The sequence below is a fragment of the Anditalea andensis genome (genome assembly GCF_000714815.1).
Lineage (GTDB): Bacteria > Bacteroidota > Bacteroidia > Cytophagales > Cyclobacteriaceae > Anditalea > Anditalea andensis.
This window is the reverse complement of the sequence record NZ_JMIH01000014.1, coordinates 346,027-461,369: the sequence shown is the minus strand read 5'-3', so window position 1 is coordinate 461,369 and position 115,343 is coordinate 346,027. Positions and strand designations below refer to the sequence as shown.

General features: G+C 38.8%; 102 protein-coding genes and 1 tRNA gene (2 of these 103 only partly in view). 72 read left to right on the top strand and 31 right to left on the bottom strand.

Features of this window, described 5'->3' with window-relative positions; all coding sequences use genetic code 11:
* Positions 1-1,345: the 3' portion of a 30S ribosomal protein S1 gene (gene rpsA, locus EL17_RS05600; protein WP_035071269.1), read on the top strand. It extends 452 nt beyond the left edge of the window; the window shows 1,345 of its 1,797 coding nt (coding positions 453-1,797); the start codon falls outside the window, past its left edge; its stop codon occupies positions 1,343-1,345.
* Positions 1,346-1,556: 211 nt separating this feature from the next.
* Here rpsA and EL17_RS05595 read toward each other — a convergent pair whose 3' ends face one another.
* Positions 1,557-2,309, bottom strand: a complete 753-nt coding sequence (locus EL17_RS05595) for a DUF2490 domain-containing protein (protein ID WP_035071267.1) — start codon at positions 2,307-2,309, stop codon at positions 1,557-1,559.
* 140 nt (positions 2,310-2,449) lie between these two features.
* A tRNA-Cys gene (locus EL17_RS05590) sits at positions 2,450-2,523 on the bottom strand.
* Positions 2,524-2,899: 376 nt separating this feature from the next.
* On the opposite strand from EL17_RS05590, the gene EL17_RS05585 reads away from it, so the two are divergent.
* From EL17_RS05585 to EL17_RS05475, 23 genes are all read left to right on the top strand, one after another.
* On the top strand, positions 2,900-4,156 hold the full coding sequence (locus tag EL17_RS05585) for a c-type cytochrome (protein WP_035071265.1): 1,257 nt from the start codon (positions 2,900-2,902) through the stop codon (positions 4,154-4,156).
* 112 nt (positions 4,157-4,268) lie between these two features.
* Positions 4,269-7,352 carry a TAT-variant-translocated molybdopterin oxidoreductase gene (locus EL17_RS05580; RefSeq protein WP_035071263.1) on the top strand — a complete coding sequence of 1,028 codons (3,084 nt, stop codon included), beginning with the start codon at positions 4,269-4,271 and terminating at the stop codon, positions 7,350-7,352.
* Between the two features lie 20 nt (positions 7,353-7,372).
* A complete protein-coding gene (nrfD, locus tag EL17_RS05575; protein WP_035071261.1) occupies positions 7,373-8,755 on the top strand; it encodes an NrfD/PsrC family molybdoenzyme membrane anchor subunit in 1,383 nt (460 codons plus the stop codon).
* Positions 8,742-9,272 (top strand): DUF3341 domain-containing protein, encoded by a 531-nt coding sequence (locus EL17_RS05570; protein WP_035071259.1) that lies wholly within the window; start codon positions 8,742-8,744, stop codon positions 9,270-9,272. The genes nrfD and EL17_RS05570 overlap by 14 nt, the downstream gene beginning before the upstream one ends.
* A 14-nt stretch (positions 9,273-9,286) precedes the next feature.
* Entirely contained in the window at positions 9,287-9,913 is a 627-nt protein-coding gene (locus EL17_RS05565; RefSeq protein WP_035071257.1) for a c-type cytochrome, read from the top strand.
* A gap of 2 nt (positions 9,914-9,915) precedes the next feature.
* Positions 9,916-11,217 (top strand): hypothetical protein, encoded by a 1,302-nt coding sequence (locus tag EL17_RS05560; protein ID WP_035071255.1) that lies wholly within the window; start codon positions 9,916-9,918, stop codon positions 11,215-11,217.
* A 24-nt stretch (positions 11,218-11,241) separates the two neighbouring features.
* Positions 11,242-12,294, top strand: a complete 1,053-nt coding sequence (locus EL17_RS05555; protein ID WP_035071253.1) for a cytochrome c oxidase subunit II — start codon at positions 11,242-11,244, stop codon at positions 12,292-12,294.
* 21 nt (positions 12,295-12,315) lie between these two features.
* Positions 12,316-14,196, top strand: coding sequence for a cytochrome c oxidase subunit I (locus tag EL17_RS05550; RefSeq protein ID WP_035071251.1), 1,881 nt, complete (start codon positions 12,316-12,318; stop codon positions 14,194-14,196).
* Positions 14,183-15,253: a COX15/CtaA family protein gene (locus EL17_RS05545; protein ID WP_035071249.1), complete on the top strand. Its 1,071-nt coding sequence runs from the start codon at positions 14,183-14,185 to the stop codon at positions 15,251-15,253. The genes EL17_RS05550 and EL17_RS05545 overlap by 14 nt, the downstream gene beginning before the upstream one ends.
* 4 nt (positions 15,254-15,257) lie before the next feature.
* A complete protein-coding gene (gene cyoE / locus EL17_RS05540) occupies positions 15,258-16,163 on the top strand; it encodes a heme o synthase (protein ID WP_035071247.1) in 906 nt (301 codons plus the stop codon).
* Positions 16,163-16,744, top strand: coding sequence for a cytochrome c oxidase subunit 3 (locus tag EL17_RS05535; protein WP_035071245.1), 582 nt, complete (start codon positions 16,163-16,165; stop codon positions 16,742-16,744). Before cyoE ends, EL17_RS05535 begins: the two co-directional genes overlap by 1 nt.
* A gap of 28 nt (positions 16,745-16,772) precedes the next feature.
* Complete coding sequence (locus EL17_RS05530) at positions 16,773-17,549, top strand: cytochrome c oxidase subunit 3 (RefSeq protein ID WP_035071243.1); 777 nt, start codon at positions 16,773-16,775, stop codon at positions 17,547-17,549.
* Positions 17,550-17,567: 18 nt separating this feature from the next.
* Positions 17,568-17,897: a cytochrome C oxidase subunit IV family protein gene (locus EL17_RS05525; protein WP_035071241.1), complete on the top strand. Its 330-nt coding sequence runs from the start codon at positions 17,568-17,570 to the stop codon at positions 17,895-17,897.
* Between the two features lie 306 nt (positions 17,898-18,203).
* A complete protein-coding gene (locus tag EL17_RS05520) occupies positions 18,204-18,872 on the top strand; it encodes an SCO family protein (protein ID WP_035071239.1) in 669 nt (222 codons plus the stop codon).
* On the top strand, positions 18,859-19,413 hold the full coding sequence (locus EL17_RS05515; protein ID WP_035071237.1) for a DUF420 domain-containing protein: 555 nt from the start codon (positions 18,859-18,861) through the stop codon (positions 19,411-19,413). Before EL17_RS05520 ends, EL17_RS05515 begins: the two co-directional genes overlap by 14 nt.
* A gap of 147 nt (positions 19,414-19,560) precedes the next feature.
* Entirely contained in the window at positions 19,561-19,818 is a 258-nt protein-coding gene (locus tag EL17_RS05510) for a hypothetical protein (protein WP_035071236.1), read from the top strand.
* Positions 19,819-19,874: 56 nt separating this feature from the next.
* Positions 19,875-23,579, top strand: a complete 3,705-nt coding sequence (locus EL17_RS05505) for an ATP-binding protein (RefSeq protein WP_035071234.1) — start codon at positions 19,875-19,877, stop codon at positions 23,577-23,579.
* A 72-nt stretch (positions 23,580-23,651) separates the two neighbouring features.
* A complete protein-coding gene (locus EL17_RS05500; RefSeq protein ID WP_035071230.1) occupies positions 23,652-27,128 on the top strand; it encodes a hypothetical protein in 3,477 nt (1,158 codons plus the stop codon).
* Positions 27,129-27,496: 368 nt separating this feature from the next.
* Positions 27,497-28,201 (top strand): SDR family oxidoreductase, encoded by a 705-nt coding sequence (locus EL17_RS05495; protein ID WP_035071226.1) that lies wholly within the window; start codon positions 27,497-27,499, stop codon positions 28,199-28,201.
* A 6-nt stretch (positions 28,202-28,207) separates the two neighbouring features.
* On the top strand, positions 28,208-30,199 hold the full coding sequence (ispG, locus tag EL17_RS05490) for a (E)-4-hydroxy-3-methylbut-2-enyl-diphosphate synthase (protein WP_035071223.1): 1,992 nt from the start codon (positions 28,208-28,210) through the stop codon (positions 30,197-30,199).
* A gap of 97 nt (positions 30,200-30,296) precedes the next feature.
* A complete protein-coding gene (locus EL17_RS05485; protein ID WP_035071220.1) occupies positions 30,297-30,494 on the top strand; it encodes a DUF6728 family protein in 198 nt (65 codons plus the stop codon).
* A gap of 51 nt (positions 30,495-30,545) precedes the next feature.
* Positions 30,546-30,896, top strand: a complete 351-nt coding sequence (locus tag EL17_RS05480) for an MmcQ/YjbR family DNA-binding protein (protein ID WP_035071218.1) — start codon at positions 30,546-30,548, stop codon at positions 30,894-30,896.
* Positions 30,893-31,879, top strand: coding sequence for an ABC transporter ATP-binding protein (locus EL17_RS05475; protein WP_035071215.1), 987 nt, complete (start codon positions 30,893-30,895; stop codon positions 31,877-31,879). The genes EL17_RS05480 and EL17_RS05475 overlap by 4 nt, the downstream gene beginning before the upstream one ends.
* 253 nt (positions 31,880-32,132) lie before the next feature.
* On the opposite strand, the gene EL17_RS05470 is transcribed toward EL17_RS05475, so the two are convergent.
* A complete protein-coding gene (locus EL17_RS05470) occupies positions 32,133-32,651 on the bottom strand; it encodes an FKBP-type peptidyl-prolyl cis-trans isomerase (protein ID WP_035071212.1) in 519 nt (172 codons plus the stop codon).
* Positions 32,652-32,822: 171 nt separating this feature from the next.
* Here EL17_RS05470 and EL17_RS05465 point away from each other — a divergent pair, with 171 nt between their 5' ends.
* On the top strand, positions 32,823-33,017 hold the full coding sequence (locus EL17_RS05465) for a hypothetical protein (RefSeq protein ID WP_035071209.1): 195 nt from the start codon (positions 32,823-32,825) through the stop codon (positions 33,015-33,017).
* Positions 33,018-33,119: 102 nt separating this feature from the next.
* On the opposite strand, the gene leuS is transcribed toward EL17_RS05465, so the two are convergent.
* The 3 genes from leuS to EL17_RS05450 all read right to left on the bottom strand — a co-directional run bounded on the left by leuS (position 33,120) and on the right by EL17_RS05450 (position 37,726).
* Complete coding sequence (gene leuS / locus EL17_RS05460) at positions 33,120-35,894, bottom strand: leucine--tRNA ligase (RefSeq protein WP_035071205.1); 2,775 nt, start codon at positions 35,892-35,894, stop codon at positions 33,120-33,122.
* 142 nt (positions 35,895-36,036) lie between these two features.
* The gene (locus EL17_RS05455) at positions 36,037-36,609 is read right to left on the bottom strand and encodes a TlpA family protein disulfide reductase (RefSeq protein ID WP_035071203.1); all 573 of its coding nucleotides are present in this window, start codon (positions 36,607-36,609) and stop codon (positions 36,037-36,039) included.
* Between the two features lie 169 nt (positions 36,610-36,778).
* Positions 36,779-37,726: a DUF6089 family protein gene (locus EL17_RS05450; RefSeq protein WP_051719820.1), complete on the bottom strand. Its 948-nt coding sequence runs from the start codon at positions 37,724-37,726 to the stop codon at positions 36,779-36,781.
* Positions 37,727-38,059: 333 nt separating this feature from the next.
* On the opposite strand from EL17_RS05450, the gene EL17_RS05445 reads away from it, so the two are divergent.
* The 4 genes from EL17_RS05445 (at position 38,060) to EL17_RS05430 (ending at position 42,916) form a co-directional block, all read left to right on the top strand.
* Positions 38,060-39,604: a carbon-nitrogen hydrolase family protein gene (locus EL17_RS05445; RefSeq protein WP_035071201.1), complete on the top strand. Its 1,545-nt coding sequence runs from the start codon at positions 38,060-38,062 to the stop codon at positions 39,602-39,604.
* Positions 39,601-40,164 (top strand): KdsC family phosphatase, encoded by a 564-nt coding sequence (locus EL17_RS05440; protein ID WP_035071199.1) that lies wholly within the window; start codon positions 39,601-39,603, stop codon positions 40,162-40,164. The genes EL17_RS05445 and EL17_RS05440 overlap by 4 nt, the downstream gene beginning before the upstream one ends.
* Positions 40,165-40,205: 41 nt before the next feature.
* Positions 40,206-41,051: a 3-deoxy-8-phosphooctulonate synthase gene (kdsA, locus tag EL17_RS05435; RefSeq protein WP_035071195.1), complete on the top strand. Its 846-nt coding sequence runs from the start codon at positions 40,206-40,208 to the stop codon at positions 41,049-41,051.
* A 254-nt stretch (positions 41,052-41,305) separates the two neighbouring features.
* Positions 41,306-42,916 carry a L,D-transpeptidase family protein gene (locus EL17_RS05430; protein ID WP_051719819.1) on the top strand — a complete coding sequence of 537 codons (1,611 nt, stop codon included), beginning with the start codon at positions 41,306-41,308 and terminating at the stop codon, positions 42,914-42,916.
* A 215-nt stretch (positions 42,917-43,131) separates the two neighbouring features.
* Here EL17_RS05430 and EL17_RS05425 read toward each other — a convergent pair whose 3' ends face one another.
* Positions 43,132-43,845, bottom strand: coding sequence for a murein L,D-transpeptidase catalytic domain family protein (locus EL17_RS05425; protein ID WP_035071193.1), 714 nt, complete (start codon positions 43,843-43,845; stop codon positions 43,132-43,134).
* A 273-nt stretch (positions 43,846-44,118) separates the two neighbouring features.
* Between EL17_RS05425 and EL17_RS05420 the strand changes: the two genes are divergently transcribed.
* The 11 genes from EL17_RS05420 (at position 44,119) to hemL (ending at position 54,265) form a co-directional block, all read left to right on the top strand.
* Entirely contained in the window at positions 44,119-44,535 is a 417-nt protein-coding gene (locus tag EL17_RS05420; RefSeq protein WP_035071189.1) for a 6-pyruvoyl trahydropterin synthase family protein, read from the top strand.
* Positions 44,489-45,202, top strand: coding sequence for a GTP cyclohydrolase I FolE (gene folE / locus EL17_RS05415; RefSeq protein WP_035071186.1), 714 nt, complete (start codon positions 44,489-44,491; stop codon positions 45,200-45,202). The genes EL17_RS05420 and folE overlap by 47 nt, the downstream gene beginning before the upstream one ends.
* A gap of 113 nt (positions 45,203-45,315) precedes the next feature.
* On the top strand, positions 45,316-46,002 hold the full coding sequence (locus EL17_RS05410) for an SDR family NAD(P)-dependent oxidoreductase (protein WP_035071182.1): 687 nt from the start codon (positions 45,316-45,318) through the stop codon (positions 46,000-46,002).
* 48 nt (positions 46,003-46,050) lie between these two features.
* The gene (locus tag EL17_RS05405; protein WP_035071179.1) at positions 46,051-46,314 is read left to right on the top strand and encodes a hypothetical protein; all 264 of its coding nucleotides are present in this window, start codon (positions 46,051-46,053) and stop codon (positions 46,312-46,314) included.
* A gap of 16 nt (positions 46,315-46,330) precedes the next feature.
* Positions 46,331-46,774 (top strand): hypothetical protein, encoded by a 444-nt coding sequence (locus EL17_RS05400; protein ID WP_035071176.1) that lies wholly within the window; start codon positions 46,331-46,333, stop codon positions 46,772-46,774.
* Between the two features lie 219 nt (positions 46,775-46,993).
* A complete protein-coding gene (locus EL17_RS05395) occupies positions 46,994-47,305 on the top strand; it encodes a hypothetical protein (RefSeq protein ID WP_164674963.1) in 312 nt (103 codons plus the stop codon).
* A 198-nt stretch (positions 47,306-47,503) separates the two neighbouring features.
* Entirely contained in the window at positions 47,504-48,511 is a 1,008-nt protein-coding gene (locus tag EL17_RS05390) for a ligase-associated DNA damage response exonuclease (protein ID WP_035071170.1), read from the top strand.
* Positions 48,512-48,618: 107 nt separating this feature from the next.
* Positions 48,619-49,347, top strand: a complete 729-nt coding sequence (locus EL17_RS05385; protein WP_035071168.1) for a hypothetical protein — start codon at positions 48,619-48,621, stop codon at positions 49,345-49,347.
* A gap of 209 nt (positions 49,348-49,556) precedes the next feature.
* Entirely contained in the window at positions 49,557-51,086 is a 1,530-nt protein-coding gene (guaA, locus tag EL17_RS05380) for a glutamine-hydrolyzing GMP synthase (RefSeq protein ID WP_035071166.1), read from the top strand.
* 211 nt (positions 51,087-51,297) lie between these two features.
* A complete protein-coding gene (locus EL17_RS05375; protein ID WP_035071164.1) occupies positions 51,298-52,953 on the top strand; it encodes an ABC transporter substrate-binding protein in 1,656 nt (551 codons plus the stop codon).
* A 10-nt stretch (positions 52,954-52,963) separates the two neighbouring features.
* Positions 52,964-54,265, top strand: coding sequence for a glutamate-1-semialdehyde 2,1-aminomutase (gene hemL, locus EL17_RS05370; protein ID WP_035071162.1), 1,302 nt, complete (start codon positions 52,964-52,966; stop codon positions 54,263-54,265).
* Positions 54,266-54,347: 82 nt separating this feature from the next.
* On the opposite strand, the gene EL17_RS05365 is transcribed toward hemL, so the two are convergent.
* Positions 54,348-54,836, bottom strand: a complete 489-nt coding sequence (locus EL17_RS05365) for a DUF4168 domain-containing protein (protein ID WP_035071160.1) — start codon at positions 54,834-54,836, stop codon at positions 54,348-54,350.
* Between the two features lie 90 nt (positions 54,837-54,926).
* Here EL17_RS05365 and EL17_RS05360 point away from each other — a divergent pair, with 90 nt between their 5' ends.
* Complete coding sequence (locus EL17_RS05360; RefSeq protein WP_051719818.1) at positions 54,927-55,277, top strand: Spx/MgsR family RNA polymerase-binding regulatory protein; 351 nt, start codon at positions 54,927-54,929, stop codon at positions 55,275-55,277.
* 37 nt (positions 55,278-55,314) lie between these two features.
* On the opposite strand, the gene EL17_RS05355 is transcribed toward EL17_RS05360, so the two are convergent.
* From EL17_RS05355 to EL17_RS05345, 3 genes are all read right to left on the bottom strand, one after another.
* Complete coding sequence (locus EL17_RS05355; protein ID WP_035071158.1) at positions 55,315-56,274, bottom strand: YihY/virulence factor BrkB family protein; 960 nt, start codon at positions 56,272-56,274, stop codon at positions 55,315-55,317.
* 378 nt (positions 56,275-56,652) lie between these two features.
* Entirely contained in the window at positions 56,653-57,165 is a 513-nt protein-coding gene (locus EL17_RS05350; RefSeq protein WP_035071156.1) for a copper resistance protein NlpE, read from the bottom strand.
* 147 nt (positions 57,166-57,312) lie between these two features.
* Positions 57,313-58,269, bottom strand: coding sequence for an NAD-dependent epimerase/dehydratase family protein (locus tag EL17_RS05345; protein ID WP_035071154.1), 957 nt, complete (start codon positions 58,267-58,269; stop codon positions 57,313-57,315).
* Between the two features lie 164 nt (positions 58,270-58,433).
* Here EL17_RS05345 and kbl point away from each other — a divergent pair, with 164 nt between their 5' ends.
* Positions 58,434-59,630: a glycine C-acetyltransferase gene (gene kbl, locus EL17_RS05340; protein ID WP_035071152.1), complete on the top strand. Its 1,197-nt coding sequence runs from the start codon at positions 58,434-58,436 to the stop codon at positions 59,628-59,630.
* A gap of 156 nt (positions 59,631-59,786) precedes the next feature.
* Here kbl and cdaA read toward each other — a convergent pair whose 3' ends face one another.
* Positions 59,787-60,650, bottom strand: coding sequence for a diadenylate cyclase CdaA (cdaA, locus tag EL17_RS05335; RefSeq protein ID WP_035071150.1), 864 nt, complete (start codon positions 60,648-60,650; stop codon positions 59,787-59,789).
* Complete coding sequence (gene folP, locus EL17_RS05330; RefSeq protein WP_035071148.1) at positions 60,647-61,525, bottom strand: dihydropteroate synthase; 879 nt, start codon at positions 61,523-61,525, stop codon at positions 60,647-60,649. Before folP ends, cdaA begins: the two co-directional genes overlap by 4 nt.
* A gap of 14 nt (positions 61,526-61,539) precedes the next feature.
* On the opposite strand from folP, the gene EL17_RS05325 reads away from it, so the two are divergent.
* Genes EL17_RS05325 through EL17_RS05315 form a run of 3 tightly spaced genes read left to right on the top strand, consistent with a single transcriptional unit; the run spans position 61,540 to position 63,764 of the window.
* Positions 61,540-62,079 (top strand): DUF1599 domain-containing protein, encoded by a 540-nt coding sequence (locus EL17_RS05325; RefSeq protein WP_035071146.1) that lies wholly within the window; start codon positions 61,540-61,542, stop codon positions 62,077-62,079.
* 1 nt (position 62,080) lies between these two features.
* Positions 62,081-63,211 (top strand): BT_3928 family protein, encoded by a 1,131-nt coding sequence (locus EL17_RS05320; protein WP_051719817.1) that lies wholly within the window; start codon positions 62,081-62,083, stop codon positions 63,209-63,211.
* 19 nt (positions 63,212-63,230) lie between these two features.
* Entirely contained in the window at positions 63,231-63,764 is a 534-nt protein-coding gene (locus tag EL17_RS05315) for a shikimate kinase (protein WP_035071144.1), read from the top strand.
* On the opposite strand, the gene EL17_RS05310 is transcribed toward EL17_RS05315, so the two are convergent.
* Both EL17_RS05310 and EL17_RS05305 read right to left on the bottom strand, forming a co-directional pair.
* Positions 63,754-65,214: an OmpP1/FadL family transporter gene (locus EL17_RS05310; protein WP_035071141.1), complete on the bottom strand. Its 1,461-nt coding sequence runs from the start codon at positions 65,212-65,214 to the stop codon at positions 63,754-63,756. The two genes, EL17_RS05315 and EL17_RS05310, sit on opposite strands and share 11 nt — an antisense overlap.
* A gap of 137 nt (positions 65,215-65,351) precedes the next feature.
* A complete protein-coding gene (locus EL17_RS05305) occupies positions 65,352-66,716 on the bottom strand; it encodes a hypothetical protein (protein ID WP_035071139.1) in 1,365 nt (454 codons plus the stop codon).
* 138 nt (positions 66,717-66,854) lie between these two features.
* On the opposite strand from EL17_RS05305, the gene proS reads away from it, so the two are divergent.
* The 3 genes from proS (at position 66,855) to floA (ending at position 70,001) form a co-directional block, all read left to right on the top strand.
* A complete protein-coding gene (gene proS, locus EL17_RS05300; protein ID WP_035071137.1) occupies positions 66,855-68,336 on the top strand; it encodes a proline--tRNA ligase in 1,482 nt (493 codons plus the stop codon).
* Between the two features lie 199 nt (positions 68,337-68,535).
* Positions 68,536-68,997, top strand: coding sequence for an NfeD family protein (locus EL17_RS05295; protein WP_035071135.1), 462 nt, complete (start codon positions 68,536-68,538; stop codon positions 68,995-68,997).
* Positions 68,998-68,999: 2 nt separating this feature from the next.
* Positions 69,000-70,001 carry a flotillin-like protein FloA gene (gene floA, locus EL17_RS05290; RefSeq protein WP_035071133.1) on the top strand — a complete coding sequence of 334 codons (1,002 nt, stop codon included), beginning with the start codon at positions 69,000-69,002 and terminating at the stop codon, positions 69,999-70,001.
* Between the two features lie 62 nt (positions 70,002-70,063).
* Here the strand turns inward: floA and EL17_RS05285 are convergent, their stop codons facing one another.
* Both EL17_RS05285 and hemA read right to left on the bottom strand, forming a co-directional pair.
* On the bottom strand, positions 70,064-71,638 hold the full coding sequence (locus tag EL17_RS05285) for a WG repeat-containing protein (protein WP_035071131.1): 1,575 nt from the start codon (positions 71,636-71,638) through the stop codon (positions 70,064-70,066).
* A gap of 140 nt (positions 71,639-71,778) precedes the next feature.
* Positions 71,779-73,056 carry a glutamyl-tRNA reductase gene (gene hemA, locus EL17_RS05280; RefSeq protein WP_035071129.1) on the bottom strand — a complete coding sequence of 426 codons (1,278 nt, stop codon included), beginning with the start codon at positions 73,054-73,056 and terminating at the stop codon, positions 71,779-71,781.
* A 325-nt stretch (positions 73,057-73,381) separates the two neighbouring features.
* On the opposite strand from hemA, the gene EL17_RS05275 reads away from it, so the two are divergent.
* On the top strand, positions 73,382-74,257 hold the full coding sequence (locus EL17_RS05275; protein WP_035071127.1) for a ComEA family DNA-binding protein: 876 nt from the start codon (positions 73,382-73,384) through the stop codon (positions 74,255-74,257).
* 143 nt (positions 74,258-74,400) lie between these two features.
* On the opposite strand, the gene EL17_RS05270 is transcribed toward EL17_RS05275, so the two are convergent.
* Positions 74,401-76,041, bottom strand: coding sequence for an amidohydrolase (locus EL17_RS05270; protein ID WP_035072092.1), 1,641 nt, complete (start codon positions 76,039-76,041; stop codon positions 74,401-74,403).
* Between the two features lie 46 nt (positions 76,042-76,087).
* On the opposite strand from EL17_RS05270, the gene EL17_RS05265 reads away from it, so the two are divergent.
* The 3 genes from EL17_RS05265 (at position 76,088) to EL17_RS05255 (ending at position 79,491) form a co-directional block, all read left to right on the top strand.
* Positions 76,088-76,561 carry a type I restriction enzyme HsdR N-terminal domain-containing protein gene (locus tag EL17_RS05265; RefSeq protein ID WP_035071125.1) on the top strand — a complete coding sequence of 158 codons (474 nt, stop codon included), beginning with the start codon at positions 76,088-76,090 and terminating at the stop codon, positions 76,559-76,561.
* Positions 76,562-76,830: 269 nt separating this feature from the next.
* Complete coding sequence (locus EL17_RS05260; protein ID WP_035071123.1) at positions 76,831-77,301, top strand: (2Fe-2S)-binding protein; 471 nt, start codon at positions 76,831-76,833, stop codon at positions 77,299-77,301.
* A gap of 3 nt (positions 77,302-77,304) precedes the next feature.
* On the top strand, positions 77,305-79,491 hold the full coding sequence (locus EL17_RS05255) for a xanthine dehydrogenase family protein molybdopterin-binding subunit (protein WP_035071122.1): 2,187 nt from the start codon (positions 77,305-77,307) through the stop codon (positions 79,489-79,491).
* Between the two features lie 78 nt (positions 79,492-79,569).
* On the opposite strand, the gene EL17_RS05250 is transcribed toward EL17_RS05255, so the two are convergent.
* Both EL17_RS05250 and EL17_RS05245 read right to left on the bottom strand, forming a co-directional pair.
* Positions 79,570-80,952, bottom strand: coding sequence for an alginate export family protein (locus EL17_RS05250; RefSeq protein ID WP_164674962.1), 1,383 nt, complete (start codon positions 80,950-80,952; stop codon positions 79,570-79,572).
* A gap of 104 nt (positions 80,953-81,056) precedes the next feature.
* Entirely contained in the window at positions 81,057-82,142 is a 1,086-nt protein-coding gene (locus tag EL17_RS05245; RefSeq protein ID WP_035071120.1) for a bifunctional 3-deoxy-7-phosphoheptulonate synthase/chorismate mutase type II, read from the bottom strand.
* A 175-nt stretch (positions 82,143-82,317) separates the two neighbouring features.
* On the opposite strand from EL17_RS05245, the gene EL17_RS05240 reads away from it, so the two are divergent.
* The 4 genes from EL17_RS05240 to EL17_RS05225 all read left to right on the top strand — a co-directional run bounded on the left by EL17_RS05240 (position 82,318) and on the right by EL17_RS05225 (position 88,926).
* A complete protein-coding gene (locus EL17_RS05240; RefSeq protein ID WP_035071118.1) occupies positions 82,318-83,508 on the top strand; it encodes a proline dehydrogenase family protein in 1,191 nt (396 codons plus the stop codon).
* 28 nt (positions 83,509-83,536) lie between these two features.
* Positions 83,537-85,261 carry a lysine--tRNA ligase gene (lysS, locus tag EL17_RS05235; RefSeq protein WP_035071116.1) on the top strand — a complete coding sequence of 575 codons (1,725 nt, stop codon included), beginning with the start codon at positions 83,537-83,539 and terminating at the stop codon, positions 85,259-85,261.
* A gap of 200 nt (positions 85,262-85,461) precedes the next feature.
* Positions 85,462-87,522 (top strand): M13 family metallopeptidase, encoded by a 2,061-nt coding sequence (locus EL17_RS05230; RefSeq protein WP_035071114.1) that lies wholly within the window; start codon positions 85,462-85,464, stop codon positions 87,520-87,522.
* A 189-nt stretch (positions 87,523-87,711) separates the two neighbouring features.
* Positions 87,712-88,926: an arginine deiminase gene (locus tag EL17_RS05225; protein ID WP_035071113.1), complete on the top strand. Its 1,215-nt coding sequence runs from the start codon at positions 87,712-87,714 to the stop codon at positions 88,924-88,926.
* A 35-nt stretch (positions 88,927-88,961) separates the two neighbouring features.
* Here EL17_RS05225 and EL17_RS05220 read toward each other — a convergent pair whose 3' ends face one another.
* On the bottom strand, positions 88,962-91,733 hold the full coding sequence (locus EL17_RS05220; protein WP_035071111.1) for a putative LPS assembly protein LptD: 2,772 nt from the start codon (positions 91,731-91,733) through the stop codon (positions 88,962-88,964).
* A gap of 62 nt (positions 91,734-91,795) precedes the next feature.
* On the opposite strand from EL17_RS05220, the gene EL17_RS05215 reads away from it, so the two are divergent.
* The 3 genes from EL17_RS05215 to EL17_RS05205 all read left to right on the top strand — a co-directional run bounded on the left by EL17_RS05215 (position 91,796) and on the right by EL17_RS05205 (position 95,320).
* On the top strand, positions 91,796-92,596 hold the full coding sequence (locus EL17_RS05215) for an N-acetylmuramoyl-L-alanine amidase family protein (protein ID WP_035071110.1): 801 nt from the start codon (positions 91,796-91,798) through the stop codon (positions 92,594-92,596).
* 172 nt (positions 92,597-92,768) lie between these two features.
* Positions 92,769-94,397, top strand: a complete 1,629-nt coding sequence (locus EL17_RS05210) for an acyl-CoA carboxylase subunit beta (RefSeq protein ID WP_035071108.1) — start codon at positions 92,769-92,771, stop codon at positions 94,395-94,397.
* Between the two features lie 83 nt (positions 94,398-94,480).
* Positions 94,481-95,320, top strand: a complete 840-nt coding sequence (locus EL17_RS05205) for a transglutaminase-like domain-containing protein (protein ID WP_035071106.1) — start codon at positions 94,481-94,483, stop codon at positions 95,318-95,320.
* On the opposite strand, the gene EL17_RS05200 is transcribed toward EL17_RS05205, so the two are convergent.
* Together EL17_RS05200 and EL17_RS05195 are read right to left on the bottom strand one after the other, a co-directional pair.
* Positions 95,313-95,894, bottom strand: coding sequence for a thioredoxin-like domain-containing protein (locus tag EL17_RS05200; protein ID WP_035071104.1), 582 nt, complete (start codon positions 95,892-95,894; stop codon positions 95,313-95,315). The two genes, EL17_RS05205 and EL17_RS05200, sit on opposite strands and share 8 nt — an antisense overlap.
* Before the next feature lie 17 nt (positions 95,895-95,911).
* Positions 95,912-96,541 carry a 4'-phosphopantetheinyl transferase family protein gene (locus tag EL17_RS05195; protein ID WP_035071102.1) on the bottom strand — a complete coding sequence of 210 codons (630 nt, stop codon included), beginning with the start codon at positions 96,539-96,541 and terminating at the stop codon, positions 95,912-95,914.
* 44 nt (positions 96,542-96,585) lie between these two features.
* Here EL17_RS05195 and EL17_RS05190 point away from each other — a divergent pair, with 44 nt between their 5' ends.
* From EL17_RS05190 to EL17_RS05170, 5 genes are all read left to right on the top strand, one after another.
* A complete protein-coding gene (locus EL17_RS05190) occupies positions 96,586-97,512 on the top strand; it encodes a WD40 repeat domain-containing protein (RefSeq protein ID WP_035071100.1) in 927 nt (308 codons plus the stop codon).
* Positions 97,513-97,673: 161 nt separating this feature from the next.
* Positions 97,674-98,627 carry a DivIVA domain-containing protein gene (locus EL17_RS22530; protein ID WP_051719815.1) on the top strand — a complete coding sequence of 318 codons (954 nt, stop codon included), beginning with the start codon at positions 97,674-97,676 and terminating at the stop codon, positions 98,625-98,627.
* Positions 98,627-98,992, top strand: a complete 366-nt coding sequence (folB, locus tag EL17_RS05180) for a dihydroneopterin aldolase (RefSeq protein WP_035071098.1) — start codon at positions 98,627-98,629, stop codon at positions 98,990-98,992. Before EL17_RS22530 ends, folB begins: the two co-directional genes overlap by 1 nt.
* Complete coding sequence (locus EL17_RS05175; RefSeq protein WP_035071096.1) at positions 98,985-99,845, top strand: ChaN family lipoprotein; 861 nt, start codon at positions 98,985-98,987, stop codon at positions 99,843-99,845. Before folB ends, EL17_RS05175 begins: the two co-directional genes overlap by 8 nt.
* A gap of 140 nt (positions 99,846-99,985) precedes the next feature.
* Positions 99,986-100,447: a DUF4268 domain-containing protein gene (locus EL17_RS05170; RefSeq protein WP_035071094.1), complete on the top strand. Its 462-nt coding sequence runs from the start codon at positions 99,986-99,988 to the stop codon at positions 100,445-100,447.
* 74 nt (positions 100,448-100,521) lie between these two features.
* Here the strand turns inward: EL17_RS05170 and EL17_RS05165 are convergent, their stop codons facing one another.
* The gene (locus tag EL17_RS05165) at positions 100,522-100,842 is read right to left on the bottom strand and encodes a HesB/IscA family protein (RefSeq protein ID WP_051719862.1); all 321 of its coding nucleotides are present in this window, start codon (positions 100,840-100,842) and stop codon (positions 100,522-100,524) included.
* Between the two features lie 112 nt (positions 100,843-100,954).
* Between EL17_RS05165 and EL17_RS05160 the strand changes: the two genes are divergently transcribed.
* The 5 genes from EL17_RS05160 (at position 100,955) to EL17_RS05140 (ending at position 103,748) form a co-directional block, all read left to right on the top strand.
* Positions 100,955-101,476: a DUF7935 family protein gene (locus EL17_RS05160; protein WP_035071092.1), complete on the top strand. Its 522-nt coding sequence runs from the start codon at positions 100,955-100,957 to the stop codon at positions 101,474-101,476.
* Between the two features lie 10 nt (positions 101,477-101,486).
* Positions 101,487-101,906 carry a YkvA family protein gene (locus EL17_RS05155; RefSeq protein WP_035071090.1) on the top strand — a complete coding sequence of 140 codons (420 nt, stop codon included), beginning with the start codon at positions 101,487-101,489 and terminating at the stop codon, positions 101,904-101,906.
* A 229-nt stretch (positions 101,907-102,135) separates the two neighbouring features.
* Positions 102,136-102,855: an NAD-dependent epimerase/dehydratase family protein gene (locus tag EL17_RS05150; protein WP_035072085.1), complete on the top strand. Its 720-nt coding sequence runs from the start codon at positions 102,136-102,138 to the stop codon at positions 102,853-102,855.
* A 3-nt stretch (positions 102,856-102,858) separates the two neighbouring features.
* Entirely contained in the window at positions 102,859-103,311 is a 453-nt protein-coding gene (gene dtd / locus EL17_RS05145; RefSeq protein ID WP_035071088.1) for a D-aminoacyl-tRNA deacylase, read from the top strand.
* A gap of 110 nt (positions 103,312-103,421) precedes the next feature.
* On the top strand, positions 103,422-103,748 hold the full coding sequence (locus EL17_RS05140) for a nucleotide pyrophosphohydrolase (RefSeq protein WP_035071084.1): 327 nt from the start codon (positions 103,422-103,424) through the stop codon (positions 103,746-103,748).
* Positions 103,749-103,913: 165 nt separating this feature from the next.
* Here EL17_RS05140 and EL17_RS05135 read toward each other — a convergent pair whose 3' ends face one another.
* The 5 genes from EL17_RS05135 to EL17_RS05115 all read right to left on the bottom strand — a co-directional run bounded on the left by EL17_RS05135 (position 103,914) and on the right by EL17_RS05115 (position 111,029).
* A complete protein-coding gene (locus EL17_RS05135; protein WP_035072083.1) occupies positions 103,914-104,624 on the bottom strand; it encodes a 2-phosphosulfolactate phosphatase in 711 nt (236 codons plus the stop codon).
* Between the two features lie 183 nt (positions 104,625-104,807).
* Positions 104,808-105,905: a glycine cleavage system aminomethyltransferase GcvT gene (gene gcvT, locus EL17_RS05130; RefSeq protein ID WP_035071081.1), complete on the bottom strand. Its 1,098-nt coding sequence runs from the start codon at positions 105,903-105,905 to the stop codon at positions 104,808-104,810.
* Between the two features lie 124 nt (positions 105,906-106,029).
* On the bottom strand, positions 106,030-107,391 hold the full coding sequence (locus tag EL17_RS05125) for a RagB/SusD family nutrient uptake outer membrane protein (RefSeq protein WP_035071078.1): 1,362 nt from the start codon (positions 107,389-107,391) through the stop codon (positions 106,030-106,032).
* Positions 107,392-107,393: 2 nt separating this feature from the next.
* Positions 107,394-110,483 (bottom strand): SusC/RagA family TonB-linked outer membrane protein, encoded by a 3,090-nt coding sequence (locus EL17_RS05120; RefSeq protein ID WP_035071074.1) that lies wholly within the window; start codon positions 110,481-110,483, stop codon positions 107,394-107,396.
* A 219-nt stretch (positions 110,484-110,702) separates the two neighbouring features.
* Positions 110,703-111,029 (bottom strand): HesB/IscA family protein, encoded by a 327-nt coding sequence (locus EL17_RS05115; RefSeq protein ID WP_035071071.1) that lies wholly within the window; start codon positions 111,027-111,029, stop codon positions 110,703-110,705.
* Positions 111,030-111,122: 93 nt separating this feature from the next.
* Here EL17_RS05115 and mce point away from each other — a divergent pair, with 93 nt between their 5' ends.
* Positions 111,123-111,527, top strand: coding sequence for a methylmalonyl-CoA epimerase (gene mce, locus EL17_RS05110; RefSeq protein ID WP_035071066.1), 405 nt, complete (start codon positions 111,123-111,125; stop codon positions 111,525-111,527).
* A gap of 113 nt (positions 111,528-111,640) precedes the next feature.
* A complete protein-coding gene (gene thiL, locus EL17_RS05105) occupies positions 111,641-112,672 on the top strand; it encodes a thiamine-phosphate kinase (RefSeq protein ID WP_035071063.1) in 1,032 nt (343 codons plus the stop codon).
* Between the two features lie 81 nt (positions 112,673-112,753).
* Here the strand turns inward: thiL and EL17_RS05100 are convergent, their stop codons facing one another.
* Both EL17_RS05100 and EL17_RS05095 read right to left on the bottom strand, forming a co-directional pair.
* A complete protein-coding gene (locus EL17_RS05100) occupies positions 112,754-113,878 on the bottom strand; it encodes a sensor histidine kinase (RefSeq protein ID WP_035071060.1) in 1,125 nt (374 codons plus the stop codon).
* A complete protein-coding gene (locus tag EL17_RS05095) occupies positions 113,875-114,681 on the bottom strand; it encodes an alpha/beta fold hydrolase (protein WP_035071058.1) in 807 nt (268 codons plus the stop codon). Before EL17_RS05095 ends, EL17_RS05100 begins: the two co-directional genes overlap by 4 nt.
* A 373-nt stretch (positions 114,682-115,054) precedes the next feature.
* Here EL17_RS05095 and EL17_RS05090 point away from each other — a divergent pair, with 373 nt between their 5' ends.
* Positions 115,055-115,343 carry the 5' portion of a hypothetical protein gene (locus tag EL17_RS05090; protein ID WP_035071056.1) on the top strand. It continues 125 nt past the right edge of the window, so 289 of the gene's 414 nt are visible here — the first part of the coding sequence; it begins with the start codon at positions 115,055-115,057; the stop codon falls past the right edge of the window.

Genomic DNA, 115,343 nt, shown 5'->3' with positions numbered 1-115,343 from the left:
ACCAGGTTCTCAGATTGATGTGAAGCCTATCAGAGATTTTGATATCTATGTAGGTAAGAAAATGGAAGTGAAAGTGGTTAAGATCAACCACGCAAACGATAACGTAGTAGTTTCTCATAAAGTCCTCATTGAGAAGGATCTTGAGAAGCAAAAAGCTGAAATTCTTAATAACCTTGAGAAAGGTCAGGTACTGGAGGGTGTGATCAAGAACATGACTAACTTCGGTGTATTCATCGACCTTGGTGGTGTAGATGGTCTACTTCATATTACGGATATCTCTTGGGGCAGAATCAATCATCCAGAGGAAGTGCTTAATCTTGACGATAAAGTTCAGATTGTGGTACTTGACTTTGATGATGATAAGAAGCGTATATCGCTAGGTATGAAACAATTGACTTCTCACCCTTGGGATTCTCTTTCTGCTGAGCTTGAGATCGGCTCCAGAGTTAAGGGTAAGATAGTAAATGTGGCTGATTACGGTGCATTCTTGGAGCTTGCTCCGGGTGTAGAAGGTTTGATCCACGTATCTGAAATGTCCTGGTCTCAGCACTTAAGAAATCCAGCTGACTTTGTAAAAGTCGGTGACGAAATCGAAGCTGTAGTATTGACGCTCGACAAAGATGATAGAAAAATGTCTCTAGGTATCAAGCAGCTTACCGAAGATCCATGGACCAAGCAGGACATGGGTTCTAAATATGCTGTAAATACCAAGCATAAAGGAGTGGTAAGAAACTTGACCAATTTCGGCCTGTTCCTTGAACTGGAAGAAGGTATCGACGGATTGGTTCACGTATCTGACCTTTCCTGGACCAAGAAGATCAAGCATCCATCTGAATATGTGAAAGTAGGAGATGAGTTAGAAGTAATCGTTCTTGAACTTGATGTTGATAACAGAAGACTTGCCCTAGGCCATAAGCAGTTGGAAGAAAATCCGTGGGATACTTTCGAAGGCATCTTCCCGGTAGGATCAGTGCATAAGTGTACTGTAAACTCTAAAAACGATAAAGGCGCTGTACTTGAGTTGCCATATGGTTTGGAAGGTTTTGCTACTATCAAAAATCTTGAAAAAGAAGATGGTTCTCAGGTTGAAGTAAGTGAATCATTAGACTTTAAAGTTACTGAGTTTTCTAAAGATGATAAGAGAATAGTGCTATCTCACACCGCGATGTTCAAAGAAGAAGCTGCTGCCCCTAAAGGAGCCAAAAAAGCTGCCGGTGCTGCTACCTCTTCTAAGAAGAAAGGTGAAGATAAGCCATCTAGCCAACCAGCTGCAGAGAAATCTACACTTGGCGACTTAGATGCTTTGACTGCATTGAAAGAAAAAATGGACGAGAATAAAAAGTAATTTCTTTTTAAAACTAGAATAATATAAGGCGCCTTCCAACTTGGAGGCGCCTTTATTTATTTACTATATACAGCATTCATACAGCTATATTCTAAGTGTTTTTAATGCCTATTTGCATTGGAATGCATTTAAAAGTAATTTTTGAGATGATTATATTTTATCATTTATATCACAAGAATTGTTTTCACGTTCATTTATGATGGGAAGGTGGCTATAGCTTATGCCTAAAGGTGAAACGCAGATTGTCGTAATTGAATAAAATATCATACTGGTATTCTTTTTCTGTAGACCTGAGATAGCCAAGTTCGAGCCTTATACGGTCGGTCATATAATATTGAAGCCCCGCATAAATTCTGGTAGTATCAAAAAATTCATCCCAATCCAGGTGTGCCATAACTTCTGTAGATACCTGCATATTCCAATGGCCCTGCTTTCTGTTTTTATCCAATAATGTGAAGTCTGTAGTGAATTCATATCGAACCCTAAAGTCAAATGAATAGGAGTCTTCGATAATTTCATTAACTTCTTCAGGTGGAATGAATGTCCTCAAGGTATCTCCCCTAAATCGTTGTTCAGTTCTAATTCTATGGTTAAAGTTCCAGCGGTTATGTGAATAGGTGAAATTGACTTCCTGATGCGGTCTTATTTCAGGCTGGATTACTGGTGTATAAATGCTGTAAAGTTGTGAATAAGCCAGACCAGCACCAAAATTAAAATGATCATTTTTCATATAATAAAGGGTGGACCTTACTATGGTTTGAAACTGCCTATTTGGATCAAAAAACCTCCTGTTATCTAGTTCGGCATCGAGTTGGAGTTTATCAGACAGCTCCCATTCTAAATAATATCGTGTCCAATACAAACCTCCGTCTTCAAGTTCATTTGCCGTTCTTTGGGCCATAGAATGTTGGGAAAATAGAGAAAATATCCAGAGGGAAAGGGCGAACCATAAATTTTTTTTCATATAAGACGGTCCTTCAAAAATTAATCCAAGCTTAATTGGTCGCAAAAAAGTGTGATAAATGATATTTAAAAAAAGATCCGCGCTTAAATATTATGGCCTAATAAATTAAAAATAAAAGCGCCACTGGGGCGCTTTTATATTGGAGGTCGAGAGCGGATTCGAACCGCTGTACAAGGTTTTGCAGACCTCTGCCTAGCCACTCGGCCACTCGACCATCTTTCTCCTAAATGGATTGCAAATGTAGCCATTTACTCCTGTTATCCCAAAAATTGGTAAATATTTATTGAATAAAAATGATAAAAATATTCCGGTTAAAATTTGCTTTTAAAAGTATTGATTTATTAAGTGTCCCAATGGATTGCTTTTGAAAAAGGTTTCATCAAATAGCGGTTATTTATATAAATTCTAAATAAACTCAAGTTATCCTTAAATTTATTTAAGTTATTGAAATACAATGTATTGTATGTGTTAAATGGCAAATGAATGGCATATTGTGCTTATACGTGCTTAGTTTGAAAATAAGAAGCTGGATAGTACATTTGTGGGGATTATTGAAAATCGTGAAAAAAACTGGTTAAAGAGTAATAAATATGTCGATCAAACGCTCATTATTAAGTGTTCCGTTAAGATTAAGCAACTTAGCATTGTTATTTTTCCTTTTTATGGGGATCAATGCATATGCTGCTGATCCTTCAGTATCTGACAGTGACGATGCTATCACCGCAGGACGTTCGTTGTTTAATGCTAACTGTAGAGCCTGTCATGCTTTAGACAGAAGGGGTGTAGGCCCTGCCCTTAGGGGGGTTACCGAAAGAAGGGATATTGACTGGGCCAAAAGGTTTATCTTAAATTCCCAGGCATTGATTCAAGCGGGAGATGCTACCGCAGTGGCCTTATTTAAAGAATATGGCAATACTGTAATGCCGGCCCATACTTTTCTAAGTGATGATGACCTTAATAATTTATTGAGTTATATAGAATATGGTGATACTGCTGACGCCTCTGCCGCCGCAGTAGGAGAGGGCGTGGAAGGTGAGCAGGCTACAGGTGGTATTCCAAGTGAGTATCTTACCATTATACTAGGTGTTTTAGTACTGGTATTATTACTGATTCTGATAGTTTTAGGCCTTATCATTTCAGTGCTTACCAAATACCTAAATAAGCAGCCTTTAGATCAGGAGGATAAGGAATTTATTAACCAGAAGACGGATATAAAAGCTGTATTTAAAAGTGATGCCTTTATTTTGATCGTTACTACCATCGTATTGGCATTGGTAGTGAAGACAGCCATAGACGGATTGTATTCAGTGGGTGTACAGCAGGGATATGCCCCTACACAGCCCATAGCTTATTCTCACGAGCTTCACGCAGGGCAATATGAGATCCCTTGTCAATATTGCCATACAGGTGTGGAAATAGGTAGATCTGCCAATATCCCATCAGCTAATATATGTATGAACTGTCATACACATATTCAAAATGTAGATGGTCAAGAAGGAATGTCACCTGAGATAGCAAAGATTTACGCTGCTATAGAAAACGATCAGCCTATCGAATGGGTAAGGGTTCACAATCTACCCGATCTTGCATACTTTGATCACTCGCAGCATGTGGTGGTCGGTGGGGTAGCTTGCCAGACCTGTCATGGACCTATAGAAGAAATGGAAGTCGTTCGCCAGCACAGTTCTTTGACTATGGGATGGTGTATTGATTGTCACAGACAAACTGAAATCAATACTGCTGGGAATCAATATTACGATAAACTAGTTCAACTCCATTCTGAAACCAAAAGTTCTTTACGTGTGAAGGACATAGGTGGATTGGAATGTGCTAAGTGTCACTATTAATACTAACTTTAGAAAGAATTCTTTTCTGTAAAATAGCCTTGAATCAGATGTAGGTATCTCATCTGGACAAAAATAGAAAGAGGCTGGTAAATGAAAAGCTGATAATATTCTCATGAAAGAAAATAAAAAAACATACTGGAAAGGATTAGAGCAATTAACCAATGATCCTGAGTTTGTCAAAAATGCAGACAGAGAATTTCCTGAGGCGCCTACAGTAAGTGCTGAAGGTGGTGCTTCAAGAAGGGACTTCCTGAAGATGATGGGATTCAGTATAGCTGCAGCTTCCTTAGCTGCCTGCGAAGCCCCTGTCAGAAAAGCGATCCCTTATGTCAACAAGCCGGTGGATGTAAATCCATCTGTTCCGAATTACTACGCGACGACCTATTCTTCGGGTGGTGATTATGCATCTATTGTAGTGAAAACCAGAGAAGGTCGACCTATCAAGGTAGAAGGTAACAAACTATCCTCTATCACCCAAGGAGGTGTTAATGCCATTGTGGAAGCTTCTGTACTGTCTTTATACGATAAGCAGAGACTCACCGGTCCTATGATCAATGGTGAAGCTACAGATTGGTCCACCTTGGACAATGCTGTAAGTACGGCACTAAATAGGGCAAATAATATAAAAATTGTAACCAATACCATAATCAGCCCATCCACGGAAAGTGTACTGGAGGATCTTGCCAATGCTGTAGGTGGTGCGGATATTATCACTTATGATCCTGTGTCTACTTTTGGTATTTTGCAGGCTTCAGAAAGTTTTTATGGATTTTCTGGATTACCCACCTATAGATTTGATAGAGCTAATGTAATTGTAAGTTTCGGGGCAGACTTTTTAGGTACATGGATTTCTCCAATAGAATTTGCAAAACATTATAGTAAAGGAAGAAAGATCTCTACTGAAAACCCCAATATGTCGCGTCACTTTCAGTTTGAGTCTAATATGTCTCTAACTGGTGCCAATGCAGACTATAGGACGCCTATCAAAGCTTCTCAAAGTGGATTGGCTATATTGGCTTTATATAATTTACTGGCTAGAAGAGGCGGAGGTACTCCCGTTCAGGCCACAACTGTTGAGATCCCTAATTTAGAGAGAGCTGCAGATGAGCTTTGGGCAGCGAGAGGAAGATCCCTTGTAGTATCCGGATCTAATGATCCTAATGTACAGGTGGTGGTTAATGCTATTAACGATTTGTTAGGCAATACGGGTGAGACGGTGGATTTTTCTAGGCCTTCTTATTTCCGCAAAGGAAACGATGTACAAATGAATCAATTTGTATCCGATTTAGCTGCAGGCAGAGTAGGTGGAGTAATTTTTTATAACTGTAATCCGGTATATGATCATCTACGTGGAGCCGAAATAGCTGAAGCACTGCCTAATGTAGGAATATCTGTAGCTACAAACGAAACTTTAAATGAAACGGCTTCATTAGTACAATATGTCGCTCCAGATCACCATTATTTAGAATCATGGAATGATTTTAACCCTAAGGCTGGAGAATACAGCTTAGCGCAGCCTACCATTACGCCACTTTTTAATACCAGGCAGGCACAGGATTCATTCTTAGTTTGGTCAGGAAGTGCAACAAATTACTATGAATACCTTCAGACATCCTGGAGAAATACTCTTTTTGGTGGTCAAACTGATGTTACTGATTTCACTGAATTCTGGGACAGAACATTATATAATGGCGTTTATTCCGTAGCTGGAAATGGTTCAATTGTGGAACTTTCTGGCATGGGTAACGTGGGACAGGCTGCAGCAGAGATCAACAGAAATTATACAGCTGATAGCACCAATGTTGAATTGGTTGTTTATCAGAAAGTGGGTATAGGCACTGGTGTCCATGCAAACAATCCATGGCTTCAAGAAATGCCAGATCCAGTTACTAAAGCTACATGGGATAATTATCTGACCGTATCTCAGCGATGGGCTGCAGATAATAATTACAGAATGTTTGAAGGGGATGCCAAAATGGCTCGAATTACCGTAAATGGTAAATCTTTCTTACTTCCAGTAGTCGTTCAGCCTGGACAGGCAAACGGGACAGTGGGTATAGCGGTAGGTTATGGCAGGACCAAAGCTGGTAGAGTAGCAGACGGCATAGGTATCAACGCCTATGAATTGCTAGATAATTCACGAGGATTCACAAATTTTGAAGTATTGACCGGGGTGACTGTAGAAATGACTTCTGATTCATATAAAGTAGCTCGTACGCAAACGCACGAGACTTATATGAGAAGAGAATTTGTTATCCAGGAAGCTACTCTAGGGGAATACAGAGAAAATCCTGCCGCGGGTAGGTATTTCCCTGAGATATATTCTGAAGGTGAATTTGTTAAGCCATCTAAAATCAGTTTATGGAACGGGCATAAATATAGCCAGCACCACTGGGGTATGGCCATAGACATGAATTCGTGTATAGGTTGTGGTGCCTGTACGGTAGCTTGCCAGGTAGAAAACAACGTGGCCGTAGTAGGAAAAGAAGAGGTTTTGAACCGTAGAGAAATGGCCTGGATAAGAATTGACAGGTACTATAGCTCTGATCAGTCTGCAGAATCCTATAAAGAACTTGAAGTAGCTTCTGATAATCCTGAAGTAGTTTTTCAGCCGATGCTTTGTCAGCACTGTAACAATGCTCCCTGTGAGTCAGTATGTCCGGTGATTGCGACAAGTCATAACTCAGAAGGTCTTAGCCAAATGACTTATAACAGGTGTATCGGTACTAGATACTGTGCCAACAACTGTCCATATAAAGTAAGAAGATTCAATTGGTTCAAATACCATGACAATAAGGATTTTGCAGCTGTGAACGTCGCACAAAACTCTGACTTGGGTAAAATGGTTTTAAATCCAGATGTAACAGTAAGAGCAAGAGGTGTGATGGAAAAATGCTCCATGTGTGTGCAGAGAATCCAGGCTGGTAAGCTAGCGGCTAAGCGCGAAAACAGAAAAGTGATAGATGGTGAAATCGATATGGCTTGTGCTGTGGCCTGTCCTACAGATGCAATAGTGTTTGGTGACATGAACGATACCAATAGCCAGATCACTAAAATGCTTAAAATTCAGGATTCTATCTCCGCTACCAAAGAGGTAAATGAAGAAAGAGCCTATCACGTATTGGAAGAAATCAATGTAAGTCCAAACATTTGGTACTTTACAAAGATTAGAAATAAGGACAAAAACGAAGCGTAAATAAAATAATTTTATAAGATATGCAGGTTACTTCACCCGTACGCGAACCGTTAGTTACTGGCGGTAAAACATACAAGGACATTACCCACGATGTGTCAAGACAAGTAGAAGGCAAACCTTCGGTGAGCTGGCTTATTGGAATGGCCGTGGCCCTTGGGGTACTTTTATTAGGAAGCATTGCCTTGGTGGCCACCCTTTGGGAAGGCATCGGGATGTGGGGATTGAATAAAACTGTCGGATGGGCATGGGACATCACCAACTTCGTATGGTGGGTGGGTATCGGTCACGCTGGTACACTTATCTCCGCTGTATTGTTACTGTTCAGACAAAAATGGAGAACTTCTATAAACAGAGCAGCTGAAGCGATGACCATCTTCGCAGTAATTTGCGCAGCCATGTTCCCCGTGATCCATATGGGCAGACCTTGGTTAGGAGCCTATTGGGCTTTGCCATTGCCAAATACATTCGGATCTTTGTGGGTGAATTTTAATTCTCCCCTGCTTTGGGATGTGTTTGCCATTTCTACTTATTTCTCTGTATCATTGGTGTTTTGGTACATTGGTCTTATTCCGGATTTCGCTACCATAAGAGATAGAGCTACAGGTATAAGAAAAAGTATTTATGGTGCATTGAGCATGGGATGGGATGGAGCTGCTAAAACCTGGATGAGATATGAGGCTGTTTCTTTGATTCTGGCTGGTCTAGCTACCCCACTTGTTTTGTCTGTTCACACCATCGTATCCTTTGACTTTGCTACTTCCGTAATACCGGGATGGCATACTACTATATTCCCTCCATACTTTGTGGCAGGTGCTATTTTTTCTGGATTTGCAATGGTATTGACCTTGATGATTATTACCAGACATGTTTTTGGATTGAAGGATTACATTACTATGGGTCACATCGAGCTGATGAACATTGTGATTATCATTACGGGTTCAATAGTGGGTATAGCATATATTACTGAGTTTTTTATAGCTTGGTATTCAGGAGTAGAGGCGGAGCAGTATGCTTTCGTAAACAGGATGTTTGGTCCTTACTGGTGGGCCTATTGGTCTATGATGACCTGTAATGTTATATCTCCTCAGTTGTTTTGGTTTAAGAAAATACGTACATCCATAGCCGCTACCTTCATACTTTCTATAGTAGTAAACATAGGAATGTGGTTTGAACGGTTTGTTATCATCGTGACTTCTCTTCATAGAGATTTTCTTCCATCCTCATGGGTGATGTTCTATCCTACACTTTCAGATGTTGGGATTTACTTGTTCACCTTTGGATTGTTTTCCACGCTGTTTTTATTATTCGCAAAGTTTTTCCCTGTGATAAACATGGCCGAAGTAAAATCAGTATTAAAATCATCTTCAGAGCCTAAAGTAAATAATTATAATGGAAAGAGATAAGAATTTTGTCCTCGGGATTTATGATGATGAGGATGTTTTATTGAGTGCAGTAACCAAGGTGAGGGAAAGTGGTGTGAAAATCCATGAAGTCTATTCACCCTATCCTGTCCATGGACTTGAACATAATTTAGGATATAGAAGAAGTAGATTACCTATAGCGGCCTTTTTGTTTGGACTATTGGGAACTACCCTGGCACTTACCATGCAGTTTTATATGATGAAATATGACTGGCCCTTAAATATTGGTGGGAAAGATCATGCACCTATTCCAAATTTTATACCTGTCACATTTGAACTTACAGTCTTATTGGCAGCCTTCGGTATGGTAGCAGTGTTTTTGATCAGCAGTAACCTTAAACCTTGGGCTCAGCCTAGGCTATTTGATCTAAGGAGTACAGATGATAAGCACGTTATGGCTATTGACCTGGTATATAATTCAGCTATCGAGAGAGATAGAATAGTAGAAGTGCTTAAATCATCCGGGGCATCGGAGATCAATAACAAAACATTTGAATAGGTAATCTTGTAGATATGAAATTTACGAAATCAATATATTTATTATCTGGGCTAGGAGTTTCTCTTGCTGTAGCTTCATGTGGGGCTTCAGGTGATAATCAGGGGACAGAATATGCCCCACAGATGTACCATTCGGTAGCATATGAGCCATTGACACAAATCCGGGATACTGAGATAGGTGGGTGGTTATCCACGGGAGAAGGTGAAGTAGCTGAATTTTATAACAGTAATCCTAACAATCCTCATGGGATGAATATGAGAACACCTGCCCCTAATACAGTTCCGCGAAACAAGGACGGTTTTCTTCCCTATAGATTGGGAGCAGATGACTTGGAAAGAGCAGCTGATCTTGAAAATCCATTGGAACTTACCGACCAGGTGTTAGCGGAAGGGCGACAGTTATATACACAATATTGTGCTACTTGCCATGGTGATTCTGGTGAAGCAGATGGCTTGGCTGGCCAGGTAGTAGGAGGGGTGGCCAATCTTAAAGGGGGGGCTTACATAAACCTTCCAGAAGGCCATATATTCCATGTTATCACACACGGTAAAGGAAGAATGTTACCACATGGGTCTCAAATATCTATTGAGAGAAGATGGAAAATTGTTCACTATGTTAAACAAGAAATTCAGAACCAATAAAAATGGCACATCACACAAACTATAATTTAGATCAAAAATTTGATTTTACAGCTGCCGCAAAAAAAGCAATTTTTATTGTAGGCGGTATAGGTGCCTTACTTCTTTTTATTGGTATCTTATTACCGGTACTAGGAGTGGGTGCTGACCATGCTGTTCATCATGGTGAGACAGGTACACATGATGCCTTCCATTGGACACAGCGGTTATTTGCTAACCTATGGATTAATAATGTATACTTTATAGGTATAGGGATCATAGGGGTATTTTTCTTTGCCATTCAGTATGCAGCACAGGCAGGCTGGTCAGCAGGTTTGCTCAGGGTAATGATTTCATTTGGGTATTGGCTGCCAGTAGGGGCAATTATAATGATAGTATCATTTTTTATCGTCAATCATGATATTTTCCACTGGACGCACTCATATATCTTTGATGCAAATAGTCCTGAATTCGATAGAATCATTAATAATAAAGGCAACTATTTTTATTGGCCTATGGAAAAAGGGAGTTTCCCCATTTTCTATATTGTAAGGATGTTTGCTTTTTTAGGTTTATGGATTTTCTTTTTCTTCAAATTAAAGAATCTTTCCTTTCAGGAAGATCTCAATGGTGGGGTAGGATACTGGTATACGATTAGGAAATGGGCAGCTATTTTTCTGGTTGTTTTTGCTGTGACCTCTTCTATAAGTGCTTGGGATTGGGTGATGTCTATAGATACGCACTGGTTCTCCACTTTATTTGGCTGGTACGTTTTCTCTTCATGGTTTGTCGCGGGATTATCAGCTATGACTTTGGTAGCCATCTTTCTGAGAGAGCGCGGATATTTACTTATGGTAAATGAAAATCACATTCATGATATGGGTAAATTTATTTTTGCGTTCTCTATCTTCTGGACTTATCTGTGGTTTTCTCAATTCCTTTTGATTTATTATGCTAATATTCCTGAAGAGTCTATATACTTTGTTGAAAGGCTAAGAAGTGATATATATAGTCCCATATTGTTCCTTAATATCGGGTTGAACTTTGTACTACCGTTCTTTGTATTAATGACACGTGATGCTAAGCGTCATACAATATTCCTCAAGGTTGTTTGTAGTTTTATTATATTTGGTCATTGGGTGGATTTCTTCCTTATGGTTCAGCCTGGTACGATCGGTCAAAACGGTGGTATAGGATTTATGGAAATAGGTATGTTCTTAGTATTTGCGTCCGCGGTTGCTTTTGTGGTGCTGACGGGTTTATCTAAAAACCTATTGGTCGCCAAAAACAATCCTATGTTGGAAGAGAGTTATCATCACCATATTTAAAATTTATCCGAAAAAAGTAAAATTATGTACGGATTTCTTATCGCACTTGGGCTTTTATTATTAGTTAGTATCATTTGGATGGTATATAGGTTACAGACATTGGTTTCTGTAATGAAAGAATCAGAAAAATCCAAAACTCAGGCCACAATCAAAAATTCAGGCAGCAACAAAGTGAATGCTGTTTTGTTTTTAGTTTTCTTATTGGCAGCTGGATTTTTGTTTTTCTGGTATTCTTTTAAAGAATTTGATAATTACCAGTTACCTATAGCCTCAGAACATGGTGCTGTGACAGATAATCTTTTTTGGATTACTACTGCGGTGACAGGCGTTATTTTCATATTGACACATATTTTGCTTTTCTGGTTCAGTTATAGGTACCAGTATCAAGAAGACAAAAGAGCTGCCTATTATCCTGATAATAATAAATTAGAAATTATCTGGACTTTGGTTCCTGCTTTAGTTTTAACAGTATTGGTAATTTCAGGATGGAGAGCTTGGAAAGACATCACTGCTCCTGCGCCTGAAAATGCTCATGTAGTTGAAATTTTAGGATATCAGTTTGCGTGGGAAGCTCGGTATGCTGGTAAAGATAACCAATTAGGTGCTTTTGATTATAGATTAATCAATGCTACCAACTCTCGAGGTATTGATTTTACTGATGCAAATTCCCTGGATGATTTTGAAGCTAATAAGATTGTTATCCCGGTTGGGGAACCTGTGCTGTTTAAGATCAGAGCAAGGGATGTGCTGCATTCCGTATTTGCACCGCATATGAGGTTGAAAATGGATGCTGTACCGGGTATGCCTACAAGGTTTTGGTTTGTGCCTACTAAAACCACTGCAGAGATGAGGGATGAGACAGGGAATCCTGAATTTGAATATGAAATTGCCTGTACAGAAGTTTGTGGTAGAGGTCACTTCTCTATGAAGAAAATAATAGAAGTGGTCAGCCCTGCTGAATATCAGAAATGGTTTGCAGAGCAGACTCCTTTTATAGTACAGAATCCAGATTTGATAGCAGATCTTCCAGCAGATTTGAAGGAAGTGGCTGAAATCATAATCAAAGAAAATAAGTAATATAGATAATTTATATTTATTATGGCAGTAGTTAATACATCAACTCAGGGTGCCCATGCTCATGAAGTTCATGATGAGCATCACGATAACTTTATTACAAAGTATATCTTCACCACTGATCATAAAATGATTGGGAAGCAGTTTTTGGTAACCGGTATTTTCTGGGCATTAATAGGGGGATTTCTTTCTATACTATTCCGACTTCAACTTGGTTTTCCTGAAATGGACATGTCTTTTCTTCGTCCGCTTTTGGGTGGATGGATTGATGAAACTGGAAGTTTGGATCAGAACTTCTATTTAGCCTTGGTTACAATGCACGGTACTATCATGGTTTTCTTTGTGTTGACTGCTGGCCTTAGTGGTACTTTTTCTAATTATCTTATCCCACTTCAGATAGGAGCTCGAGATATGGCATCTGGGTTTATGAATATGCTATCCTACTGGTTTTTCTTCTTATCCGGTGTGATCATGTTTTCTTCTCTTTTCCTTGCTACTGGTCCAGCTGGTGGTGGTTGGGTAATTTATCCTCCGCTTTCTGCTCTAGAACAAGCTATACCTGGATCTGGTATGGGGATGACACTTTGGTTAATAGCGATGGTTTTCTTTATCGCTTCTACTCTTATGGGTGGTATTAACTATATCACTACAGTAATAAATTTAAGGACTAAAGGGATGACTTTTGCCAGACTTCCTTTGACGATATGGTCTTTCTTTCTTACTGCAGTTATTGGATTACTATCATTCCCGGTATTATTTGCTGCTGCTTTACTTCTTGTATTTGATAGAAGTTTTGGTACCAGCTTTTATCTTGCAGACATATATATAGGAGGGGAAGCATTACCTCATACGGGTGGTAGTCCTGTACTTTTTCAGCATTTGTTTTGGTTCCTCGGACACCCAGAAGTATATATAGTGCTACTGCCAGCATTGGGCATTACATCAGAAGTGATTGCAACTAACTCTAGAAAACCTATTTTCGGATATAAGGCGATGATCATATCCATGTTGGGTATTACTATACTTTCATTTGTAGTATGGGCGCACCATATGTTCGTATCAGGGATGAATCCGTTCTTAGGTTCTATCTTCATGTTCCTTACCCTTATTATTGCCGTGCCTTCAGCCGTTAAGGTGTTTAATTATCTGACCACGCTATGGAGAGGTAACTTAATTTTTACCCCCGCGATGTTATTTGCTATAGGTTTAGTGTCTTTCTTTATATCCGGTGGTTTGACGGGCATTTTCTTGGGTAATTCAGCTATAGATATTCAGCTGCACGATACTTATTTTGTGGTGGCTCACTTCCACTTGGTGATGGGATCTGCCTCTTTCTTCGGCCTTATGTGCGGAGTTTACCATTGGTTCCCTAAAATGTTCGGAAGAATGATGGATAACAAATTAGGTTATGTTCATTTTTGGTTGACTTTTGTTGGCGTTTACCTAGTGTTCTTCCCTATGCATTATATTGGTATTGCGGGTTTTCCGAGGAGATATTATAGCTGGACTAATTTTGACTTTGCGAGTGGGTATGCTGATCTGAACATGTTTGTTTCTGTGGCTGCTATCATCACCTTCACCGGTCAGTTTATATTCTTGTTTAACTTCTTCTATAGTATGTATAAAGGAAGGGTAGCTCCTCTTAATCCATGGAGATCAAATACTCTGGAATGGACTACGCCACTTCATCCTGGACATGGTAACTGGCCAGGAGAGATACCGGCAGTATATAGATGGCCATATGACTATTCTAAACCTGGATCCAAAGAAGACTTTATACCGCAAACAGTACCGCTATCATCTACTCCTGAATCAAATCTCCCTCATGAAGAAGAAATGGTCAGTCTTGAGAAAGCAATCATGGCAGAAGAAGGCCAAGTATTGGTAGCGAATGAAGCAAAATAAACAAAGGATAAGCAGCTTTCGGAGAATCAGTCTGATCACTGCGGTAGCTGTTTATTTTCTTATCCTTGTAGGAGGTGTAGTACGAAGTACAGGTTCTGGAATGGGTTGCCCTGATTGGCCTAAATGCTTCGGAAGTTGGGTTCCTCCAACTCATGTGGATCAACTTCCACTTAATTATCAAGATATATATTTAGCCAAACGGCTGGAGAAAAACGAAAGGTTTGTCTCAATGTTGACAGTTTTGGGATTTGAGGATAAGGCTTTAGCGATACAAAATGATAAGTCTATACTGATAGAGGAGGAGTTTAATGTCAGTAAGACCTGGATAGAATATATTAATAGGGTTATAGGGGTTATTATAGGCTTTTTAGTCATAGCCACTTTACTCTATGCACTTCCATTATGGAAAATAGATAGAATTCTTCCTATCCTCTCATTTGTAAATTTGGTGTTAGTGGTATTTCAGGGCTGGATAGGTTCTATTGTTGTATCCACAAATTTACTAGGATGGATGATCTCGGTACACATGGTATTGGCTTTACTTATCGTCTGTTTATTGTTATATGTTCATTACAGGGCATTTAGATTAGCTTATCCTGTTTCATATGCTACAGAAAAGCCTAACAGGCTTTTTTATATATTATTGACTGGATTTGTTCTGATGATATTTCAGATAGTATTGGGAACGCAGGTAAGGGAGCAATTGGATGCAGTAGCTTTCCGATTTGGGAACCTCTTTAGGTCAGAATGGATTAACTATTTGGGAATAGAGTTCCTCATTCATAGGTCTTATAGCTTAGTGCTTTTGGGGATTCACCTTGTATTTGTTTATAAAGTTTATAAATATTCTCTGAGGTCAACTAGTATATTCAAATGGTCTCAAATATTGATTTTGAATATTTTATTTGTAATTATTACTGGTGTAGGGATGGCATATTTTGGTATACCTGCCTTTTTGCAGCCCCTACATTTATTGTTGGGGTCGCTCATCATAGGGCTGCAATTTGTAATATTATTGCTTCTAAACGATCAAAGGAAAACAGAGTTTAAAGTATAAGTACATGAGAGCAATTAACGTTAGTGAAAATTTATTTCTAGAATTATTTACTGCTAGATGTAAAGCTTACTATGATTTGATCAAATTCAGGCTATCAGCTGTAGTGACATTCTCTGCAGCCTTTGGGTTTGTATTGGGAGATAGAGGGATGGTGTTTTCATGGGGGGCATTTTTGGCTCTCATAGTGGGAGGCTTTCTTATAAGTGGTGCTTCTGGTGCTTTCAATGAGATTATAGAACGTGATTTTGATAAGTTAATGAAACGGACAAAAGATAGGCCTCTTCCTACCAATTCCCTTTCATTATCAGAAGCTTATTGGTTTGCAAGTGCTATAGCAGTAATTGGTGTTACTTTGCTTTGGGTGTTCACAAATCCATTGACCACAGGTTTAGGCTTACTGAGCATGGTACTTTATGTACTCATTTATACACCTCTTAAAAGAATAGGACCCATAGCAGTGTTTGTAGGTGCAATACCCGGTGCTATGCCTCCTTTATTGGGCTGGACGGCTGCCACAGGTTCTATAAGCTACGAAGCACTCATCATTTTCGGCATACAGTTCATTTGGCAATTTCCCCATTTTTGGGCTATTGCTTGGGTGAGTGATGAGGATTATAAAAAAGCTGGATTTAAATTATTGCCGAGCGGTGGTAAAAAGGATTTAAATACTGCTATTCAGATTATGATATATACGTTATTTCTGTTGCCGTTGGGATTACTGCCATCTTATTTTGGTCTGACAGGGCTGACATCAGGTATAGTAGCTACTGTATGCGGTGTGCTTTTTTTGGCACAGACTTTCACTTTAATGAAGGACTGTTCTAGAAAGTCAGCATTGAAAATCATGTTTGGTTCATTCCTTTATTTACCTATTGTGCAGATCGCGTACATGTTTGATAAAGTATCGTAATGGAAGAGCAGTTAGAATATATAGAAGGGGCAGAGCAGCCCATTTCCATGCATCCCAAAAAGTTTGCATTATGGTTGTTCATCGTAAGTGTGGTGATGGTATTTGCAGGGCTTACGAGTGCATACATTGTGCGTCAGGCTGAAGGTAACTGGTTAGAATTTAACCTTCCTGAGATATTCTATTATAGTACTGGTATTATAATATTGAGTAGTGTGACCATGCATTGGGCGTATATATCAGCTAAGGCCAATAATATGGCCATGCTAAAATTAGGAATGACCCTGACCACGTTATTAGGGATAGTCTTTGTAATTACACAATGGTACAGTTGGGTGGCTTTAGTAGATAGAGATGTTTATTTTGTAGGCAATCCATCCGGCTCATTTCTATACGTATTTACAGGTTTGCATGCATTACACCTTATCAGTGGTGTGATTTTTCTAATTATTGTATTAATTTCAACATTAAATTATAAAGTTCATTCCCAAAACATGGCAAGAATGGAAATGTGTACTACATATTGGCATTTTCTTGGGGGATTATGGATATATTTGTTCATGTTCTTGCTTTTAAATCATTAAAATATAATTTAAGTTAATTTTAAAGTTTATGTCAACGACGACAACTTCTATTAATTTCAGTTCCAAGAGAGGAATTTGGGGAGGTGGAAATGAGCCACTTAATGCGAGTTATGGAAAACTGATGATGTGGTTTTTTCTGCTATCAGATATTTTTACCTTCGCTGGTTTTTTAATCGTATATGGTGCCATTAGGGTGAGTTATCCACCCTATGGAGGTCCAGCTACAGATTTTGTAGGATCCAATGAATATTGGCCCGTACCGGAAATGGTATTCGACGCATTACCTTTCTTACATGGTATACATGCACCGCTGGTATTCGTAGGACTTATGACCTTCATATTGATCATGAGTTCTGTTACCATGGTATTAGCAGTAGAGGCTGGCCATAGGAATGATAAAAATGATGTAGTAAAGTGGTTATTATGGACACTATTGGGAGGTATTACTTTCTTAGGTTGTCAGGCTTGGGAATGGACTCACTTTATTCATGGAACTGATGGAGGTACGGTATTGACTTATGTGAATCAATTTAGTGATTTGGTTACCGAAACAGTTTATGGAGCTAATCTGCAGGTTAATGAGTACGGTCCATCATCATTTGCCCAGTTGTTTTTCTTTATTACTGGATTCCATGGTTTTCATGTTACTATAGGTGTGGCTCTATTGTTTATTGCTTTTTATCAAGCAGCTGTAGGAGTATATGAACAACGGGGTCACTATGAAATGGTTGAAAAAATTGGGTTATACTGGCACTTTGTAGATTTGGTTTGGGTATTTGTTTTTACCTTCTTTTACCTTATCTAATTTAAAATTTATAGAACTATGGCACTTCAAGAGAATAGACAAACACTGGAAGTAACTCCAAGGAATGGAGAGAAGATAAAGAAGATTTGGAAAATAGCAGGGATCCTGTTGTTCCTTACGCTGATAGAATTCGTTTTTGCTTTTACCATGGAACGTGGTATGCTGCTTTATGCTATATTCATAGGCTTAACTTTAGTGAAAGCAGGTTATATCATGATGGAATTTATGCATCTAAAGGAAGAAGCAAAAATATTGATTTGGTCAATAATGTTGCCGTTGATATTTTTGATTTGGCTGGTATTGGCACTTATGAGAGAAGGATCAGATATTTTCTTGTTGAGATGGTAATAATGTGAATAAATATATACAAAATAGATGGGTTGAAGGTGAATCTTCAACCCTCTTTTTTGTTTTATAAATTAAATTTGGTGCTCTTTCTTATCAGTCTATAGATTATCACGGGGGTAAACTTTACCCTTGGTGGATTTATAAGCTATAAAATCTAGGATTATAATTATCGGTATATCTTATGGGAAATATGTAATATATTTTTATTCAAATGTCCCATGGCAGTCGGAGGGGCAAGTTATATGCGAAAGGTTAACCCCATCATAAGTACCGGCAAAGGTATGACCGTAGAAAAAAAATAAACTCATGAAATCAATAAGGATACTACAAGCAATGGTTTTGGTATGCATTTTAATGGTGCCAGTATTAATCATTATCTTCCTGCGATCGTTTGGTTCTAACCAGTATGATATCCCTATATTATATAAGGATGGCGTGGACAATCCTTTAGGTGAATGTAGTACTGACACCCAGTCACAGCATTATATACCAGATTTTGAATTTGTATCACACACTGGGCAATCAATGGGAAGAGAAGAGATGGAAGGGAAAATAACGATTGTAGATTTTTTCTTTACCAGCTGTCCCAGTATCTGCCCTGTGATGTCCACTGAAATGGGAAGGGTTCAAGATACATTTAGAAATGTAGATGATGTTCAGATTTATTCTATAAGCATAGACCCTGAATATGATAATCAAGAAGTATTGGCTGAATATGCGCAGCGACACGACGCTAATCCAGAAAAATGGCATTTTTTACATGGGGATAAATCTGAAGTTTATAATTTGATACGTTGTGGTTTTATTTTACCGATTATGGATGGGTTTGGAGAGCCGGATGATTATGCCCATAGTGATAAATTTATATTGATAGATGATAAGGGAAGGATCAGAGGCTATTATAGTGGTACTACCAGAGAACAGGTAGATTTATTGATTTTAGAAACTAAAATTCTTTTAGATGGAAACAAATAGGTTAATTTCTGCTACAAATGATAAAAAAGTTTTTGGATGGATAGTCGCTATTTCTATCCTTATACCGGTAGTAGTGGCAGTTCTTTTATTTATGCCGGAAAAATTGGCTTTAGGTCAGGATTGGGTGTTTTTTTTGCCGCACCTGAATGCAGTCATTAACTCCGCGGCCAGTATTGCTTTAATCCTAGGTCTATATTTTATTAAATCTGGAAATGTTCCCTACCACCGGGCAGCGATGACTATAGCATTTGGTCTTGGTACCATATTTTTAGTTTCTTACGTAATTTACCATGCCAGTGCCCCCAGTACGACATTTGGCGGAGAAGGGTTTATTAGAACACTTTATTATATTATTCTAATTACACATATCATACTTGCAGCAGTGGCTTTATTCCCGATACTGCTTGCTTATTACTTCGGGATGACCGGTAAGGTAGATAGGCACCGTAAAGTGGTTAGGTATGCGTATCCTATCTGGTTATTTGTCACGGTGAGCGGAGTAGTAGTATATCTGATGATCAGCCCATATTATGAGTTCTAAACTAAATTGAATGGGTAGACGTTGATTAAATAAGCGCGCTGGGTTTATCAGCACATGAATTTATCCATTATAAAATAGGTCACACACTTTGGCAATAGTCTGATATGCGAGATATTGTATGACCTTTGAAATCCAAATTTAAAATCCATGAGATCGAAATCAACTTTATATATACTGATATTTCTGTTATGGACCACGGGGGAGAGTATAGCTCAATGTGCCATGTGCAGGGCTACAGTAGAGAATAATATTAATACAGGTGAAACTTCTGTTGGTGCAGGATTGAATTATGGAATCTTATATTTATTTATGGCACCATATTTATTGGCGATGGTCATAGGATACCTTTGGTACAGAAATTATAAAAAACAAAAATCGCAGAAGACTAAGGTCCAGCATCTTTAAATTAGTGAAAGGCAAAGTTCAGAAATAAGCTTTGCTTTTTTAGTTTTGTTTATCCTATGCTCAAAAAAAGACGTTTAATCCTTTTTATTTCTATTGGTTTGCTTGCAGTATTGCTGGGCATAAATTTCTTTATTTCATCTCCACAAAGCGACAGTGAAAGTGCCAAGGATATAAATATCAAAATCAATAAAGTAATCGATGAGTTTGATCGTGATTATATTTCTCTTCTGCTGAACAATAGGCCTGATAAGCAGGCTTCCTTTAGAACGTTAAATATAGATACTAATCATCCATTTTATCTTTTTTCAGTAAATGGTAGGCTTCTGTACTGGTCATCCATTACGATGGTTCCTGAATTTGATGATATAGATTTTTCTAAGAAATACCAAATCATTGAAACCCAAAGTGGCACCTATTTTATCAAATTACGAAAGATAACCAGGTTAGGCCAGTTGTTTTGGATGGTCCAAACCTTTACCTTATATGATAAAGTAGATGTAGAAAATGAATACCTGCATGCAGGTGAAAATCCTGATATTTTTGGTAACGATAGGTTTCTATTGTCTCCCGATGCTAAGGAAGGATATTTTGATTTACACAAAGAAGATGGGGACTACCTCTTTTCAATACTACTAAGGACAGGCTATGAGCATGCTGGCCATGATACGGGCAATGTAGTGCTAATATTTTTCTTTTCGCTAATTGGGTTGGTTATAATATTAGGGACTGACTTTGTTAATACTTTATGGATAAAAGGTAAAAAAGTCTTAGCACTTATCTATACTGCTATTATATTGGTCAGTATTAGAAGTATTATGATTTTTTTCCAGTTTCCGCAGGAGTATTTTGATACAGAGCTTTTTAACCCTACCCGATATGCTTCTTCGATCATAAACCCCAGTCTGGGAGACCTCTTATTGAATGTGATAGCATTTATGATCTTATTGTCCTTAATAGTATCAATGCTGAGCAGAAAAAAATACCTTATAAATTTTCTCGCCTTCAAACGTAAATATAAAGAATGGCTTTTTCATTTTATAAGTTTAGTATTATCAACTGCTTTGCTTGTGTTTTTTTTCAGGATGTTCGGTAATATAGTTGATAATGCACAGTGGGAATTAAACATACTGGCTGTCCCGGCTTTCACCTATTTTCAGGGGATTAGTTTGTTTGTTATTTTCTTAGCGGGTGCAGGATATTTGCTCTTTACCATCATATCAGTCAATATGGTGCTTTACAAAAACAGGAGTAGCAAAAAAAATGTGCTTAAAAATCTGTTGTTTCTTGCATTACCTATTTGTTTGGTCCTTGTTTATTGGGATTTTGTTTATCTAATAGTGTTTTTGGCCCATGTTATATTGCTTGTCTCCATTATATCCTTTGAGCTGTATGACAATATATTCAAGTTAGGCTTTAATACTTTTTTGACCTTCTTTTTTGGCTGTCTGATAGGTGCCCTGATAACAGGAGCAGCAGCTTATGAAGATACACGCAAGAAAGAAATTCAATCCAAGATCAAATATGCCAATCAATTGATGGTTGAAAGCGATATTATGGCTGAATTTCTTCTTTCGGATGTCATGCGGAAAATAGAAGATGATCCGTTTATAAAATCACAATTGGCAGACGGCCTTTCCACCCTTGATCCAATAGAACAAAAAATAAAAAGGGTTTATATGAGCAATTACTTTGATCAGTATGAATTGGATATTCAGGTTTTTAACCCCATTGGAGAAAGAATTCTGGGCAAAGTAGAAGATAGCAATCTTGATGAATTTAGGTTTCAATACATGAAGAGTGATTATGCTACTTCTGTCAGGAATTTGTATTTTATTCAAAATACCTCAGATACAGGTGGCAATAAATTTTATTCCTTTATCAACATTTATAGAGACAACTATTTTTTGGGTACCATATTATTGGAACTTGTACAGCAGCGTATCCAACCTGGTAGTGTATTCCCTAAGCTATTACTAGATAGGGAATATTCCGGCAATTTCTACACTGAGAAATTTGACTATGCCGTATATGATCAGGAGGACATATTAAAAATGAGTGTGGGGATATATAATTATAGAAACCCTGAGAATGATGATTTACTGGATTTCCCATCTCTTTTCACAACCGGGATTTTTAAAAACAACCATCACCATTATGGAGTGAAAGGAGAATCTAAAACTATAGTGGTATCCTCTACCATTTACCCTATAAACTATGTTTTTGCTGATGTATCTCTCTTTTTCGTCGCCTATTTATTATTTACTTTATTATGTATACTGATATATTCTATATTTCAGGGTCTTGGCAAATTACAGTTTAATTATACTACACAGTTACAGTTTTATATCAATTTTGCTTTTTTCTTTCCTATGCTGATCATAAGTATTATTTCAATAGGATTATTGACCAATAGCTATACAAATGACCTCCATAGGCAATATTTTTCCAAAGCATCCATTATTCGTAATAATTTAGCATCCTATCTGGAAAGACAGTCCAAAGGAGCGATGGACAGAGAGGATTTTTTGGCAGAAGTAAAAAGGTTAGCCGGAACTACCGGTACAGACATCAATGTATACCTGCCAAATGGGAAACTGATGGTGACCAATCAGCCTAATATTTTTGATAAAAAAGTGTTGACGGAGTACTTGCACCCAGTTGCTGTAAGTGAAATCCTTGAAATCCAAAACAATAGGTTAATTCTGGATGAACATGCAGGGAATTTAAATTACAAAACGGTATACATAGCCCTGAGAGATAATGATAAGCAATCTATATTAGGCATCATCGCTATTCCCTTCTTTGAATCTGAAACAGAGTTAAACATGGTGATAGCAGATGTATTCAGTAACATTATCAATATCTTTGTAGTCATTTTTATAGTATTTCTTGTTGTATCTTTCTTTGTGTCTAAACAATTGATTTATCCCTTTAGATTATTGACCGAAAAGTTAAAGGCTACAAATTTGGAAAGCAATGAACCCATGTACTGGCCAGCTAAAGATGAAATAGGACTGCTCGTGAATGAGTATAATAACATGCTTTTCAAACTAGAATCTAGTAAGAAGGTCTTAGCAAGTACAGAGAAAGAATCAGCCTGGAGAGAAATGGCAAAACAAGTGGCACATGAGATCAAAAATCCGCTTACCCCTATGAAACTTACACTGCAGCATATGCTTAGGTTACAGGCTGCTGGTAGACTGGATGATCCCAAATTAATATCCAAACCTGTAGAAAGTTTAATCATTCAAGTGGATACCTTGAGCGAAATTGCGAATTCATTCAGTAATTTTGCTAAAATGCCCCTACCTAAAAATGAACCTATAGATTTCAAATATATAGTAACCGAGGCAGTAGAGCTTTTTAAGAACAATGAAAAAGCTGAAGTATTATTTCATGATAAAACAGAATCTGATAACATATTTATCATAGGGGATGATAAACTTTTTGGCAGAATTATCGCCAACCTTATCATCAATGGTATACAAGCTGTACCAAGTGAAAGAAAAGCTAGGGTCAAAGTCACCCTTAGCAGCAAATCCGGCCATGTAAAGTTAGAAATCCACGATAATGGTAAAGGTATTCCAGAGGACCTTAAAGAAAAAATATTTATTCCTAATTTCAGTACTAAATCCGATGGTTCAGGGCTAGGTTTAGCAATAGCTAAAAGAGGTGTCGAAACTTCAGGGGGTAGGATATGGTTTGTAACCAAATTGAATGTAGGGACTTCTTTCTTTCTTTCATTTCCTGAAATAAAATAAATACTTAATTTCTTAGTATTGAATAGGTTGTAAAATAGGATTTATTACATTAGCTTCCATTATTCTTCGAATATGAATGGGGCAAGGTTTTTTTTTCCTATTTTTCTTTTTTTAAGCGTGGTGGTCACCCGGCTCCATGCGCAGTCTGAAAACTGCAAATGGGTAAAGACTGATGGCTTAGAAAAGGGAGTCTACTTGGACTCACTTTCTATTGTACCAGAGAGTATACTGGTAAAGGATGCAGAGGGTAACCATTTGACATTTTCATATGGGCTTACATCAGGTATTTTTGTAATGGATGATGTGGTGATTGGTCTTCTAGATTCTGTGTATATATGCTACAGCCTTTTCCTATATGATTTTAGATCTGTATATTCTCACCGCACTCTAGAACGTGATTATGATTCGGCAGCCCTTTTTAAGCAAAAAAAAACAAAAATTGCTCATTCACTAGATTTTAGGGAAGAGATCTTTCCTACCCCCCGATTGAATAAGTCAGGAAACCTAACACGTGGCATATCTTTTGGCAATAAGCAGCATGTTTTCGTAAATAGTTCACTTAATCTACAGATGGAGGGGGAGTTGGCAGATAATTTATATATAAGAGCAAGTATAATCGATCAGCAAATTCCCTTTCAGCCTGAAGGCAATACGATGCATCTGCAGGATTTTGATAAAGTTTTAATTGAGCTCTATAATGATAATATAAAATTTGAAGCAGGAGATATAGTATTACAGCAGCGCAGATCGGATTTTTTGAGATATTATAAGAATGTGCAGGGGCTGCAGTTCACGTCCCAGTATAATATCGGGCATACGTGGAAAGCCACTTCTCATGCAGCTATATCAATTGCCAAAGGTAAATTTGCCTCTACCGAACTTCCCATCATAGAAGGGGTCCTAGGCCCTTATAGAATCCGAGGGCCTCAAAATGAAAGGTTTATCATCGTAATGGCCGATTCTGAAAGAGTATTCCTTGATAACAGAATGTTGAAAAGAGGATACAATTATGATTATGTCATAGATTATAATCAGGGAGAAATTACATTTACAGCCAATATCCTCATCACCAAGTATTCCAGAGTGCGGGTAGATTATGAATATGCAGAAAGGAATTTTACCAGATCCATCTTAACTGCCACTCATACCCAGGAAAGTAATCAGGCAAGTTTTTACTTTAATTACTACAGAGAGCAGGACAATAGAGATAAGCCTCTTTTCTTTGAATATTCAGATGATCAAATAAGACTTTTATCTTCTGTAGGTGATCATATTTCCGCGGCGTTGGTGGATAAGGTAGACAGTACGGCATTCGATCCAAAAAGAATCATGTATGCCAAAAGAAAAAACTCTAGCCCTGAGAGAGGGGTAGAGATATTTTATGAATATAGTACGGACCCTGATGAAGCATTTTTTATGCCCAGCTTTATGGATGTAGGGCAAGGATATGGAGATTATATAAGAAAGCAACAGCTCGCAAACGGTATTCAATACGAATTTGTCCAACCCATCAATGGCCACAAACAGGGACGGTTTTCAATTCACTCTCCCTTGCCCGCACCAAATAAGAAACAAATGGTGACATCTGGAGGGGATGTCAAGTTAGGGCTTCATGAGGAAGTATATACCGAAATGGCCGTATCGGATAATGATATTAATTTGTATTCCGATTTGGATAATGATAATAATATAGGATATGCTTTAAAGGTAGGAATTCGTTCCCAAAAACGTCAGGTTTCTTGGCTACAGGGTTATATGATCCAGAGTATGGCTGAGCTGGAGTACAATTCATCTAATTTTTCATTTATAGATCGGGCAAGGTATATAGAATTTGACAGAGACTGGAACTTGGATGATACAGTGCTGACTGTTCCCACTTCGGATCATCTCTTTTCTGCCCAACTTGAAGCCCACAAAAACTCTGGTAATCTGATTTCTTATAGGGTAAATCTCAGAAACAGAGGAGGTATTCTCAGAGGCCATCAGCAGCTGGGCAGGTATAATCAGCAGCTTACCAAACGCATTTTTCTGATCAATGATATTTTTACCCTAAAGAACGATGTCAGAAATTTACACGCTGACTGGTTTAGGTACAACGGGAATGTGGAATACAGGAGTAAAATACTGGTGCCGGGATATCGGCTGCTGTTAGATAGAAATAAAGTAAGTCATGTAGAAAGTGACAGTGTAGTGAGTTCTGCTAATAACTTTAAAGAACATCAGGTTTATTTGATTAGCAATGATACGCTTACCTATTCTTTTTTTGCCAAAGCGAGCTGGAGAGAGGATCAGTTACCTGTAATTGGAGAAATGCTGCCTTATACTAAAGCATTTACAGCCCACTATGGTATAAATAAAAAGATGGGCAATCATGATATAAAAGGAACATTCCTTTACAGGAAGCTTCAGTATCTGCAAATAGACTTGCCTGAAGAAACCACTATTATGGGGCGTATTGATTATATGGGTCAAATAATCAATAATGCTATTAGGAGCGAATTAAATTACGCTATAGGGAATGGGCGGGAATTGAGAAAGGAGTTTGTATACCTTCCCGTGCCTACAGGGGAAGGGACACATACCTGGAGGGATGATAATGAAGATGGGGTGCAGCAGCTGAATGAATTTTATCTCGCTATCAATCCAGATGAAAAAAATTTCATTAAAATTTTTGTGCCCACCGACGATTACATCCAGGCTTTTAATACAGTATTCAATTATAGATTAAATACTAAGTTTCCAGACCTTTGGAAAAAAGAGAGTGGTGTCCGTGCAATTCTTCAAAAGTTTTCTAGTAATACAAGTTTGAATGTTGACAAGAAAATCACTTCTTCTGAATTTTGGGACAGGGTGTTGCCATTTTCGAAAGGGCTAGGTGATGAAAACCTGATCAGTGTAAGACATTCAGTCCGTTCTTCTCTGTTTTTTAATAGGTCCTCGGCTAAGTATGGGTTTGACCTATCTTTATTTGATAGCCGATCTAAACAGCTACTATCTGGTGGCTATGAAGACCTGATACAGAGAGAGTGGCGCCTGAATACGCGCATTAACCTGAACCCTATGCTTAACGTCAGGTTTTTAGCCAATATAGGAAAGAGGCTGGCAGCTTCAGACTTTTTGGAAAATAGGAATTATGCAATCGGTCTGAAGGGCTATGGGCCAGAGCTGAGTTATCAGCCGACTTCTACCATTCGGGCCACAGGCAATTATATGTATACTGGAAAGCTTAATGTTACTAATGATGAAATCAAGGAACTAGCCTTACATCATCATATGGGACTGGATGTGCGATTTGCCAAAGCCATCAAAACCACGCTCAATCTAAATCTCAACTATACTTATATAGATTATAATGGACAGCCCAATACACCCGTGGGATATGAAATGCTTCAGGCACTTGCGGTAGGCACTAATTTCATATGGAATTTCAACTGGATTCAGAAAATAGGGCAGGGCTTGCAAATGAATATGGTCTATGAAGGTAGAAATTCAGAAGGATTGGGAAAGAAAGTGCATATCGGAAGGATGCAGGTATCGGCTTTGTTTTAAGGCAACGTTTTGTGAAATATCTTAATGGGTAATGATATTACTTTATGCAAAAAATAGTTAGGAGAAAAGCCGAATCCAAAACCTGTGTACCCAACTGTATATATAGATATACTCATGCTTTAAGGGATACTTGGCGTACATAGCATGGGACCTGTAACCCATAGTGCCACAGTTGTATTTGAAGAACACTAGGTGCGAAAGGTTTCCATTATACGGAAAAGTCGAATATGTCTTCCATTTCAGCTTTACCCGGTAGTCCGTTCCTATACCTCTGTGGATATTTCATATCCCTACTTGTATTCTTTAAAAAAATGATAACTTTGTATCAGGTAATTAGTTGTCACACTAACTATTAAAGCACGAACAATATGTCCAAAAGTATATTGGTAACCGGTGGGACCAAAGGGATCGGAAGAGCCATTATTTTTAAGTTTGCAGCAGCAGGGTTTGATATCTATACGTGTTCTAGACACATAGCTGACCTGAACGAGCTTACTTCGGCATTAAATAAACATAATCCAAGCATAAAAATCTTCACCTTCCAGGCTGATTTGTCCAAGAAGGAAGAGGTAATTGCTTTTGCAGATGCTGTTAAGACTGAAACTATCCCTGATGTACTGGTCAATAATGCAGGTGTGTTTTTACCTGGGGCCATTAAAGATGAACCTGATGGCAATTTTGAACTGATGATGCATACCAACCTTTTTTCGGTTTACCATCTAACCCGTGCTTTTACTAAGGAGATGATGGAAAGAAGAGGTGGCTATATATTTAGCATGGGTTCTATAGCTGGGCTCACCGCTTATGCCAATGGAGGCACCTATGCTATTTCGAAATGGGCACTATTGGGATTTACTAAATGTTTAAGGCAGGAACTTAAAGATTATAATATAAAAGTAACTTCAGTAATGCCAGGCGCTACATTGACCGCTAGCTGGGAAGGTGTAGATATACCCGAGGAGAGATTTATGAAGGCAGAGGATGTGGCAGACTCGGTCTGGGCAGCTTACAGCCTTTCGCCAAATTCAGTAGTAGAAGAAATAGTGATCAGGCCACAGTTAGGCGATTTATAAAGTACCATGGAAACCAAAAATCTCGTAGATCAAATCAGGTATTGTAACAGCCTGACCAGTTATTCCAGAAGAAAGACGATACCGGTAAAAGTCGGTCATGTGATCATCGGCGGGGACAATCCGATAGTAATTCAGTCTATGACCACCGTGGATACCATGGATACCCCTGGATCAGTGGAGCAGTGCATCCGCATGATAGAAAGTGGCTGCCAGCTGATCAGAATCACTGCCCCTAGTATCAAGGAAGCAGAAAACTTAAGGGCCATAAAAGAAGAACTGGCCATCAGGGGATATCATACACCACTGGTAGCAGATATACATTTTACACCGAATGCTGCCGAAATAGCTGCGGGGATTGTAGAAAAAGTACGGATTAATCCTGGCAATTATGCAGACAAAAAGAAATTTGAAGTAATCGAATATACCGATGAAAGTTATCAGGAGGAACTGGACAGGATCAGACAGCGGTTTCTCCCTTTGATAAATATATGCAAACAACATGGTACAGCCATGCGTATAGGAACCAACCATGGTTCACTTTCAGACCGAATTATGAGCAGGTATGGAGATACACCCCTTGGGATGGTGGAGTCAGCATTGGAGTTTCTAAGGATCTGTGAAGAAGAGGAGTTTTTCAATATAGTGATTTCGATGAAGTCTTCTAATACCCAGGTAATGGTGCAGGCCTATAGGTTGCTTGTCCAAAAACTGGATGAGGGAGGGTTTAAGCCTTACCCATTACATCTCGGAGTCACTGAGGCCGGTGATGGAGAAGATGGTAGGGTTAAATCCGCCGTAGGTATAGGTACATTGTTGGAGGATGGTCTAGGAGATACTGTCAGGGTTTCCCTCACCGAAGATCCGGAGTTCGAGGCCCCTGTGGCAGCCTCGCTGATCGAGCGATATTCAGATAGGGTGGGGCATCTTCCTATCGCAGGACTGGATACTTATCCAATATCCCCATATGAATATTCAAAGAGAAATGCGCTAGAGGTATATAATATCGGAGGGAGTAACGTTCCACGAGTCATAACGGATATATCCAAAATAGAAGGTGTTACAGAAAAAGACCTGAAGAATGTAGGGCATTTTTATTTACCGGAACTGGATAAATGGAAGATGAATGACCAGGGCTGCGACTTTGTTTTTACAGGCTCTAATCCTATTCCCTTTATGTTACCTAATGGTCTGAAGGAAATACAGGAATTTGCGGTGTGGGAGCGAGCATTGGACAAAACAAATAAGTTTCCTGCCTATAATTTAAATAGTTTTAAAACGGCCCATACATTTCATATGACACTTAACTTCCTTTTGTTGGAAGATGTCGAGGTAGGAATGGCCATTCCCCTATTAACCGATAGAAAAGATGTAGTCATCATCTTGCGTAGTGATAATACACACAATATGCCAGCTTTGAGAAGGGCTATGGTAAGTTTGATCAAGCGCGGCGTGATGACACCGGTTGTTTTTCAAGTGAGTTATCCAGATCAGGATAATGATAAGACTATGTTATATGCGGCTACTGATGTAGGAGGTTTGCTGATAGATGGACAAGGTGATGGTGTTATGATCAGTATGTCAAAATCCAAAAAGCAGAATAGGGAAGAAATCTTTGCCCAAATTAAACTTCATAACTCAGTAAGCTTTGGGGTGCTTCAGGCCGCCAGGACCAGAATGTCAAAGACAGAATACATCAGCTGTCCTTCATGTGGACGTACCCTTTTTGACCTACAGGAAACTACGGCTATGATACGAAAAAGAACCGATCATCTAAAAGGGGTGAAAATAGGCATCATGGGTTGTATTGTGAACGGACCAGGTGAAATGGCAGACGCTGACTATGGTTATGTGGGTTCTGGGAAAGGTAAAATCACCCTTTATAAAGGCAAAGAAGTAATGAAAAGATCAGTGTCCTCAGATAGGGCCGTAGATGAGCTAATCAATATTATCAAAAAAGATGGTCAATGGATCGAACCAGAAACTGAAAAGTTGGGTTAATAAAACGGTTCTGTTACAGTCCTTTAGTTGCTGTATGGATATCCTTTAAGCCAATGTTAAAGGCTTAACATTTCACACATTCTGTATAATTAAAGACATGTCCAATAAAAAAAACAATGTAAAGGATTTCTTCCAAGTAGGAGCGGTAGGTAATTATTTCTTCCGTGTGTTTAGAAAGCCTGATCCTAATCAAAAATCCAACATCAATTTGAGAATGATGCATGGAATCAATAAAATTTCTATTATCGTTTTTTTGGGAGCGGTAATATTCTGGATATTAAAAAGAGTGATGTAAATTTGTTTTATATAAGGAAAGTTAATTCGTACTTTCTCTATTTTTGTTCCCATGGATATCGAGTTTTTCAGAAACTATTGTCTTTCGAAACAAGGTGCAACAGAAGATACACCTTTTGATGAAAGTACCCTCTGTTTTAAACTGAAGGGAAAAATTTTTGCTTTGACAGATATTGATAATTTTGAAAGCATCAATCTGAAATGTGATCCTGAAAGAGCCATCGAGCTCAGGGAATTATATTCTGGCATTATTCCTGGCTATCATATGAACAAAAAACACTGGAATACTGTACTTTTTAATAAAGATGTAACAGATCGATTGATACTAGATCTGGTGGATCATTCTTACGATTTAATTTTCAAAAGCCTTCCAATAAAAATTCAGCATGAATTTAAAGTATGAGTTACCTTAAAGTTTCAGACATAAGTAAACAATATGATCAGGGGTCTGACGCCTTGGTCAATATTTCTTTGACTTTAGAAAAGGGAGAAGTGGTTTCATTGATCGGAGAAAGTGGATCTGGGAAAAGCACTTTGCTTAAGATCATAGCTGGACTTGAGGTGCAAGATAGAGGTGAAGTCTATTTGGGTGAAACCCGGATACTGAACCCATCCCAAAAGCTGGTGTCGGGGTATGATGAGATCAAGTTGATCCATCAGGGGAATCACCTTTATCCAAATTCCACTGTGGGAGAAAATATTTCCCGTCCTCTTCTGATGTACGATAAAGCGTATAGGGAGGAGCGTGTAAAGCTAATACTTGAAATGTTAAATCTAACTTCTTTTGAGGACAAATATCCCCGACAGCTATCAGGAGGCCAGCAGCAGAAGGTAGCCATAGGTAGAGCTATGAGCATAGAACCTGAGGTATTGCTATTAGATGAGCCTTTTAGCAGTTTAGATACGATACAAAAGAGAGAATTGATAGAAGAGCTGCGTGCTATATTTGATCAGATGCAGATGACAGTTTTATTCGTTACGCATGATCTGGATGATGCCTTGATGATGAGTGGTAATCTGGTGATCCTTCAAAAAGGGAAAATAGTACAAGAAGGAAAAGCGGAGGATATATTTCGAAATCCCACCACGTATTATACAGCCAAGTTATTCAGCCATCTAAATATAATCAGTGATAAGGAGGGCGCTTTCATTCGTCCTATGGATATACTGATAAAAAATAAAGGGCGAAATCCAGGTAAAGTATCGGAGAAAAAATTTTTGATACATTTTAATCAACTGACAGTTATTATGCCAGAGGGTGAGATTTGGAAAGTGGAAGATAAGGAAAGAACATGTGAAGTAGGTGAGGACATATATCTGGATTGGGATAAAAATAAAGAAGTCTGTTTATCCTTTGTTAGCTCAGATGATTTACCCACATCCTAATGCCTAAAGATTATATTATATGATATTACTTCTAAATTAATATATATATATTTAAATGTTCTTTATATTTTAATCATTGGTCCCCTAACTAAGCTATCATTACTTCCGGCTAAAGGATCTACAGTCACGTTAAACTTTGATGAGGTGAAGCTACATCAGAATTATTATACCCAAGTCCAAAAGAGTAAAAGAACAGGGTCCATAACATAAAGTAAGATATTGGAACCTGTTCTTTTACTTTTTTTTAAGTCTACTAATGGTCTTCGCCATGTTCACCATGAACATGGCCATGGGCAATTTCTACCTCCGAGGCTTCTCTTACTTCGATTACCTCACCGTCAAAATGAAGTTTGAATCCCACTAGAGGATGGTTAAAGTCCAGAAGCAAATCGCTTCCCATATCTTTTACTACCTTAGCCTGCATAGAATAACCATCTTCATCCATCAAAGGCAAGAAACTTCCTTCTTCCAACATAGTAGGGTCAAAACCTCTTTCGGAAGTAAATTGATCTTTTGGAAGAGCCATGATCATCTCATCATCTGCTTCTCCATAAGCCTCTTCTACTTCAAGCGTAAAGTTGAAAGTATCACCTACTTTTTTTTGTAATAAGAGATTTTCAAATTTTTCAGGTAATCCGCTGCTGCCGAAAAGAAAATAAAAGGGGTCATCTTTATCTCTTATTTCAGCACTAAAAGGAGCCGATTCTTCATCCGTTTTACTCACTTTCAGTTCATAAGTAATACCTACCACTTTGTTTTCTTCTATATTCATATCATCATCGTTCTATGGTAAAGTTAAGCTATTCGTTGCTAACGGTCAAATTACCTTATTAAAACCTGCCTTCATATAAAAATGTTCTAAGGTAAAATGCTCACAAAACATTTAAATTAAAATTGGGTTTTAATAAGTAAACCAATATTAACCATTTAATCACATAAAGCTATGAGTTACGATCTGGAAAGTTTCTATAAAAAAGAGGATGAGTTTACAGTAGATGATTACAGTAAAAGATCCAAAAAAACAAAAGAGGAAGCCCAAAAGGAATTTGATGCATGGGTAAGGGAAAAAAGAATCGCTCCTTCTGAAAGAACCACCGATAAAATCAATAATGAAGGTCCCTTCTTCAAATTCTTTTAAAAATAAAAAGCCCATTTGAATGGGCTTTTTTTTATGGTGCATTTATTGATAAATTATAATATGGAAGTTTCCAGAGGTTTGGTGGGCGATAATCAATGAAGTTTAAACTACTATATTGACTATTTTTCCAGGTACTACGATGACTTTTTTAGGAGATTTTCCTTCCAGCCATTTCTGAACTATTTCATTATCCATAGCAGATTTTTCGATTTCTTCTTTACTAAGGTTGAGTGGCAATGAAAGTTTAAGTCTCATTTTACCGTTTATAGAAACCGGATATTCATGGATATTTTCTACCAGATATTTTTCATTAAATTGCGGATAGGCTGCTTCTACGATAGAAGTTTGTCGTCCAAGGAGTGACCATAGTTCTTCAGCAATATGTGGGGCATAAGGAGAGACCACAATGGCTAGGGGTTCTAATATCGATCTTTTATTACAGTTTAATGCAGAAAGTTCATTGACGCAAATCATAAACGCTGAGACAGAAGTGTTGAAAGAATGGTTATTCATATCATCTTCTGCTTTTTTGATGATTTTGTGAAGGGATTTTAGCTCTTCTGGTACCGCTGCAGCATCAGATACTGAGAAGTGGCCATTCTTATCATGATAAAGTCTCCATAGTTTCCGGAGAAACTTATATACACCGTCGATTCCATTGGTATTCCAGGGCTTAAATTGCTCCAAAGGTCCAAGGAACATTTCATAAAGCCTTAGTGTATCCGCTCCATATCTGGTGATGATATCATCCGGGTTAACCACGTTATATTTGGATTTTGACATTTTTTCCACTTCCGCACCACAAATGTATTTCCCGTCTTCGAGGATAAACTCAGCCCCTTTCAGATCAGGTCTCCAGTTCACAAATTTCTCCAGGTTTAATTGGTCGTTATAGACGATGTTCACATCCACATGCATCTCAGATACATCATAGCTTTCCTTCAGTCCATGGCTTACAAATGTATTGCTGCCCTTCACCCTGTACACAAAATTGGATCTTCCCTGTATCATACCCTGATTGATCATTTTTTGGAAGGGCTCTTCTATACCGACCGCTCCGATATCATATAGGAATTTGGTCCAAAACCTCGAATATAAAAGGTGGCCGGTCGCATGTTCAGCTCCACCGATATACAGATCCACCGCACCCCAGTAATCTGTTTTTTCTCTATCAGCGAAAGATATTTCATTTTGCGGATCCGTATACCGGAAGAAATACCAGCTTGACCCTGCCCATCCGGGCATGGTGCTCATCTCCAGAGGGAACTCACCCTCCGACGTTTTGTAGGTCCAGTTTGTAGCTCGCCCCAAGGGCGGCTCACCATCTTCTGTAGGAAGGTATTTATCTACTTCTGGCAAGACCAGTGGCAGGTCTTTTTCCTCGATCAGGTATGGCATGCCTTCTTTAAAATATACGGGTAAAGGTTCTCCCCAATATCGCTGACGGGTAAAGATGGCATCCCGCATTCTGTACTGTATTTTACCTTTTCCTATGTTCTTTTCTTCCAAAAATGCGATGGCCTTGTCCATCGCTGCTCTCATTTCCAGTCCGTTGAGGATGTCTGAGTTCATGATTATACCACCTTTCCCCGGAAAAGAACCTTCTTCCAAGCTTCCCTCTATAACCTGGCGGATCTCCAGTCCAAAATGTCTGGCAAAATTATAATCCCTTTCGTCATGGGCAGGTACGGCCATTACTGCTCCTGTACCATAGCCTGCAAGTACATAATCAGCTACCCATATCTGAATTTCTTCACCGTTAAATGGATTGATGGCGTAAGAACCAGTAAAAGCACCAGAGATGGTTTTTACATCTGTCATCCGGTCCCGTTCGGAGCGGTTTTTGGCCACTTCCACATAGGCTTCTACTGTTTCTCTTTGGTCTTCGGTGATAAGGTCGGCTACCATTTCGCTTTCCGGTGCCAGTGCCAGATAAGTTACGCCATATATGGTGTCCACCCGTGTAGTGAACACTTTTATTTTGATATCATGATTTTTCACCTGAAAAGTGACATCCGCGCCGATTGATTTTCCGATCCAGTTGCGCTGCATTTCCTTGATAGGCTCTGCCCAATCTACCTTTTCCAGATCCTGAAGCAATCTTTCTGCATAAGCGGTGATCCGCATGCTCCACTGCATCATTTTTTTCCTTTCTACGGGATGTCCGCCCCTTTCAGAGAAGCCGTCTTTTACTTCATCATTAGATAGTACCGTTCCCAAGGCCGGACACCAGTTCACGGTAGTTTCGGCAAGGTAGGTCATTCTATATTTTAGGAGAATCTCCTGTTGTCGCTTCTCGGTATAATTTTTCCATTCGTTGCCGGTGAAGTGATGGATATCCTCATCACATACAGCGTCGACATTTAAGTTTCCTTCCTCTTCGAAAATCCTGATCAGAGAATCTATACTAATAGCCTTTTGCTGTTTGTTATCATAGTAACTGTTGAAGATCTGCATAAAGATCCACTGGGTCCATTTATAGTAGCTGGGGTCTGATGTCCGGACTTCCTTGGACCAGTCAAAGGCAAAGCCGATGTTTTTCAGCTGTTCGGTGTACCTGGCTATATTTTCACCTGTAGTGATCGCGGGATGCTGACCCGTCTGGATGGCATACTGCTCGGCTGGTAAGCCAAAGGAATCATAGCCCATGGGATGAAGGACATTGAAACCCTTTAACCGCTTAAATCTGGTGACGATGTCTGATGCGATATATCCCAGCGGATGTCCCACATGCAGCCCCGCACCTGAAGGGTAGGGGAACATGTCCAAAGAATAAAATTTAGGTTTTGACCGATCTACCCGGGCTTTAAAAGTTTGGTTTTGTTCCCAGTAAGCCTGCCATTTGTTCTCTACTTCTTGAAAATTATACTCAGCCATGTATCAGCGAATTTTTTTACGGTTTTGGTAATTGTTTGCAAAATTAACCAAACCTATCAGGTTTCAGAAACTTGAGTGGGTTTTTATTCAAAAGGTTTTTATACATTTTAATTATATAACAATGTGCCTGAAGTCTAATTGGTTACAGATTTAATAAAAATTCCGTAAATTCTTTCGTGTTAAAATTACTCATTCCTTCTTGGTAAAAAACCACTTTTCCTTTCGGACTGATTACAAGTGTAGTAGGGATAGACTGACTTTGTAGAGATCTGTTAAGTCCCTTATTGGCATGTAGTACAGAAAATGAAAAACCTTTTTCCGCTACATATTTTATGCTTTTATTAAAATCATTATCCAAAGCTATCATCAGGAATTCGATAGTTTTTTCATCCTGGACTTTCTTATATAGATCGGATATGTGCGGCATCTCAGCCCGACAGGGAGGGCACCATGTGGCCCATAAATTAATGAATAGTGTTTTTCCTTTAAAGGATTCAAGCGCTACAAGCTCCCCGTTCTCGTCTAAAAAGTCTCCTGTATAATCAAATGCCCTGTCCTCTTTGTTTTCTAGTACTACATTAGGTTTGAGCAGGCCTGTGGAAAGCACCAGTGATTGAATACCGCCCATTAGGGGAGTGATCCATCCGGTGAAATATAGCAAAGCAAATATGCCTATTACCAAGCCAAAATTTTTTATTTCTTTTTTCCAATTCATATGCTTTCTTTCATTTAGCGGCCAATTTACGATAAAGAACCCAAAAGCCGGGTGATATAGTTTACATGGGGTGAAAAGACGATAAATTGGTGGATTTGATATGAAAAAATCTTTTACTGATGGTGTGATTAGCTAATCCAAAGATGGAATCCACATATTATAGATAAATTTACCGCGTAGATCTGTTTATTATTATAAGCTTCTCCTTTAAGAGATGGACAAAATAAATTTCCAATCCCACATTAAAAGTCATGAACCCATCTTTCCTGACATCCAAGCCACTACCACGACGGATTAGTCCATTGCTTTCGATAATGGCATCTAGGTTTGGCTCACCATTATCAAGTAAATAATCAGTGTTCCTAACTGCCATGCGTAAGCGGTTTGGATTCGAATAAAATGTAGTGGTGCCGTTTACAACTATATTATATCCCTGATAATCGTGAATGAGCGCTTCATAAAATCCACTTATATCAAATGCACTTACATCATCTAGATAGTCAGTATTAGTAAAGCGGTAATTAATTTCCAATAGTATGTCCAGATGAGTATTAAACTTATACTTGATGCCTGCTCCCATAGGCCATGTAAATATGTACCCGGCATAGGATTGGTTTTCAGTCCGGAGGGGTCTTAAAGGTATCCTATTACCATTGTAATTTGCGTAGGGATTATTACTGCTAAGACCTATACCCATAAATATGTAGGGGTTCCAAAAACTCCTTCCGTGATTGATCACCTTTACAGGTTTCCAATAATATTCTATTGAAAATGCTCCTTCATAATTTCCTGCCTCAAAATTTAAGTTCCGGGGAATTCTCCCGCTTTTAGGATCCGCCAACTGATCATTACCTGAAATGCGATAATAGGTGGCATCTAATCTTGCTTTCAAATGGGTGCCAAATGTGTATCTAGTAGTAAAGGCAAAATTAATATCAGGCTGGATCCCTTCTTTATACCTCCATAGGTCATATAATTCCCCAAAATATTGCGTAGGGCCTGTACTAAAGGCAATAGACCAAGGTGCTTCAAATCGATACCGGTAAAAATTTTGAGACTTTGCTTTTGAACAAAACAAAGCCATCATTATGATCATTAATGGTACAAATAATTTCATAAAAATGGTAACGTGAAAAAATGATTATCTAATTATTTTTTATGTGTATGAATGGATATTTAATTTAATAGATATCATATCAATTAGCAATTGAGGTGAAGGGATGTAGTGATAATAAATACTTAATTTGGTAGGTCTACTGTATTGGTATAAAAAATAGGCTTTTGTGGTAGAGATATATTTATGAAGGCTAGTTTATATGTATATAAATTAAGATGATTTTTTTTTATTTAGCGGCAAGATAATTGATTGAAACAATATAAAATTCTGTTTTTATGGATAAGAAATTTTTTAAGATTTATATCCTGTTGATAAATTTAATTAATTTTGAGCATGAGTAAACAAAAAGAGGAATTAGAGCATAGACTCAAACTACGTAATATAAAGCTCTCCGATTATAATGATATCCGCGATATCATGACTTCCATATATAAGGAACCAGGGGGTGCCTGGACCAAAGAAGAACTTAAAAATCAGATTAAAGTATTTCCCGAGGGACAGATCTGTATAGAAGACAATGGGAAAGTAGTAGCTGCTGCACTTAGTCTGGTAGTAGACTATAGTAAATTCGGAGATAACCATACCTATGATCAGATTACTGGCTTTGGAAAGTTTGATACGCATGATGAAAACGGGGATACTTTATATGGTACAGATGTATTTGTATCTAAAGATTATAGAGGTATGCGCCTGGGCAGGAGGCTGTATGATGCGCGAAAGGAACTTTGTGAAAACCTGAACCTTCGATCCATTATAGCCGGAGGAAGAATCCCAGGATACAGTAAGTATGCTGATCAGATGACCCCTCGTAAATATATTGATCTGGTAAAAAATAAGGAAGTATTTGACCCGGTTCTTTCCTTCCAGCTTGCAAATGAGTTTCACGTAAGAAAGGTGATTACTAAATATTTGCCGGAAGACACTGATAGTAGGGCCTATGCCACGCTATTGGAATGGATCAACATCTATTATGAAAAAGAAGAGAAACTTATCGGCAATAAAAAATCAATTGTCCGTCTAGGCTTGGTCCAGTGGAAGATGAGGAGATTTAATAATGTTGATGACCTGATGCAACAGGTAGAGTTTTTTGTGGATACCGTTTCAGGCTATAAATCAGATTTCTGTTTGCTTCCTGAGTTTTTCAATGCCCCTCTTTTGGCGGAGTTTAATGATATGGATGCTTCTGAGGCTATCCGTAATCTGGCTGATTATACCCAAGAGATCGTGACCCGGATGAGAGATCTGGCTCTTTCCTATAACGTAAATATTATAGCTGGAAGTATGCCTGAATATGATGGTAAAAAACTTAGGAATGTCAGCTACCTATGTAGAAGGGACGGTACTATAGATAAACAGTATAAACTACATATCACACCTGATGAGCAGGCATACTGGGGACTACAGGGTGGCAATGGCATTAAGGTTTTTGATACTGATGCTGGCCGAATTGGAATATTGATATGCTATGATGTGGAATTTCCGGAATTGGGTAGAATTTTAGCTGAGCAAGAGATGGATATTTTGTTTGTCCCTTTTTGGACTGACACCAAAAATGCCTATCTCCGTGTAAGTACATGTGCCAAAGCAAGAGCGGTGGAAAATGAATGTTATGTAGCTATCACAGGTTCTGTGGGAAATCTTCCCCGAGTAGAAAATATGGACATCCAGCATTCCCAGGCTGTAATCTATTCTCCATGTGATTTTTCTTTTCCTCATGATGCAGTGGTAGCAGAAGCTTCATTAAATACAGAAACCACTATTGTAGCGGATGTTGACCTGGACCTTTTGACAAAATTGAGAAAAGCTGGCAGTGTTAGAAATTTGGCTCAAAGAAGGCTTGATCTTTATTCTATTCATTGGAAAAAGAATAAGTCATGAAAGATTACTTCCTTAATGTAAGTCAAGAGGTGTGGGATAAAGCTGCCAATATTAAATTGCTTATCACAGATGTAGATGGTGTACTCACAGATGGGGGTATTATATATGATGATAATCAACTGGAATATAAGCGTTTTCAGGTCAAGGATGGACAAATAATCAGGTACCTTCAGGAAAACGGGATAAAAGTAGGAGCCATTACCGGCAGAGATTCATTAGTAGTCAGAAACCGTTGTGAAGAACTTAGGTTTGATTTTCACCTTCATGGAGCCAAGCTTAAATATGATTTATTTTTTGATCAGATCGGAAAGATGGGGCTTTCTGTCAAAGAATGCGCTTATATCGGGGATGATATTATTGATCTCCCTATTCTTATGAATGTAGGGTTATCGGCAGCTCCTGCTGATGCTATGGTTTATGTGAGGGATAAAGTGGATTTTGTCAGTAGTTTTAATGGAGGCTTTGGGGCTTTTCGTGAAGTGGCTGATGTTATTTTACAGTCTCAGGGTAAACTGAGAGGTATAGTAGAAGATTTATCAGTCAAAAGATTTGGCAAATAGAAAAGTCTAGGGTATTCAATTTAAAATAACTAAACCAGTTTATGAATAAATATATACACAATATGAAGATCACCGATGCGGTGGTATTGGGAAGCGAGAAGCCTGTGCTGTTTGCAGGTCCATGTGCAGTGGAGAGTTTTGATATTTGCATTGAGATCGGCTCAAAGACAAAAGCACTGGCTGATAAATATGGCTTTTCCTATGTGTTTAAGGCTTCATTTGATAAGGCCAATAGGACCAGTTCTTCCTCCTTCCGATCCATCGGTATGGATAAATCTTTAGAAGTGCTCCAAAGGGTAGGTAAAGAATTGGGAGTGCCTTTGGTGACAGACATACATGAAAGTTATCAGGCAAAAGAAGTGGCAGAGGTAGTCGATGTATTGCAGATACCAGCATTTTTATGCAGGCAGACGGATTTACTTTTGGCCGCAGGCGAAACAGGAAAAGCAGTCAAAATCAAAAGAGGCCAATTTATGGCTCCTGAAGACATGCAGTATGCGGTTACTAAAGTCCGTTCTACAGGCAATAATAATATTTGCCTAACTGAAAGAGGGTTTACGTTGGGTTATCATAATCTTGTAGTCGATATGCGATCGTTACCTGTCATGAGACAATTTGCACCCGTGGTATTTGATATCACGCATAGCGTACAGCAGCCAGGGGGACAAGGTGGAAGTAGTGGAGGAGAAAGACATTTTGCACCATTTTTGGCAAGGGCCGCTGCTGCTGCAGGAGTAGACGGATTTTTTATAGAAACACATCCCGAACCATCAAAAGCGCTTAGTGATGGACCTAACCTGATCCCTTTGGGTAAAATGGAAGGCTTTCTAGAGATGCTTAAGGATTCCTGGGAATTAGGGAATAAGTATCAGCATTTAGATGTATAATTATTTTCATCCAAATGATCCAAAACACCTTTTTGATATAATTTTAAAGGTGTTTTGGCAGGATGCTCAAGAGATATACCTTGAAAAAGTAATCTTGTTATTATTGAAGGATTTTTTAATTGTATAAAATAAAATTTTTTAAAATTATTTTAAGTATTTTTTATCATCTGAAAAATACATAATTTCATGATTTATGTATAATTATATTTTTCGGCATATCCTTTGATGAAGGGTATTGTAATAACCCTAATTATATGAAATCTACAAGTTATTTATTCTTATTTATAATAGTATTGGCACTTTACTCCTGTGGTCAAAATCCTACTGCGGATGAAATAAGCGAACAGATCAGTCTTATGTCGGGGGATGCTAACAAAGATTCCCTATATAATAAGGTATATTCTCAAAATGATTTTCATCCTATATGGGTGAAAGCTCAAGGCCTAAATAGTCAGGGAGAAGACTTTTTGGAATATTTAGAAGAAGTAAAATATGATGGTCTAGATAAAAAAGATTATTTATTTGATGAAATTGAATCACTGGTAAGTGAACTGTCTGAAAGTGATGATCCAGAACTTCATGCTGTCCTTGACATGATGTTGAGTAACTCCTTTATCAAGCTATCACATGATCTGGATCTTGGAAAAGTGGATCCTACTAAGCTTGACATGGAATGGAAAATAGAATCTGAACCTGTGGGCGAAGATTATTTTCAACTGCTTTTGGATATATCAGAGAATAATGCATCGGTAAGCAATACGCTGGATAAATTGAGGCCAGATAATTTCCGGTATGATCAATTGAGGGCTTTGCTTAAAGGGGCATTGGATGAGGAAGAAAGAGAGACGATAGTATTAAGTTTTGAGGGGAAAATAGAGGAAGGTGATAGTCATGATAAAATTCCAGCTATAAGAAGGAAATTGATAAGCATAGGAGACTTGCGGTCTTATTCCCCATCAGATTCTAACCTTTATGACGAAAGCTTAGCAGAAGGCGTAAAAGTGTTTCAATCTCGGCATGGTCTCACCAATGACGGTGTGCTTGGTGCTGACTTTTTGGAAGCCATTAATTATAATCATCAAGATCTCATTACAAAATTAAAAGTCAATCTCGAGCGCTTCAGATGGTTACCAAATTTTGTAGAAGGTGAAGGAGATAAAGTAATCGTCAATATTCCTGATTTTAACTTAGAATATATTAGTGGAAACGATACCATATTTAGTTCCAGAGTGGTAGTAGGTAAAGAATATAGGCAGACCCCTGTATTTTCTTCTAAAATGTCTTATCTGGTATTTAGTCCTACCTGGACACTTCCCACCACGATTTTGTGGGAAGATGCCATTCCTGCTATCCAAAAAGACAGGAATTATTTAACTAAAAACAATATGCAGGTGGTCACTACCAGCGGTGAACCGGTAGATGCCGGGAACATTGACTGGAATAATGTAAGTCCATCTAACTTCTCTTATATGATCCGGCAGACGCCAGGGTCTCATAATTCTCTAGGCAGAGTAAAATTCATGTTTCCCAATGACTACAGTATATATATTCATGATTCACCGGCAAAATCACTATATGAAAAAGACGAGAGGGCTTTCAGTTCTGGCTGTATAAGGATAGAAAAGCCCAAAGAATTTGCTTCCCTCTTACTGGAAGACAGTGATTGGGATGAAACGGGAATCATACAAGCTATGGATATGCCGAATGAGAAGAATGTAAATCTGGATAAAAATCCCGAAGTCTGGATCCTTTATCTGACCATATGGGAAAATAAAGAAGGTCTTCAGGTAAGAGAAGATATTTACGGAGGAGATAAAAAATTGGCCCAAGCCTTATCTTTACCTGTATCTGAATATTTTTTGTAAATAAAATAAAGCCCAGAATAATTATTTTCCATCATCTATAGGTTTGTAGATGATGGTTTTTTTTGTTTTTGGTAAGCATAATCTTAATTTAACTGGGCTTTAAGTTGATAGATAGGGAAAAATTTTGACTAAAGGCGTCATATCAAAATAAAAATACCACCATAACTGTAAAGGAACGGTGGTTTGTTTTTTTTCAGCCAGGAAAAAGGAATGGTTTAAGCCTTATTTATAAACTGGCTTTTAGACAAATAATCATCATCTTTTCCAAATATGAAAAGACAAGTTTTTTCTTTGATGATATCAATGATTTCCTTAGAAGTGTCTACTGGTAGGGCAGGGCAGCCCAGGCTTCTTCCAAGTCTACCAGTATTAGTTATAAAATTTTCATTTGCATATTCAGCTCCGTGTATCACTATAGCTCTTGACCGGGCCATATCATTAAACCCTCTTTCTACACCATCTAATCTGAGGCTATAGCCATGTTTACCAAAATAGGTTTCACCTGTAATGTAAAAACCCAGGCTGCTCATATAGCTTGAATCTATATTGGAAAATTTTTCTGCCATCAGATTCCCTGAATTCCGCCCATGAGAAACGACACTGTGGTGAAGCACTATACCATTTTCCACATCTATAATCCAAAGTCTCTTATCTGTGCTTGGTAAGCTAAAGTCTACTATGGTTAAAGGTTTACCTTTATCCAATAATTTTTTATTGACCAGTTTATGATAACCATTTACAGCCATTTCCAATAAATTTTCGTTTGGCAAAACAAATGATTCATTTAATGGGTTCGTGCTAACAAGCTGTATCAGCTCTTCCTCGGAAGACATATTGATATCTAAATCTTTTTCAATAGAATCATAAGAATTGGATGAAAATACAGGAGTAGCAAGAAGTAGGGTAATAAGTGTCAGGGCTTTTATCATACTCAATTGGTTTTGTGAATGAGATCAGTTCTGTAGTTAAAATGACAATCTATAATGCAAGATATTGAAGATTAGCCTTTTGGCTTAAGCATTACAACTAGAGTAACTGACCAATGAACTGAATGGTTCCTAATTGTTGTTAAAATACTACGATTTGTAAACGGAGCTGGTACGGCACTTATTGTTCAGTAAGGGAAGGATTGATAATTTTTCTCTGCTAAAATAAAAAAAGTTAGCTTTGCATTTTGCAAAAGACATATTAAATGTAATTAAATGAACGTAGCCGTTTTTAGAAAAGAGCATTTCAATGCAGCTCACAGACTACATAATCCGTCATGGTCGGCTGAAAAAAATCAGGAGGTATTTGGCAAGTGTAATAATCCAAGTTTTCATGGGCACAACTATGAATTGGTGGTGAAATTAATAGGGCCGATCGACCCCAATACAGGATATGTATTTGATATGAAGATGCTCAGTGATCTTATCAAAGAAAATATTTTGAACAAATTTGATCATAAAAACTTAAACTTGGACACTGAAGAGTTTAGTGAATTAAACCCTACTGCAGAAAACATAGCAATAGTCATCTGGAACATTCTAAGGGGTAAAATAGATAATAAATTAGCGTTAATAGTACGATTATATGAAACGGAAAGAAACTTTGTTGAATACGACGGGAATGGATCTTGATCGTGATTTTGATGAAATAGGAGATGAGCATGTAGGAACTTCTCCCGAAACCCCTCTTAGAAATGATGCATTTGAGATGGATGATGAAATTAAGATGGAACTTATAGAAAAACATTTTAAGGAAATCATGCATATCTTGGGGCTAGATCTAGAGGACGACAGCCTTAAAGGTACCCCCAGGAGAGTGGCTAAGATGTATATAAAAGAAGTCTTCAGTGGCCTGGACCCGAAAAACATGCCGGTACCAAAGCTGTTTGAAAATAAATATAAGTACAACCAAATGCTGGTGGAGAAGGACATTACCTTTTACTCCCATTGTGAGCACCACTTTGTACCTATAGTAGGAAAAGCTCATGTAGCATATATCTCTAATGGCCATGTTATCGGGCTTTCTAAAATTAACCGTATGGTCCAGTATTTTGCCAAAAGACCACAGGTTCAAGAGAGGCTTACCATGCAGATAGGTAATGCTTTCAAGGAAATATTAGGTACAGATGATGTAGCAGTGATAGTAGATGCCCATCATATGTGCGTCTCTTCTCGTGGCATCCAGGATGTAAATAGCAGCACAGTTACCTCATATTATGGTGGCAAATTTGAAAAAGATGAGCAGACCCGAAATGAGTTGATGCGGTACATTGCCATGGACCATAAGGTAGGTCTCTGATCATTATTTTAAATACTGATAAAAGCCGGTGCATCTGTCACCGGTTTTTTTATGCTTTACTGTTAAACAATTTATGTTTTTTATGATTCTATGCATGAAAATAAAAAACTATAATGAAAGGTAAGAATATAGTAATCGTAGGTGGCAACAGTGGCATAGGTCAGGAAATAGTAAAAAAGCTGACGGATAAGGAGGCAGAATTGTTTTTATATTCTCGATCCGGCTCGGAGGGCAGTAAATTGGATGTAATACATGAATTTAACTCTATAGAGGGACTTCCCGAGGAAATCCATGGATTAGTATACTGTCCAGGGACTATAAATTTAAAACCCTTTCACCGCCTTACCACTGCAGATTTTATGAATGATTTAGAAATCAACCTATTAGGAGCTGTAAAAGTGCTCCAGGCGAGTTATAAGAGTTTAAAAAGGTCAAAAAATGCATCAGTTGTATTATTTAGTACGGTAGCTGTACAGACAGGGATGGGATTTCATAGTTCGATTGCCAGCGCTAAAGGTGCTTTGGAGGGCTTGGGAAGGTCACTTGCCGCAGAGTGGGCCGCTTCTAATATAAGGGTGAATCTCATAGCACCATCTCTGACAGATACACCACTTGCACAACAACTTTTAGAGAATGAAGATAAGCAAGAGGCTTCTAAGAAAAGACATCCTTTAGGCCGATACGGAAAACCTGAAGATATTGCTTCTGCTGCGGTCTATCTTTTGTCTGATGAGGCCAACTGGATGACGGGTCAGGTCCTGCATGTAGATGGAGGCCTGTCTTCAGTAAAAAACCTATAATGATTTCCGCAAAACTGAAAGAAATTTATCGCTGAAGCAGTATACATTATGAAGACTCCACCAGAATCATTTTTGATTTTTAGAGAAGAACTGATAAAGGCCAGAGTTGAAAAAGAACGTCTTCAAAAAGAGTACGAATCTAAATTGGCCGAAATGAATAGTGAATTAGGAAGATTGAAAGAACAAATTTCTTCCCAGCAGGAACTCATAAAAACGACCTTAGAATATGCCATTCGCTTAGAAGAGAACCTTGATAACTTTAAAACAGAGGTAGCCAATGCTCCTACCCTGAAGAAAAAATCATTTCATTAACGTTACCATGTAAACTATGAACCCAATTGTAAATATTATTGAAACCAATAATTTTCAGTTAGTATTTGAAGATAGAGATGCACGGGTATACACTTGTAAAGCTAAAGGAATGCTTATCTGTGAATTATTGACTGAATATATACCTATTGAGATTTTTAAAGATGTTTTTCATAAAATATCAGACATTATTAAAGGGGGTGGGTACAGTAAATTTATTTTTGATAAAAGGACCCTTAAGGCGTTTCATCAGCCCAGTATGGAATGGTATTTTCTACAATGGAAGAATGAAATGCTTGTACATGGGTTACAGAAGCATAGAAAAATTTTGCCTGCTGAAAAATGGTTTGAAAAAATGGTTATGATTGCCAAAGAACAGATTATGAAAAATAATCCTGATAATGTCATAGACAAGTTGGATATTAAGTACTGCGGTTCATTAGAGGAAGCAATAGAGGTATAATTAATCAGAATACCAGTTAAATGGTTTAAAATTATCAATTAGATTTAGATAAATAATGTCATCTTTTTATGTACAGGTAATTCGTATTGACAGCTGGGCCGTTATAGTAGGCAGGCTCATGGTGGGGTTATTTAGGTAAACTTTTTATAATTGGTATTTAAGAATGATTGCAAGTACCTGATATGTGATACAATTATTAAGGATTTCATGAGGCTGAATATGACCAGAAGTAATGTACAGCGAATCCATAGGTCAGCAGATAGAAAAGATAAAGATCACACCGATGTTTATTGCACTGCTCAACATCTAGTAAATGGAAATATCCTTATAGAAACATATGGAATGCAATTCATTTATGATGGAAATTACTTTAAAAAAATAAGCATAAGTGATACCCGACCGCTCTGGTGGCTTCACCGTATTTTCCCAATAGATAAAATATATGTTTTCTCTCCATTTAAATCAGGAGACCCTATGGAAGAGGGCCAAGAATCACAGAAGAACAACCTGGATTTTGAGCATTATAAATAAACCTTAAAAAAGTTAATATTAGATATTTTAAGGAGATCATAAATTATAGGAAGAACAAAAATCCATCAGGCTGAACAGCTGTAGGGATTTGATCTATAGTGAAGTTAAAGATGTGGAATGGAGGTCAGGTAAACCATGATTATGAAACTTTTTATTTTAAGGTGTAAAACATTGAATGACCTGTTCTGTTCTTAGGCTATGGCATTGATAGAACTTACACCTTCTGGCTTGTTTTGCCCTCAGGCCGATATTTATATTGATCCATGGAAGCCCGTGGACAAAGCGGTCATTACTCATGGGCATGCAGATCATTCCCGCTGGGGGATGAAACATTATCTGGCTCATGAGCAGTCAGAGGAAGTGATGAAGCAGCGGTTGGGGAAAGACATCAGCATAGAAACCATCGGCTATGGAGAGGAGCTGGTGATGAACGGGGTGAAAATATCCATGCATCCTGCCGGCCACATTCCCGGATCTGCCCAAATTCGGTTAGAATACAAAGGTGAAATATTGGTCGCCAGTGGTGATTATAAAACAGAAAACGATGGTTTATCTACACCATTCGAACCTGTGAAATGTCACGAGTTTATTTCTGAATGTACTTTTGGCATGCCTATATATAAATGGGAAAGCCAGGAGCAGATTTTTGACAGTATCAATCAGTGGTGGAGAGGAAATGTGGCAGAAGGGAGGAATTCCGTGCTGTTTGGCTATTCTTTAGGCAAAGCCCAACGAATTATAAACAATCTCGACCATTCTATAGGTCCGGTCTACTGTCAGGGAGCCATCTGGAACATGAATCAGGCATTAATCCAAAATGGTGTTCCCGTGATAGACATTCCAAAAGTGGATGTAGATCTTCCAAAATCCCACTATAAAAGTGCCCTTATTATAGCCCCCCCCTCAGCCATGGGGACTCCCTGGATGAAGCGATTTTCTCCATATCGTACAGGTATCTGTTCAGGCTGGATGAATATCCGTGGAGCCAGGAGGAGGAGGGCTGCAGATGCAGGATTTGTACTTTCAGACCATGCAGATTGGGACGGACTGATCAGCGCGATAAAAGCCACCGGAGCTGAGAAAGTATATCTAACGCATGGTTCTACGGCTGTCTTTGGTAAATACTTAGACGAGGAGGAAGGAATAAATGCTGTAGAATTGGAGACGCTTTTTGAAGGTGAAAGCGGGGATTTAGGTGATAGTTAGAGAACTTTACCCTATAAAAAAATACTTGATATTAATTAAATGCCATATGTATAATTGATTTATTAGTCTTGTAAATCTATAGAATCTTTGCAAGTCTCTCCTAAGATATGAAAAACGTGTTTAAGATAAGCATATTATTCATTTTTGTGTTTTTAAAAACAGGGTTATTAGTAGCCCAATCTACTGATCTATTGCCCGAATCCAGCAGAGAATTAATTACTAAAATTGAACATGAGAATTTTACGCTGATCCTCGAAAAGTTTGTAGATGACGGTATTCCCGATCTTAGCATGTCAAAAGGATTTGAATTTATTAGAATTGGTAATGATCTTACCACAATTTTAAATACCTTATGGCCAGGTCATTATTTTAGCATCAGCAATGAGATTCAAATCCAAAAATATCATCTTAGATTACACCATTTGGATCAGAAAAGAACAAATGAATTTATGGAAACTGTATTGGATGAATTTTTAAACAACAGTGGATTTCAGGTTGCACTTCATAAGGAAATACTTAGGCACTACTGTGTAGAAGTAAGTACTTATGATATGCTGGTAAAGCATCATTTTGAATCTGATAGGGGAATAATACGAAGTACTACTTACCTGCAAGACTGTTTGGTTTTTGCCGGATATACATTACATGAGGTATTAAAAGAAGTATCTAATCACTCAGGTCATTCATTTTCATTGGATTTGGATCAATTTTCCGACCAAATCTATGAATTGTCGATTGATGTAAAACACCTTGAATCCATCAAAGCATCTCTGAAAGGCTATGGCCTAAGTTACACTGAATGTGAAAGAGAGGTAGAGGTTATTTATATGGAATAAATAAATATAGTTTATTTAATACCTACTGGTGAGCTGGCTTAAATCAGATGGTATGATGTCTATTTAACTGGTTTTATAACATATCTAAGGAGCATTATGGGTTTATATATTTTGATGTGGATCTATGAGTGATGTTACATCTCCAAATATTCTTTTGAAATTTATCAGTAGTATCTTTTACGTTTATAGAAGCTTGCTTAAATTTGCGCATGGCAGAACAGATTTTGATTTTAGATTTTGGTTCTCAGTACACCCAGCTTATCGCCAGACGAGTTAGAGAACTGAATGTTTATTGTGAAATACATCCATTTAATAAAATACCTGAAATTACCCCTGAAATAAAAGGAGTGATTTTTTCAGGTAGTCCATGTTCAGTTAAAGATGAAGGATCCCCTGATCTTGATATTGATCAGTTCAGAGGTAAATTGCCACTGTTGGCAGTTTGCTACGGGGCCCAATTGATGGCACAGAAGTATGGGGGAGCTGTCACCCCCTCTGAGATCAGAGAATATGGCAGGGCTAATCTAAATTATATCGACACCCATGTCAATCTTTTCAAAGAAATAACACATGGCTCGCAGGTATGGATGTCCCATGGTGATACCATCAAAGATCTTCCAAAAGGATTTGATGTTATTGCAAGTACCCCCTCTGTAAAAGTAGCCGCCTATAAAGTTCAGGGAGAAGAAACTTATGGGATTCAGTTTCATCCCGAAGTTACCCACTCTTTGGAAGGAAAAAATCTGCTTAGAAATTTTGTGGTGCAGACCTGTGGCTGTTCTCAAGATTGGACTTCGGACGTTTTTATAGATATTAGCATAGAAGAGTTAAAAAACAAAATAGGTGACGATAAAGTAGTAATGGGGCTATCTGGAGGAGTGGACTCATCTGTAGCTGCTACCCTTATCCACCGCGCTATCGGTGATAACCTTACCTGTGTTTTTGTAGATAATGGCCTATTGCGTAAGGATGAGTTTCAAGAGGTGCTGGATTCCTATCAGCATATGGGACTGAATGTAATAGGAGTGGACGCGAAGCAAAAATTTTATGATGCCCTAGCTGGTTTATCAGATCCCGAAGAAAAAAGAAAAGCAATAGGCAGAGCCTTTATAGAGGTTTTTGATGATGAAGCACATAAATTAGAAGGAGTGAAATGGCTTGGTCAGGGTACTATTTATCCTGATGTAATAGAATCGGTCTCTGTAAATGGGCCTTCTGCTACTATAAAGTCCCACCACAATGTAGGCGGTCTTCCGGATTTTATGAAACTAAAAGTGGTAGAGCCGCTTAATACCTTATTTAAAGACGGTGTTAGAGAAGTAGGGCGTGCATTAGAAATACCCGAAAATATAGTAGGTAGACACCCATTTCCAGGACCGGGATTAGCGATCAGGATATTGGGAGATATCACTCCTGAAAAAGTAAGGACACTGCAAGAGGTAGACCATATCTTTATACAGGGATTAAAAGACCATGGATTGTATGACCAGGTATGGCAGGCTGGGGCTATTCTACTACCGATATCCTCAGTAGGAGTGATGGGAGATGAGAGGACATATGAAAAAGTAGTAGCCCTCAGGGCAGTAGCTTCAGTAGATGGGATGACTGCAGATTGGGTACATTTGCCTTATGAGTTTTTAGGTAAAATATCCAATGATATTATCAATAAGGTAAAAGGTGTAAACAGAGTAGTCTATGATATCAGCTCCAAACCACCTGCTACTATAGAATGGGAATGACATTTAGAGCCTGATTTATATAATCAGGCTTTTTTCATGAAGGTAAAAGAAATAAATTCGTTATAGATTAAGCAGGGTACAGATTTTGAATTGAAATCCTACCTACTTCTTAATCACTCAAAACACCTATCTTAACAATAATGTAAGACCCCAAACTGTATAACTAATTTGGGATACAGTATTTGGATGCTCCTCCTTTAACAACAGCTATATGAAAAAGATCTTTTTTATAATTTTACTGATAGTTTTTTCCTCTGATATATATGCCCAAGATGATCTTCAAAATTATGAAAGAGGTAAAAAATTAGTAGAATATGGAAATTGGCAGGAAGCCATGGAAATGTTACGGCCCTATATGAATAGCCGGCAATATGGAGATTTATCCCATTATGCACATTTTCATTTTGCAAGGGCTGCTTATGGCAATGGACAATACGAGCTGGCAAAAGGAGCTTTGGAAACCGTTTTAGATGAGAGGAGATGGGGCCATACCGATGAAGCAAGATACCTATTGGTACTGAGTCATTTTAATCAAGAAGAAAATGAAGAAGCATTAAATGAAATAAAAAGGTTAAGAGATGAAACATTAAAAGACGAAGCTGAGCGGGCCACATTTGATTTTTTGAAAAATGCCAATCTTACATGGATGATAAGTAACTTGGACAAATTTCAAGAAAACAAAGGATATACCCTGGCTATCAGAAACCAGCTTGAAAGAAAAACAGTCATGTCTGCCGATGAGAGACGTGTATTCCAGAGTATCAGAACCGAGACCAGCGGAGGACAAAGCACTGCCCGATCCTCTTCTAATCAGACTTTAGATATTGCTTTGGTTTTGCCTTTTAACTATAATGGCGGATCCGGAGTGTCGAGATTACAGGGAGGGAATTTTATTTTCGAATATTACAAAGGCCTTCGTCTAGCTGTAGAAAAAGCCAAAAAGGAAGGGATGGATGTAAATTTACAGATATTTGATACTGAAAGGAAGCCTGAAGTTATAGATAAAATCTTAAGAGATCCGTTTTTTCAGGTAGCCGATATCATCATTGGGCCTGTATATCCCGAAGAGACTAATATTATTGCCCCTTTCGCAGAATTGAATAAAATTCCGCAGGTAAACCCACTATCTAACTTAGAGGATAATATTCAGGGAGCAGAGTATTCTTATCTCTTTCGGCCATCCACTTCAGCTATGGCATCTGGTATAATTGATTATGCAGTCAGGAGATCTTCCAGTAAAAAAATAGCCATAGCGTATTCGGGTACATCCAAAGACGAACTTTTGGCCAAACAGGTGGTATCACTGGCCGAACAGAGAGGCTTTCAGATAGTACGAAACCAAAAGATAGACGGAAAAAATACAAGGGATTTCTTTACTGATCTGGGTATAAGCCGAGGTAGAAATGCCACTGCGGATATAATCGTAGTGTTAAGTGATGATCCGAATGTGGCTTCCCCAGCATTTACAGTGCTGGAATCTCTCAATACCCATGTACCTGTGGTCGTACCGGATAGTTGGCTGTATTTTGATTTTGCTAGTTTTGAAATGATGCATGATCAGAATGTCCGATTTATAGGTAATAATACCATAAATTTTGAACAGGAGGGGCTGCAGAAGTTCAGAGATGATTTTTATGACAAATATCAAGTGTATCCGGGTCTTTATGGTCACTTGGGATATGAAACCTTTTATTGGGTGCAGCAGAATCTAAATTCAAGGATTGGTTTTGATTTTTCCAGGAATTTGAGAAGAGCAGGTAAGCAGGAAGGTAATATTTCCTTTGGATATAATTTTGCTAATGGCAGAGCTAACCAAATGGTGCCCATCCTTAAATTGGAGGATGGTATATTGAAAATTGAACAATAAATTAAGATTTATGCATATTAACAAGAGTAAAGATCTTTTTGCTAAAGCCCAGCATTTTATCCCGGGAGGAGTGAATTCACCTGTCAGGGCTTTTAGGGCAGTAGGTGGAGAGCCTATATTTATTAAAAAAGCTGATGGAGCATTCATATATGATGAAGATGATAATGCTTATATTGAATTGATCAACAGTTGGGGACCAATGATTTTGGGACACAATCATCCCCTTATAAGGGAGGCTGTGATCAAAGCAATGGAGCATGGTACCTCTTTTGGCGCACCTACTTCCAGGGAGGTGGAAATAGCAGAACTTATTACCCATATGGTTCCTTCCATAGAGAAAGTCAGAATGGTGAACAGTGGTACTGAAGCGACTATGTCAGCTATTAGATTGGCACGTGGTTATACAGGTAGAGATAAATTTATCAAGTTTGAGGGTCACTATCATGGACATGGCGATTCCTTCCTTATAGCAGCAGGTTCAGGAGTAGCTACAATGGGCTATCCTGATTCCCCTGGTGTGACCAAAGGCACTGCCAAGGACACCCTTCTAGCTCCTCATAACAATATAGAAGCAGTAAAGGAACTGGTAGAAAATAATAAAGGTGAGATAGCAGCGATTATTTTGGAACCAGTGGCCGGGAATATGGGATGTGTTCTGCCTCGGGAAGGATTTTTGAAAGCATTAAGGGAACTCTGTGATCAGGAAGGTATTGTCCTGATATTTGATGAAGTGATGAGTGGTTTTAGGTTAGCCAAAGGTGGTGCCCAAGAACATTTTGGTGTAACTCCAGACCTAACTACATTAGGAAAGATTATTGGGGGCGGTATGCCGGTAGGAGCTTATGGTGGAAAAAAAGAAATTATGGATTTTGTTTCACCTGCTGGACCCGTTTATCAGGCTGGCACTTTGTCCGGTAACCCTATTGCCATGGCTGCAGGATTGGCCATGCTAACCCATCTTAATGAAACACCGTCTGTATATTCAGATTTAAATAGAATAGGAAACAAATTGGTAGGAGGTTTTCAACAGTCTCTTAAAAAATTGGGACTTAATTATACTATCAATCATCTGGGAAGTATGTATACGTTGTTTTTTACCTATAATGAAGTATACGATTTTGATTCCGCAAAGAACTCTGATACAGTTTTATTTGGAAAATACTTTCAGGCAATGTTGCAAAAAGGCATTTATTTGGCTCCTTCTCAATATGAAAGTTTATTCTTATCTACAGCGCTTTCAGATAAGGATATAGAAAAAATTATAGAGGCAAACGAAGCTTCACTCATAGAGGTATTTACGGATAAAAAATAGAAGAGGTATTAAAAAATTGATTTTTTAAAAAAAAACCATTGCTCATATGAGCAATGGTTTTTTTATAGATAGATGAAAACTCTTAATTTTCATCGTCCATTAATCTATCAACTTTATTTCTTACGTTTTCACTTTGCTGATAAGCCATCATAATTTGTTGAAACCTTTCAGGATCCATTTGATGAGCGGTCATTCTTTTTTGATATTCTGCACCCATTTCTTGGTTCATTTCCATTACTTTTTGTCCAGCTTCATTAAATTTAGCTATTTCCTGTGGGTCTTCCGAAGCCTCTTTTATGTTGCCTTGTTGCATAGCTTGAGCCAGTTCATTGAATCTGTTGACATCAAGACCAGTTTCTTCGATCGTTTCCATCATCCTGCCTTGCATTTGTTCTTGGATAGGCATTATTTCCTGATTGATCTTTACGAATTTCTCTATTTCTTCATCACTGAAATCTTCAGTAACTTGCTGTTGTTGTTGGGGCAGCTGTTGGGCCGATACTCCTACAGCTAGGGCTAAAGTTAAAATAAAAGATAGAGAGAAAATTTTGAATACTTTAGAATGAATCATAAATTAGTTTTTTTGTTTCCATTTTTATATATAGTGTAAATATACAAATTTAGGGCCACAAATATAAAATTTATCTTATTAAATAATGTTATGATGATAAAAGTATACGGTATAAAAAATTGCAATACCATGAAAAAGACTTTTGATTTGCTTGAATCAGAAGAGATAGACTATGTTTTTGAAGATTATAAAAAAACAAAGCCATCGGAAGAATTTCTAAACCATGTGATAGAAAAGATAGGCCTTTCATCAGTAGTGAATAAAAAAGGCACTACCTATAGAAAATTAAATGAGGAAGATAAACTACAATTAGAGGAGGTAAATACCGCCATCCCTTTATTGATTCAATATAGCAGTATGATTAAGAGACCTATCCTGAAATCAGCCGTGGGTGAATTTATAGTAGGTTATGAAGAAGATCAGATAAGGAAATTGAAGTAAACATAAAGTCACTGCCTGTATTTTACTGGCAGTGACTTTATTGTTTATTTTCTTCTTTGGCAGCTACATGATCTGCAAAGTATGCTTTTCTTTCTCCCTTTGGTTTATCTTCGCCATTTGTGGTATCTTCTGATGTCTGGTGTTCCAGTTCAGCATTTACCTGGGCTCCCAGTAATATCACAAAACTTGTAATATTGAGCCATATCATCAATATGATAAGGGCTGAAATTTGTCCGTATAAATCCTCTATCTTATCAAAATTTTGTACATAAATTGTTAAAATTAAAGAGCCTAAAATCCAAAGAACAGTAGCTATGACGGCTCCGGGGCTTACCCATTTAAAACGGGGGTGCTTTCGCTGTGGTGCGAACTGAAATATTAACGCAATGCAGATCAAAAATATCAGTGCCAGTACTATCCAACGTGAAAATTTTATCGTGCTATCTATATGCCCATTCAGATCCAAATATTCATTTATAATAGGGTAAGCTACTATCATAAACAGGCTCAGAATCCCAATAAGCATCAGACCAAGAGTAAAGGCTAAAGTGATGGCATTCTGCTTTATCATATTCCTTTTGTTTTTTTCGTTATAGATCTCATTTATAGCTCTAAAAAGGAACATCGTTCCCTTGTTAGCACTGCCTAAACCGACTATAAAACTTAAGGCCAAACCCCAATTTTTGGAGCTCTCAGCAGCATTGACGATATTCATGATTTTATCAAATATAAATTCATGAACTTCCCGAGGCATAAACGGTGAGAGTTTTTCCAAATGTTCCCGTACCAATAGCGGGTCAGTGACGATGGTGTATAAGGTAACTATGGCCAGTAGGGCAGGAAATAGAGACATAAAAAAATAATAGGCTACACCGGCGGCCATTACCGGTATATTTTTAATATCCATTTTATCTTTAACCCTTATAAAGATTTCTTTCCAGCCAGATAAAGGGATATGTAAAGGTGTTTTTGCATGTAATCCTTTATTATTGCTCATGGGGGACAATTTGTGTGTGATTAAGTCGTAAAATTTATAGTATATCGGATCCGACTGATTATGATATTTATTGTCTATATAAAAATGAATAGAATTTTAATCTGGTAGATATAGAAATAATAATGTGCCAGTCTGCCGTAGTGGAAGTTGTCGGATCTTAGCCAAGATTATAACACGCGTACTTGAAGTTTGTTAGATAAGTGGTACTATTTTCCGTTTCCTTTAGCTTTATCGATACTGAAACCTTTTGTAGCTGATCCATACTATTTACAGATCAAAACATCAAAAAATCCAAATAAGGCCCGCAAAGAAATTAAATACAGTTAATGGGACTATTTTTCCCATACTAAAAATAAAAACAGTTAAATAATAGCTAATTTATAATTTCCGAAGAGTATAATTAAGTTGGCTATCAATAGGTTTCCCATTTTGGTCTAACATCTTTAAATCTTGAGACGCCTCTTGGATTAGCATCCTATGGGTATCGTTTCTATCCTGTAAAGTGATGAGTATAGCAGTGGGATCGCTACCATGTCCATAGGTAATTTGGTAGTAACCGCTGCTCTTAAATGTACGGTTTCCTTCTTTTGTACCCAAATAAGTTTCCGATAGTTCATAGCGGTTTTCATCATTCCCGGATCTGTTTTCCAGTTTTAACTGCATGGTGATGCCCTGGCAATCTGCACAGGGGATAGTGCCTTCATAGAGAAGCCATTCGGATGCATCTGCTTCCAAGATCACTTCATTCTGTATAGATCCGGGCTGATCGATAATATTATCTGCTACCGTTTCATCTACTTCCTCAGGGACATAGGCTGTAGTTTCTTCTGAGGGTGAATCACATGAAAAGATGATACAGAAAATCCAACAAATATGAAGGTGCTTTTGCATATGTTTATAATTTATTTTGATTGAGTTCAGATCAGGCCTTCATCAAGAATGTAGAATACATATGATGGAACCCTACATATAGTTGTAGAGGCTAGTTGTGCATCAATATAGGTTACTATACTTTCCAACATTCTAGATTTCCTGCCGTCATTTGAAATTTACCATAAATTGAGGCAGATAGGTTAATATATCAGATGTCATCTTATTCAGATCATATTCATGTGTCCAGTTCCAATCCTTTCGGGCTACGCTGTCATCTATGCTATCAGGCCAGCTGTTTGCTATAGCTTGTCTGAAATCGGGATTGTACCTGATTTCAAAATTCGGATAATGCTGTTTAATGCTTTCATATATTTCTTTTGGTGAAAAACTCATAGCAGATAGGTTGTAACTTGACCTAACCTTAACTTTCTCAGCAGGAGCATGCATTAAATCCAGTGTGGCTTTAATGGCATCTGGCATATACATCATAGGAAGATAGGTGTTTTGGCTTAAAAAGCAATCAAAAACTTCACCTTCTATCGCTTTGTGATAGATATCCACGGCATAATCTGTAGTGCCACCACCTGGTAAAGATTTGTAGCCTATCAGACCGGGATATCTTAGGCTTCGGACATCTACCTGATGTTTTAAAAAGTACCATTCACACCATCTTTCTCCTGCTTGTTTGGAGATACCGTACACTGTATTAGGATCCATGATGCAGTGCTGTGGAGTATGCTGCATGGGCGTACTGGGGCCGAAAACTGCTATAGAAGATGGCCAATATATTTTGTTCAATTTATATTCCCTTGCCAGTTCCAGCACATAGAGTAGACTATCCATATTTAATTGCCAGGCAAACATGGGGTTTTTTTCACCTGTAGCAGATAATATTGCTGCTAAGTGATATATTTGGGTGATTTTTTCTTCTTTGACCAGTTTTCTAAGATGCGTTTTGTCCAGCACATCGAGTACTTCAAATCGGCAGAACTCAAATTTATCTTCAGCAGATGGATTTATATCCGTAGCTATTACCTGCTCAGTGCCATACATGTCGCTTAGTGATTTGGTAAGTTCAGAACCTAATTGCCCAGCGGCCCCTATTATCAGTATTTTTTCCATTTTATATCTTTTTTCCCCTTAGTGCTATACTTCTAACCCTGCGGTATTTTCGTTATATTTGGGTATTCGAAGCGCAAAATTAGCAATTTCGGCTGACCCATTTATAAATTGTCCAAATAACCTTATACGAATTTTAATCCTACTAAGTAAAAAAACTAAAAAACATGTACGATACGCTGAAACCTAAATTAGAAAAGGAGATAAAGGAAATAATAGATGCAGGTCTATTTAAAACAGAAAGAATAATTACGTCCCCCCAATCCGCAGAAATAACCATATCGGGTGGGAAAAAAGTATTGAATTTTTGCGCAAATAATTACCTGGGGCTCTCGAGTCACCCTGAAGTGATTTCAGCTGCAAAAAATGCCATAGATACTCACGGTTTTGGAATGTCTTCGGTGAGGTTTATATGTGGTACCCAGGATATCCATAGAGAGCTGGAGGATAAGATATCTGATTTTCTGGGAACAGAGGATACCATATTATATGCAGCAGCTTTTGATGCAAATGGCGGTGTATTCGAGCCCATATTTGGTTCTGAGGATGCTATTATATCGGACTCACTTAATCATGCCTCTATTATAGATGGAGTCAGACTATGTAAAGCCATGCGCTTCAGGTATAAGCATAATGATATGGCAGATCTGGAGCATCAGCTCAAAGAAGCTGATGCTAAAGGCGCAAAGCAGAAAATCATAGTAACGGATGGTGTTTTCTCTATGGATGGAACCATAGCACAAATGGATAAAATAGTGGCACTAGCTGAAAAGTACAGCGCCTTGGTTATGTCAGATGAATGTCATTCTACCGGTTTTATGGGTAAAACTGGCCGAGGTGTTCATGAATTGAAAGGGGTGATGGGTAAGATGGACATTATTACCGGTACTTTGGGTAAAGCTTTGGGCGGAGCCTCCGGAGGCTTTACTTCTGGCCGTAAAGAAATCATCGATTTATTACGACAAAGGTCCAGGCCTTATCTATTTTCCAATACATTGGCCCCTTCCATTACAGGAGCTTCTATAGCCGTATTTAATCTATTGTCAAAAACTACCGAATTAAGAGATAAATTAGAAGAAAATACAAAATACTTCCGCCAAAAGATGACAGAGGCTGGATTTGATATGAAGCCAGGCGAACACCCTATCGTTCCCATCATGCTCTATGATGCGGTGTTATCCCAAAAAATGGCAGAAAAGCTTTTGGAAAAGGGGATATACGTCATAGGATTTTATTATCCTGTAGTGCCTAAAGGTGAGGCAAGGATTAGGGTACAAATTTCTGCCGGTCATGAAAGAGCACACCTTGATTCAGCTATACAGGCATTTATAGAAGTAGGCAGGGAACTGGGCGTAATCAAATAATATGCATCACCTATTTATATACCTATATGCGATGGGTGTCCAGAGCAGAAATTTTAAAGCGTTGTTTTAACATAGAATAAAAAAAGCCGCATTTGGATATCTTTGGTGTCAATGTAGTGGGGCATAAAAAAAGTCAGAAACTATGTCTGACTTTTTTTATGCCTCTTTCGTTCGTTTAATTTTCTTTCTTTCAAAGCTGCTAATAGAATCGAATTTATCATCTGTATTTACTCCTGTAAGGTAATCATTGAGGATTTCACGCACTTCCTGAAATGATAAATTGTGTATAATTGAACCGTTTTTTGCTAAAGAAATCTGCCCTGTCTCTTCTGATACGATTACGATCAATGTGTCAGTAGCTTCTGACATACCGATAGCAGCCCGGTGCCTTAATCCAAATTGAGCTGGTATTTCTCTTTCTGTGACGGGTAGAATACATCGTGCTGCTTTTACCCTCCCATTATAAATAATAACCCCGCCATCATGCAATGGACTATATTTGTTAAAAATACTGATCAATAACCGTTTGGAGACGATAGCATCTATTAAATCGCCACTTTCGGCATAAAATTTCAATTCAGAGCTTCGGGAGATGACCATCAACGCTCCGGTACTGGTACCGGCCAGCGATTTAGCTGCCTCTAATATAGGGGTAATGTTAAAAGCCTGTGTTTCTCTCTTCCTCCAGAATAGCAATTCTTGAAGCACGTTTTCATTAGAAAAAATAGAAGACTTCCCAATGATCAGGAGGAATTTACGTATCTCAGGTGCAAAGAGGATAATGGCTGCTATTACACCGACACCCATAAATTGACCCAAAATAATAGAAAGCAGCTCCATCCTGGCCGCGTTTACTACTAAATAAATAAGGTAAAGGGAAAGGAAACCTAAAAATATTTTGATGGCCACACTACCGCGCATCAATTTATAAACTTGGTACAATAGCACACTTACCAAAGTAATATCTATAATATTAACAATGGAAATATCTAAAAAACCTATTCGGAAAAGTAAGTTCAAGAGTTAATGTGTTTAAATAGTTGAACCGTTTCTACAGCTTCTTTTACATCGTGTACCCTTAGGATGTTTGCTCCTTTTATAAGGGCTGCCATATGGAGAGCGGTAGTTCCATTCAGTGCTTTTTCGGGAGTTACATCCAAAAATCTATAGATCATTGATTTCCTTGAAACGCCCACTAAGATAGGTGCATTCAGTGACTTAAAATAATTTAGATTCTTGAGCAGACGATAGTTTTGATCCATAGATTTGGCAAAACCGAATCCAAGATCTAGTACTACATCATTAATGCCAGCTTCTTGACATTGGTTCAGTTTTTCCGCAAAATATTTCAATATTTCTTCTTCTATATTATTGTACTCGGTTAAACTAGTCATAGTACTCGGATTTCCCCTCATATGCATACATATATAGGGTGCTTTTAATTTTCCTACTGTAGGGATCATATCTGGGTCCAGATTACCACCTGATACATCATTCACTATATGAGCACCTGCTTCTACAGCCGCCTTTGCGGTTTCAGCTCTAAAAGTATCGACAGATATCAATATATTTGCATTAATTTCTCTGATAACTTTTATGCCCGTGCAGACCCTCCTGACTTCCTCCTCCACACTTACATCTTCAGCCCTGGGCCTGGTACTATATCCCCCTACATCTATAATATTTGCGCCCTCCTCTATGATTTGGATAGCTCTGTTTTTTATAGCTGTGAAGTCTGGCGTTCTGCTGTGGGCGTAAAAAGAATCCGGCGTCACATTTAAAATCCCCATCACCCAAGGTTGTGAGATTATATGGAGCTTTCCTTTGATATTGAGTGTTATTTTTGGGGGAAATAATATATCTTCGATCCCAGAAGAAATAAAGTTATCTGTCATTAAATAATATTGCTTTGAAAACGCAAACCGTAAGCGAATATAATCAAGTTATTCACCTTTGTAAAGAACTTTTTAAGAAGAAAACACATGATTATGGAACAGCTTGGAGAATATTAAGGTTGCCTTCCATAACTGACCAGATATTAATAAAGGCTCAGCGGATCAGGTCTATCCAGGAAAGGGGTGTGCAAAAAGTCAATGACCCTATTCAGGATGAATTTATAGGGATTATCAATTACTGTATTATTGCCCTGATACAAATTGATCTTGCAGCTGATGACCGACAGGATTTGGGATTTGAGGAACTCGAACCCCTTTATGATAAATGGGTGAAGGAAACACAGTCCTTGCTAGAAAATAAAAATCATGATTACGGCGAGGCTTGGCGGGATATGCGCATAGCTTCTATAACAGATATTATCCTGATGAAATTATACAGGGTCAAGCAAATAGAAGATAATCGAGGCAAAACCATAGTGTCTGAAGGGATAGAGGCAAACTATCAGGATATGATCAACTATGCTGTATTCTGTCTTATCAAATTAGGTTTATAAGATGGCAAAAAAAATAGTACTGCTCATTATCCGCTTTATAGTAGGCGGGCTGTTCATATTTTCCGGCTTGATTAAAATCAATGATCCGATAGGAACTTCCATTAAATTGGAGGAATATTTCGATGTATTCAGTTACGATATAGCACCATTTTTTTCATCTCTTAAAACTATTTCTTTGCCTCTAGCTGTTTTTTTAGTAGTGGTAGAAGTAGTTCTAGGGATCATGTTAATCCTTAACTATAAACCTAAGTTTACCACCTATGCCTTGGCGATTATCATCTTGTTTTTTACCTTTTTAACTTTTTATTCAGCTTATTTTAATAAAGTTACGGATTGTGGCTGCTTTGGGGATGCCATAAAACTTACACCATGGGAATCTTTTTATAAAGATGTTTTTTTGGTAATATTAATAGCTATATTATTGATCTTTCAAAATTCTCTAAAAGCCAATAGAAAATTTTGGGCAACAGGGATTACAGTAGCGTCAGTGGTGATCGCTACCAGCCTGTCCATATATGCTATTCAGAACCTTCCCTTTATAGATTTCAGAGCTTATAAAGTAGGTGTAAATATCAATACGGCTATGATACCTTCTACTAATTTGGAATATAGCTATGTGATGAAGAAAGGTGGAGTAGAGTTTGTATTTGATCAGTACCCAACAGATGATGAATATGAATTTGTGGAGATGAATTTGAAAAATCCAGAAGCACTTCCAAAAATATCAGATTTTTCGGTCTGGAATGAACAAGGCGATTTTACTGATGAAATACTTAGTAAAAAAAGAGTATTGATATTGATCAGCAATATATCTAAGATGAACCATAGCAACTTTGATCAGATGGCAGATTTAATCAACAATCTAAAAGGGACTGAGGTACTGGTATCTATGGTTTCTGCGAGTTCAGAAGATGAAATCAGAGCATTGATAGATTCACTGAAATGGGATGTGGATTATTATATGGCAGATGCTACAGTCGTGAAGACGATTATAAGATCTAACCCAGGTCTAATGGTGCTTAAGGAAGGCACCATACTTGGAAAATACCATCATAATAATACGCCTAATGTCTCTAAGGTGATAGATTTATTTACTGCACATGGAGCATTAAGCACATCAGTATCAGATTAAAAAATATAATCGGAATAGAATGGAATATACTATTGGAGATAAGATTGTACTGATAGGTCTTCCGGGGAGTGGTAAGTCTACCCTTGGAAAGCAATTGTCTCTAAATCTTCATTATCCATTTTACGATCTGGATGAGCTGATTGTTGATCATATTGGATGTAGTATCGCACAGTTTTTCAATGAAAAAGATGAACTTCAATTTAGGATATTGGAATCCACCATGCTTAATAAAACCTTATTGTTAGACGGGCCTTTGGTGCTGTCTACAGGAGGTGGGGCTCCCTGTTTTTATGATAATATAGAGCTGATCAATACCTATAGTACCTCTATTTATATTGATGTTCCAGATAAGGTGTTGGTTAAAAGGCTGATGAATAATGCAGGTGGGGAGAGGCCTATGTTTTATAAACTTCCAGAAAGCGCGGTAAAAAATAAAATTTTGACATTAAAACAGGCTAGAGAGGAGTTTTATAACCAGGCAAAAATAAAGCTCAGTGGAGCTGATATTTCCACTGAGCTTATTGTTTCTGCTTTAGGTAAATTTAAAAGTTAAAGCCTACTGTAAGCATACCTGAATTTATCGTATTTCTGATATCGACGTCAGGACTACCTGAATAACTGTTATAAAACTGGTTAAAGCTGGTATTCATGTAAGCTGCGTCTATATAGAAATTAGCCAATCTTACTCCCACACCTCCAGAAACCTGTTGGGTATGTCTGCTTGGATTATCAAAATCATTTCTGAATGGGTTTCCATAGTAACCATACCCAGCTCTAAATCTGAATATGTCGTACCTGAATTCACCCCCCACTCGATAATTGAATGTAGCGGTATATAGCTGATTGATGGCATTATTATCTTCAGCAGTACCGAAATCGCGGGAATTAACTCTGGCTGCTGTATAATCCACATAATCAATATCTGCTGATATAAAACCGTTTTTCCCTATAAAATATGTGGCTCCGGCATTTACCTTCATAGGAGTATTTATATTATAGGTAGAGGTAAAAAGGTCTGTTCTTGCACTGAAGGTTTCATTTGGGTTTTCAAATTCAGAAATAATTTCCGAATCAGATTCTTCATTTAACCTATACCAAGTTGGTGTTTGAAAGGATAAACCTAAATTAATTTGATCTATAGGTTTATAAATGGCCCCTATATTTAAATTTACACCAGTTCCATTTATATATAAATCTTCATTGATATCAAAACCTATCAAATCACCGGTCAGGTAATCTTCCGTATAAGTTTTAAATTGGGAGAAATTAATACTGGAAACACCTAATGATGCTCCTAAAAATAATTTGTTGTCCAAGTTAGCGCCATAAGCAAAAGTAACTTGATTTATACCACCCTGAGTTATAACTTGATCATATATGTCAGGCGCTTCTGTTTCATTAAAAGGGACATAGCTGCCCTGGGTCTGGGTGGGTACGATTATGTTCGTGCTATACGCAAGGCCTCTTAAGCTGTTTTCTACATCGAGTGAATTTCCAGGTATCCCAAATGCATCGTCTGCAAAGATATTGGCTATAGAAGTTGGAGTTATACCAGCAATTGCGAATTCACTGTTAAAATTTGCCAATCGATTGACACTGATACCAAATGAGCCACCCCTAAATCTCCCTGGGGTTAGTGGATCACGTGGACTGCTGATAACTAAACTTAAGTTAGGCAATGCAAAGTTTGATGTAGGTATGCGGTCAAATCCCTGAACATTACCCAAGACAGATTCTGTCCCCCAGCTACTATACCCGGGCGTTAAGCTGAATTCGGATCTCCTGAAAAATCCCAGGCCTGCTGGATTATGATGGATATTGGAGACATCACCCCCAAGTGAGTTTTGGGTACCTCCTAAAGCAGATACTCTTGCAGAACCGGTAGATCTCAACTGGCTAAATCTTAAAGCATCCTGATAATAGCCACTCTGTCCCATCACTTCTCCTGCTCCAAACAGACTAAATGCTGATATGCCCAGGATCCATTTATTAATTGATTTCATTTAATATAGGTTAGATATTTAAAATAGAAAAACATTCATTAAAAGGTTTGCCTCGGACAGGACAAATGTTGTGCCTTTTAAAGTTTTACTATTTACTTAACGTATAAACTGGAAAAAAGATAAAAAAAAGGGGGAAATTATCTCCCCCCTCTTCCTCCACCTCTGGAGCCACCGCCGACGCTTCCGCCTCCACCTCTGGAGCCTCCGCCTACGCTGCCTCCTCTGGAAGGAGCACTATATGATGGTGTTGATCTTTGTGTAGGAGCCGACCGCTGCGCAGGTGCTGTTCTCGTCGGAGAAGTCCTGTTATAGGCAGGCGATGTGCTTCTATTATAAGATGGTGAAGTGCTTCTAGCTGGGGCTGCAGTTCTATTGGTAGGTGCTGCAGTCCTAGATGCTGGAGACTGTGCCCTTGCACCTGAAGTATTTCTTGGTGCAGTATAGGCGTTTCTGTTGGTTGCACTACCTGCTCTGTTCATTGCAGGGGAATTTGCTGCTCTCCTAGAAGGCGCTGCTGATGCCGCTGTTCTTGCTCTATCTGAATAAAGATCGTTTTGGGATCTGTTAAAATCGTTGCTTCTAACTCTAGAAGTTGGTGTGGAAGTACGACCTACTGCTTCTCTTCTGGCTGCTGCTCTTGATGCGGTAGGCGTCGCAGCAGCTCTGGTTCTTTGACCGGGTGTAGCTACTCCAGCACCTCTTCCGACTCTTGCGCCTCTTACAACTTGTCTTTGTCCGAATTCACCTCCTGGTAGAACAAATATAGGTCGTCCAAATCCTCCGTATCCCCATCCCATCATGGGATGCATGCCCATCATACCAAATCCCGGGCCCCAGAAAGGATCGTAAAAACCCATTCCCATCATACCGAATCTTGAACCCATCATCCACGGGCTACCAAATCCCATACCGAATCTGTTAAATCCAAAACCCAATCCTACAGACATTCCGAATCCACCTCTCATACCAAAACCAGGTCCCCAAAAAGGATCATAGAACCCACCCATCATCATAGGATTCATCATTCCAAATCCTCCCATCATCATGGGATTCATCCAAGGGTTCATCATTCCGAAGCCTCCCATCATCCACGGATTCATACCAAATCCTCTATTAAACTGGTTGCCGGCCCCCGCTCCATAGAAATTGTTATATACATTTACATCGCCTTCTCCCTGTCCAGCAGCTGTTCCGGATTCATCAAAGTATACAGAACCCTCTTCTTCAGGTTCCTGTCTTTGATATCTGGCAATATATTCAGGATTTACATTTTTAGCGGAGAAATTTTCTTGGTGCAGCTGCTCAGGATCAGCCTGTTTGATTTCTCTAAAATTATTTGGGGTATTGTTCTGTACAGCATATTCAGTGGCTACGGCTGCATCTGAAGCCATGAAGTACAGGTCATCAGTCTCTCCTCTCAATGCCGTGGCACCTGGACTGCAGGCGGCTAATCCAAGTCCAGCGATGGAAGTGATGTACAATATGGAGTTTATATTTTTCATAAGGATCTAGTTTTTCTACTATTAACACTATATACGTGCTAATCTCAAGAGGGTTATGATTTTTTAATTTATATTTGTAACCCTTCATCAAGAATGGAACGAATATAATAAGTTTTTTTTATACAACAAATATCAGTAATGAGCAAAGGCCTTCCAAAAAGAAGTGAAGATTATTCACTGTGGTATAATGAATTAGTAAAAAGAGCTGATCTGGCCGAAAATTCGGCGGTAAGAGGGTGTATGGTGATTAAACCTTACGGCTATTCTATATGGGAAAAAATGCAGGCACAGCTTGATAAAATGTTCAAAGAAACGGGACATCAAAATGCCTATTTCCCCTTATTTATACCCAAATCTTATCTTTCTAAAGAAGCCAGTCATGTAGAGGGGTTTGCAAAAGAATGTGCCGTGGTGACACATTATAGGCTTAAAACTTCTGAAGATGGCAAAAGTGTGATCGTGGATCCGGATGCTAAGCTGGAAGAGGAATTAATAGTAAGGCCTACATCTGAGACAGTCATATGGAGTACTTATAAAAACTGGATACAATCCTACAGGGATCTTCCTTTACTGGTAAATCAGTGGGCAAATGTGGTCAGGTGGGAAATGAGGACAAGGTTGTTTTTAAGGACTGCGGAATTCCTCTGGCAGGAGGGGCACACTGCCCATGCCAAGAGAAGTGAAGCCATCGCCGAGACGGAGCAGATGCTCGATGTTTATGCAACTTTTGCTGAAGAATTTATGGCCATGCCTGTCATCAAAGGGATCAAATCTGCCAATGAAAGATTTGCTGGAGCAGAAGAAACATATTGTATTGAAGCCATGATGCAGGACGGCAAGGCACTTCAGGCTGGTACATCCCATTTTTTGGGACAAAATTTTGCCAAAGCATTTGATGTGAAATTTGCAACAAAGGAGGGAGGTCTGGAGTATGTGTGGGGTACCTCATGGGGAGTAAGTACCCGTCTGATGGGTGCGCTCGTCATGGCTCATTCTGATGACTTTGGCTTGGTGCTTCCTCCAAGACTGGCTCCCATACAGGTGGTTATTGTGCCGATATTCAGAAGTGATGAGGAGCTGGAAGCCATTACTGCCAAAGCTAAAGAGTTTATGGCTAAGTTCAGGGCGCTGGACATTTCCGTGAAATTTGACAATAGAGATACCCATAAGCCCGGGTTCAAATTTGCCGAATATGAACTTAAGGGCGTACCTCTAAGAATCGGTTTGGGCCCCCGGGACATAGAAAACAATACGGTAGAAATAGCCAGAAGGGACACGCTTACCAAAGAAACAGTAGATCTGAATAAAGTTGATATTGATACCAAAGTCAAGCAGCTATTGGAAGAAATCCAGGCTAATATCTATAAAAAAGCTTTTGATTATAGGACAGAGCATACTACTGAAGTCAGCACCTGGGAGGAATTTCAGGAGGTGATTGAAAAAAAGGGGGGATTTGTCTCGGCCCATTGGGATGGTACATCAGAAACTGAGGATAAAATAAAAGAGCTGACCAAAGCTACCATCAGGTGCATCCCTCTAGATCAGGTAGAAGAATCCGGTCATTGTGTATTGACTGGGAAGCCATCTTCGGGAAGGGTATTGTTTGCTAAAAGTTATTAACCTAAGTTCAGGTTTAAGCTGTCTTTTTATATTTAGTATATAATGATCACCTGCCCATATAATCGCTTTTTAGAAGCAGTTATATGGGCAGGTGAATTTTTTATAGTTTTTCATACTTTTTAATAACCATAAATTGCTGTTTACTTTTTCATTTAATGGAAAAAAACACCTAATTTGAGCTTAATTATTTAATTGACTCATGGCATTGTTCATCCTTTCCAGCCTTTTGCTTATAGGTTTATTATTAGTTTTAATAGAAATCATCTTTGTCCCGGGTGCTACTATAGTAGGCTTATTGGGGATTTTGTTTTCAGCTCTAGGAGTCATTTATGCCTTTATCACTTTCGGAGAAAGTACAGGATGGTATGCTTTGGGTGGCACCATATTGGTGAATTTGATTGTACTTATCTTCGGATTGCGCTCTAATGTATGGGAGAGATTGGCTTTAAAGGACACCTTGCATAGTAGAAGTCATGATGATCGGCTATTGGGACTGGAAGTAGGACAAAAAGGTAAAACAATTTCTGATTTAAAACCTTATGGTAAGGCGATGTTCAATGATAAAATCTATGAAGTGAAATCAGAAAATGGTTTTATCTCCCCGGATACCGAAATTTATATTTTTAAACTTGAAAGCAATAGAATAATAATTAAACAATAGATATGGAAGATTATAACTCAATGTTCATTTTAGTGGCCGCATTTGCAGGTTTGATACTGCTATTTGTGTTTTTGTATTTTGTTCCGGTGAATCTGTGGATTACAGCACAGTTTTCAAATGTAAAAGTGGGAATAGGGGAGCTCATAGGGATGAGGATCAGAAAAGTTCCACCCAGTATTATAGTAAACTCTATGATCACTGCTACCAAGGCAGGTCTTCATCTGACTACCAATGATTTAGAAACCCATTATATGGCCGGTGGCAATGTGCCTAATGTAATACGTGCACTGATATCTGCAGATAAAGCTAATATCAGCATCACTTTTAAACAGGCTACAGCAATAGATCTGGCAGGTAGAGATGTATTTGAGGCCGTACAGATATCTGTAAATCCTAAAGTGATCAATACACCAAATGTGGCAGCGGTAGCAGCAGACGGTATACAATTAATAGCTAAGGCAAGGGTTACAGTAAGGGCTAACATAGCTCAGCTGGTCGGTGGAGCTGGTGAAGAAACTATCCTGGCCAGGGTAGGGGAAGGTATAGTTACCTCTATCGGTTCTGCAGCAAACCATAAAAGCGTACTGGAGAATCCAGACAAGATCTCTAAGCTGGTATTGGAGAGAGGGCTGGATGCTGGTACAGCATTTGAAATTCTTTCTATAGATATAGCAGATATAGATGTGGGAACGAATATCGGAGCCAAATTACAAATCGACCAGGCATCAGCTGATCTAAAAGTAGCAGAAGCCCGCGCAGAAGAAAGAAGGGCGATGGCCGTTGCACTGGAACAGGAAATGAAAGCCCGAAATGTAGAAATGCGTGCCAAGGTGATCGAGGCAGAAGCAGAGGTTCCCCGTGCCATATCAGAAGCATTTAGAAACGGTCAATTGGGTATAATGGACTATTATAAAATGGAAAACATAAAATCTGACACTTCTATGAGAGATTCTATCGCAGGTTCAGATCCAGGAAAAGATTCGAAGAAAGGAGATAAAAAATAATCGAATCGCCATTATAATCAATAAAGCCAATATGGAAAAGGTATAAAAAATAAAAAAGGAGCTTAAGCTCCTTTTTTATTTTTCTTTTTATCCTCAGGGACGTTTTCCAGTACTACCGGTACATATTCATCTTCAGCCAGCACTCTTTCATTTGATTTGTCAAAGACGATATTTTTATAATATATGGGGAGGCTGTATTCTCCCGACTCCCTCATAATACCATATTTTTCACCCCTTCGGATAAGGATTTGATCATTTTCTTCCCGTCTGACCTCGTCAAATTTAGGAATAGAAATTTCATTGCCATAGGCATTTACCAGTCCAAATTTATCATTGTCCTCAGTCAGGTAGTAATTGTCTTCAGTTAAAGATATTCTTTCGTAATAATTGGGTAGTAATTCTTTACCGTTTTTATCAATAAGGTTGGACTTGCCATTTTTCTTTACGATAGCTATACCTTGATTAAACTCGCTGACTTCTTCATATTGAGGTTGTATAGCTATTCTATCATAAGGGTCAAGATACCCCCATCTGCTGTCTATTTTAAAAGCTGCCAGACCTTCCGCATACTTCCCTATCTGCTCATATCGGTTGGCTATCCTGAGTTTTCCTGCTTTATCCACGAAGCCATATTTGCCGTCGATAAGGGCTCCATAAAGACCGTCATTACCAGGGAATAATTTTTGTATATTTTCAGAAGGTGTTACATCCCATTTTCCCTGATCATTGAGTAGTCCCACCTTTTTGTCACGGAAATAAACGTTATAATGATCAGCTCCCCTTCTTCTTACCGAGTCCATACCATATACATCTAGGAGAATACCGTCATTTTTCATTATTCTCCTAAGCTTTCCATGGATATATTCCAGGATCATATCGTTATCGGTAGTGATTCGGTGAAAGCTGGAATACTTTATATCAGCTTTATGTTCAAGTGCCTTTAAAAGCATATGCTGGTTGCTTTCCAGGCCATAATAGTAATCACCTTCTAAATGCTTCAGTTCGTCCACCACTGGATCCAGTATATAATTACCGTCTCTGTTTATCAGCCCATAACCGGTATTTTCTCTGGATAAAATATTTTTTTCGCTTATCGATTCAAGGTGCTGGTAGACTTTATTTGGTTTGTCACTTAATGGAAGCAGATATCCTGCTGGCACCTTAGCGATGATCTGTCCGTTATCGGCAAAGTAGGCGTTTTCGAAGGAACCTAAAGGTTTGATTTTTTTAGCACCTCTGTCATAAAAGAAATAGGCGTTATCTTTTCTTCCCAACAGCTTATTGTAATAGGTAGTGATTTCATCATATTCTACTGAAAATATTTCTTCTCCATATTCATGAAACGCGCCATATTTATCATCTTCAGTTACTATGAGCCAAGGTTCTAAAAATTGATATATTTTATGTCCTTTCAATGTATAGAACGGTTTATAATCCTGGTTCAAAAGCTGCAAGCTCTTATCCTTAATACTTACCCGGACACTTTCGCTGAGGATTTTTATATTGTCATTTTCGATCCGTTGGGTCATATTAAAATTGTGATCATATACCTCCCAGGTCTGCGCATGGGCTACGGTATGTAATGATATAATTAACCCGGCCGTAATGGCCCCCCTCAAACATTCTTTTATTGACATCAATAGGATATTTATTTTTTGAGTAAATTAAACAGTTTAGAACTTCATTTCAAAAGAGAAACGAGGGAACTGGATAAAAAATATTTTTTTGCTGAGGTTCAGGGTTTAAATAGCAAAATTTATTAAAAAAAATAGAGGACTTATAAAGTCCTCTTTTCAAAATTTTCTTTTTCCAGATCAAAAAGGTCTGACAGTATGTCGATCATCTGGTCGGCTTCATCTCTTTGGCATGCTGCTCTCAGTTGGACTACGGGGACTTTGATGATTTTTTGCATCATACTTTTGGTTATTTTATCTATGATGGCATATTCTTTTGGATCTGTATTTTTAAGGTGCCTTTCAAGTTCTTCTTTTCTGATCTGCTCTAGGGCATTTTTGAATTTATGGATGGTAGGGGATACCATCATTTCTTTTTTCCAATTGTAGAATTCCTCTATGCTTTCCAGAATGATGCGTTCTACCTGAGGTATGGAAGCCAGTCTTTTTTCCAGGGTTTCTGACGCTTTGCTACGGATATTGTCTACATTGTATAGAAGTGCACCAGGTACATCTTCTATAGATGTCTCGATGCTTCTCGGTACCGAAAGGTCTACAAATAGTTTATAGCTGGGAATATCCAGGGATTTTACCAGTTCTTTGGTGATAAAAGGCTGGGAACGCGTGATGGATGAAACGATAACATCTGCTTCCTGAATGGCGGCAATGCTATCCTCAAAAGGTATCACTTCAAACCCAAGCTCCTGAGCAAGGTCGTTTGCTTTACTATAAGTCCTATTAGTGATGGTAACTTTAGCATCAGGAATGTGCACCATATTCTTGGCTACATCTTCACCTATTTCCCCCACTCCTATAAGCAGGACCCTGGGTTGGTAGGTGTTTGTAGTAAGTTCCTCTATTAATTCAACTGCGGCATAGGAAACTGAAGCTGCACCATCGCGAAATGCGGTTTCCTGCACCACTCTTTTATTGGTAAAGAATATGGTATGCATCAGTCTATGGAGGAAAGGTCCAGCCATATCCAGGTCTGCTGAAGTCTGATATGCCCGCTTGATCTGGTTAGATATCTGCATGTCTCCTACCACTTGGGCCTCTAGTCCCATGGAAACTTTGAAAAGATGCTGGATGGCTTCTTTGTCATTGTTTAAAATGGTGAAATAGCCAATATAGGATACTATGTCCTCTAATCCTTTCTGAAGTCCTATCAGTTTAATGATTTCTACACTTAGGTCAAGGTCATGTGAATAGTAGACTTCTGTCCTGTTACATGTAGAAAGTATAAGGGTATCCGTAACACTGAAAAATTCCTTTAATTTTACTAAAAGTGCCTGGACAGCCTGATCATCTAGGGCAATGATTTCCCGGATCTCTACTGGTGCATTTTTATAGGATAAACTTAAAGCTCGAAACTTATTTTGCATTACGGAATTTGTTTACAATCACAAATTTAAATCAGAATCATTAGACAAAGAATAATTTAGCAGAGTTTAAACTAATTTAAATTCTTTCTAAATAATAAGAGCGTATTTATGTCTGCATTTACCAATTCAAAAACACGTTAAATAATTCCAATTTCTTATGATAAATATTACCATTTGGGGTAGGTATAAAGTTAAAAATGGGGCGAATGATATGCTGGAGGTATTGGTAAAAGCTAATAAATTTTGATGAATATTTATGTAATTGATTGAAAGGCTGTAACTTTATAGTACTGTTTAATTAAATGATTTTTTAGTTTCGTCAAAAATGAAAAGAAAGGTATTTTATTTTTTAAAAATTTATATGGGGTTTACCAAGCGGGAATCCAAAGGGTTTATATTGGTGATGCCCACACTTATTATATTGTATTTTATCCCTATAATATTTCAGCGGTGCATAAATAATCATCACAAACAGGAATATGATCAGTATATAATGGAAGCCGAAAGATTTTTTGCCCTTCAGCGTGAAGCCGTGGATTCAACGGTTATACTTGCCCCTGATCAAATTCCACTTTTTGACCCTAATAAAGTTGATAAAGATTTCTTGGTTAAAATGGGTATCAAGGATCCTGTGGCGGCTAATTGGGAAAATTATCTAAAGAGGGGGGGACTTTTTCGTGAATGGGAGGACGTAAGAAAAATATACGGTCTGGAGGAGGGTTTCCTTTTAAGTATAAAGGACCGAATGGTTTTTGACACCTTACCGGACAAAAAGGCATATAAAAGGCCCTCTTCGCCTACTTTGGCTAAGATTCCTTTTTCGGAAGCAGATTCTATAGTTCTTCAAATAGTCCCAGGGATAGGTGGGGTGATGGCAGGAAGAATCATCAAATTCAGGGATAACGTAGGTGGTCTTCATCAAAAAAGCCAGTTACTGGATGTATATGGCGTAGAAGAGGAGCTGGTAGAAAAAATATTTGATCATTTTACATTTGAGCCTGGAATTAGCCGAAAAATCAATATTAATACTTCTGTACTTACAGATCTGTCGCAGCATCCCTATATCAGTTATGCACAGGCCAAAGTCATCGTTGCCTATAGGGACCAGCATGGCCCCTTCCTAAATTCGGATGACCTGCTTAAAATTAAAATTTTTACACCGGAATGGGTTAATAATATAGCGCCCTATCTGTCTTTTTAATTCTTTTTATTAAAAAAAGTAATGGGTATTATCAGGATACGAATCATCATCCGAAAGGGTGACAGTGGTAATATCATATAAATATTCATTTTCCAGATAAAAAAAGCGGGGATTAAACCCGCTTTAAATAAGATGGATACCTTTCAGTACACTTTTTCTCCGCCAATATAGGTTCCCAAGACCTTTAGATGGCGTAGATTTTCTTCTGCTTCCTTCATCAGGTCTTCTTCCATGATCACAAAATCTGCTAGCTTACCATTTTCGATACTTCCTTTGAGATCTTCTTCAAAATTGGCGTAGGCAGCCCATATGGTCATTCCTTTGAGGGCATCTTTCCTGCTTATTTTATTTTCCATCTGAAATCCCTCAGAAGGCCAATTGTTATCATCCCGTCTGGCAACCGCAGAATGAAATCCGTAAAGGGGATTGATGTCCTCGACTGGAAAGTCACTTCCCAGTGCAATCAATCCATTTTGTTCCAATAAATCCTTATAGGTATAAGCAGTCTTGATTCTATCTGCACCCAGTCGGTCTTCGGCCCAATACATGTCTGAAGTAGCGTGGGTAGGTTGGACAGAAGGTATGATATTATATTTGGAGAATTTATTGATATCCTCTCTGCTTACTATCTGTGCATGTTCGATTCTCCACCTTCTGTCATTTTCTCCTTTCAGTACGTGGGCATATATGTTCAATAGGGTTCTGTTGGCAGAATCACCTATACAGTGGGTGTTCATCTGGAAGCCATTTTCAAACATTTCATAGGCCAGTTTTTCAAATTCCACCGGAGTATTCAGTAAGAATCCCATCTCTTGGTGATCATCATGATAGGGTTCTAATAGGGAAGCCCCTCTGGATCCCAAAGCACCGTCTCCGTATATCTTAAAACTTTTTACCGTAAGAAAATCATCTTGGTAGGGCCCTTTTTCAAAATAATACTTCCTATTATCTTCAGTTGGGTTGATCATGGCATAGATACGCATTTTGAGGGTCTGATTTACATGCATCTGCTGCATCAGTTCTATGGTTTCTCTATCGAGTCCTGCATCTACCACCGAGGTAAGTCCTACTTTAAAGCAGTTCTCCTGTGCTGCTTTTAATGCATCCATACTTTCCTGAAGTGTAGCATTGGGTACATGAGTAGAGACTAAACCTATAGCATTATCTATAAGCACACCAGTGGGGCGGCCATTTTGAAGAAGCACTTTGCCTCCTAGTATGTTGGTGCCAGCGGTGACACCGCCTATGTCAAGTGCTTTTTGGTTGGCCAGTGCAGCATGGCCATCCACCCTGGTCAGCAGTACAGGGGTATCGGGGTATAACTCATCCAATCTATCTTTGGTAGGAAATTCTTTTACTTCCCAAAGGTTCTGGTCCCATCCTCGTCCCAATATCCATTCTTGGTCCTGGTGACTATCACGGTGGACAGTCACCCGTTTGATCAGTTCATCAAATGAATCTGATCCGGTGAGATTAGCGATTATAAGGCTTGTGCCATATCTATAAAAATGCGCATGGGCATCTATAAACCCCGGATATACCACCTGGCCCTGGAGATCAAGCATATCATCAGAAATGTAATGGGATAATATATCACTACTACTGCCTACAGCTACGAACCTTCCATCTTTAACGGCAAATGCTTCTGCTTGGGAGAAATTTTCATCTACTGTATAGATGATGCCTCCATGCACGATCAGGTCCACCGATTCTTTCTGTTCTCCACACGAATAGAGGCAACTAAATAAAAATAAGGGGATAAGTCCCTGAAGGTATTTTTTCATATAATTTTTAATTTTTAAATTCATAAATAGCTTTCATCTTTGTGCTATGTTAGAGCACAAATTCCCTTTTTTAGAAACAGCATTGAATTTACCTACTACTGATTTTCAGATTAAGGAAATAGCGGGTAAATTAAGTATTTTTGACGCATTGCGAAAGAAATTTTTGATTTTGACACCGGAAGAATGGGTGAGACAACATATTATTTTTTACCTGGTCAGTTACAAAAACTATCCTAAAAGCTTGATTACGTTGGAAAGAGGTGTGAAATACAATACGCTTCACAAAAGATTTGATTTGTTGGTAATGGACAGATTAGGGAATCCTTTCTTATTGGTGGAATGTAAAGCACCTGAAATAAAACTTACCCAGCTGACCGTGGAGCAGGTGAGTATATATAATAAAACCATAGGCGCGCCCTATATGGTCATTACCAATGGGAAACAGCACATCTGCATGGGCAAAGATCCAATAAGTGATCAAATCACTCAGCTAAATTCATTTCCGGATTTCCCATTTTAAGGTAATCTATTGCATATGCTTGGTTTGAGGTAATATTTTAACTTTATGATGAACGGAACATTTTATTGAGCTGCTTTTTTTATATTTATAGATAGGAACATTCCTGAATTGATGGTTTCAGAGATAAACATAACCGTCCTTTTTTTACTTGTAAGAACTAAACCAGTAATAAAGCAGGGTATGTAAGGGTAATCCTATTGGTACCCCCTTCTATTAGCTATGGCATCAAATACATTGATTAGCAATGTATACCTATTAAAAACTTATCCATGAGCACATTTATAACTTTAAAAGTTAATGGCAAATCATATGAGATTGATGTGCCACCTGATATGCCTCTTTTATATGCACTTAGAAATAATCTGATGCTCAATGGGCCCAAGTATGGGTGCGGTATTGAGCGATGTGGTTCTTGTATGGTGTTACTGGACGGAAAGGCTGAGCCATCTTGCATGAAACCTTGTTCTGACTTGGAAGGTGTAGATATCACTACTATAGAGGCCCTTGGGTCCAGGGATAATCTTAGTCCCTTACAGGAGGCATTTGTTGATATGCAGGCAGCGCAGTGTGGGTACTGCATAAACGGCATGATCATTTCTGCCAAATCCCTTTTGGACCAAAATCCCAATCCTACCCTCCCAGAAATAAAGGAAGGACTTCAGAGAGTGCTGTGCCGCTGCGGTTCCCAGTCTCGAATAATCGATGCGGTGCTCTTAGCTGCCAAAAAACTTAAAACTTAACTGATGAGTGCATATCCAAGTAACGCTAATAGACGATCATTTTTAAAACAAACAGGAAGAATACTGATTGGATTTAATCTTCTGCCCCTTGGATTCTGTTCCTTACAAGCTGAGGGTGAGGGGGAAGGTCCGTCTTCGGATAAAATCAATATAGATTCTTGGATAAGAATAGGTGCTGATGGCCAGGTCACCATCTTAACAGGGAAAATGGAACTTGGCCAAGGGATAAAAACGGCCATTATGCAGATAGCCGCTGAGGAACTGGATGTTCATATGGACAGGGTCAATATCATCATAGCAGATACAGCCCATACACCCGATGAACGATATACTTCAGGAAGTGCGTCTATAGAAGGAGGTGGTATGACCATCCGTAAAGCCGCTGCCTCCGCCCGGCATATCCTCATGGACATGGCAGCCAAAAAATTGGATCTGAATAAAAATATCCTGAGTGTAGCCGATGGTGTAGTCAGTGACGGTAAAAGCAGCATCAGTTACTGGGAGTTATTAACGGGCAAAAGGCTTGAAGGCAAGCTTTTGGATGAAGTAATGGTAAAAGCTCCGGCAGACTATAGTTTAGTGGGTACTTCTTATCCACGGAAAGATATCATTGATATGGTGAGTGGAGGGGAAGTTTATGTCCAGGACCTTAAGCTGCCGGGAATGCTTCACGCTCGAGTGTACAGGCCGCCATCCTACGCGGCGAAAGCGACCAGTGTTCCTGGGGAAATAGTTAATGATATGCCGGGGGTAGTAAAATTGGTAAGAAACGGGAACTTTATAGGGGTCATAGCCAAAGAAGAGTTTCAGGCCGTAAAAGCATTGCAGGTTTTACAGGCAGAAAGTAAATGGGAACAGTCATCCCTATATCCTACCCAAGATTTGTTATTAGCTAAAATGAAAGAGCAGGCAAAAGGGGAGGAGGTCGAAAAAACCTTGAAGGGATCATTTTCGTCAAATGATCAAACTATCCATGCTCTTTATACCAAACCTTACCAGATGCATGCATCTATTGGTCCCTCGTGTGCCCTGGCCCTTTTCGATGATAATGGGCTGATGGTATGGTCTCATACCCAAGGGGTTTACCCGCTTAGAAAAACCCTAGCGGACCTTTTGGATTTACCGGAAGAAGCTATCCGGGTAAAAGGTGTACCTGGCGCAGGATGTTATGGTCACAATGGTGCTGATGATGTAGCTGCGGACGCTGCTATATTGGCAAAGGCGTATCCTGGATTTCCAATAAGGGTACAATGGATGAGATATGATGAACATGCGTGGGAACCCTATGGATCGGCTATGGCTTTTGAACTTTCGGGCAATGTAAAAAACGGTAAGATTTCTTCCTGGCAAACCAAACTTTGGTCAGACACGCACAGTTCTAGGCCAGGTGGTAAAGCAGGGCATTTTATTGCGGCTAGGAGTTTAGAAAATCCCAGGGAGTTTGATGCAGGAGGCTATTCAGCAGGTAGCTATAGGAATTCTATACCACTCTATGATTTTCCAAGAGAGATCATTCACCATAAATATAGTGGGCCTTTGAGGACATCAGCATTAAGAAGTTTGGGCGCTTATGGAAATGTTTTTGCTTTGGAATCATTTATGGATGAACTTGCATACAGCATTCAGGAAGATCCGGTAAAGTTTAGGCTGGACCATCTGAAAGATGAAAGGGCTAAGGACGTTATCCGTATGGTAGCAGACAAGGCCGGCTGGGATAGTGGTGATAGGAAGTCAGGGATGGGGATAGCTTTTGCACAGTATAAAAATACAGCGGCCTACCTGGCAGTGGTGGTAAAGGTCGTAGCGGATTACATAAATCAAACGTATAGGATTGGTAAAATGACCGCAGTGATAGATGCAGGTCAAGTCATCAATCCGGATGGTTTAAGGAACCAGACGGAAGGCGGCATGCTTCAAGCTGCCAGCTGGACACTTTTTGAGGAAGTAAAATATGATGAAAGTGGTATCACCAGTACCAATTGGGAAACCTATCCTATCATGAGATTTGCTTCTGTTCCTGAGATTGATGTACATATAATTGAGAGGTCTTTAGAGAAGCCTTTAGGGGCCGGGGAAGCTGCACAGGGCCCTGTAGGTGCCGCCATTGCCAATGCTGTTTTTAATGCTACTGGGAGCAGATTAAGAGATTTGCCCTTGAGACCAGAAAAAATAGATTGGAATAAATTATAACCTTTTTTCGGAAAACATATTGTCTTTACTTTATCATAAATCTACGGCTTCCGTTTTAGGAGGTTTATCAGATCCATATTAAAACATATAAGTAACCCTGGGGGCTATGAATAAGATATCATGTCCTGCCCCGGATTCCTGGAGGTAATTGGCAGTATTGAAGTAAGTGGCAAATAAGTGCATGCTCAGCGGAGATGATAGCTGCCAATGTACTTCTGTGGTGTATTGATCGCCGATGTACCTCGACTGACTATAGCCAGAAGGGACCAAAAGATTGTACGGAACTTGATAAACACCGTCGTTAAGACTATGTCTCCAAAACATTCCCACAGCCAAATTTACGGTGACATTGGAAGGTAAATTGATTAATACTTCAGGCTGTAAATCTATCACATTGGTAGGTCCTATCTGGGCTATTTGTTCAAATATAGCCCCTTGTGGATAAAACGGATTAAATGTCTGTAGATTAGGATCATTGGGGTTGCGATTTCCACTAATGATGCCTAAACGCAGGTTTATTTCAGGTTGAAATTTCAGGTGGTCTAAGTTATATTTGGCCTCACCAGCCATAGTATAGGCTTTTATTTTACCTTCTCCAAACCGTCCAAACTGATATTGAAGCTCCAGATCGTAACTGAATTTTGAGATGCTTTTATAAAATCTAGTTCCAATACTATGCCTAAGTTCATAGGCAGTACCCTGATCAAAAGTAGCGTCCGACTGCTCAAAGCCAAAATAATAAAGGTCTACATTTCCTTTGTAAAAAAAAGGTGCTTCATGCTGGGTGTAAAATCCCCAAAAAAATTCATCCGGATCAGACCTGCTATCTAAGAACCCCGGATCGGTAGTTACCGGCCTGCTAAGGAATATATCGTATTGGGAGAATTTATGAAAGGTAATAATTTTTAAAGCATCAAAGGAAAGTCTGACATTTGGTCCTTCCCTAACAGATACATATCTGCTATTGCCATATGATAATTCCTGTCTACCCGGCCTGAGTATTATTTTTGTATCATTGGATATTTGGAGCTCGTATTCAGCAAATAGTTGATGAAGCCTCAGCTGGTCTTGATCAGGAACTCTGGGTTCGGATTGTTTTCCCCAAACCAGTCCGCTTATAAATTGGGTGAAAATTCTAAACCGCTTATTAAAATGGAGGTCTGCATGGATCTGATATCGCTGAAATAAATAATTATCATTTGCTAGATCCTGCATTCCCCAGTCTGGATTAGTCCAATGTTCAAACTGCCAGCGTACCTCACCTCCTAATGTCAGGTAGGCCGTTTCTTTCCTGTTGACCGGAATGAATTTATATGCAAAGGGATATTTTTGTCTTTGTGCTGGTTTATTCCTTAAAAAAGAATAGTCTTCCTCGTATCTAATAGTCTTAAATATGACTGTATCGGTAGTTTCTTCCTGGGAAAATACAGATGTGGATTGAATAATTAAGAATAATAGCAATAAAAGCTTTTTAATCACTACCAAGAAATATTAGTCCATATTTCAACACGCCATCATGGAATGTGTTTTAATTTTTTTAAATATTTGGCCATTTTTAAGCTTATTCAGGATTCCATGATATCTGTTTGTTTTTTAAGGGATTCATTATGGATGAGTTTAAATAATTCTTTAGCAAATCCTTCGTTTAAATTCAAAGCTTTTGCCCATTCCGGACGTGTTTTAAATACTGTATTCCATCTCTCCATCTGCAGGATGGCTACATTGTTGAGTTTTTTATATTCGCCTATTTTTTCTACCAGGCTCATTCTTCTGCTGAGCATTTCCAGTATTTCTCTATCTGCCTCGTCGATCTGTTCTCTTATTTCTTCGAGTTGGGAGAGTAATTGAGGGTCCTCCAGAGCTACTTTTCTCGTTTTTAGTTTTTTATACAGTTTTCCTAAATCTTCTGGGGTAAGCTGCTGAGCAGCATCAGACCATGCTTTGTCCGGATGTATATGTGATTCTACTATGAGACCGTCAAAGTTCAGGTCAAGGGCTTTCTGTGCTATGTGTTGGATAAGGTGCCTATTTCCGCAGATATGGCTGGGATCACAGATGAGTGGTAGGTCTGGGAAAAGGGATTTCAGCTCTATAGGTATCTGCCAGGTGGGCGTGTTTCTGTATTTGGTATCATTGAAATTTGAGAAACCACGATGGATGGCCCCTATCCTCGTAATGCCGGCCTTGGCCATCCTTTCTATAGCTCCTATCCACAAGGCCAAATCAGGATTGATAGGATTTTTAATCAGTACAGGGATGTCAATACCTTTTAAACTGTCCGCTATGTCCTGAACAGTAAAAGGATTGGCAGTAGATCTGGCGCCGATCCAGATACAATCCATGCCACTGGCAAGTGCTTCTTCTACATGGTAGGGGGAAGCCACCTCAATGATGAATTTGACACCGTATTTTTCTTTTACTTCCCTGATCCATGGCAATGCAATGCTACCGACCCCTTCAAAACTATTTGGCCTGGTACGGGGCTTCCATACTCCTCCCCTGATTATAGTTATACCTTGTTTGACTAATTCACCTACAGTAAGGTCCAGCTGTTCTGGCGTTTCTACACTGCAAGGTCCAGCTATTAAAAGCGGATATTGAAAGCCCAATTTCCAATTCTCTATTTTGATTAGGTCCAGTTCTTTGTTCATCAGTGATGTTGGGATATATTTAAATTAACAATTTAATGCCGTAGGGGTTTTTTTGATATATTTGCATTCAAGTTGAATTACAGGATCTCCGGGATATCTAGTAGGGCAAAATTTATTGCCATTACATGGATGATAAGGACTTATACTGAGTTCAAGTGCATATTATCCAGCTTGTATGAAAACACAACCCCAAATATCTTTTGAGAACATCGAAGTAGCCTTTAATTCTAAATCTGATACAGATTTAAGAAAGATGTACGTCATTTTTGCTACCCTCAACAGCAATACCGCAGTAAAGCTGGGCATAAAGATGACAAATTTAGCATTTAAGTACAGATTTCCTGTTAAAGGTCTTTTGAAGAAGACCATGTTTGGACATTTTTGCGGAGGGGAAAGCATCAAGGATTCACAGCGTACCATTGATGGACTAGCTGCGTACCGTATAGGTTCTATTCTTGATTATTCTGTGGAGGGAGAAGGAGATGAAGCAAGCTTTGATCATACTAAAAATGAGATTTTAAAGACCATAGCAAAGGCAGCTACGTCTGACTTTATGCCCTTTTCTGTCTTTAAGGTATCAGGACTAGGGGACTACAAGATCCTGATCAAAGTCCAAGAGGGAAAAGCATTGACGAAAGAGGAAACAATATCGTTTGAAAAACTCGAAGAAAGATTTGATGAGCTGTGTAAGGCAGCATATGATGCCAAAGTGCGTATATTGGTAGACGCGGAAGAAAGCTGGTTTCAGCAAGTGATAGATACGATGGCATATAAAGCTATGGAAAAATATAATAAGGAAACAGCCATAGTATTCAATACTTACCAGATGTACCGACATGATATGCTTAAAAACCTCAAAGATGCCCATCATGAAGCGGTAGCCAAACAATATTTCCTGGGTGCGAAACTCGTACGTGGAGCCTATATGGAAAAAGAGAGGGAAAGAGCAAAAGAAAAAGGTTATCCGAGTCCTATCCAAACTAGTAAACAAGCTTCAGATGATGATTACAATGCTGCGCTTCAGTTTTGTGTAAATAATAAACAAAGGGTATTTTTAGTGAGCGGGTCTCACAATGAACTGAGCAATACCATACTTACAGAACTGATGTCGCTGCATGGCATGAAACCGGATGATGAGCGGATCTACTTTGCCCAATTATTTGGGATGAGTGATAACATATCATTTAATCTATCCAATGCAGGCTATAATGTGGCTAAGTATGTACCTTATGGCCCGGTAAAAGCAGTCATACCTTATCTGGCCCGGAGGGCAGAGGAAAATACCAGTATTGCAGGACAGTCAAGCAGAGAGTTTGACCTCATTCGTAAGGAGATTGCGAGAAGGAAAGCCTTCAGAAATAAATAATTAAATTAGAAAAAAAATATATTATTAGATGCAATTATTGAGCGAACAGGAATTAGAACGCAGAAAAGACCGTGAAGAATTGATCAAACTGGGCATAAACCCATACCCCGCAGCATCATTTCCGATCAATGTCACAGCAGACGATATACACCGAAATTACGCAAATAGAAAAAACGATTATAAAAACGTCTCTATAGCCGGTAGGCTTATGAGCAGGAGAATCATGGGCTCTGCCTCTTTTGGTGAAATCCAGGATTCAACAGGAAGGCTTCAGATTTATGTAAGAAGAGATGATATCTGCCCTGATGAAAACGATAAAATTTTATATAATACCGTATTCAAAAAACTTTTGGGCATTGGAGATTTTATAGGCGTGAAAGGTTATGTTTTCACCACTCAGACTGGTGAGATATCCCTTCATGTGACTTCTTTAACCATACTTTCCAAATCAGTAAAACCACTTCCAGTGGTCAAAAGAGATGAAGATGGTAAGGTACATGACGGATTTACTGATATAGAAATGAGATACAGACAGCGGTATGTAGATCTCACCGTAAACCCTGAAGTTAAAGAGACTTTTGTCACACGTACCAAAATCATCTCCAATATGAGGAGGTATTTCGATGACCACGGCTGGCTGGAGGTAGAAACCCCCATACTTCAAGCAGTACATGGAGGGGCAGCTGCCAGGCCTTTTGAGACCTTTCATAATACATTGGATATGCCGCTATATCTGCGCATAGCAAATGAGCTGTATCTGAAAAGGTTGATAGTAGGGGGATTTGAAGGCGTGTATGAGTTCGGTAAAATGTTCCGAAATGAAGGGATGGACAGGACACATAATCCTGAGTTTACTTCCATGGAAATATATGTGGCCTATAAGGATTATATATGGATGATGGAAATGGTGGAGGACTTGCTTGAAAAAGTGACGCGTTCTGTTCATGATACCACAATAGTAAAAGTGGGTGATAATGAAATAGATTTTGCCGGGCCATACAGAAGGCTTACCATGTTTGAATCTATCAAAGAATACACCGATATAGATGTCAGCAAAATGGATGAGGCTGGCCTGCGGGGAGTTTGCTCCCAATTGGGGATAGAAGTAGATGATACCATGGGTACGGGGAAACTGATAGATGAGATTTTTGGAGAAAAAGTGGAAGCGAATTTGATTCAGCCTACTTATATCACAGATTACCCTATAGAAATGACTCCTTTGGCCAAAAAGCATAGGACCGAAGAAGGATTGGTTGAGCGATTTGAGCTTTTTGTCAACGGCAAAGAGATAGCTAATGCCTATACAGAATTAAATGACCCTATCGATCAGCGTGAAAGGTTCGAGGACCAGCTTAAATTGGCTGCCAGAGGAGATGCCGAAGCCATGGTGATGGATGAAGATTTCCTAAGAGCACTGGAGTACGGCATGCCGCCTACATCTGGTTTAGGTATTGGTATTGATAGGCTCACCATGTTATTGACCAATAAATCTACCATCCAAGAAGTACTGTTCTTCCCTCAGATGAGACCTGAGAAGAAGGTCAAGATTGCCAGTGATGATGATTTTATTGCATTGGGGATTGATCCTGGGCTGGTCCCTGCTATACGGGATCTGAATATCCATACTATAGAGCAGCTTAAAGAACAGGATCCAAACAAACTTTTTAATGATGTCTGTGGCCGTAGGAAAAAACTAAAACTTCAGGCTTCAAATCCTTCCAAGGAAGATGTGGAAAACTGGATCAATAAATAATTATACAAAACCGCAGAACTTAAAGTTCTGCGGTTTTTTTTTTGAAGCCTGAGAAACGATGATCCCAACTTGATGTTGACGATTTAACCGTCCATATATATTTTTCTAAGAATACGAAGCTACCATCAGCGAATATACATTGGCATAGATCTATATAATTTCTTAAATTGGCTTTCAGAATAAAAACCTAAATATAGATTATGAATCAATTTAAGAAGTTTAGTGTAGGGCTGTTGCTGACGGGTGTGGCCTTTACGGGCTGCTCTCCAAGGAGTACTATTACAGAAAGTGAACAGGATATCCAGGCCATAAATCTGAATTTTATGGACTCCTCCGTCCGGCCTCAGGACGATTTTTTTCAATTTGTAAACGGAGGATGGCTTGATAAGACCGAGATACCCGCTGATCAGGGAAGATGGGGTAGCTTTAACGAATTACGGGAATTTAATAATGAGGCCGTACTCAAGGTTCTGCAGCGTGCAGCTGAGAGTGATGAGTATGCGGCAGGCTCGGACGAGAAAAAAGCAGCTGATTTTTATAGGATCGGGATGGATTCTACTTTGGCCGAAAAAAGGGGTATAGAACCATTAAGGCCATGGATCCGAGAGATAGAAGCGGTCAATGATGTCCAGACTCTTCAGAGGTACCTTGTGAAGCAGCAGCAAAGTGGAGGAGGAGCTTTCTTTGGAGTCGGTGTAAATACTGATGCCAAGGATTCAGAAAGAATGGCATTATATGTATCGCAAGGTGGACTAGGTATGCCAGATAGAGATTATTATTTAGAGGATAATGAAAAATTTAAGGACCTAAGAAAAAAATATGAGCAGCATGTGGCCAATGCCATGAGGCTGGCAGAAATTGATGATCCAGATGGAGCAGCCAGAAGAATCATGGAACTGGAAACCCGCTTGGCCAAAGCCAGTAAAACAAGGATTGAACTCCGAGATCCGGAGTCCAGATATAATAAGTTTACTATCAGTGAACTGAACGAAGTAATGCCTTCATTTGACTGGAATGCTTATCTGTCAGATCTTAATGCCAAAACTGCCGAGGTAATCGTCTCCACACCCAAGTTTATGGAAGAAGTGGAAAGCATAATCAGAGATGTACCACCGTCTACATGGAGAGAATACTTAAAGTGGAAACTGGTCAATAGTGCATCCCCATACCTGAGTTACGAGTTTGTTCAAAATGAATTTGAGTTTTATGGCAAAGAGCTACAGGGAACTGAAGAGATGAGACCAAGGTGGAAACGTGTACTGGCTACGACCGAAAGGGCTATCGGTGAGGCTATCGGCAAATTATATACTGAAGAACATTTTCCGCAGGAAGCCAAAGAAAAAGCCCAGGAAATGGTGGATAATATTATGATAGCCATGGGAGAAAGAATCAGGAACCTGGAATGGATGACAGGGGAAACAAAAGAAAAAGCGCTCGAAAAACTTAGCACCTTTGATGTCAAAATAGGTTTCCCAGATAACTGGAAAGATTATGCTGATTTAGAAGTAGATGGGAATCCGGAAACAGCCAGTTATTTTGAAAATGTACAACAGGCTGCAAAATTCAGGTTTGATGACAATATTAACAAACTTGGTAAGCCAATCGACAAAAAAGAATGGTTCATGACCCCACAGACGGTAAATGCTTACTATAACCCTACCTGGAATGAGATAGTGTTTCCTGCCGGGATATTACAACCTCCTTTTTATGATTATAGGGCTGATGCTGCTGTAAACTACGGGGGAATAGGAGGCGTGATCGGTCATGAAATCTCTCATGGATTTGATGATTCGGGTAGCAGGTATGATGCGCAAGGTAATTTAAGAAACTGGTGGCAGGAGGAAGACCTTGAAAACTTTCAGGAAAGGACGGGTCAGCTAGTGGCACAATACGACGCCTATGAACCTATCGATGGGGTGAATGTAAAAGGAGGCCTTACTCTAGGGGAAAACATCGGAGATCTAGGTGGGTTACTCGTAGCATATGACGGATTGCAGCTGCACTTTGATCAGCATGGAAGACCTGATCAGATGGACGGTTTCACTCCAGAACAAAGGTTCTTTATTTCATGGGCTACCATCTGGAGAACAAAAAGCAGGGAGGAGGCTTTGAGAACACAGATTCAGACTGACCCTCATTCTCCAGCCAAATATAGAGGCAATGGACCACTTGAAAATATTGATGCTTTCTATGAAGCCTTCGGGGTGAATGAAGGAGATGGCATGTATAAGTCTCCTGAAAATCGTGTCAGGATTTGGTAAATATAAAGTTAATTAGAAATAAGGAGAGCGCATTAGCTCTCCTTTTATGTTTATTTCTCGAACTTAATACATTGATCTATTCCCGTCTTTGTATAAGGCTGAAGAAAAATAGATGATTTTTGAAAAATAATTAAATATTTGATTAAATTGTTGCGATATGTTTAACATTAAGCAGCTATTTTTATCGATATGAATTTAAGAATTAACTCTGAATATGGTTCTTTAAAGGCGGTTTTGATGCACCGTCCCGGAAAAGAAATAGACCGGTTAACGCCATATAACAAGGATTTTTTATTGTTTGAAGATGTGCCATATTTAGAAGCTATGCAAAAAGAGCATGATGTGTTCGCTTCTGTTATAAAAGAAAGTACAGGTGCCCAAGTTTTTTATTTAAGGGAGTTGCTTATTCAGACACTATCCAATACTGACGTACTCATAAAGTTAATGAATGCAGCATTGTCAAGGTCTGGTTTTTCCCATCTAACTGAGCACATACTGGGCAGGTTGTCTACAGCGGAATGTGCCACTGCTCTTACAGCAGGAGTTAAAGTCCATGAGCTTAGACGGAAATTTCCAAATTTACCATCCAAAGAACTCTTGGATTATGCATTTATCATTCCTCCATGCCCAAATCTTTATTTTCAGAGAGATCCCATGGCGCTCACTCCTGGAGGGGTAGTGTTTTCCAGTATGAGGATGGAGGGGAGGCAGCGGGAAGCTGATCTGGTGAGGATGATTTTTGAAAACCATCCCGACTTTAAAGAGCAGGTAAATCAGCTTTATCCTGTATTGGGCCATGATAATCCCCCAAGTATAGAAGGAGGAGATGTTATCGTACTTTCAAAAAAAGCGGTGGCTATAGGCAATTCTGAACGCACTGATGAAAAGGCGATCTATCATGTGGCAAAGGCACTCTTGGCGGAGGGGTCCGTGGAGCGGGTATATGAAGTTCATTTACCGGAAAAGAGACAGTTTATGCATTTGGATACGGTGTTTACCGTTTTAGACGAAAACCTGGTATTGACCTATCCTGATGCTATGAATGCTGTGCTTCAGACCTCTCTATATACCCTTAAGGAAAAAAACGGGGATAAAGTACATATCCAGAGGCAGGTATTAAAAGAGTCTTTATTGACTGTACTGCAAAAAGAAATTCCCTACCTGGATATTTTGCACACTGCAGATGGCAATCCTGATTATGCCATGCGTGAACAGTGGTTTGATGGGGCCAATGTCTTTGCCATCGGCCCCAGGAGAGTAGTATCCTATAACAGAAACAAGCATACAAATACCGCATTAAGGAACTTGGGTGTAGAAGTACTTGAGATACCCTCTTCAGAACTCTCCCGTGGACTGGGAGGCCCCAGGTGCATGACCATGCCGCTTAGCCGGGCAAAAATTTAGTTATTTATGAATTTGTTTTAACTAATTGTAATCGATTATCTGAACGCATCGAAGAAGCTTCTTCTTCTTGATACTTTAAGATCCTGCAGGATAGAAGATTTTACTCGGATGTCTATATTATAAGAGGTGAACCTGCCAAAGGGTATCCAGTTTACATTCATCTGCCAGCAGTGGAGGTCCCTGGCTATGCCGATCATGGACTGTGTGATCTGCCCGGAAGACACATCATATCCTGTGTTAAAATTGATCTTCCATTTTTCTGAAAAACTTACATCACCGGATACGTTCATAGCCTGGGATACATTTGTAACACCAGTATTTTGAGATTTATTGTAGTTCAGGTTATAGCCGAATGTAAGGTTCCATGGGATGTCCCAGTCTATATATCTACTAGGATCGGCTACGATCCTGTCTATTTCGTTCTGGACAAATTCATTCATCTGCCCCCCCTGAGCCATAAAATCATTGGTAAGATCGTCTCTAACTTCTCCTGGGCTCCTTTCGGTCCTACTTGGATTTATGCTTCCATTAATGTTCAATGTGGCATTTCTGATCGTACCTATACCCTGTCCGTTATTCCAGGCAAAATTATTCACCCGTCTCCGCATGACCTGCTCTTGTGTATTGGTATAGGTGACTTCCGCATATGGGTCCAGTGTAGTCGAAATAAAGATGCTAAGCTTTTGTTCAAAAAATGATGTTCTGGTGTTGAAATTAATAGGTGCCAGATTAAACGAATCTGCAGCAAAGTTATAATTGGTGGCGATGTTCAAAGTCTGCAACAGCGGGATTTTTTTGGTTTCAGGAGTTTCACCATCGTCACGGTCCCTTCCTCTAACTTTTGCTTCCACTACGTTTCTTACGGAAATGTTCATAGCCCTGGATTCTCCTAGAGGAGCCCCACCGAAGATAAAACCTTGGTATCTGCTGTAAAACTGGCGATTGCCACGTGCATCTGACTGAACCTGCTGATAAAAGCCAAACCTGGGATCAGAAAAATCCGGACTATAGCTAAATCCTATAGTAGGTTGGACGTGATGTCTTATAGCTTCTATTCTTCCTCCTTTTCTGAAGGTATAAAACCCGTATATATTTGTAGAAAGATTGAAAGAAGAGTTATAAAATCCTGCTCTGTTAAAGCCGTCCGACCTGATCTGGTCTACCTGACCTCTTTCTTCATTATAGAAGTAATCTATCCTGTTCAGGTACCACAGTTCTGTGTAGTTAAAAGCAGCTGTTCCGGTAAAGTATCTGAAAAGCGTAAAGTTAGATGAGATAGGAACGGTATGCCTAAATCCATTATCTGCTTCTCTTAAGAGTTGTGGAAGATTGGCAAAGGTAAAAGGGAGTACATTAGGCGCTTGGGGATTAAACTCATCCTGAAGGAATTGATTTTGTACACCCAATGGGCTAGTGATAGCATTATCTATAGAATTCTGGGCATTAAAGTTCCAGGCAATGTTAAGGGTTTTAAGTGGTTCCCAATTTACATTCCGAAAAGGGTTTTGCCTGTTCATGTTGACAGCTATATCCGGCAAAACGAGCCTTACCTGGTCTGTTTGTATATTTTGGGAATGCCTCAGGTTGGCAGACATGCTGAAAGGAGTCCCCTGAAATGTTTTACTGTAAGAAACATTGGATGTGAATTCTGCATTGATATTTCGGGCAAAGTTTACGGGGTTGACCACCGCATTGTTATAAGTAGTAGTACCAGCGTTCACAGAGGCTGAAAATCTGGATGTTCCTCTTGATTCAGGGGTATGCTGCCACCTGACCCAGAATTCATTGTAATCCACTTGTGTCTGTTCTGTTTCCGGACTTTGAAACCGCTGATAATCTAGATTAAATCCTCCACTGTACCGGTATCTTTTTCTATAAAGTGTTCCTATTTTGGTACCATATCCTCCCTTGGAAAAAACCTCACCGGTCACTCTGGTATGTATGTAATCGTTAAAAGCAAAGTAATAACCAAAATCTCGTAGGAAAAAACCCCTGATCTGTTCTTCTCCATAAGAAGGGAATAATATACCAGAAGCTTTTTCTTGCTTATCCGGTAAAAATCCAAATGGAAGCCCCAAAGGTGTGGGTATATTATTAAAATAAAGATTGAAGGGTCCTGTAATGACATGTTTGCCCCTCACTGATTTAATCTTTCCGGCAGATATATGCCAATGGGGTTCAGCCAGATCACATGTGGTGTAAAATCCATTGGCGAGATATACACTGCCGTCATCATCCTTCTTTACCGTCTGTCCGCGCAAAAAACCTTCATCCTGTTCTGTGACTACATCGGTAATGATAGCCTTCTGGGTTCTGAAGTTATAGCGCATTTCCTTACGGATCTCATAGGTGCTCGGTCCTTCTTTAAAGATGGGATTTCCCTGTATGGCACCGAGAGAATCCACTATACCGGAGGCAAACAACTCACTTTTTTCCCAATCGATAACAATGTAATCAGCATCCAAGCGTATATTTCCGTACTCAAACCAAGCATCGTTATACAAGAAAACTTTGTTTTGGGTGAAATCAGAAACGATGCTGTCTTCTGCAAAATAATTGATAGTCGTCTGAATATCCCCTTTAGGCACAACGTTTGAGGTGTCAGCAGTCGGGGGGATAGTGTCTGGTGCTGGTATGGGTATACTGTCAGGCCATGCTGGCTGCCTAAGTAAATTCGGGTTGATGACAGTATCCGGTGCCGTGACACGTTGTTCAGGGGGTCTTTGCCCTCTTCGCTGGCCAAACGTATCAGTGTCAAGCAGAAAGAATAGCGTCAAGGAAAGAAAAACGAGCCTAATAATTTGCACCGACTATTTCTATTTAATCAAAAATTTATAATTTTTGCGTAAAGTTAATGTTATTACCCTACATGGAACGATCACTGCTTAAAAATATTCTAATAATTTCTATTCTTACTTTGGCTTTTCTTTTTACCGGATTTTCTTCTACCGGGGAGAGGGCGCCAGAATTTCGGCTCAAACGCATCATCATAGACGCAGGACATGGTGGAAAGGATCCCGGAACTATAGGAGCGGTGTCTAGGGAAAAAGACATAGCTCTCAAAATAGCCTTACAAGTAGGTAGATATATAGAGGAAAACCTAAAAGGTGTGGAAGTCATCTATACCCGTAAGACAGATGTATTCATAGAACTGAAAGAAAGAGCAAACATTGCCAACCGTAACAAAGCTGATCTTTTTATCTCCATCCACTGCAATGCCACTGGAAATAAAGGAGTTTCAGGAACGGAGACATTTGTGATGGGGAACAAGAATTTTGAAAGTAATTTTGATATTGTAAAAAGGGAAAATTCTGTTATTTTATTGGAAGATGATTTTGAGGAAAATTATGAAGGTTTTGATCCCAAATCTCCAGAATCCTATATGATGTTTAACCTGATGCAGAAAGCTTATTTTTCCAATAGCCTATCTTTGGCTCAGAAGATCGAAGATGATTTTACTACCAGGGTAAACAGGAAAAGTAGAGGGGTGAAACAGGCTCCGTTTTATGTACTATGGACTACCAGCATGCCCAGCGTTTTGATAGAGACCGGTTTCCTTTCTAATAGTACTGAAGAACAGTATCTCAACAGTAAAAATGGTCAGACCTATCTAGCTTCCGCTATTTATAGATCTATCAAAGCTTATAAAGAAGAAATAGAGTCTATGTAAACATCTATAAAGTTAAGCATATAGGTTTTTGACATGTAAACAGGTGCTTTGATATTTAGTATTCCTTTTTTTTGGTTTTTCACTAAATGTGTGCCTGTTAATTTTTTATGTTTTTGAAATATGCCTAAATGGGTATATTTTAGCATATGAACAATAAACCCAAATATAGTCAATGGACCTAGAATTCAATAAGAACGACGATCTCAATAAACAGCTCCTGTATCAGTTACAAAAAAAGCTGACTAAAGTAAAGCTGGGAGGAGGGGAAAAAAGAATAGCCAAAGAACACGCAAAAGGAAAGCTTACTGTCAGAGAAAGGGTATCATACTTACTGGATGAGGAGGGTGATTTTCTGGAGATAGGGGCATTTGCAGCTGATGGAATGTACGAAGCAGATGGAGGATGCCCTTCTGCAGGCGTGGTAACAGGGATAGGATATGTCAGCGGAAGAATGTGTGTAATCGTGGCAAATGATGCTACCGTAAAAGCCGGCGCCTGGTTTCCCATGACTGCAAAGAAAAACCTAAGGGCCCAGGAAATCGCTATGGAAAATAGGCTTCCTATAATTTATTTAGTGGATAGTGCCGGCGTATTTTTACCCATGCAGAATGAAATATTTCCTGATAAAGAACATTTTGGCAGACAGTTTAGAAATAATGCAAAAATGTCCTCTATGGGCATCGTACAGGTAGCTGCCATAATGGGCAGCTGTGTGGCAGGCGGTGCTTATCTCCCCATCATGTCTGATGAAGCCATGATCGTGGATAAGACAGGGTCCATTTTTTTGGCAGGGTCATACTTGGTGAAAGCGGCTATCGGAGAAACAGTAGATAATGAAACACTGGGAGGGGCTACCACCCATTGCGAAATATCCGGAGTTACAGATAATAAATATCCTAACGATCAGGAATGCCTTGACGCTATTAAAAAAATATTTTCCAAAATAGGAGATCCCGAGCATGCCGGATTTAATCGTATAAAACCTGTCAAGCCCAAGCTGGATGAAAAAGAAATCTATGGGGTTTTTCCTGCTGATAGGGTAAAGCCATATGATATGAAAGATATTATTGGCCGTCTGGTTGATAATTCTGAATTCGAGGAGTATAAAGAATCTTATGGTAAAACGCTGCTTTGCGGTACAGCGAGGATAGATGGATGGGCTATAGGCATAGTGGCCAATCAGCGTAAGATCGTCAAAAACAAAAAAGGTGAAATGCAAATGGGCGGAGTGATCTATTCCGATTCTGCAGATAAAGCAGCCAGATTTATCATGAACTGTAATCAACGGAAAATCCCCCTCCTTTTCATTCATGACGTAAGTGGCTTTATGGTAGGAAGTGCTGCTGAGCACGGCGGCATCATTAAGGACGGAGCCAAAATGGTCAATGCTATGGCCAACTCCGTAGTGCCAAAATTTACTGTTATCATCGGTAACTCCTATGGAGCAGGTAACTATGCCATGTGTGGAAAAGCTTACGATCCAAGATTGATTTTTAGTTGGCCATCAGCCCAGATGGCGGTGATGAGTGGGGCATCGGCAGCAAAGACCCTTCTTCAGATTAAAATAGCCTCTCTGAAAAAGAACGGCCAAGAGATCACAGCAGAAGACGAAGAGGTATTGCTCAATGAAATTAAAGACAAATATAACGAAGAATTAAGTCCTTACTACGCAGCATCCCGCATGTGGGTGGATGGCGTCATAGATCCATTGGAAACCAGGAAGATAGTGAGTATGGGGATAGAGGCAGCCAATCATGCCCCAATTACCGAAAAATTTAATGTAGGTATAATCCAAACCTAACCATATCAAAATTAGTTTATAGACTAAGTGCTGTACAGGATCTTTTCATTTGTAACAAGTGCTTTTTTTAAACGAACGCTGAAATGGATAAACTGACGGATAGGGAACTGCATGCCCTGGTATCTTTATTGGATGATACGGATAAAGAAATTAAAGAGCATGTGAGGGATAGGATCATATCATTTGGTAATGATATAATTCCTTTTCTGGAAAAGAAATGGGAGGACAGTTTTAATCCTACCCTACAAAAGGAAATTGAAGAACTGGTCCATGAACTTCAGTTTGCATTATTAAAAGATCGATTGGTTCAATGGAAAAACAGTGAGGACCGGGACTTACTTACCGGACTTTGGATCCTGAATACCTATCAATATCCTGACTTGGAATTTGACAAACTAAACGGGGACATGCATCAAATCTATTTTGATGTATGGACCGCTTATAAAAATGACCTGCAGCCTTATGATCAGGTCAGGATCATTAATAACGTGATTTTTAACCAGCTAAAATTTTCTGCCAATACCAAGAATTTTCATTCTCCGGGAAACAGCATGCTGAGCAATGTTATCGCTTCCAAGAAAGGCAATCCGATTACGCTTTGTTCCATATATTTGCTGGTTTCCCAAAAATTGGGACTTCCTATATTCGGCGTAAACCTGCCTAATCTATTTGTTTTAACTTACAAATCTGAAGAGAATTTTTTCTATATAAATGCATTTAATAAAGGTCTAATTTTCAGCAGATCTGATATTAATAATTATTTGGAGCATCTGAAGATTTCTCCCAAAAATGAGTTCTTCGAACCTTGTTCCAATTATGACATTGTGCTGAGAATGCTCAGGAATCTAGTGGTGGCGTATGAGAGGATTTCTGATGTCGAAAAAGCTGAAGAAATAAAAGAGCTTTTGGCATTGATCAGTTGATTCCCCTTATATTACAACCTACCGCTCTGGTACTGGCTGGGCTAGGACTGCTCCGCTTAAGGATTTGCGTTAGGGCACTTTCAAGGTATCTTTGGCTGACGCTTGATGGCACCTGAGGATTGTTATCAATGGCCCCTTGGTATACTATATTATATCCAGTAGGGCCTCCTGTTATAATGACTACTTCGGGAAGTTTCATGGCATTGACAGCTCTAGTCACCTTCAAATCAGGGTCTTTAAGATAGGGCAGATTTATGTTCTTTTCACGGTTACGTCCCCTTATGGCTTCTTCGGATTCATCTTCTTCGGATCCAATATGAGGATTGATTAATGCAAATTCAAAATCACCTGAAAATTTTGTATGAAGAGCACTGATTCTTTCTTCGTATAATTTGGAGAAAGGACAGCTATTGGATGTAAAGATTAATACCACTGCTTTTTTGTGGCTATGGGCGTCTAAGCTGAATACTTGGTTTGTGAGTATATCTGTCAGCTGGAAACTTTCTATACGCTGGGCTAGAAGCGTAGAACCCGTTATAATGGAAAGGAATATGATCAGGGTAATGTTTTTCATACAGTCTATATTTTATGCTACCAAATAGTGTAGCTTAATACTACATCATTTTCTACTTCCACCTGAACCTGGTAGTGGTGGTCTATATGTTCCGATCCATATATTTTACCATGGACTACATGATCATCTTTGGTGAATGGCTGCAGCAAAATGTTTTGCCTTAGGCTGATGCCCTTTTTACCTTGACATTTAAATATAGATTCCTTTACAGACCATGCTATGGTATAAAGTAAATGGTCATTGTTTAAAAATTCTATTTCGGCTGGATCTAAAAATTTAGGCCCTAATCTTATGACTTTATCCCTGACAAAGTCAAGATCTATACCCACCGGCATGTCTCTGTGAAATATAGCTGCCGCCAATCCCAAAGTATGGGTTAGGGAAACATAGCCATAATCATTCATAGAATGTGATTTTCCATGTTCATCTTTAAAAAATCCAGGATAAGGTAAAGAAATGCAGTCCAATGCTTCTTTAATAGCTAATCTGGCACCTTTCCATTCCTGTTTTTTATCAGCATGACTGATGTTGGCATAGGAAAGCTTTTCTCTAAAACTTAAAAAATCCAGCACCTCATCTTCGATGCCATGAATATTCTTAATGGCCAAAGCAGAGAAAGCACTTATTTTTTCTATTTTTGTTTGCATACGCCCATACGTAGTTTAATAATTATGATATCGAATTGCAATATATGCCAAATATTCAAGTAAATAAACTACATACCTTGACCGGCCATAATGATGCCATCTATGCTTTAGCAGAGTATAAAGGAACAGGGTTTTTTTATACGGGAGCGGCAGATGGGATGGTAGTAGAATGGAACCTAGATCAACCCCAAGACGGTAGGTTAATAGCAAGACTTAATCATTCCGTGTACGCTTTATATGTGGATTCAGCTAGAGGTTGGTTGTTTATAGGTCATAATAATGAAGGAATACATGTGATAGATCTCACCACTAAGAAGGAAATCTGGAATATCAAAATTACCTCAGAAGCCATTTTTGATATCAAAGAATGGGGCGGGTTTTTATATGCCGGGACCGGAGATGGTGTTGTCGTAGTAGTGGATATAGCGGAACGCTCCATAGTAAAACATTTAAAACTATCTGAGAAAAGTGTACGTGTCATGGCGCTTCATCCGTTTAAAGATGAAATGGCCATAGGACTAAGTGACCATTCGATTAAGGTTTTTTCGCTTAATGATTTTCTTCCAATAGCGAATTTAAACGGGCATACCAATTCAGTATTTGCCCTGGATTTTGCTCCAGATGGGGTTCATCTGGTCAGCGGAGGGAGGGATGCCCAATTAAAAATATGGGACACGAACGGATATTCCTTCAAAGAAAATATAGCGGCTCATTTATTTGCAGTCAATTATATATCCTTCAAAAAGGATGGGAAGTTTTTCGTCACCTGTAGCATGGATAAATCCATAAAGCTTTGGGATGCTGAGACTTTTCGTTTGCAGAAGGTGATTGATAAAGGAAGGCATGCAGGTCACGGCACCTCAGTAAATAAGTTGGTATGGAGTGATCATAGTGACAAAGTGATTGCTGTGAGTGATGACCGGACCATTTCTATCTGGGATTTTGATATCAAAGACATCATTGGCCTGTGATTTGGATAAGCAGTTAATCGGTTTGTATTAATGTAAAATAAAGGAGAAAAATGGAAGAGCCATCATCCTTTGTATGGGTCCCCTGAGAAGTAGATGATCCATTTGCTGCCTTTGTAGAAAGGTCCAATTTAAATAAAAAAAGATAACAAAAATATTTTCATATGAACATCACACCATTAGAAATCCGTCAAAAAACCTTTGAAAAGCATTTTCGGGGTTATGATAAAGATGAAGTTACCTCGTTCTTGGCCACGCTTTCTAAGGAGTGGGAAAAGCTGATGGATGAAAAAAAAGAACTTCAAATAAAATTGGACAATGCAGAGAAAGAAGCGTCAAAACTCAAGGAAGTAGAGTCTTCCCTCTATAGAACACTTAAAGCAGCAGAGGATACAGGAGCCAGCATAATAGAACAGGCCACGGCCACGGGTGATCAGATACTAAAAGAATCACAGACAGATGCTGCTTTAATACAAAGTGATGCCAAACAAAGGTCTCAGAATATGATAGAGGTAGCTGAGAATAAGGCAAAAGAGATTATGAGTAACCTGAAAAGGGATCTAGAGGAACTTATAGGTAATTATGAAAATTTGGTCCAGCAAAGGAAAAAATTAATTTCTAACTTAAAGGATTTGGCCAGTACTACCTTCTCTTCTGTAGATGATGCAGAAAAAGCATTCCATTTGATAGATATAAAGTCACATACGGAACTTTTAGAAGACCTCAGTGAAGGGGGGAGTTTAGAAAAACTGGTAGAAGAAAAATTTCAGGAAGCAGGAGCTGGTATACAACAGGAACCTGTAGATACAGGGAATCCAACATCCTCTGATGTAATCATTATAGATCATACGAACAAGCCTGAATATGATAAAAACAACGGTAATCAGACAGAGGATGATAAAAAAAGGGTAAAGGAAGAACCTACTTCGGATACTCATCTATCAGATGAACCTACTGCCGAGGAGGAAAAAGAGGCTGCTATCAAGGAAGCAGAAAAACAGTTTAAAGTTCATGAATCCAAGCCTAGTTATTTTGACGAGAGGTCAAGAAGCGCGATGACTAGACCATCTACAGAGAAAAAGAATCAATCAGGTTCTTTCTTTGACCAATTTGAATAATGGGAAGGGTATCGCTTGAGGGGATAGAATTTCATGCCTATCATGGGGTGTATTCGGAAGAGAAAAAACTGGGCAATAGATTTACAGTAGACATACATGTATATAGTGATTTTAAAAGAGCGATGCTTTATGATGAGCTTAAATCTACAGTAGATTATGCAGCACTGTATAATATAGCCAAGTCCCATATGCAGGAACCCGTGAAGCTTTTGGAACACCTGGCTCATCTTATGGTGCAGGATATTCTGAAAGCTTACCCAGAAGTCAGGACGGTAGAGATCATTATCAAAAAACACAATCCTGCACTAGGTGGTGTAGTGAACTACTCAGTCATTAAAGTAGCTTACCCTGAAGATTATGCGTAGAATACTGTATATATTCTTATCTTTTTTTCTATGGTCGGAAGCTATGGCCCAATTGGTGCCGTACAGAATCTTTACAAAAGAAGGAGAGGAAGTAGCGTTTGAAGCAATTTCAACAGCTGCATCTAACCATGAAGTAATATTGTTCGGAGAACTCCATAATAACAGTATGGTTCACTGGTTTCAGTTACAATTGCTTAAGAATTTGATTGATGTAAATGTCAATTTGATATTGGGAGGGGAGTTTTTTGAAACTGATGACCAGTTAAATATTGATGAATGGTTTAGCGGTAAGATAACTGATAAAAGCTTTGAAGCAGAGGCTAAATTGTGGAAGAACTATAAACAGGATTACCGTCCATTGATGATGTTTGCTATGGGACGTGATGTACCTTTTGTAGCTACTAACATACCTCGTAAATACGCTTCTGCTGTAAGTAGAGAAGGGATGGATATATTGGATACTTTCTCCGAAGAGGCTAAGCGATACATAGCGCCACTGCCCATAGTAGTAGATAAAGAGCTTCCTGGGTATGCTGCTATGGCTAATATGATGCATGGCAGCAGTATGGAGCCAGATCATATGATAGAAGCTCAGGCTATCAAAGATGCTACAATGGCCCATTCGATATTGAAAAATTTGCCTTCTGAAGGCTTATTCCTTCACATAAACGGTGCCTATCATTCCAATGATTATGAAGGTATAGCTTGGTACCTTCGGCATTATGATCCAGAAATCAAAGTTATGACCATCACAGCTGTGGAGCAGGAAGATATTCAGTCATTAGATGAAGCATCTTTTCATAAGGCGGATTTTATCATTTTGCTCCCAGTAGATAGTCCTAAGAGCTATTGACTTGGTTAATGTTTATTAAGCTTTTAATATATAGAAATCTGAGTGATGCAATGATCTTAATGAAAAATAATGACAAAAAATGTCAACTCTTGATTTTTCATCTTTTTTAACTTTATCACCCGATTCATACAAAAATTTTCATGTATAAAAAATCAGAAATCACCCAAACCAAACACGAATTCTGGACTGCTTTCGGAGCTTATATGAAACCTGTGCCATCTGCCGAAGGGTATCGGGTGAACTGGCAGAACTATAAGACAGGGGTAAAGCAGTTGTTTTTTAGGATGAAGGCGGAGAGGGACTTTACATCTATAGGTATAGAACTGAACCATCAGGATTTGGATATACAGGAACTACAATATGAACAACTTTTATTGTTCAAAAAGTTACTGCATACTACTATAGGGGAGGAATGGGTTTGGGAATTTGCCCAGCCGGACAGTTATGGAAGGCCTATATCCAAAGCAGAGAAAGTATTAGCCGGAACCAATGTTATGAATAGGGAAGACTGGCCTGCTATTATCTCTTTCCTTAAACCTAGGATCATAGCTTTGGATGAGTTTTGGAGCAATGTGAAATATGGCTTTGAAGATTTAAAATAAGGACTGGGATAAATTTTTTTGACTCCTAGTGTTACATTTAAATCTTTTTGTTAAAAAAGTTTTCCTGGTACTATTTATTCTACTACATCGTGCCTTTTGGGCAATCCCGGATTTACAAATGTAAATCCCCTTGTATCATTTCCATCATAGAAATCTACCTGCATACCCATTAGGAACATGACATGTTTTTTTTCGATCAGCACAGGGATCTCTTCTATCTCAAACTGTTGGTCGCCCTCCTTAGGCTTGTCAAACCCTAATGCATATGACATTCCGCCGCAACCTCCTCCCTTTACGCCTACACGGAGGGAATAGTCTTGAGGTATGTTTTTGTTTGCCATGATGTTTTTGATTTCTATCAGTGCAGCAGGAGTAATTTCTATAGGGATGATCATATGTTTCAAATATCTTTTTGATATAGATGGTTCAAAATTATACATAAATAAAAACGGGGCATAGTTTTATTGGTCTATATTATTTAAGATATTCGAAAAAAATATTTGAGGTATGGAATACTTTGTAGAGCTATTGAGGATAATACTACCGGCTGGTCTGGTCCTTTATGGGATGTATATCATTGCGGTATCATTTTTGAAGAAGGACCGAGAAGGAAAGCTTATAGAGCTTAAAACAAAAAACACAGACACGGTGTTGCCTATTAGGTTACAGGCAGGAGAGCGTATCTGTTTATTGTTAGAGCGTATCACACCGAATAACCTGGTAAGGCGCGTAAATGATGGATCCTATTCTGCCAGAGAATTACACCAGGTATTGTTAACTGAGGTGAGGGAAGAATTTAACCATAATCTATCCCAACAGCTTTATTTCTCTGACGAAACATGGGATGCTGTGCGGAAGGCGGTGGAAGATGTTATCACCATGATTAACAGGGCTTCTCAAGATCTAAATCAAGAGGCAAGGGGTATAGATCTGGCCAAAAGGATCTTCCAACTATCATTGGAACAAAAAATGGACAGCATAACCCGTGCATTAAAAATGGTAAAATCTGAAATAAGAATATACTTTTAATAAATCATATATGGCAACTATAAAAGTTACTGCAAATACCTATTTTCAAAAAGCTAAAATTTTATTTGAAGATAAAGCTCGGTCAATATCTCAGAGCAATACCAAATTGAATATACTGCTACAAAACGTATCTGAGAAACTGCACAAATTTGCCGAAAATCCACAGGTCAGGGAAATGACTGAACATGTGGAGGTGCTATATAGAATGGTTAAAGCACATATTAACGGCACCTATCAAGGCCTGTCCAGCAGATCGGTGGGTATGATTGTATTAGGATTGGTATATTTTATTACTCCTGTAGATTTAATCCCTGACTTTATTCCCTTTATAGGTTATGTAGATGATATGTCCGTACTGATAGCGGTAGGCAAAAGTTTACAGACCGATATACTCAAATTTAGAGTTTGGGAAAATACTTCAGCTATGTAAAGAATAATATATTGAATGCATGAAGAGATGAGACTGAGCTATGATTTGTAAAGGTTAATCGGTATAACATGACCCAATGGCAATATAAAAAGATTTTTTAAGGCCTTTGAAGTTTTATTTCTTTGGGGTGGTGGTATCCTTAGCTTTAATCAGTTTAGATTTATTAGATGTAAAAAGCGATTGTGATCTACGAATAATTACATTAGCATTTATCCTTTACCCGAAATTTATGAAGAAAATAGCCATCGTAGCTGGAGGATCTGGATTGGTAGGCATGCAGCTGCTTCACCAATTATTCCAAGAGCAGGCTTATGATGTAGTAATAGCAGTAGGAAGAAGAGAATTGGCTTTGAAGCATGGAAAATTGGTGCAGGTAAAAGTGGATTTTGAAACGATTCAGAACGTAGATTTAGAAGATAAATTGAGAGAAAATGATTTTGGAGGAAGAAACCACTCATTGATCTCTAGCCTAAATTCAAAAATTTTTGCTATACATGCATTTTGCACCATGGGCACTACCATCAAAAAAGCCGGAAGTAAAGAAATGTTTGAAAAAATAGACCATGATTATGTTATAAATTATGCAAAATGGGTCAGGGCTTTGGGTGCTACTAAATTTTTATTTGTGAGTGCTATTGGTGCTGATCAGCAGGCTTCTTTTTTTTATAATAAAGTAAAAGGGAAAACTGAAGCGCATCTTAAACAGATTGATTTTACATATTTAGGAATATTACAACCATCATTATTATTAGGAAATCGAAAAGAGGTGAGGATAGGTGAGGATATCGGTAAAATACTGGGCAGGATTATCACTTCTTTTGGCCTGCTAAAAAAATATAAGCCCATACCGGACTACAAAGTAGCTAAAGCGATGATATTTCATGCACTTGAAAAGAATGAACTCCGGCTGGAATACATTCCATCCATGGCAATGCAAGATTTCGATTGACATATGATAGCAGTAATCCAACGGGCCTCAAAAGCAGAAGTAGAAATAAATGGGTCAGAAAGAAGATCCATAGGTAAAGGCTTGGTGATACTATTGGGTATAGAAGAGGCCGATACAGATGAAGATGTGGGTTGGCTTAGTAAAAAAATTATCAACTTGAGAATATTTCCCGATTGCAGCGGGGTGATGAATGAAAGCGTCCTAGACCAACAGGGGGAAATCTTGCTGATCAGCCAATTTACCCTACATGCCAGCACTAAAAAAGGTAACAGACCATCTTACATCAAAGCGGCAAAGTCAGAAACTGCCATACCCATGTATGAGAAAATGATAAAAGCACTAAGTGCCGGAATAAAACAGAAGATCACTACGGGGCAATTTGGAGCTGATATGCAGGTGTCCTTAACCAATGATGGGCCAGTAACCATTATCATTGACAGTAAAAATAAAATATGATTTTTTATAATGAATGATGTATGATTATATTGAATATCTTAATAAATCAAAAATCAATTTTTTAAATACTATCTTATAATCTGATCAGTAATCTCAAATCATAAATCAGGATGACAATAAAAGAAGCTCAACAAAAAGTGGACGAATGGATCAGGACAATCGGTGTCAGGTATTTCAATGAATTGACCAATATGACCATTCTTACGGAAGAGGTAGGAGAGATGGCCAGGATTATGGCTAGAAAATATGGAGAACAATCATTTAAAGAAAGTGACCAAGGTCATGACCTTGGTGATGAAATGGCCGATGTCCTTTGGGTTTTAATATGCTTGGCCAATCAGACAGGGGTGGACCTTACCAAAGCTCTAGAGAAAAATTTTGAGAAAAAAAACATCAGGGACAAGGACAGGCATAAGGACAATGAAAAGTTAAAATAATGGTTTTACATACATGACCTATGAAAGCCATCAAAATAATGTTTGCTTAATTGGTAAAGTATACTTTATGGGGCTTTCGGGAATTATGCACACTGATTTTATAACTCGGTCTTACTTTATCATTAGGGAGTTTTGAGGCATAATTCGTTATTTATTAGAAATAAATTATTTATTTTTGACAAGCTCCCCATCCACGACTTTTACTACTATATTATAAATATCCATAGTCAAGCAAAAATCAATATCAGCTTCTATGTTGTGATTTTGTAATCTTTTTGCGTGGGAAGCTTGCTGGAGAAAAGCAGTAAGATCATGTTTATTTTGGAGATAAAGTGACCGTGTAGCTATGGCACTATCACAATCATAGTCATGGCTTTCTGATAGTCCATCTACCAATGCTCCTGCATAAAGACTGTCCTCTAGGTTAAATTTGCCTTTCCATCCGGCACAATGAATCAAGATGTCATTACCTTGGGTTTGAAGGTAATGGACTGTGGATTTCAAATTGATAAAAGCCCCTACCAATATTTCAGATGATCCTTTTCTGGATTTTTCTATGGTCAAAGTGCCATTGGTAGTGGTCATGGCTATTTTTTTTTCTGAATAGGCACCGTTTAAATAACTTAAAGGAGAATTTCCCAATTCAAATCCTTCAGCGGTTTGTCCGTTTCTTTCTCCAGCTATTATATATCCATGATCAGACATGGCCCGGCATTCTTCCAAACTAGACAGAGGGAGGATACTTTTTACATCATTGGCAAATGCAGTGACCATGGTGGTAGTGGCCCTGAATATATCCACTACTACTACTATCTTATCCTTTAGGTCATATAGATGTATCAGTTCCGGTGAAAGACAGACTTCTATTTTTTTCATGGACATTTTATGGTTTGATTTTTATATTTTTCCAGACCGCATAGGTATAAAAATAGCTTCCGAATAAACAGAAGCTATTTTATTGTGGAATATATATTGATTTTAGTATGTTTGTGGCAGGAAATGTTAGGCTTAATTTTTCACCACACCTATTACCACTATCTGCCAAATTCCGACTTAGCCTTAATCGATTAATAGAGGCAATTTCTTCACCATTGCCTGTATGTTTTTCCTTCTGACAGAGATGGCGATATAAGTGCCAGGGACGGCATATTTTGTTTCCACATAACCTAAGCCTATACCTATTCCCATAGTAGGGGAAATGGTACCGGAAGTTACCTCCCCGATTATTTCCCCTTCTGTGTTTACTATAGGGTAATGCGCCCGGGCGATACCTTTTTCTGCTAAGACAAAACCTACCAATTTGCGCTGGACTCCTTCTTCTTTCTGCTTTTTCAGGTTTTCACTATTGATAAAATTTTTAGTGAATTTAGTGATCCATCCTAGACCTGCTTCCAATGGAGATGTAGTGTCATTGATATCATTACCATAGAGGCAGTATCCCATTTCGAGCCTTAAAGTATCTCTTGCTCCAAGGCCTATAGGTTTAATGTCATAATCTTTGCCTGCATCAAAAATGGCATTCCAGACTTTTTCAGCTTCTTCATTTTTTACATATAGTTCAAATCCCCCAGCTCCAGTGTAACCTGTAGCTGAGATGATCACATCAGAGACCCCAGCAAAAGCCGCTACTGCAAAATGGTAAAATTTAATTTCTCCGAGATCTATTTCAGTCAAAGGTTGGATTGCATCTTTCGCTTTGGGTCCTTGAACTGCAAATAAAGAAATGCCATCAGATATATTCTCTAACTCAGCTCCAAAATTTTCATTGTGCTTGTTGATCCACATCCAGTCTTTTTCGATATTGGATGCATTTACTACCAACATATAATTTTCCTCACCAAGCTTATATACGATAAGATCATCTACTATTCCTCCCTCTTCATTGGGTAGACAGGAATATTGGGCCTGGCCCTCTACTAAATTGGAAGCATCATTTGAACAGACATATTGGATAAGGTCAAGGGCTTTGGGTCCTTTGATCAAAAACTCTCCCATATGGGAAACATCAAAAACGCCTACACTTTCTCTTACTGCCTTGTGTTCTTCCAGATCTGAAGTATATCTTACAGGCATATTATAACCGGCAAAAGGCACCATCTTACCGCCCAATTGCTCATGAACATCATTTAATTGTATCTTCTTGGTCGTGTATTCCATATTTGGGTTAAAGTTTAAGCATAAAAATACAAATGTAACAAATGCGTGCCAACTAAGCGATACTGCGCATAAAAAAAGACTATCTCAAGCAAGATAGTCTTTAATGGCAATATTAAGATGTGGTTTAATAACCAGGATTTTGTATTAGATTATTGTTTACTTCCATTTCCTGAAACGGAATAGGCCACACTACTCTAAATGCTTCAGCAGGGAGGAAAAGATCTGCTGCAAGTCCAAATCTTTTTAAATCTGAAAATCGATGACCTTCAAATGCAAATTCAAATCTTCTCTGTATTAGTATTTCGGTAAGAGCATCTTCAGTGGTAGGGATGTCCGTTAGCAGCAAAGGGGCTAACCTAGCCCTTGATCTGATTACATTTATATCGTTTACAATAGATACCGTAGTCAGTCCTAATAGACCTCCAATACGCGCATTGGCCTCAGCTCTGATCAGATACATTTCTGCCAATCTGATAAGTGGAACATGGTCGTCATTAGTAGCTGAACGGAAATATTTGAACACCCTCAGTCTATCCTCTTGAAGGACAGAAGCAGCAAACCGGGTGTCACCTTCTTCAGCCGATTCGGCAAACAGATTAAAAAAGGCTGGTCTCAAATAAAATTTCTGACCTCCAGTAGCTGGGTCAGAGGATATTGCCAGTAGACTTTGATCCCCATCTACATTAGTAAAACTCAACTCAAGTACCATTTCTGAATTTCCCTGTACAGTGAAAAGGTCTCTATAGTTGGTCTGTAAAGCATAATCTCCACTTTCGATAACTTCAGTAGCTTTTTGGGCAGCAAGGTCGTTTTGACCGGACTGTAAATAGACTCTAGCCAATAGGGCAGTAGCAGCCATTGGTTTAGCTCTATAGGGAGTCGAAGATATAGCTACAAGATTCTGCTCGGCAAACAGAAGTTCAGCGATGATAAAATCATATATTTCATCCACAGAAGCACGTCCTTGGAAATCGATGTTTTCAATCCTGTCGGTAAAGCTGGTGACCAAAGGTACCCCGTCAAATACCTTAACCAAGTCATAATAAACCAATGCCCTGACAAATCTGGCCTCAGCTTCAAATGCTATAAGCTGGTCAGGAGTGGCATCTATTAAATTTGGCAAAGAATATAAAACAAAATTTGCATTACGGATTACCTCATACATGGATTGCCAGGTATTCCTTATCTGCAGATTAGAGGGGTTTATTCTCCTAGCACTGACTTCTTGATCCGTATTAAAAGTACCTGAATGTTGAAGATTATCGGTATAGGTATCTTGATAATATAGGTATCTTAATCCGTAATAGTTATCGGACTGCATATCATCATACATTCCTTGTAGGGCTCTTTCTGCGTTTCTTGATGAAACTATGGCCCCTTCCACTGGTATTTGATTTACCGGTTCCTGATCTAATGTATCACAGGATATTCCTATAAGGAGTAATAATCCCGGTATGTATTTATATAAGTTATTAAATCTTTTCATAATTAAAATCCTACGTTTACACCGAAAGTAAAGGTTCTGGGCTGAGGGAAAGTATAGAAATCTACTCCAAGAGTAGTATTAGATGTTCCCGAAAAGTTTACTTCAGGATCAAATCCTGAATAGTTTGTGAAAGTTAGAAGATTTTGAGCCTGTGCATAAACTCTAATGCTTCTCATCTTTAATCTTTCCAATATCGGTTGTGGTAATCTGTATCCCAACACCAAATTTTTCACCCGCAGGTAGGAGCCATCTTCTATAAATCTGGTTGTATTGGCGTCATTGTTCCGATTAACAATATCTACTGTGGCTCTAGGTGTGCGTCCATCTCCGGGATTTTCTTCTGATCTCCATCTATTATTTACCGTCGCGCGATTGTTGTCATCAAAAAAATTGGCAAACATTCCTTCTTGGTAACTTCCAGCCGCATTCCAGATTTCATTACCATAAGAAAACTGCATAAATAACTGAAGGTCAAATCCCCGATAGTTCAAGGTATTAGTAAACCCACCAAAGAACAAAGGTTGAGCATTACCGATGATGGTGAAATCATCATCAGTAATGATTCCATCACCATTTATATCCCTGAAGTTCATGTCCCCTGCTTGTATTCCTACAGCTCTCCTGGAGTCAGGAACATCAGCTTCAGTGGCAAACACGCCATCTGCAATCAGTCCAAAGAAAGTACCAATAGGATATCCTTCTCTCAGGACCATAGAATTGCCTCCTAAACCATAAAAAGTGTCTTCATTTTGATACAGTTCGAGGATTTTATTTCTGTTAAAGGATAGATTGAGATCTGTTCTCCAGTTTAACCCACCGGGTCTGTCTATATTTACGGTAGAAATAGTAAATTCAAACCCACGGTTTTCTACAGATCCGACGTTAGATTGGTAGGATCCAAAACCACTCTGGGTAGGAATAGGTCTTGAAAATAACAAGTCGCTCGTTAACTTATAATAATAATCTGCTATCAGGGTCAATCTGCCATTAAATAATCCAATGTCCAAGCCTATGTCGGTTTGAGAAGTGGTTTCCCATTTTAGGTCAGGGTTTCCTAACTGGCTTGGGACCAATGAAGCTGTACCAAGATAGTTTCCTGATTCTACCAAACCTCTCCAGGCAAAGTTACCTATCTCTTGGTTACCTGTTAAGCCAAAGCTACCTCTTACCTTTAAATCTGAGATGGCGTCAGCATTTGCCATAAATCCTTCCTCATTAATCCTCCACCCGGCAGATACGGAGGGAAAATATCCCCATCTGTTATTAGGTCCAAATCTTGATGAAGCATCGGCTCTGAAAGATGCTGCCAATAAATATCTTTCATCATATGAATAATTTACCCTTCCAAAATAGGATTCAAGACCCCAGGAAACCAGGTTGTTATCTCCTTCATTCACTAATGAAGCTCCGCCTAGAAATCTAAAACGGTCATCAGGAAACTGGATCCCCCTGACAAAGGAGCTGGAAATTATATTTTCTTCACGGTTGTGACCAGCTACTAAACTGAGGCTGTGTACATCGTTCAAGGTAGTAGTATAGTCTACAAATGCCTCTGCTACCCATTTTATGGGATTGTTAGTTCCAAAAGAAGCTGATCCTCCCTCTGCTGTGGAGGAACTCCCTGGAAAATTATCAGGTGTATATCGTCTTTCTTGAAAGTTTAGGATGTCTGCTGCACCTCTTACATTTATATTTAATCCTTCGGCTAGGTTATAAGTTGCCAAAGCATTGGTGAAGATTCTAATAGACTGGTTGACATCATCATTTTCTGTTCCTTCTGCCACGGGATTGCTATAGAAAAACTGAGGCCTGGTGTACTGGCCCGCATCGTCATATACCGGCCATAGCGGAGAGGCAGCAAGTGAATTCGCAAATGGGCCATTTAAAGTATTATCAGAAACTATTCTGTTTTGTACGGCCCTGCTTATGCCACTGTTAAATGAAATTGATAATCTTTCATTAACCTGATGATCAAGGTTAAACCTCGTAGACATTCTGTTAAAACGGCTATTAATCACCGTGCCCTGTTGGTCAAAATAGTTTCCGGAAAGGTAGTATTTGGTCTTTTCATTTCCTCCGCTAAGGCTTATTTCATAATTTTGGATGGGAGCGGTACGGGTAACTTGATCAATCCAATTTGTATTTACTGTCTCATCAAAGGGAAGACCATTATAATACCACTCCAAAAGATCAGCATCTGTTACTTCCTGTCTGCTAATTTCAAAATCTTCAGCTACAAAATCGCCAATAGCATCGTTCATAAGGTCAAGATATCCTCTTCGATCCAGAAATTCAGGTTTCCTCCATAACTGCTGAAATCCGCCATATACATTGAAGTTTATCTGGGTAGTTTGGTTAGTACCACGTTTAGTAGTAATAAGGACTACGCCGTTTGCAGCTCTGGAGCCATATATTGCAGCAGCTGCTGCATCTTTCAAAACCTCCATAGACTCGATGTCAGAAGGGTTTAGATCGGCAAGAGCATTTGACGTCTGCCCACCAAATCCCAATTGGGATTGATCTCCGGTAGTCATAGGAACTCCATCAATTACATAAAGAGGCTGGTTGGAGGCAGAGATGGAAGACGCTCCTCTGACCCTTACGGAGATACCCGCACCTGGAGTTCCAGAATTTTGGGTGATCTGAACACCTGCTACACGTCCCTGAAGTGCCTGGTCTATACCCAAGGCAGGTACGTCTCTGATTACTTCGGCATTGACAGACCCTACGGAACCAGTCAGTTCCCTTCTTTCCACACTGCCATATCCTATTACTACTACTTCTCCAAGCGTTTTGGCATCGGTAGCCAGTGTTAGATTGATAGAGCTCCTATTTCCTACAGGGGCTTCCTGGGATAGAAAACCCACAAAGGAAAAGACCAATGTTTCTTGGTCACTTACCTGGATAGAATAATTACCATCTAAGTCTGTGATCGCACCCCGTGAGGTGCCTTTAACCCTTACGTTTACACCCGGTAGAGGAAGGTTATCCTCTCCTGATATTACCACGCCGGTTACCGTCCTTGTTTGGGCATAAACATCCACTGAAATCAGCAGTAGAAATGTTATTACCCCTAGTAAAATTTTTTTCATGTAAATAATGTAGAGTGATAAATTTTGAATATACAAATACAGGAGTGGTAAGTTTTCCTGCTAACAAATTTTTCAAAATTAACAAAAATTAACCTTTATTTAATAAGGTTGTATAAAAAATATAAATTTAACCTATTTTTTTAATATTGGTGTACTTTAAAATACCAAAAGCACATGGGTAATTGTGCTTTTGGTATTTATGAAAGTAAAATGCGGGGACTATATAGAAAAACTCTCCCCGCATCCGCAGGTTCTTGATGCATTTGGATTGACAAACTGAAAACCTTTGCCATTTAAACCATCTGTAAACTCTAAAGTGGTTCCGGCCAAATAAAGCAGGCTTTTTCTATCTACAATAATTTTAACCCCTTTGTCCTCAAACACATGGTCGGAATCCTCCTTTTTACCATCAAAGCCCAAATCATACATCAGGCCTGAACAGCCACCGCCTTTGACAGATACACGGATATTTTCTTCCTCAGAGCGGCCTTCTTCTCTTTTCAATTCTAGGATCCTATCTTTAGCTTTATCTGAAACTATGATCATATATCGGTTTATTTAACAGCAGATTTTATTTTAGTAAAGGTAAAACATGCTTACCTTCGAAATGATTCAATGACAAATATACAAAAATTATAGATGAGAAAAATCGAACACCTCGGTATAGCGGTCAAAAACCTGAAATCCTCCAATGAGCTATTTAAAAAACTTCTGTGTACTGAGCATTATAAGGAAGAAAATGTGGAAGGGGAGGGGGTAGCCACTTCTTTTTTTATGATAGGAGAAACTAAGCTTGAACTCCTGGAAGCTACCAGACCCGATAGCCCTATAGCCAAGTACATAGAAAAGAAATCAGAGGGGATACACCATATCGCCTTTGAGGTGGAAGATATTCATGCAGAGATGGAAAGGCTAAAAAGTGAGGGTTTTGAAATTCTAAATGAAATCCCCAAAGAAGGGGCGGATAATAAGCTGGTAGTTTTCCTTCATCCCCGCTCTACAAATGGGGTTTTGGTGGAATTGTGTCAGGAAAAGCGATCTTAATTACCACTTTGTCTTTTTAAACCGTAATTTTGCACAAAGTATTGAAATCACTATGTAGAGACGCCAAACGGTCATTAAAAACCCACGTCTCTACGCCACTGCATAAAAATACCATGGAAGAAAAAAGAACAGAAATAGGTGATTTGGGTGAATTTGGCCTGATCGACCGGTTAAATAAAAATATAAAAGTAAAACATCAAAGCACCATCAAAGGCATAGGCGATGATGCTGCAGTGCTCGATGCCGGTTCCGGCAAGGTGAAAGTAGTGACTACCGACCTGCTTATGGAAGGGGTGCATTTTGACCTTTCCTATGCGCCTCTGCAGCACCTTGGTTTTAAAGCTGTGGCGGTAAATGTGTCTGATGTGGCGGCAATGAACGCCATCCCTAAACAGATAACGGTAAGCATCGCTCTGTCCAACAGGTTTTCTGTGGAAGCAGTAGAAGCTTTGTATAAAGGTATAAATGCAGCAGCGGAGCAATACCATGTAGACGTAATAGGAGGAGATACTACATCCTCTCGTTCGGGTCTGGCCATATCCATCACGGCAATAGGGGAGGCAAAAATAGACCAAGTAGTATACCGATCAGGTGCGAAGGTCAATGATATCATATGCGCTACGGGCGATCTTGGTGGGGCATTAATAGGCCTACAGGTATTGGAAAGGGAAAAACAGGTATACCTTGCCAATCCGGATATGAAACCAGATCTAGAAAAATATGCCTACATCACAGGTAGGCAGTTAAAACCGGATGCCAGAATGGATATCATCCACGAGCTAAGGGATCTGGAGGTAATCCCTACCAGTATGATCGATATATCTGACGGACTGGCTTCGGAGCTGTTCCATATCTGTAAGGCCTCCAATGTGGGAGTCCTGATTTATGAGGACAAGCTGCCTATAGACAAGCAGACCTTTGATACAGCTGTGGAATTTGGGCTGGATCCGATTACCTGCGTATTGAATGGAGGGGAAGATTATGAACTGCTATTTACCATCAGTCAGGAAGATTTCTCCAAACTGGAAAAGCATCCCGATATCCATTTTATTGGCCATGTGACCAATGCGGATGAAGGCAAATATATGGTGACTAAAAGCGAAACAGCAGTGGAGCTAAAGGCTCAGGGGTGGAAGCATTTTTAGGCAATTATTATATAAAGGTATTACAGAGACAGGTATGGATAAGGACTATGGCTACACCCTGGGTATAGTCCTGGGTGAAAGTCATGAGGAGGCAGTATCAAGGTTTTTTGGTAATGTAAAGTAAAAAGTACTGCCTTCTCCCGGTACAGAAGAGACACCTATGCTTCCTCCATGTTTGTCCACTATCCTTTTACAGGCAGATAATCCAATCCCCGTACCTGCTATTTCATCATGAGAATGAAGCCTTTCCATAAAGTTAAATATTTTCTTATCGTATTTCTGTTCGAATCCAGTCCCATTATCCTGTACAAACACTGTGAAGAAATTTCTTTCTTCTTTAAAGCTGACATGGATCTGTGGAGGTTCTGCCTTCCTATACTTAATAGCATTGGAAAAAAGGTTTAAAAACAATCTGGTAATTTGGGATTTATTTCCATGGATAATAGGAAGTTCTTCTATAGTAAACTTTGCTCCATTTTTGGAGATTTCTTCATTTAGCATCTCCATGGCGAGAAAACTGGTCTCCCTGAGAGATATATGAACCAATTCACCGATTTTACCATCCAGTTTAGAATATTCTAGCAGATCATGGATCATTGTCCGCATGCGTTGCGTATTACTGGCTATGATAGAAAAAAGCTCATCTCCTTCCTCTCCTTTGGGCAGAAGTTTTTTTCTTTCTATAAGGGAGATGACACTACCGATATTGTTTAAAGGTGCCTGAAGATCATGAGAAGCCGTGTAGGCAAAATGCTCCAGTTCTTCATTGATTTCTCTCAGTCTTTTATTGGTTTCCTCTGCTTCTTTTCTGGCTTTCAATAATTCTTTTTCATACTGTTTTCTTTGTGTTATGTCAATAATAGAAAGTCTATAGAAGGTTTCTCCTGCCTGGGCCTGGACTTTTATGCCGTTGATCAGGACAGGGACAACTCTTTTTTCCGATCCCCTCAGTTCCATATTTATTTCCTTCACTTTTTCCTGCATCTGCAGCAAAGGCATCATATGGGTCTCATAGTACATCTTTCCGCCTATGCCCAAAAGATCAGGAAATCTTTTTTTATAAAGGACTTCGTCTCTCTTATACCCGAGCCAGAAGAGTAAGGTATTATTTATATTGACTATCTCCCCATCTGCTAGCATGGTCAGATATCCACATGGGGCATTTTGATACAGGTCCTCCGTATGTTCGATGAATTTTGACTTCAATTGTAATTTTCTATATAAGATTTAAGTGCCTGTATAGTCTGGTCTGGAGCTGTAAGGTGTGGACAGTGGCCTGAAACCTCAAGCAGCTTATAGCTGCCGTTTTGTACACTACCATATACAAATTGCCCTACCTTTATCGGGGCTATTACATCAGGGTGGCATTGTATGATGAGCACTGGCGTGGTGATTTTTGAAAGGTCTTGGCGGTTATCGCCAAGGAAGGTGACTTTGGCAAAATGCTTAGCTATCTCTGGGTTCATCCTGCAGAAACTGTTGTTTAATTCTTCAGTAAACTCCGGCTTATCAGGATTTCCCATGATGACAGGTGTAATTAAACTAGACCATCCCAAGTAGTTACTTTCCAGTGTATCTATCAGTTCATCAATGTCCTCTTTGGAGAATCCACCGTAATAATTATCATCATTAATATAACACGGAGATGGTCCTATCATGATCAGCTGTTTAAAGAGTTCTGGCCTTTTGGCCGCTGCCAGAGCACCGATCATACTGCTGACTGAATGTCCTACAAATATGACCTCAGTGAGTTCAAGGTTTTCACATAGTTCTATGATGTCATCAGCATATCCCTTCAGTGTATTGTATTTTTCAAACCTATATTCATTTTCATCCGAGTTGCCCGAGCCGACATGATCAAACAATATAATGTCATAGGCCTCTTCAAATGCCGGGGTGATGTATCGCCACATATGTTGGTCACAGCCATATCCATGTGCAAACATAATGGTTTGGCTCCCTGATCCTATCCGGTTAATGTTGTTTCTGGCTATTAAATTTTTACCCATATTGGCAATTTGATTTTTAAATCATACGGTAATAAAAATATAAATTTAGCATATAATTTAACATGATTTTAAAACTTAGAAAGGTTATGCATTAAAAAAGTTAAAATTATTCTACAGATTAATATATCATAAGCCTTAGCATAATGAAATATTTTAGAATAAATCCTACATATGCTGTCTATCGTAATCAAAAATTTTATCCTTGGGCTTTCAATAATCTAAAGATATGCTCGAATACTTTTTTATTGGTTCTATCATGAGAATAAATACTAAGTGATGATAGTTATAGGGACTGGACTCGTTTGTCGCTATCTGAACCTTAGTTTTGAAAATTAGTTGATCTCTGTAAAGAAAAGCATTACTTTGTAAAGTAATGAAGACACAAAAGATTATATACTTACTATTTGCAGGCCTACTGATTCTGGTCATTTATATTGCGAAAGATACTTTTTCTCAGCCTACATTAAATGATCTGGAGGGGAATTTTACAGAATTGGCCTCCTATAGAAATGAAAACAATACAGGTCCTATCATACGTCTTTATGTGGTCAGTATCTCAGATACCCTATGGAATGAAATGGAAACTTATGGCGACATGATGCCGCACTCAAAATACGGGAATACCAAAATCTATTTTTTCCCTGAGGGTGAAGATGTACCTT

Bases quoted from the DNA above. Each gene is read 5' to 3' on its own strand.
- EL17_RS05595 (WP_035071267.1), bottom strand. From the start codon at position 2,309: ATGAAAAAAAATTTATGGTTCGCCCTTTCCCTCTGGATATTTTCTCTA.
- EL17_RS05585 (WP_035071265.1), top strand. From the start codon at position 2,900: ATGTCGATCAAACGCTCATTATTAAGTGTTCCGTTAAGATTAAGCAAC.
- EL17_RS05580 (WP_035071263.1), top strand. From the start codon at position 4,269: ATGAAAGAAAATAAAAAAACATACTGGAAAGGATTAGAGCAATTAACC.
- nrfD (WP_035071261.1), top strand. From the start codon at position 7,373: ATGCAGGTTACTTCACCCGTACGCGAACCGTTAGTTACTGGCGGTAAA.
- EL17_RS05570 (WP_035071259.1), top strand. From the start codon at position 8,742: ATGGAAAGAGATAAGAATTTTGTCCTCGGGATTTATGATGATGAGGAT.
- EL17_RS05565 (WP_035071257.1), top strand. From the start codon at position 9,287: ATGAAATTTACGAAATCAATATATTTATTATCTGGGCTAGGAGTTTCT.
- EL17_RS05560 (WP_035071255.1), top strand. From the start codon at position 9,916: ATGGCACATCACACAAACTATAATTTAGATCAAAAATTTGATTTTACA.
- EL17_RS05555 (WP_035071253.1), top strand. From the start codon at position 11,242: ATGTACGGATTTCTTATCGCACTTGGGCTTTTATTATTAGTTAGTATC.
- EL17_RS05550 (WP_035071251.1), top strand. From the start codon at position 12,316: ATGGCAGTAGTTAATACATCAACTCAGGGTGCCCATGCTCATGAAGTT.
- EL17_RS05545 (WP_035071249.1), top strand. From the start codon at position 14,183: ATGAAGCAAAATAAACAAAGGATAAGCAGCTTTCGGAGAATCAGTCTG.
- cyoE (WP_035071247.1), top strand. From the start codon at position 15,258: ATGAGAGCAATTAACGTTAGTGAAAATTTATTTCTAGAATTATTTACT.
- EL17_RS05535 (WP_035071245.1), top strand. From the start codon at position 16,163: ATGGAAGAGCAGTTAGAATATATAGAAGGGGCAGAGCAGCCCATTTCC.
- EL17_RS05530 (WP_035071243.1), top strand. From the start codon at position 16,773: ATGTCAACGACGACAACTTCTATTAATTTCAGTTCCAAGAGAGGAATT.
- EL17_RS05525 (WP_035071241.1), top strand. From the start codon at position 17,568: ATGGCACTTCAAGAGAATAGACAAACACTGGAAGTAACTCCAAGGAAT.
- EL17_RS05520 (WP_035071239.1), top strand. From the start codon at position 18,204: ATGAAATCAATAAGGATACTACAAGCAATGGTTTTGGTATGCATTTTA.
- EL17_RS05515 (WP_035071237.1), top strand. From the start codon at position 18,859: ATGGAAACAAATAGGTTAATTTCTGCTACAAATGATAAAAAAGTTTTT.
- EL17_RS05510 (WP_035071236.1), top strand. From the start codon at position 19,561: ATGAGATCGAAATCAACTTTATATATACTGATATTTCTGTTATGGACC.
- EL17_RS05505 (WP_035071234.1), top strand. From the start codon at position 19,875: ATGCTCAAAAAAAGACGTTTAATCCTTTTTATTTCTATTGGTTTGCTT.
- EL17_RS05500 (WP_035071230.1), top strand. From the start codon at position 23,652: ATGAATGGGGCAAGGTTTTTTTTTCCTATTTTTCTTTTTTTAAGCGTG.
- EL17_RS05495 (WP_035071226.1), top strand. From the start codon at position 27,497: ATGTCCAAAAGTATATTGGTAACCGGTGGGACCAAAGGGATCGGAAGA.
- ispG (WP_035071223.1), top strand. From the start codon at position 28,208: ATGGAAACCAAAAATCTCGTAGATCAAATCAGGTATTGTAACAGCCTG.
- EL17_RS05485 (WP_035071220.1), top strand. From the start codon at position 30,297: ATGTCCAATAAAAAAAACAATGTAAAGGATTTCTTCCAAGTAGGAGCG.
- EL17_RS05480 (WP_035071218.1), top strand. From the start codon at position 30,546: ATGGATATCGAGTTTTTCAGAAACTATTGTCTTTCGAAACAAGGTGCA.
- EL17_RS05475 (WP_035071215.1), top strand. From the start codon at position 30,893: ATGAGTTACCTTAAAGTTTCAGACATAAGTAAACAATATGATCAGGGG.
- EL17_RS05470 (WP_035071212.1), bottom strand. From the start codon at position 32,651: ATGAATATAGAAGAAAACAAAGTGGTAGGTATTACTTATGAACTGAAA.
- EL17_RS05465 (WP_035071209.1), top strand. From the start codon at position 32,823: ATGAGTTACGATCTGGAAAGTTTCTATAAAAAAGAGGATGAGTTTACA.
- leuS (WP_035071205.1), bottom strand. From the start codon at position 35,894: ATGGCTGAGTATAATTTTCAAGAAGTAGAGAACAAATGGCAGGCTTAC.
- EL17_RS05455 (WP_035071203.1), bottom strand. From the start codon at position 36,609: ATGAATTGGAAAAAAGAAATAAAAAATTTTGGCTTGGTAATAGGCATA.
- EL17_RS05450 (WP_051719820.1), bottom strand. From the start codon at position 37,726: ATGAAATTATTTGTACCATTAATGATCATAATGATGGCTTTGTTTTGT.
- EL17_RS05445 (WP_035071201.1), top strand. From the start codon at position 38,060: ATGAGTAAACAAAAAGAGGAATTAGAGCATAGACTCAAACTACGTAAT.
- EL17_RS05440 (WP_035071199.1), top strand. From the start codon at position 39,601: ATGAAAGATTACTTCCTTAATGTAAGTCAAGAGGTGTGGGATAAAGCT.
- kdsA (WP_035071195.1), top strand. From the start codon at position 40,206: ATGAATAAATATATACACAATATGAAGATCACCGATGCGGTGGTATTG.
- EL17_RS05430 (WP_051719819.1), top strand. From the start codon at position 41,306: ATGAAATCTACAAGTTATTTATTCTTATTTATAATAGTATTGGCACTT.
- EL17_RS05425 (WP_035071193.1), bottom strand. From the start codon at position 43,845: ATGATAAAAGCCCTGACACTTATTACCCTACTTCTTGCTACTCCTGTA.
- EL17_RS05420 (WP_035071189.1), top strand. From the start codon at position 44,119: ATGAACGTAGCCGTTTTTAGAAAAGAGCATTTCAATGCAGCTCACAGA.
- folE (WP_035071186.1), top strand. From the start codon at position 44,489: ATGAAACGGAAAGAAACTTTGTTGAATACGACGGGAATGGATCTTGAT.
- EL17_RS05410 (WP_035071182.1), top strand. From the start codon at position 45,316: ATGAAAGGTAAGAATATAGTAATCGTAGGTGGCAACAGTGGCATAGGT.
- EL17_RS05405 (WP_035071179.1), top strand. From the start codon at position 46,051: ATGAAGACTCCACCAGAATCATTTTTGATTTTTAGAGAAGAACTGATA.
- EL17_RS05400 (WP_035071176.1), top strand. From the start codon at position 46,331: ATGAACCCAATTGTAAATATTATTGAAACCAATAATTTTCAGTTAGTA.
- EL17_RS05395 (WP_164674963.1), top strand. From the start codon at position 46,994: ATGACCAGAAGTAATGTACAGCGAATCCATAGGTCAGCAGATAGAAAA.
- EL17_RS05390 (WP_035071170.1), top strand. From the start codon at position 47,504: ATGGCATTGATAGAACTTACACCTTCTGGCTTGTTTTGCCCTCAGGCC.
- EL17_RS05385 (WP_035071168.1), top strand. From the start codon at position 48,619: ATGAAAAACGTGTTTAAGATAAGCATATTATTCATTTTTGTGTTTTTA.
- guaA (WP_035071166.1), top strand. From the start codon at position 49,557: ATGGCAGAACAGATTTTGATTTTAGATTTTGGTTCTCAGTACACCCAG.
- EL17_RS05375 (WP_035071164.1), top strand. From the start codon at position 51,298: ATGAAAAAGATCTTTTTTATAATTTTACTGATAGTTTTTTCCTCTGAT.
- hemL (WP_035071162.1), top strand. From the start codon at position 52,964: ATGCATATTAACAAGAGTAAAGATCTTTTTGCTAAAGCCCAGCATTTT.
- EL17_RS05365 (WP_035071160.1), bottom strand. From the start codon at position 54,836: ATGATTCATTCTAAAGTATTCAAAATTTTCTCTCTATCTTTTATTTTA.
- EL17_RS05360 (WP_051719818.1), top strand. From the start codon at position 54,927: ATGATGATAAAAGTATACGGTATAAAAAATTGCAATACCATGAAAAAG.
- EL17_RS05355 (WP_035071158.1), bottom strand. From the start codon at position 56,274: ATGAGCAATAATAAAGGATTACATGCAAAAACACCTTTACATATCCCT.
- EL17_RS05350 (WP_035071156.1), bottom strand. From the start codon at position 57,165: ATGCAAAAGCACCTTCATATTTGTTGGATTTTCTGTATCATCTTTTCA.
- EL17_RS05345 (WP_035071154.1), bottom strand. From the start codon at position 58,269: ATGGAAAAAATACTGATAATAGGGGCCGCTGGGCAATTAGGTTCTGAA.
- kbl (WP_035071152.1), top strand. From the start codon at position 58,434: ATGTACGATACGCTGAAACCTAAATTAGAAAAGGAGATAAAGGAAATA.
- folP (WP_035071148.1), bottom strand. From the start codon at position 61,525: ATGACAGATAACTTTATTTCTTCTGGGATCGAAGATATATTATTTCCC.
- EL17_RS05320 (WP_051719817.1), top strand. From the start codon at position 62,081: ATGGCAAAAAAAATAGTACTGCTCATTATCCGCTTTATAGTAGGCGGG.
- EL17_RS05315 (WP_035071144.1), top strand. From the start codon at position 63,231: ATGGAATATACTATTGGAGATAAGATTGTACTGATAGGTCTTCCGGGG.
- EL17_RS05310 (WP_035071141.1), bottom strand. From the start codon at position 65,214: ATGAAATCAATTAATAAATGGATCCTGGGCATATCAGCATTTAGTCTG.
- EL17_RS05305 (WP_035071139.1), bottom strand. From the start codon at position 66,716: ATGAAAAATATAAACTCCATATTGTACATCACTTCCATCGCTGGACTT.
- proS (WP_035071137.1), top strand. From the start codon at position 66,855: ATGAGCAAAGGCCTTCCAAAAAGAAGTGAAGATTATTCACTGTGGTAT.
- EL17_RS05295 (WP_035071135.1), top strand. From the start codon at position 68,536: ATGGCATTGTTCATCCTTTCCAGCCTTTTGCTTATAGGTTTATTATTA.
- floA (WP_035071133.1), top strand. From the start codon at position 69,000: ATGGAAGATTATAACTCAATGTTCATTTTAGTGGCCGCATTTGCAGGT.
- EL17_RS05285 (WP_035071131.1), bottom strand. From the start codon at position 71,638: ATGTCAATAAAAGAATGTTTGAGGGGGGCCATTACGGCCGGGTTAATT.
- hemA (WP_035071129.1), bottom strand. From the start codon at position 73,056: ATGCAAAATAAGTTTCGAGCTTTAAGTTTATCCTATAAAAATGCACCA.
- EL17_RS05275 (WP_035071127.1), top strand. From the start codon at position 73,382: ATGAAAAGAAAGGTATTTTATTTTTTAAAAATTTATATGGGGTTTACC.
- EL17_RS05270 (WP_035072092.1), bottom strand. From the start codon at position 76,041: ATGAAAAAATACCTTCAGGGACTTATCCCCTTATTTTTATTTAGTTGC.
- EL17_RS05265 (WP_035071125.1), top strand. From the start codon at position 76,088: ATGTTAGAGCACAAATTCCCTTTTTTAGAAACAGCATTGAATTTACCT.
- EL17_RS05260 (WP_035071123.1), top strand. From the start codon at position 76,831: ATGAGCACATTTATAACTTTAAAAGTTAATGGCAAATCATATGAGATT.
- EL17_RS05255 (WP_035071122.1), top strand. From the start codon at position 77,305: ATGAGTGCATATCCAAGTAACGCTAATAGACGATCATTTTTAAAACAA.
- EL17_RS05245 (WP_035071120.1), bottom strand. From the start codon at position 82,142: ATGAACAAAGAACTGGACCTAATCAAAATAGAGAATTGGAAATTGGGC.
- EL17_RS05240 (WP_035071118.1), top strand. From the start codon at position 82,318: ATGAAAACACAACCCCAAATATCTTTTGAGAACATCGAAGTAGCCTTT.
- lysS (WP_035071116.1), top strand. From the start codon at position 83,537: ATGCAATTATTGAGCGAACAGGAATTAGAACGCAGAAAAGACCGTGAA.
- EL17_RS05230 (WP_035071114.1), top strand. From the start codon at position 85,462: ATGAATCAATTTAAGAAGTTTAGTGTAGGGCTGTTGCTGACGGGTGTG.
- EL17_RS05225 (WP_035071113.1), top strand. From the start codon at position 87,712: ATGAATTTAAGAATTAACTCTGAATATGGTTCTTTAAAGGCGGTTTTG.
- EL17_RS05215 (WP_035071110.1), top strand. From the start codon at position 91,796: ATGGAACGATCACTGCTTAAAAATATTCTAATAATTTCTATTCTTACT.
- EL17_RS05210 (WP_035071108.1), top strand. From the start codon at position 92,769: ATGGACCTAGAATTCAATAAGAACGACGATCTCAATAAACAGCTCCTG.
- EL17_RS05205 (WP_035071106.1), top strand. From the start codon at position 94,481: ATGGATAAACTGACGGATAGGGAACTGCATGCCCTGGTATCTTTATTG.
- EL17_RS05200 (WP_035071104.1), bottom strand. From the start codon at position 95,894: ATGAAAAACATTACCCTGATCATATTCCTTTCCATTATAACGGGTTCT.
- EL17_RS05195 (WP_035071102.1), bottom strand. From the start codon at position 96,541: ATGCAAACAAAAATAGAAAAAATAAGTGCTTTCTCTGCTTTGGCCATT.
- EL17_RS05190 (WP_035071100.1), top strand. From the start codon at position 96,586: ATGCCAAATATTCAAGTAAATAAACTACATACCTTGACCGGCCATAAT.
- EL17_RS22530 (WP_051719815.1), top strand. From the start codon at position 97,674: ATGAACATCACACCATTAGAAATCCGTCAAAAAACCTTTGAAAAGCAT.
- folB (WP_035071098.1), top strand. From the start codon at position 98,627: ATGGGAAGGGTATCGCTTGAGGGGATAGAATTTCATGCCTATCATGGG.
- EL17_RS05175 (WP_035071096.1), top strand. From the start codon at position 98,985: ATGCGTAGAATACTGTATATATTCTTATCTTTTTTTCTATGGTCGGAA.
- EL17_RS05170 (WP_035071094.1), top strand. From the start codon at position 99,986: ATGTATAAAAAATCAGAAATCACCCAAACCAAACACGAATTCTGGACT.
- EL17_RS05165 (WP_051719862.1), bottom strand. From the start codon at position 100,842: ATGATCATCCCTATAGAAATTACTCCTGCTGCACTGATAGAAATCAAA.
- EL17_RS05160 (WP_035071092.1), top strand. From the start codon at position 100,955: ATGGAATACTTTGTAGAGCTATTGAGGATAATACTACCGGCTGGTCTG.
- EL17_RS05155 (WP_035071090.1), top strand. From the start codon at position 101,487: ATGGCAACTATAAAAGTTACTGCAAATACCTATTTTCAAAAAGCTAAA.
- EL17_RS05150 (WP_035072085.1), top strand. From the start codon at position 102,136: ATGAAGAAAATAGCCATCGTAGCTGGAGGATCTGGATTGGTAGGCATG.
- dtd (WP_035071088.1), top strand. From the start codon at position 102,859: ATGATAGCAGTAATCCAACGGGCCTCAAAAGCAGAAGTAGAAATAAAT.
- EL17_RS05140 (WP_035071084.1), top strand. From the start codon at position 103,422: ATGACAATAAAAGAAGCTCAACAAAAAGTGGACGAATGGATCAGGACA.
- EL17_RS05135 (WP_035072083.1), bottom strand. From the start codon at position 104,624: ATGAAAAAAATAGAAGTCTGTCTTTCACCGGAACTGATACATCTATAT.
- gcvT (WP_035071081.1), bottom strand. From the start codon at position 105,905: ATGGAATACACGACCAAGAAGATACAATTAAATGATGTTCATGAGCAA.
- EL17_RS05125 (WP_035071078.1), bottom strand. From the start codon at position 107,391: ATGAAAAGATTTAATAACTTATATAAATACATACCGGGATTATTACTC.
- EL17_RS05120 (WP_035071074.1), bottom strand. From the start codon at position 110,483: ATGAAAAAAATTTTACTAGGGGTAATAACATTTCTACTGCTGATTTCA.
- EL17_RS05115 (WP_035071071.1), bottom strand. From the start codon at position 111,029: ATGATCATAGTTTCAGATAAAGCTAAAGATAGGATCCTAGAATTGAAA.
- mce (WP_035071066.1), top strand. From the start codon at position 111,123: ATGAGAAAAATCGAACACCTCGGTATAGCGGTCAAAAACCTGAAATCC.
- thiL (WP_035071063.1), top strand. From the start codon at position 111,641: ATGGAAGAAAAAAGAACAGAAATAGGTGATTTGGGTGAATTTGGCCTG.
- EL17_RS05095 (WP_035071058.1), bottom strand. From the start codon at position 114,681: ATGGGTAAAAATTTAATAGCCAGAAACAACATTAACCGGATAGGATCA.